The 115343-nt window shown below is 71.6% G+C and carries 108 protein-coding genes and 3 tRNA genes (2 of these 111 only partly in view); 32 read left to right on the forward strand and 79 right to left on the reverse strand.

Annotation, left to right across the window (positions count from 1 at the left end):
• The 3 genes from ACIPEQ_RS02945 to ACIPEQ_RS02955 all read left to right on the forward strand — a co-directional run.
• Nucleotides 1-741 carry the 3' portion of an SDR family oxidoreductase gene (locus ACIPEQ_RS02945; protein WP_402713970.1) on the forward strand. The gene continues 180 nt to the left of window position 1, outside the view, so the window shows 741 of its 921 coding nt (coding positions 181-921); its start codon lies beyond the left edge, outside the window; the stop codon is at nt 739-741.
• Between the two features lie 106 nt (nt 742-847).
• The gene (locus ACIPEQ_RS02950; protein ID WP_153257447.1) at nt 848-988 is read left to right on the forward strand and encodes a hypothetical protein; all 141 of its coding nucleotides are present in this window, start codon (nt 848-850) and stop codon (nt 986-988) included.
• A gap of 256 nt (nt 989-1244) precedes the next feature.
• Entirely contained in the window at nt 1245-2162 is a 918-nt protein-coding gene (locus ACIPEQ_RS02955) for a methyltransferase family protein (protein ID WP_402713972.1), read from the forward strand.
• Between the two features lie 48 nt (nt 2163-2210).
• Here ACIPEQ_RS02955 and ACIPEQ_RS02960 read toward each other — a convergent pair whose 3' ends face one another.
• A complete protein-coding gene (locus ACIPEQ_RS02960) occupies nt 2211-2627 on the reverse strand; it encodes a VOC family protein (protein WP_402713974.1) in 417 nt (138 codons plus the stop codon).
• A gap of 237 nt (nt 2628-2864) precedes the next feature.
• Here ACIPEQ_RS02960 and ACIPEQ_RS02965 point away from each other — a divergent pair, with 237 nt between their 5' ends.
• Complete coding sequence (locus tag ACIPEQ_RS02965) at nt 2865-3020, forward strand: hypothetical protein (RefSeq protein WP_402713975.1); 156 nt, start codon at nt 2865-2867, stop codon at nt 3018-3020.
• A gap of 19 nt (nt 3021-3039) precedes the next feature.
• On the opposite strand, the gene ACIPEQ_RS02970 is transcribed toward ACIPEQ_RS02965, so the two are convergent.
• Entirely contained in the window at nt 3040-3294 is a 255-nt protein-coding gene (locus tag ACIPEQ_RS02970; protein WP_402713977.1) for a hypothetical protein, read from the reverse strand.
• Nucleotides 3295-3432: 138 nt separating this feature from the next.
• Here ACIPEQ_RS02970 and ACIPEQ_RS02975 point away from each other — a divergent pair, with 138 nt between their 5' ends.
• The 6 genes from ACIPEQ_RS02975 to ACIPEQ_RS03000 all read left to right on the forward strand — a co-directional run bounded on the left by ACIPEQ_RS02975 (nt 3433) and on the right by ACIPEQ_RS03000 (nt 7449).
• A complete protein-coding gene (locus tag ACIPEQ_RS02975) occupies nt 3433-3990 on the forward strand; it encodes an RNA polymerase sigma factor (RefSeq protein WP_402713979.1) in 558 nt (185 codons plus the stop codon).
• Complete coding sequence (locus ACIPEQ_RS02980) at nt 3987-4565, forward strand: Asp23/Gls24 family envelope stress response protein (protein ID WP_402713980.1); 579 nt, start codon at nt 3987-3989, stop codon at nt 4563-4565. The genes ACIPEQ_RS02975 and ACIPEQ_RS02980 overlap by 4 nt, the downstream gene beginning before the upstream one ends.
• A 118-nt stretch (nt 4566-4683) precedes the next feature.
• The gene (locus tag ACIPEQ_RS02985) at nt 4684-5094 is read left to right on the forward strand and encodes a hypothetical protein (RefSeq protein WP_402713982.1); all 411 of its coding nucleotides are present in this window, start codon (nt 4684-4686) and stop codon (nt 5092-5094) included.
• Between the two features lie 86 nt (nt 5095-5180).
• On the forward strand, nt 5181-5699 hold the full coding sequence (locus ACIPEQ_RS02990) for a hypothetical protein (RefSeq protein WP_402713984.1): 519 nt from the start codon (nt 5181-5183) through the stop codon (nt 5697-5699).
• Between the two features lie 129 nt (nt 5700-5828).
• A complete protein-coding gene (locus ACIPEQ_RS02995; RefSeq protein ID WP_402713986.1) occupies nt 5829-6434 on the forward strand; it encodes an HD domain-containing protein in 606 nt (201 codons plus the stop codon).
• A 46-nt stretch (nt 6435-6480) separates the two neighbouring features.
• Entirely contained in the window at nt 6481-7449 is a 969-nt protein-coding gene (locus ACIPEQ_RS03000) for an AraC family transcriptional regulator (RefSeq protein WP_402713988.1), read from the forward strand.
• 10 nt (nt 7450-7459) lie between these two features.
• On the opposite strand, the gene ACIPEQ_RS03005 is transcribed toward ACIPEQ_RS03000, so the two are convergent.
• Nucleotides 7460-7532 (reverse strand) — tRNA-Val (locus tag ACIPEQ_RS03005).
• A 62-nt stretch (nt 7533-7594) separates the two neighbouring features.
• Between ACIPEQ_RS03005 and ACIPEQ_RS03010 the strand changes: the two genes are divergently transcribed.
• A complete protein-coding gene (locus ACIPEQ_RS03010) occupies nt 7595-7891 on the forward strand; it encodes a hypothetical protein (protein WP_402713989.1) in 297 nt (98 codons plus the stop codon).
• A gap of 71 nt (nt 7892-7962) precedes the next feature.
• Here the strand turns inward: ACIPEQ_RS03010 and ACIPEQ_RS03015 are convergent, their stop codons facing one another.
• Entirely contained in the window at nt 7963-9558 is a 1596-nt protein-coding gene (locus tag ACIPEQ_RS03015) for a long-chain fatty acid--CoA ligase (protein WP_402713991.1), read from the reverse strand.
• A gap of 507 nt (nt 9559-10065) precedes the next feature.
• On the opposite strand from ACIPEQ_RS03015, the gene ACIPEQ_RS03020 reads away from it, so the two are divergent.
• From ACIPEQ_RS03020 to ACIPEQ_RS03030, 3 genes are all read left to right on the forward strand, one after another.
• On the forward strand, nt 10066-10629 hold the full coding sequence (locus tag ACIPEQ_RS03020) for a MarR family winged helix-turn-helix transcriptional regulator (RefSeq protein WP_402713993.1): 564 nt from the start codon (nt 10066-10068) through the stop codon (nt 10627-10629).
• Between the two features lie 79 nt (nt 10630-10708).
• Entirely contained in the window at nt 10709-10858 is a 150-nt protein-coding gene (locus tag ACIPEQ_RS03025) for a hypothetical protein (protein ID WP_153257441.1), read from the forward strand.
• Nucleotides 10855-11025 (forward strand): hypothetical protein, encoded by a 171-nt coding sequence (locus ACIPEQ_RS03030; protein WP_250367604.1) that lies wholly within the window; start codon nt 10855-10857, stop codon nt 11023-11025. The genes ACIPEQ_RS03025 and ACIPEQ_RS03030 overlap by 4 nt, the downstream gene beginning before the upstream one ends.
• Here the strand turns inward: ACIPEQ_RS03030 and ACIPEQ_RS03035 are convergent.
• The gene (locus tag ACIPEQ_RS03035; protein ID WP_402713995.1) at nt 10998-12761 is read right to left on the reverse strand and encodes an AMP-binding protein; all 1764 of its coding nucleotides are present in this window, start codon (nt 12759-12761) and stop codon (nt 10998-11000) included. The genes ACIPEQ_RS03030 and ACIPEQ_RS03035 overlap by 28 nt on opposite strands.
• 65 nt (nt 12762-12826) lie before the next feature.
• On the opposite strand from ACIPEQ_RS03035, the gene ACIPEQ_RS03040 reads away from it, so the two are divergent.
• From ACIPEQ_RS03040 to ACIPEQ_RS03050, 3 genes are all read left to right on the forward strand, one after another.
• On the forward strand, nt 12827-13384 hold the full coding sequence (locus ACIPEQ_RS03040; protein WP_402713996.1) for a hypothetical protein: 558 nt from the start codon (nt 12827-12829) through the stop codon (nt 13382-13384).
• Between the two features lie 64 nt (nt 13385-13448).
• Nucleotides 13449-14444: an aldo/keto reductase gene (locus ACIPEQ_RS03045; protein ID WP_402713998.1), complete on the forward strand. Its 996-nt coding sequence runs from the start codon at nt 13449-13451 to the stop codon at nt 14442-14444.
• Nucleotides 14441-15058: a hypothetical protein gene (locus ACIPEQ_RS03050; RefSeq protein WP_402713999.1), complete on the forward strand. Its 618-nt coding sequence runs from the start codon at nt 14441-14443 to the stop codon at nt 15056-15058. Before ACIPEQ_RS03045 ends, ACIPEQ_RS03050 begins: the two co-directional genes overlap by 4 nt.
• A gap of 57 nt (nt 15059-15115) precedes the next feature.
• Here ACIPEQ_RS03050 and ACIPEQ_RS03055 read toward each other — a convergent pair whose 3' ends face one another.
• The gene (locus ACIPEQ_RS03055) at nt 15116-16048 is read right to left on the reverse strand and encodes an alpha/beta fold hydrolase (RefSeq protein WP_402714001.1); all 933 of its coding nucleotides are present in this window, start codon (nt 16046-16048) and stop codon (nt 15116-15118) included.
• On the reverse strand, nt 16021-16509 hold the full coding sequence (locus ACIPEQ_RS03060) for a peroxiredoxin (RefSeq protein WP_402714003.1): 489 nt from the start codon (nt 16507-16509) through the stop codon (nt 16021-16023). The genes ACIPEQ_RS03055 and ACIPEQ_RS03060 overlap by 28 nt, the downstream gene beginning before the upstream one ends.
• Before the next feature lie 242 nt (nt 16510-16751).
• Between ACIPEQ_RS03060 and aceE the strand changes: the two genes are divergently transcribed.
• The 6 genes from aceE to ACIPEQ_RS03090 all read left to right on the forward strand — a co-directional run bounded on the left by aceE (nt 16752) and on the right by ACIPEQ_RS03090 (nt 24582).
• Complete coding sequence (gene aceE / locus ACIPEQ_RS03065; protein ID WP_250367609.1) at nt 16752-19496, forward strand: pyruvate dehydrogenase (acetyl-transferring), homodimeric type; 2745 nt, start codon at nt 16752-16754, stop codon at nt 19494-19496.
• A 7-nt stretch (nt 19497-19503) separates the two neighbouring features.
• The gene (locus ACIPEQ_RS03070) at nt 19504-20733 is read left to right on the forward strand and encodes a CdaR family transcriptional regulator (RefSeq protein WP_137767110.1); all 1230 of its coding nucleotides are present in this window, start codon (nt 19504-19506) and stop codon (nt 20731-20733) included.
• Nucleotides 20734-20862: 129 nt separating this feature from the next.
• Entirely contained in the window at nt 20863-21855 is a 993-nt protein-coding gene (locus ACIPEQ_RS03075) for an ACP S-malonyltransferase (protein WP_402714005.1), read from the forward strand.
• Entirely contained in the window at nt 21852-22907 is a 1056-nt protein-coding gene (locus tag ACIPEQ_RS03080) for a beta-ketoacyl-ACP synthase III (protein WP_402714006.1), read from the forward strand. The genes ACIPEQ_RS03075 and ACIPEQ_RS03080 overlap by 4 nt, the downstream gene beginning before the upstream one ends.
• Nucleotides 22908-22999: 92 nt before the next feature.
• Nucleotides 23000-23248: an acyl carrier protein gene (locus tag ACIPEQ_RS03085; RefSeq protein WP_058729431.1), complete on the forward strand. Its 249-nt coding sequence runs from the start codon at nt 23000-23002 to the stop codon at nt 23246-23248.
• A gap of 89 nt (nt 23249-23337) precedes the next feature.
• Nucleotides 23338-24582, forward strand: coding sequence for a beta-ketoacyl-[acyl-carrier-protein] synthase family protein (locus ACIPEQ_RS03090; RefSeq protein ID WP_402714008.1), 1245 nt, complete (start codon nt 23338-23340; stop codon nt 24580-24582).
• A gap of 464 nt (nt 24583-25046) precedes the next feature.
• On the opposite strand, the gene ACIPEQ_RS03095 is transcribed toward ACIPEQ_RS03090, so the two are convergent.
• The 6 genes from ACIPEQ_RS03095 to ACIPEQ_RS03120 form a co-directional block, all read right to left on the reverse strand.
• Nucleotides 25047-25526, reverse strand: a complete 480-nt coding sequence (locus ACIPEQ_RS03095) for a DUF3145 domain-containing protein (protein WP_402714211.1) — start codon at nt 25524-25526, stop codon at nt 25047-25049.
• A gap of 182 nt (nt 25527-25708) precedes the next feature.
• Entirely contained in the window at nt 25709-26527 is an 819-nt protein-coding gene (locus tag ACIPEQ_RS03100) for a DUF1684 domain-containing protein (protein ID WP_402714010.1), read from the reverse strand.
• Nucleotides 26524-27651: an AI-2E family transporter gene (locus ACIPEQ_RS03105; RefSeq protein WP_250367614.1), complete on the reverse strand. Its 1128-nt coding sequence runs from the start codon at nt 27649-27651 to the stop codon at nt 26524-26526. Before ACIPEQ_RS03105 ends, ACIPEQ_RS03100 begins: the two co-directional genes overlap by 4 nt.
• Before the next feature lie 22 nt (nt 27652-27673).
• A tRNA-Ile gene (locus ACIPEQ_RS03110) sits at nt 27674-27750 on the reverse strand.
• 13 nt (nt 27751-27763) lie between these two features.
• Nucleotides 27764-28984 (reverse strand): glycosyltransferase, encoded by a 1221-nt coding sequence (locus tag ACIPEQ_RS03115; protein WP_402714013.1) that lies wholly within the window; start codon nt 28982-28984, stop codon nt 27764-27766.
• Nucleotides 28985-29140: 156 nt separating this feature from the next.
• Nucleotides 29141-30052: a DMT family transporter gene (locus ACIPEQ_RS03120; RefSeq protein ID WP_402714015.1), complete on the reverse strand. Its 912-nt coding sequence runs from the start codon at nt 30050-30052 to the stop codon at nt 29141-29143.
• Between the two features lie 39 nt (nt 30053-30091).
• Between ACIPEQ_RS03120 and def the strand changes: the two genes are divergently transcribed.
• Complete coding sequence (gene def, locus ACIPEQ_RS03125) at nt 30092-30667, forward strand: peptide deformylase (protein WP_250367616.1); 576 nt, start codon at nt 30092-30094, stop codon at nt 30665-30667.
• A 68-nt stretch (nt 30668-30735) separates the two neighbouring features.
• Here the strand turns inward: def and ACIPEQ_RS03130 are convergent, their stop codons facing one another.
• From ACIPEQ_RS03130 to dusB, 11 genes are all read right to left on the reverse strand, one after another.
• Nucleotides 30736-31266 carry a hypothetical protein gene (locus ACIPEQ_RS03130; protein WP_402714017.1) on the reverse strand — a complete coding sequence of 177 codons (531 nt, stop codon included), beginning with the start codon at nt 31264-31266 and terminating at the stop codon, nt 30736-30738.
• Between the two features lie 137 nt (nt 31267-31403).
• Nucleotides 31404-31476 (reverse strand) — tRNA-Asn (locus ACIPEQ_RS03135).
• Nucleotides 31477-31615: 139 nt separating this feature from the next.
• A complete protein-coding gene (locus tag ACIPEQ_RS03140; protein WP_402714019.1) occupies nt 31616-32638 on the reverse strand; it encodes a D-isomer specific 2-hydroxyacid dehydrogenase family protein in 1023 nt (340 codons plus the stop codon).
• Nucleotides 32635-33567 carry an ATP-binding cassette domain-containing protein gene (locus ACIPEQ_RS03145; RefSeq protein ID WP_402714021.1) on the reverse strand — a complete coding sequence of 311 codons (933 nt, stop codon included), beginning with the start codon at nt 33565-33567 and terminating at the stop codon, nt 32635-32637. Before ACIPEQ_RS03145 ends, ACIPEQ_RS03140 begins: the two co-directional genes overlap by 4 nt.
• Before the next feature lie 142 nt (nt 33568-33709).
• On the reverse strand, nt 33710-35395 hold the full coding sequence (locus ACIPEQ_RS03150; protein WP_402714022.1) for an ABC transporter ATP-binding protein: 1686 nt from the start codon (nt 35393-35395) through the stop codon (nt 33710-33712).
• A complete protein-coding gene (locus tag ACIPEQ_RS03155) occupies nt 35392-36387 on the reverse strand; it encodes an ABC transporter permease (protein WP_126891456.1) in 996 nt (331 codons plus the stop codon). The genes ACIPEQ_RS03150 and ACIPEQ_RS03155 overlap by 4 nt, the downstream gene beginning before the upstream one ends.
• A 2-nt stretch (nt 36388-36389) precedes the next feature.
• A complete protein-coding gene (locus ACIPEQ_RS03160) occupies nt 36390-37496 on the reverse strand; it encodes an ABC transporter permease (protein WP_209676864.1) in 1107 nt (368 codons plus the stop codon).
• Nucleotides 37497-37580: 84 nt separating this feature from the next.
• Complete coding sequence (locus ACIPEQ_RS03165) at nt 37581-39197, reverse strand: ABC transporter substrate-binding protein (RefSeq protein WP_402714023.1); 1617 nt, start codon at nt 39195-39197, stop codon at nt 37581-37583.
• Between the two features lie 893 nt (nt 39198-40090).
• The gene (gene dnaG / locus ACIPEQ_RS03170; protein WP_402714025.1) at nt 40091-42016 is read right to left on the reverse strand and encodes a DNA primase; all 1926 of its coding nucleotides are present in this window, start codon (nt 42014-42016) and stop codon (nt 40091-40093) included.
• 163 nt (nt 42017-42179) lie between these two features.
• Nucleotides 42180-43469, reverse strand: a complete 1290-nt coding sequence (locus tag ACIPEQ_RS03175) for a deoxyguanosinetriphosphate triphosphohydrolase (protein WP_402714027.1) — start codon at nt 43467-43469, stop codon at nt 42180-42182.
• Nucleotides 43466-44638 (reverse strand): tRNA dihydrouridine synthase DusB, encoded by a 1173-nt coding sequence (dusB, locus tag ACIPEQ_RS03180; protein ID WP_402714029.1) that lies wholly within the window; start codon nt 44636-44638, stop codon nt 43466-43468. Before dusB ends, ACIPEQ_RS03175 begins: the two co-directional genes overlap by 4 nt.
• Nucleotides 44639-44686: 48 nt before the next feature.
• Between dusB and ACIPEQ_RS03185 the strand changes: the two genes are divergently transcribed.
• Entirely contained in the window at nt 44687-45169 is a 483-nt protein-coding gene (locus tag ACIPEQ_RS03185; RefSeq protein ID WP_209676855.1) for a YbaK/EbsC family protein, read from the forward strand.
• Between the two features lie 7 nt (nt 45170-45176).
• On the opposite strand, the gene ACIPEQ_RS03190 is transcribed toward ACIPEQ_RS03185, so the two are convergent.
• The 4 genes from ACIPEQ_RS03190 to ACIPEQ_RS03205 form a co-directional block, all read right to left on the reverse strand.
• Nucleotides 45177-45347, reverse strand: a complete 171-nt coding sequence (locus ACIPEQ_RS03190; RefSeq protein ID WP_402714031.1) for a hypothetical protein — start codon at nt 45345-45347, stop codon at nt 45177-45179.
• Complete coding sequence (locus ACIPEQ_RS03195) at nt 45344-46078, reverse strand: DsbA family protein (protein ID WP_402714032.1); 735 nt, start codon at nt 46076-46078, stop codon at nt 45344-45346. Before ACIPEQ_RS03195 ends, ACIPEQ_RS03190 begins: the two co-directional genes overlap by 4 nt.
• Nucleotides 46079-46301: 223 nt before the next feature.
• Complete coding sequence (locus tag ACIPEQ_RS03200; RefSeq protein WP_250367626.1) at nt 46302-47687, reverse strand: glycine--tRNA ligase; 1386 nt, start codon at nt 47685-47687, stop codon at nt 46302-46304.
• A gap of 112 nt (nt 47688-47799) precedes the next feature.
• The gene (locus tag ACIPEQ_RS03205) at nt 47800-48849 is read right to left on the reverse strand and encodes an aminotransferase class V-fold PLP-dependent enzyme (RefSeq protein WP_402714033.1); all 1050 of its coding nucleotides are present in this window, start codon (nt 48847-48849) and stop codon (nt 47800-47802) included.
• A 70-nt stretch (nt 48850-48919) separates the two neighbouring features.
• On the opposite strand from ACIPEQ_RS03205, the gene ACIPEQ_RS03210 reads away from it, so the two are divergent.
• Nucleotides 48920-49831: a LysR family transcriptional regulator gene (locus tag ACIPEQ_RS03210; RefSeq protein ID WP_402714034.1), complete on the forward strand. Its 912-nt coding sequence runs from the start codon at nt 48920-48922 to the stop codon at nt 49829-49831.
• A 51-nt stretch (nt 49832-49882) separates the two neighbouring features.
• On the opposite strand, the gene ACIPEQ_RS03215 is transcribed toward ACIPEQ_RS03210, so the two are convergent.
• From ACIPEQ_RS03215 to hrcA, 15 genes are all read right to left on the reverse strand, one after another.
• Nucleotides 49883-50689: an isoprenyl transferase gene (locus ACIPEQ_RS03215; protein ID WP_402714035.1), complete on the reverse strand. Its 807-nt coding sequence runs from the start codon at nt 50687-50689 to the stop codon at nt 49883-49885.
• Entirely contained in the window at nt 50686-51519 is an 834-nt protein-coding gene (recO, locus tag ACIPEQ_RS03220; protein ID WP_402714036.1) for a DNA repair protein RecO, read from the reverse strand. Before recO ends, ACIPEQ_RS03215 begins: the two co-directional genes overlap by 4 nt.
• A 304-nt stretch (nt 51520-51823) precedes the next feature.
• Nucleotides 51824-53593 carry a 2-isopropylmalate synthase gene (gene leuA, locus ACIPEQ_RS03225; RefSeq protein ID WP_402714037.1) on the reverse strand — a complete coding sequence of 590 codons (1770 nt, stop codon included), beginning with the start codon at nt 53591-53593 and terminating at the stop codon, nt 51824-51826.
• 197 nt (nt 53594-53790) lie between these two features.
• Entirely contained in the window at nt 53791-55191 is a 1401-nt protein-coding gene (locus tag ACIPEQ_RS03230) for an FtsX-like permease family protein (RefSeq protein ID WP_402714038.1), read from the reverse strand.
• Nucleotides 55188-55940 (reverse strand): ABC transporter ATP-binding protein, encoded by a 753-nt coding sequence (locus ACIPEQ_RS03235; protein WP_126891615.1) that lies wholly within the window; start codon nt 55938-55940, stop codon nt 55188-55190. The genes ACIPEQ_RS03230 and ACIPEQ_RS03235 overlap by 4 nt, the downstream gene beginning before the upstream one ends.
• Nucleotides 55941-56072: 132 nt before the next feature.
• Nucleotides 56073-56762, reverse strand: a complete 690-nt coding sequence (locus tag ACIPEQ_RS03240; protein ID WP_402714039.1) for a response regulator — start codon at nt 56760-56762, stop codon at nt 56073-56075.
• On the reverse strand, nt 56759-57997 hold the full coding sequence (locus tag ACIPEQ_RS03245; protein WP_402714040.1) for a sensor histidine kinase: 1239 nt from the start codon (nt 57995-57997) through the stop codon (nt 56759-56761). The genes ACIPEQ_RS03240 and ACIPEQ_RS03245 overlap by 4 nt, the downstream gene beginning before the upstream one ends.
• A 56-nt stretch (nt 57998-58053) precedes the next feature.
• Complete coding sequence (gene era / locus ACIPEQ_RS03250) at nt 58054-59016, reverse strand: GTPase Era (RefSeq protein ID WP_402714041.1); 963 nt, start codon at nt 59014-59016, stop codon at nt 58054-58056.
• On the reverse strand, nt 59013-60335 hold the full coding sequence (locus tag ACIPEQ_RS03255) for a hemolysin family protein (protein WP_402714042.1): 1323 nt from the start codon (nt 60333-60335) through the stop codon (nt 59013-59015). Before ACIPEQ_RS03255 ends, era begins: the two co-directional genes overlap by 4 nt.
• 4 nt (nt 60336-60339) lie before the next feature.
• Entirely contained in the window at nt 60340-60801 is a 462-nt protein-coding gene (gene ybeY / locus ACIPEQ_RS03260; RefSeq protein WP_402714043.1) for an rRNA maturation RNase YbeY, read from the reverse strand.
• A complete protein-coding gene (locus tag ACIPEQ_RS03265; RefSeq protein ID WP_402714212.1) occupies nt 60798-61859 on the reverse strand; it encodes a PhoH family protein in 1062 nt (353 codons plus the stop codon). Before ACIPEQ_RS03265 ends, ybeY begins: the two co-directional genes overlap by 4 nt.
• A 109-nt stretch (nt 61860-61968) precedes the next feature.
• Nucleotides 61969-62325 carry a histidine triad nucleotide-binding protein gene (locus ACIPEQ_RS03270; RefSeq protein WP_126891621.1) on the reverse strand — a complete coding sequence of 119 codons (357 nt, stop codon included), beginning with the start codon at nt 62323-62325 and terminating at the stop codon, nt 61969-61971.
• A 32-nt stretch (nt 62326-62357) separates the two neighbouring features.
• On the reverse strand, nt 62358-63179 hold the full coding sequence (locus ACIPEQ_RS03275; RefSeq protein WP_402714044.1) for an RsmE family RNA methyltransferase: 822 nt from the start codon (nt 63177-63179) through the stop codon (nt 62358-62360).
• Nucleotides 63179-64291 carry a molecular chaperone DnaJ gene (gene dnaJ / locus ACIPEQ_RS03280; protein WP_126891623.1) on the reverse strand — a complete coding sequence of 371 codons (1113 nt, stop codon included), beginning with the start codon at nt 64289-64291 and terminating at the stop codon, nt 63179-63181. Before dnaJ ends, ACIPEQ_RS03275 begins: the two co-directional genes overlap by 1 nt.
• Before the next feature lie 111 nt (nt 64292-64402).
• Nucleotides 64403-65425, reverse strand: a complete 1023-nt coding sequence (hrcA, locus tag ACIPEQ_RS03285; RefSeq protein WP_402714045.1) for a heat-inducible transcriptional repressor HrcA — start codon at nt 65423-65425, stop codon at nt 64403-64405.
• Between the two features lie 108 nt (nt 65426-65533).
• Between hrcA and ACIPEQ_RS03290 the strand changes: the two genes are divergently transcribed.
• On the forward strand, nt 65534-65977 hold the full coding sequence (locus ACIPEQ_RS03290) for a DUF4870 domain-containing protein (RefSeq protein ID WP_238638173.1): 444 nt from the start codon (nt 65534-65536) through the stop codon (nt 65975-65977).
• A 20-nt stretch (nt 65978-65997) separates the two neighbouring features.
• Here the strand turns inward: ACIPEQ_RS03290 and hemW are convergent, their stop codons facing one another.
• Nucleotides 65998-67233 carry a radical SAM family heme chaperone HemW gene (hemW, locus tag ACIPEQ_RS03295; protein WP_209824736.1) on the reverse strand — a complete coding sequence of 412 codons (1236 nt, stop codon included), beginning with the start codon at nt 67231-67233 and terminating at the stop codon, nt 65998-66000.
• A 28-nt stretch (nt 67234-67261) separates the two neighbouring features.
• On the opposite strand from hemW, the gene ACIPEQ_RS03300 reads away from it, so the two are divergent.
• Nucleotides 67262-67954 (forward strand): HAD family hydrolase, encoded by a 693-nt coding sequence (locus ACIPEQ_RS03300; RefSeq protein WP_161972636.1) that lies wholly within the window; start codon nt 67262-67264, stop codon nt 67952-67954.
• Nucleotides 67955-67966: 12 nt separating this feature from the next.
• Here ACIPEQ_RS03300 and ACIPEQ_RS03305 read toward each other — a convergent pair whose 3' ends face one another.
• From ACIPEQ_RS03305 to ACIPEQ_RS03315, 3 genes are all read right to left on the reverse strand, one after another.
• On the reverse strand, nt 67967-68614 hold the full coding sequence (locus tag ACIPEQ_RS03305; protein ID WP_402714046.1) for a DUF1990 family protein: 648 nt from the start codon (nt 68612-68614) through the stop codon (nt 67967-67969).
• Between the two features lie 109 nt (nt 68615-68723).
• A complete protein-coding gene (gene lepA / locus ACIPEQ_RS03310; protein WP_402714047.1) occupies nt 68724-70571 on the reverse strand; it encodes a translation elongation factor 4 in 1848 nt (615 codons plus the stop codon).
• 157 nt (nt 70572-70728) lie between these two features.
• On the reverse strand, nt 70729-71895 hold the full coding sequence (locus ACIPEQ_RS03315) for a pyridoxal phosphate-dependent aminotransferase (protein WP_402714048.1): 1167 nt from the start codon (nt 71893-71895) through the stop codon (nt 70729-70731).
• Between the two features lie 233 nt (nt 71896-72128).
• On the opposite strand from ACIPEQ_RS03315, the gene rpsT reads away from it, so the two are divergent.
• The gene (gene rpsT, locus ACIPEQ_RS03320; RefSeq protein WP_066653830.1) at nt 72129-72389 is read left to right on the forward strand and encodes a 30S ribosomal protein S20; all 261 of its coding nucleotides are present in this window, start codon (nt 72129-72131) and stop codon (nt 72387-72389) included.
• A gap of 293 nt (nt 72390-72682) precedes the next feature.
• On the opposite strand, the gene holA is transcribed toward rpsT, so the two are convergent.
• The 13 genes from holA to ACIPEQ_RS03385 all read right to left on the reverse strand — a co-directional run bounded on the left by holA (nt 72683) and on the right by ACIPEQ_RS03385 (nt 89908).
• On the reverse strand, nt 72683-73657 hold the full coding sequence (gene holA / locus ACIPEQ_RS03325) for a DNA polymerase III subunit delta (RefSeq protein WP_250367519.1): 975 nt from the start codon (nt 73655-73657) through the stop codon (nt 72683-72685).
• Nucleotides 73566-76124 (reverse strand): ComEC/Rec2 family competence protein, encoded by a 2559-nt coding sequence (locus ACIPEQ_RS03330; RefSeq protein ID WP_402714049.1) that lies wholly within the window; start codon nt 76122-76124, stop codon nt 73566-73568. The genes holA and ACIPEQ_RS03330 overlap by 92 nt, the downstream gene beginning before the upstream one ends.
• Nucleotides 76125-76127: 3 nt before the next feature.
• Nucleotides 76128-76943 (reverse strand): helix-hairpin-helix domain-containing protein, encoded by an 816-nt coding sequence (locus ACIPEQ_RS03335; RefSeq protein ID WP_402714050.1) that lies wholly within the window; start codon nt 76941-76943, stop codon nt 76128-76130.
• Between the two features lie 94 nt (nt 76944-77037).
• On the reverse strand, nt 77038-79611 hold the full coding sequence (leuS, locus tag ACIPEQ_RS03340) for a leucine--tRNA ligase (RefSeq protein ID WP_402714051.1): 2574 nt from the start codon (nt 79609-79611) through the stop codon (nt 77038-77040).
• 89 nt (nt 79612-79700) lie between these two features.
• Entirely contained in the window at nt 79701-81410 is a 1710-nt protein-coding gene (gene cydC, locus ACIPEQ_RS03345; RefSeq protein WP_402714052.1) for a thiol reductant ABC exporter subunit CydC, read from the reverse strand.
• Nucleotides 81407-83083 carry a thiol reductant ABC exporter subunit CydD gene (gene cydD, locus ACIPEQ_RS03350; RefSeq protein ID WP_402714053.1) on the reverse strand — a complete coding sequence of 559 codons (1677 nt, stop codon included), beginning with the start codon at nt 83081-83083 and terminating at the stop codon, nt 81407-81409. The genes cydC and cydD overlap by 4 nt, the downstream gene beginning before the upstream one ends.
• 11 nt (nt 83084-83094) lie before the next feature.
• A complete protein-coding gene (gene cydB / locus ACIPEQ_RS03355) occupies nt 83095-84099 on the reverse strand; it encodes a cytochrome d ubiquinol oxidase subunit II (protein WP_402714054.1) in 1005 nt (334 codons plus the stop codon).
• A gap of 1 nt (nt 84100) precedes the next feature.
• Nucleotides 84101-85513 (reverse strand): cytochrome ubiquinol oxidase subunit I, encoded by a 1413-nt coding sequence (locus ACIPEQ_RS03360; RefSeq protein WP_402714055.1) that lies wholly within the window; start codon nt 85511-85513, stop codon nt 84101-84103.
• A gap of 287 nt (nt 85514-85800) precedes the next feature.
• On the reverse strand, nt 85801-86721 hold the full coding sequence (locus ACIPEQ_RS03365; RefSeq protein ID WP_402714056.1) for an ABC transporter substrate-binding protein: 921 nt from the start codon (nt 86719-86721) through the stop codon (nt 85801-85803).
• Nucleotides 86718-87446 carry an ABC transporter permease gene (locus ACIPEQ_RS03370; protein ID WP_126891206.1) on the reverse strand — a complete coding sequence of 243 codons (729 nt, stop codon included), beginning with the start codon at nt 87444-87446 and terminating at the stop codon, nt 86718-86720. Before ACIPEQ_RS03370 ends, ACIPEQ_RS03365 begins: the two co-directional genes overlap by 4 nt.
• Nucleotides 87443-88159, reverse strand: a complete 717-nt coding sequence (locus ACIPEQ_RS03375; protein ID WP_209824757.1) for an ABC transporter permease subunit — start codon at nt 88157-88159, stop codon at nt 87443-87445. The genes ACIPEQ_RS03370 and ACIPEQ_RS03375 overlap by 4 nt, the downstream gene beginning before the upstream one ends.
• Nucleotides 88156-89070 carry an ABC transporter ATP-binding protein gene (locus ACIPEQ_RS03380; protein WP_402714057.1) on the reverse strand — a complete coding sequence of 305 codons (915 nt, stop codon included), beginning with the start codon at nt 89068-89070 and terminating at the stop codon, nt 88156-88158. Before ACIPEQ_RS03380 ends, ACIPEQ_RS03375 begins: the two co-directional genes overlap by 4 nt.
• Before the next feature lie 190 nt (nt 89071-89260).
• Nucleotides 89261-89908 carry a TetR/AcrR family transcriptional regulator gene (locus ACIPEQ_RS03385; protein WP_126891203.1) on the reverse strand — a complete coding sequence of 216 codons (648 nt, stop codon included), beginning with the start codon at nt 89906-89908 and terminating at the stop codon, nt 89261-89263.
• Between the two features lie 152 nt (nt 89909-90060).
• Between ACIPEQ_RS03385 and ACIPEQ_RS03390 the strand changes: the two genes are divergently transcribed.
• Entirely contained in the window at nt 90061-91125 is a 1065-nt protein-coding gene (locus tag ACIPEQ_RS03390) for an App1 family protein (protein ID WP_209676810.1), read from the forward strand.
• A gap of 88 nt (nt 91126-91213) precedes the next feature.
• Entirely contained in the window at nt 91214-93100 is a 1887-nt protein-coding gene (locus tag ACIPEQ_RS03395) for a glycoside hydrolase family 15 protein (RefSeq protein ID WP_402714058.1), read from the forward strand.
• A 278-nt stretch (nt 93101-93378) separates the two neighbouring features.
• Here ACIPEQ_RS03395 and ACIPEQ_RS03400 read toward each other — a convergent pair whose 3' ends face one another.
• The 6 genes from ACIPEQ_RS03400 to ACIPEQ_RS03425 form a co-directional block, all read right to left on the reverse strand.
• Nucleotides 93379-94752 (reverse strand): glucose-6-phosphate dehydrogenase, encoded by a 1374-nt coding sequence (locus ACIPEQ_RS03400; RefSeq protein WP_126891200.1) that lies wholly within the window; start codon nt 94750-94752, stop codon nt 93379-93381.
• A 187-nt stretch (nt 94753-94939) separates the two neighbouring features.
• Nucleotides 94940-95356, reverse strand: a complete 417-nt coding sequence (locus ACIPEQ_RS03405; protein ID WP_402714059.1) for a cytochrome c oxidase subunit 4 — start codon at nt 95354-95356, stop codon at nt 94940-94942.
• Between the two features lie 4 nt (nt 95357-95360).
• A complete protein-coding gene (gene ctaD / locus ACIPEQ_RS03410; protein WP_066653797.1) occupies nt 95361-97097 on the reverse strand; it encodes a cytochrome c oxidase subunit I in 1737 nt (578 codons plus the stop codon).
• Nucleotides 97098-97108: 11 nt separating this feature from the next.
• Nucleotides 97109-98011 (reverse strand): cytochrome c oxidase subunit II, encoded by a 903-nt coding sequence (gene coxB, locus ACIPEQ_RS03415; protein WP_126891198.1) that lies wholly within the window; start codon nt 98009-98011, stop codon nt 97109-97111.
• Nucleotides 98012-98312: 301 nt separating this feature from the next.
• Entirely contained in the window at nt 98313-98687 is a 375-nt protein-coding gene (locus ACIPEQ_RS03420) for a HesB/IscA family protein (RefSeq protein ID WP_402714060.1), read from the reverse strand.
• A gap of 184 nt (nt 98688-98871) precedes the next feature.
• On the reverse strand, nt 98872-100317 hold the full coding sequence (locus ACIPEQ_RS03425; RefSeq protein ID WP_402714061.1) for a dipeptidase: 1446 nt from the start codon (nt 100315-100317) through the stop codon (nt 98872-98874).
• 51 nt (nt 100318-100368) lie between these two features.
• On the opposite strand from ACIPEQ_RS03425, the gene ACIPEQ_RS03430 reads away from it, so the two are divergent.
• Entirely contained in the window at nt 100369-100944 is a 576-nt protein-coding gene (locus ACIPEQ_RS03430; protein WP_126891196.1) for a DUF3043 domain-containing protein, read from the forward strand.
• Between the two features lie 638 nt (nt 100945-101582).
• On the opposite strand, the gene ACIPEQ_RS03435 is transcribed toward ACIPEQ_RS03430, so the two are convergent.
• From ACIPEQ_RS03435 to ACIPEQ_RS03495, 13 genes are all read right to left on the reverse strand, one after another.
• Nucleotides 101583-102659, reverse strand: a complete 1077-nt coding sequence (locus tag ACIPEQ_RS03435) for a quinone-dependent dihydroorotate dehydrogenase (protein WP_402714062.1) — start codon at nt 102657-102659, stop codon at nt 101583-101585.
• A complete protein-coding gene (nrdR, locus tag ACIPEQ_RS03440; RefSeq protein ID WP_209676800.1) occupies nt 102656-103150 on the reverse strand; it encodes a transcriptional regulator NrdR in 495 nt (164 codons plus the stop codon). Before nrdR ends, ACIPEQ_RS03435 begins: the two co-directional genes overlap by 4 nt.
• A gap of 130 nt (nt 103151-103280) precedes the next feature.
• On the reverse strand, nt 103281-104591 hold the full coding sequence (gene hisD / locus ACIPEQ_RS03445) for a histidinol dehydrogenase (RefSeq protein ID WP_402714063.1): 1311 nt from the start codon (nt 104589-104591) through the stop codon (nt 103281-103283).
• Nucleotides 104591-105433: a hypothetical protein gene (locus ACIPEQ_RS03450; protein ID WP_402714064.1), complete on the reverse strand. Its 843-nt coding sequence runs from the start codon at nt 105431-105433 to the stop codon at nt 104591-104593. The genes hisD and ACIPEQ_RS03450 overlap by 1 nt, the downstream gene beginning before the upstream one ends.
• Nucleotides 105434-105442: 9 nt before the next feature.
• Nucleotides 105443-108925 (reverse strand): DNA polymerase III subunit alpha, encoded by a 3483-nt coding sequence (gene dnaE / locus ACIPEQ_RS03455; protein ID WP_402714213.1) that lies wholly within the window; start codon nt 108923-108925, stop codon nt 105443-105445.
• 486 nt (nt 108926-109411) lie between these two features.
• The gene (locus tag ACIPEQ_RS03460; protein ID WP_402714065.1) at nt 109412-110341 is read right to left on the reverse strand and encodes an RluA family pseudouridine synthase; all 930 of its coding nucleotides are present in this window, start codon (nt 110339-110341) and stop codon (nt 109412-109414) included.
• A complete protein-coding gene (gene lspA / locus ACIPEQ_RS03465) occupies nt 110338-111060 on the reverse strand; it encodes a signal peptidase II (RefSeq protein WP_402714066.1) in 723 nt (240 codons plus the stop codon). The genes ACIPEQ_RS03460 and lspA overlap by 4 nt, the downstream gene beginning before the upstream one ends.
• 2 nt (nt 111061-111062) lie before the next feature.
• The gene (locus ACIPEQ_RS03470; RefSeq protein WP_209676791.1) at nt 111063-111758 is read right to left on the reverse strand and encodes a DivIVA domain-containing protein; all 696 of its coding nucleotides are present in this window, start codon (nt 111756-111758) and stop codon (nt 111063-111065) included.
• A gap of 185 nt (nt 111759-111943) precedes the next feature.
• The gene (locus ACIPEQ_RS03475) at nt 111944-112240 is read right to left on the reverse strand and encodes a YggT family protein (RefSeq protein WP_126891189.1); all 297 of its coding nucleotides are present in this window, start codon (nt 112238-112240) and stop codon (nt 111944-111946) included.
• 73 nt (nt 112241-112313) lie between these two features.
• Nucleotides 112314-112898 carry a cell division protein SepF gene (locus ACIPEQ_RS03480; RefSeq protein ID WP_402714067.1) on the reverse strand — a complete coding sequence of 195 codons (585 nt, stop codon included), beginning with the start codon at nt 112896-112898 and terminating at the stop codon, nt 112314-112316.
• A gap of 42 nt (nt 112899-112940) precedes the next feature.
• Nucleotides 112941-113660 (reverse strand): YggS family pyridoxal phosphate-dependent enzyme, encoded by a 720-nt coding sequence (locus ACIPEQ_RS03485; RefSeq protein WP_402714068.1) that lies wholly within the window; start codon nt 113658-113660, stop codon nt 112941-112943.
• Nucleotides 113661-113668: 8 nt separating this feature from the next.
• Nucleotides 113669-114832, reverse strand: coding sequence for a cell division protein FtsZ (gene ftsZ / locus ACIPEQ_RS03490; RefSeq protein WP_126891186.1), 1164 nt, complete (start codon nt 114830-114832; stop codon nt 113669-113671).
• A 206-nt stretch (nt 114833-115038) separates the two neighbouring features.
• Nucleotides 115039-115343: the final stretch of an FtsQ-type POTRA domain-containing protein gene (locus ACIPEQ_RS03495; protein WP_402714069.1), read on the reverse strand. It continues 883 nt past the right edge of the window; 305 of the gene's 1188 nt are visible here — the last part of the coding sequence; the start codon falls outside the window, past its right edge — the gene reads right to left on this strand; it ends in the stop codon at nt 115039-115041.

The raw sequence follows: 115343 nt of genomic DNA on the forward strand, positions 1-115343 counted from the left end.
CGCAAGGCCGTGATCACCGGCGCCGACTCCGGCATCGGGGCCGCCGTCGCGATCGCCTTCGCCCGCGAGGGTGCCGACGTCGTCCTGGCGTACCTGCCCGAGGAGCAGTCCGACGCCGACCACGTCATCGAGCAGATCGAGGCCGCCGGCCGGAAGGCCGTCGCGGTCCCCGGTGACCTGCGCGACAGGGCGTACGCGGGACAGCTCGTCGAGCGCGCCGTCGCCGAGCTCGGCGGCATCGACGCGCTCGTCAGCGTCGCCGGCAAGCAGCGCTGGCAGCCGGACCTGCTCGACATCACCGACGAGCAGTTCGAGGCGACGTTCGACGTCAACGTCTTCGGGCTCTTCCGGCTGGTCAAGGCGGCCCTCCCGCACCTGCAGCCGGGGTCGACGATCACGACGACCGCGTCGATGGAGGCCTACCAGCCCGCACCGGACCGGCTCGACTACGCGGCGTCGAAGGGCGCGATCAACAACTTCTCGAAGGGGTTGTCGCAGCTCCTCGTCGAGCGCGGGATCCGGGTCAACATCGTCGCACCCGGCCCGACCTGGACGGTCCTGCAGCCGAGCGGCGGCGTCGACCCGGAGTCGCTGCCCGAGTTCGGCAGCAGCGAGTCCCCCATGGGTCGCGCTGCACAGCCCGCCGAGCTCGCCCCCGCGTACGTGTTCCTCGCGTCGCAGGAATCGAGCTTCGTCGCCGGCGAGACCCTCAACGTCAACGGGGGCATGGTCACGCCCTGACCCCGACGACCCCGGCGCGTCGACCGGACACTCCGCTCCCCCGAGTGGGAATGCCCGTGCAGCCGACGGTGTCGAACCATCCACACACCATGCGAAGGAGCACACCATGACCCTCGACCTCCACAAGGGGAACAGCGTCGACACCGAGCGTCGCTGCATGCCCACCAGCACCCTGCGCGCCCTGCACGACGACCAGCAGGAGCAGACGTTCGGCCGCTGGCTCGGCCAGATCAACGGCCAGCGCTGATCACCGGCCAGCGCTGATCGCGTTCGCTGCGCGACGACGGACGGGAGGCGCGGTGCCGGCTGGCACCGCGCCTCCCGTCCGTCGTCGGTCTCGCCGGAGCAGCGAGACGACGCCATCAGGGCGAGACACCGCCGTCAGCGCGAGACACCGCCGGAGCGTCGAGACGCCGCCGGATCCGGCGGCGTCTCGACGGGACGAGGGCGTCCTGCGCTGACGCCGGCGTCTCGCGGCGCCGCAGCGCTGCTAGGTTGCAGCTGTGTCGTGGGGTCGGTGGTGGTTCGCGCTGCAGGCGGTCGCCGGCGCCGCCTGGTGGGTGCTCGTCCCGACCGTGCCGTTCGTCCGCACGGCGACGCTCGGCTCGCTCGACCCCGTGCTCGTCGCCGTGCTCGACGTCCCGCTCTTCGTCCTCGCCTCGGCGGCGGCCGCAGCCGGCATCCGCTGGGCAGCCGTCGTCGCCACGGGGTGGACCGTGCTCGTGCTGCTCGGCACGGTCGCATGGGCGACGGCCACCCGCGAAGCCGGCTGGGGTGTCGTCGCGATGACCGCGGCGGCCGTCGGCTCCGTCCCGGCGCTCTCCCACGTGCTGCTCGGACGGGTGCGGACCGAGCTCGTCACCTCGGGACCGCTGCGCTTCCGCACCGCCGACCCGAACGCTGGGCCGGTCCGGCACGTCCTCGGGACGGCGGTGCAGATCGTCGTCTTCTGGGGCCTCTTCCTCGGCGTCTTCCCGCTGCTGATCGCCGCCGCCGAGACCCGCTGGCGCCTCCGACCGACGCTGCCCGACGCGGTCGTGCACGACGTCGCGGTCGTCGGTGTCGTCGTGTTCGTCCTGGCCAGCCTGCTCGGCCTGGCCTCGGCGGTGTCGATGTCCATCCGTGGCGCCGGCACCCCGTTGCCCTCGGCGATGCCGAACCGGCTGGTGGTGGCCGGGCCCTACCGAGTGGTCCGGAACCCGATGGCCCTGGCGGGGCTGACCCAGGGTGCGGCGGTGGGACTCGTCACCACGTCGTGGACCGTGCTCGTCTACGCGGTCGCCGGTTCAGTGGTGTGGAACTGCGTCGTGCGCCCGCTCGAGGAGTCCGACCTGGAGCAACGCTTCGGTGACGAGTTCCGCCGCTACGCCGCGGCCGTCCGGTGCTGGGTCCCGCGCCTCCGACCCGTGCCCCGGACCTGACCGCGCGCGACGCGTTGTCGCTCGGACGAGCCCGTCGGCGAGTCGGGATCAGGATCCTGCGCCGCTGATGTTCACCAGCCAGGTGACCCCGAACCGGTCCGTCAGCATGCCGAAGGTGTCACCCCACGGAGCCTTCGTCAGCGGTTCGATCACCGTCGCCCCCTCGGCCAAGCCCTCCCACCAGCCGGTGAGCAGGTCCTCGTCGTCGCCGCTGAGCGACACGGAGACGTTGCTCTCGGTCGGCGCTGGCATGCTCGCCGGTGAGTCGGACGCCATGAGCAGCAGTCCCCCGGGGGTCTCGATCTGACCGTGCATGATCTTCTCGGCGTCCGCCGGGTCCTGCGCCATGCCGCCCTCGGCGAAGGTCATCGTCTTCAGTTCGCCGCCGAGGACCCCGTGCCAGAAGCCGAGCGCCTCGCGGGCCTGGTCACGGAAGCCGATGTAGGGGTTGAGGTGGACGGACACGCTGTCTCCTTCGGGTCGCGCGGACTCCGACGGCCGCGTCGGCACGATGATCGCAGACCACCGGTACCCGGCGGAAGGTCCTGATCGCGCGTGAACCGGACGACCGGTCGGATCGCGTCCGGAAGACGAGCGGATCCGCCGGGCCTCCCGACAGCCGTGCAGTGTGGGCGGGGTCGCCCGTCGGGCGACACACCGCGCTCGGGCCACCGAGCGCGGACGACGTGAGAGGAGCGACGGGTGCGACCGAGACTCTCCGACCTGCACGAGGAACCCCGCGAGTGGCACCGGCGTGGGCTGCGCCACCCGGACGAGATCGCCTCGCTCGTGCACACGCGGCTGCTCGAGAACGTCCCGGCCGATCCCACCTACCGCGACTTCTTCAGCACCGAGTGACGGTCGTGCGCTGCCCTGCTCAGAGATCCCGGAGCATGCGCCCGGCGACGGCGTCGTTCCACGACGTGGTGGCCCCCGCCTCGAGCGCGGTGTGCAGTCCCCCGTGGCCGTCCTCCAGGCCGCACCGCCACCGGTCGAACACGCTCATGCAGAGGGCGCGCACGGAGCGGCCCGGGCCGACGACCGGAGACCGCGGCGCCGGGTCGTCGAGCACCTCCGGTGGCGTCGCCGGGTCGGTCGTGGGCAGGGGTGTCGCTGTGGTGTCGTCGCGCATCTCACCAGTGGGACGACACCAGGAGCCGATGTGTCACGAAGTGACCGACCGGACGACGCTCGGGCGCGCCGTCTGCGGGCGGTGCATGCTCGGAGGGGACCGGTCCACCGACCGGCCCGGGTCGGACGGAAGGCGGGGATGAGCGACGGCACCTCGCTGCAGCACGCGTCCGACGCGACGCTCGTCGCCCGCGCAGCCGACGGGGACGTCCTGGCGTTCGAGGTGCTCGCTCGGCGGCACGGACCGCTGATGCGCGTCTACGCGGAGCAGGTCCTCGGTTCGAACGTCGAGTCCGACGACGTGGTGCAGGAGGCCTTCCTGACCGGGTGGCGGAAGCTCACCGACCTCGAGGACGCCGCGCGCTTCCGACCCTGGATGATGCAGATCGTCACGCGTCGGGCCCTCGACCGGGTCCGCCGGCGGCGACACCACGACGACCTGGCGGACCACGACGAGGCGGCCGACCCGGCTCATGCGCCGGAGCGTACCGTCGAGACCCGGATGCAGCTCGACGCGATGTGGGCGGCGCTGGACCGGATGCCGGTCGACCAGCGTCGGTGCTGGCTGCTCCGCGAGACCGCCGGCTACAGCTACCAGCAGATCGCCGAGGAACTCGAGCTCCCGACCTCGACCGTACGGGGCCTGCTCGCACGGGCACGACGGTTCCTCTCCGCGGAGATGGAGGGATGGCGATGACGACGAACGACCTCCCCCTGCCCGAGGACGACCTCGACGGGCACACGGTCGAGGAGCTCGCGGACTACCTCGACCGTGGCCGGAGCCCGGTCGACCCGTCCATCGAGGGCTCGGCCGCCTGCCGCCTCGCGATGACCAACATGCAGCGGCTCCGCGAGTTGTCCCTCGGCGCCCTCGAGCAGCGTGCCGACGCCGAGCCCGAGCGGGAGACCGCCTGGGTCGACCGGCTGCTGGAGGCGATCCGTGCCGAGGTCCGTCCCGGGCGCGACGTCCCGGTCGCCCATCCCGACCCCCGGCTCCGCCTGGCGGTGACCGAGGCGGCCGTCCGCGGTCTCGTCCGTCGAGCCGGCGACACCATGGGCGGTGTCGTGATGGGCCGGTGCGTGCTGCGCGGCGACGTGGAGCAGCCCGGGGCCGCGGTCAGCATCGACGTCACGGCAGGGCTCGTCTACGGCGGGTCGGCCCTCGACACCGCCGAGCGGCTCCGCCGGACCGTCGCCGAGGCCGTCGAGCGCCACACCGAGCTGCGCGTCGAAGCCGTCGACGTCCACTTCGACGACGTCTACCTGCCCTGACGACGGCCTGCACGAGGACGACCCGTACGAAGACGACCTGCACCGAGCACCACCTGCACCGACCACCACCTGCCCGACGCCGACGATGACGACCCACCAGGAGCGAGGAGCGCGACCCATGGACGACGAGGCGATCTCCCGCACGCTTACCGACGGCATCCGGCACGTCCCGGGGGTCACCGGGGTCTTCCCGCCCCGCCCCGTCGCTGCCGTGGCCGAGACCGTGCTCGACGCCGTGACCCCCGTCCCGCTCCGCCTGCACGACCCCGACGTGCTGGTCGACATGGACCGGCACGGTGGCCGCGTGCACGTCGTCGCCGGCATCAGCGTCGACGGGGGCCGTGCCGCCGCGGACACGCTCCGCGCGGTCGGCGAACGCGTCCGCGAGCTGCTCGACGCCGACGGGACCGCGACCGCGGACCTGATCAGCGTGATCGTCCGGCTGATCGAGGACCCGACGGACGCTGCGTCGACAGCCCCGGTCGACGGCACCGAGGGCTCGGTCGACCGGCCGACGACGATTATGTAAGCGCTTCCACCCAGAACTCTCCCGCCCCTAGGGTCGACCGGACACGGCACGACCGGCGTGCCGCACGAGCACGGGAGCAGGGACCCATGGGCCTGATGGACAAGTACAAGGCGCTCTTCACCGGACCGGCGATCGACGTCGCCGCCGAGGTCGGACGGCTGCTGCCGGGCGGCGACCGAGTCCTCGCGCACACCCAGGCCGTCCCGAGCGGCTACCAGCGCGGAGGCGGTGGTGTCGGTCTCGACGGTCGGTTGATGAACCTCGTGACCTCGGCCGTGGAGACCGCGGTCTCCCGCTCGCAGCACGTCGGCGGCGACGAGGGCTCGCGTGCGCGGTCGCTGCCCACCGAGGCCGGGCCGTACACGCTCGTGGTCAGCGAGCAGGCGCTGTCCTTCTGGGACCTCGGACTCACCGGCAACCAGCTGCCCGCCGAGCACGTCGTCAGCGTCCCCCGCGCCGAGGTCGCCTCGTTCGTCGACACCGGGAAGACCGCGCAGGGCGGCGTCCCGGTCGCGCGGATCACCTTCACGGACGGGTCCTTCGCCGACCAGCGGCTCGTCGGGAAGCCCGGTCCCGACTTCTGGCTGGCGGTCGCCGCCGGCTGACCGCGGCACCGCCCCCGTCGGGCGACGCACGAGGCACCGGACAGGAGGCGCGTGTCGGGCCCGTACCGCGCCTCCCGTCCGCCACGTCCCCGGCATCGGCTGTGTGCGGCGGATGTGCCATGATCCGGTGTGCACATCGACGACTTCCCGGTCCCCGACACGACTGCCGCCCACGCGGCCGTCTCGCTCGCCGAGCGCTACCAGTCGACGGCGATGACGGCACACGCCGTCCGGTCCTGGTACTGGGCGGTGGGGTTCGCGGCACTCGACCGGCTGGACGGCGTCGACCACGAGCTGCTCTGGGTCGCGGCCGTCCTGCACGACATCGGCACCGTGACCGAGTTCGACGCCCACACGGTGTCGTACGAGCACGCTGGCGGACACGTCGCCGTCGCCCTGACGACCGGTGCGGGGTGGACGGTCGAGCGGCAGCAGCGCGTGCTCGACGTGATCGTGCGGCACAACTGGGCGAGCGTCGACGTCGGCCTCGACCTGGAGGGACACCTGCTCGAACGGGCGACCGGACTCGACGTCTCCGGAACCGGGTACGAGCTGCTCCCGGAGTCGTACTTGCGCGAGGTCCTCGCACAGCACCCCCGCGGCTCGCTCGCCGCGGAGTTCGGCGCGTGCGTCGTCGACCAGGCATCACGGAAGCCCGACACCGCGGCGCGCCGCCTGGTCGACGGCGGTGTCGTCGCGAAGCTCGCGCGGAACCCGCTCGAGACGCTCTCCTGACGTCGACGCGCGCGCAGTGCGCAGCTGGACGTGACAGCATCGGGTCATGAGCACCGTTGCGACCGACGTCCGTCAGGTCGTCGAGGCCTCGGGTGACGACCTCGATGCGGCCCGAGCGATATTCGAGTCGGCGTACGGCGCGTCCGGGTTCCTGCCCGAACGGACCGAGCGGGACTTCGGCTACCGGTTCCGGTCCGTCGGTGACGACACCCTGTCCTTGGACTCGAAGCGCTTCGACGGTCGGATGGCCGGCGAGGTCGACGCGACGAGCCACTACTTCGTCACGTGGGTCAGCGACGGCGGCGGGTTCCTGGACATCGACCGCGACGAGGTAGGGCTCGCGCCCGGGCGGCCCGTGGTGTTCCCCAGCGAGCGCCCGTACGTGTTCGACCTCGCCGACGTCCGGCAGAACGTGGTGCAGTTCGACCGCCGCTCGCTCGAGCGGACCGCCGCCGAACTGCACGGGACCGAGCCGGCGCCCCTCGTGTTCGACCACGCGGCGCTCCCGCGGCCCCAGGACGTCCGCGCGTGGAACGCCGAGCTGCGCGAGACCGCGCAGGTCGTGCTCGGCAGCACCCCGCTGACCCCGCTCGCGATGGCCGAGGCCACGCGCCGAACGGCCGTCGCGATGCTCCGGACCTTCCCGCACAGGACGCTCGCGCCGGCCGCTCCGGTGCCCGTCGGAGCCCGGGGGCGGGTGCAGCAGGCGATCGAGTACATGCACGCCAACGCCGACGACCCCATCACCACCACCGACGTCGCCGAGCACGTCGGGCTGAGCGTTCGTGGCCTGCAGCAGGGCTTCCAGCGACAGGTCGGGATGTCGCCGAACGCGATGCTCCGCGGGATCCGCTTCGACCGGGTGCGGACGGAGCTCCGGTACCACTCGGTGGGCGAGACGACCGTGGCCGGGGTGGCACGGCAGTGGGGGTTCGCGCACGCCGGGCGGTTCTCGTCCGCGTACGCGAAGCGGTTCGGCGAGCTGCCGAGCGAGACCCTGCGCGCACGGCGCTGAACCGGCGGAGTGGGCCCTGCCGGGATCGAACCGACGACATCCACGGTGTAAACGTGGCGCTCTACCAGCTGAGCTAAAGGCCCCTGCGGACGATCCTAGACGCTCGGTGGGAGCCCTCGGTGCACGGCTCTGTCACGATGGCCCGGTGGACGACATCACCAGCTCCCGCACCGACCCCGCCCTCGCCGCAGCCGGGACGACGGGCCTCCGGGGCCTCTCCCGAGCCGGCACAGTCCTGCTCCTCGCCGCGGTCCTCGCGGCGTTCTTCGCCGTGGTCTGGCTGTTCGGCGTGCAGCACGACAGCCTGGACGCCTTCGTCCTCGGCGTGTTCGTCCTGCTGTTCGCACTGGTCGCCGCGGTGATCGGAGTGGTGTTCCTCGTCGTGGCCGCGGCGGACGGTCGTCGCGCTCGCCGGACCGCGTCCGGACCGAGCGGCCGCTGACGAACGCTGGCGACCGCCCGCTCACGCCGACGTGCGGTGGCGGACGCCCATGACGTCACCGCCGGGAGCGCTCAGCCGAACCGCTCGACGAGCTCCCGCTTCAGCACCTTCCCGCTCGGCCCCAGCGGCAGCGCGTCCACCACGTGCACGACCCGCGGGTACTTGTACACGGCGATCTCGTCGGCCACGAAGCGGGTCAGCTCCTCTGGGGTGACCTCGGCGCCCTGGCGGAGCACGACGGCCGCGGCGACCTCCTGCCCGTGCACCTCGTGCGGGATCCCGAACACGGCGGCCATCGTGACGTCCGGGTGGGCGGCGAGGACCTCCTCCACCTGCCTCGGGTACACGTTGTAGCCGTTGCGGATGATCATGTCCTTCGTCCGGTCGACGATCGTCAGGTAGCCGTCGTCGCCCTTCGTGCCGAGGTCGCCCGTGCGGAACCACCCGTCGACGATCGCCTCGGCGGTGGCCTCCGGGCGGTTCAGGTACCCGTTCATCAGGTTGTGCCCGCGGATCACGAGCTCACCGATCTCGCCGCGGGGCAGCAGGACCGTGCGGTCGGTGATCTCGGGGTCGGCGATCTCGATGTCGACGCCCCAGATCGGTGTGCCGATGGTGCCCGGACGCGGTGTGGCGCCGACGTGGTTGAACGACGCCACGGGTGAGGTCTCGGTCAGCCCGTACCCCTCGTGCACCGGCGCGTCGAACACCTGCTGGAACCGCTCGAGCACGGCGAGCGGCAGCGACGCGCCGCCGGAGATCGCGTACCGCAGGTGCGGTCGGGCGTCGGAGCGCGTCGCCGCGTCGAGCAGCGCGATGTACATCGTCGGGACACCCATGAAGATCGCGGTGTCGTGCTCGACCATCGCCGCGAGGGCCGCGTCACCGTCGAACTTCGGCAGCATGACGATCGTCGCGCCGGCACGGAAGCCGGTGTTCATGGTGCAGGTCTGCCCGAACGTGTGGAAGAGCGGCAGGGCACCGAGCAGGACGTCGCCACGGCGCATGTCGAAGGTCGTGAGCAGGCACGTGTTGACCTGTTCGAGGAGGGCGAAGTGCGACCCCTCGGCACCCTTCGGTTTCCCGGTCGTCCCGCTCGTGTACAGGATCGTGGCGGTGTCGAACGGGTGGCGGGGCACGTAGGTGTCGAGCGGCTCGCTCGCGCCGGCGACGGTCTCGAGTCGGTCGGGGGCACCCTCGGCGTCCGCGGCGGCGAGCACACTGAGGACGTCGACGCCGGCGCGCTCCGCTCCGGCCGCGCCCTCGCCGAGCAGCGGTGCCGCGCAGACCAGCAGCCGCGCGTCGCTGTCGCGGAGCACGAACTCGATCTCGCCGCGCTTCAGGAGCGCGTGCACGGGCACGACCACGGCCCCGAGTGCGAGGACGGCGTAGTAGACGCGCGGGAAGTCGGCGACGTTCGGCACGAGCATCGCGACCCGGTCGCCCTCGCGCACGCCGCGTGCGCGCAGGCCGCCCGCGTAGGCGAGGGTCTGCTGCCACAGCTCGGCGTAGGTGGTCCGCTGGTCGCCCACGACGACGGCGACGTCGTCCGGGAACCGCGCCGCGGACTCGGCGAGGATCGCGGCGACCGAGGCCGTGGCCTGGGTCGTCCTGGCGCCGTCGGCGGCGCCGGGTGCGGGGTGGCTGATGGTGGTGGTGCTGGTCATGCCGGCCTTCCGTCTCCCGTGACGAGTTCTCCTCACGGAGCCTACGGCGAGCGGCCGCTCGACGACCGGATGCGCGCCGCCGGGCGCGCCACCGGGTCCGCAGGACCTGAACGTCGGCTGCACGCGGTGCGCGCAGCGGCTGTGGGCTTGCGCTCCCAGCAGGATCGTGTTCAATCGAGTCGTCGTGGTGCGGGTCAGGCACCACGACACGGGCGGCCGGTCTGTGTTCGGGTCACGGATCGGCCGCCGCTTCTGCTGCCCGCACGCGTGCGCGAGCCGGTGCGTGCCGGTCGGGAGGCCCGTGGCGGGCGTGCGACGCGCCTCCCGTCCGCCCCGCGACGGTCGGGAGGCGCGTTCCGGGTCCGCACCGCGCCTCCCGTCCACCCCGCGCCCGGTCGCGGGCCGTCACCGCAGCCACCGCATCCGCGGCCGGTTCGCGTACCCCGTTGTCCCCCACTCCGCCGCGACGGCTCGGTACTGTCGACCCGACGACGTGAGGAGGGTGCGATGACCGAGGACGGCACGCACGGGGCATCCGGGTACTGGTACCCGGACCGGCCGGAGAGGACCGGTGTCGAACTCCTCACGACGATGCGCCGGTACCGGGCCGCCGAGGTCGCGATGCGCGAGCGCAAGCGCCGGTCGATGGGGATGAACGCGACCGACATGGAGGCGGTCCGTTTCCTGCTGCGGGCGGCCGAACAGGGCCGCGCCGTGCGTCCGGGAGACCTCACCGCGCACCTCGGCATCACGTCGGCGTCCACCACGGCCGTCGTGAAGCGACTGGTGTCCAGCGGCCACGTGGAGCGACACCGGGACCCGGCGGACGGTCGCGGAGCGCTGCTCGTGGCGACCGTGCACAGCGACGACGAGGTCCGGTCGGAGCTCACGGACGTGCACGCACGCATGATCGCGGCGGCGGACCGACTCTCTCCGCAGACCGTGACCGAGATGCAGGCGTTCTTCGCCGAGGTGATCGACGCGATGGGCGCCGACTCCCCCGCCGACGAGGCCGACGGCGTCCGCCGACCGGGTGCGATGGCCGATATGCGTACGCATCCAACTCGGTAGTTAGACAAACTAGAGAAGTCGGAGCAAGCTGGTCCCAGTCGCCGATCGGCGACCACCCACAGCACGGGAAGGGCCGGCCATGAGCACCATCGACGCGACGCACTCGCAGTTCTCCGAGGTCCGGGAGGCCGCTCGCGGACGGCTCCTCGCCACCGTGGCCACGAGCCTCGGCATCGTCGCCGTGACCGTCGCCACCGCCGCCGTCACCGTCGTCACCCTCGGGGCGTGAGCACGATGCGCACCGTGCACGAGCTCCGCGAACTCCAGCGTCACCCGCACGAGTGGCACCGTCGCGGGCTGCGGCACCCGGACGAGATCGACGCCCTCGTGCACCACCGCACGCACGGCGAGGTCCCGCCCGAACCGACCTACGGCGACTTCTTCCGCGTCGCCTGAGCCCGGCCGACCGACCGGAGCTCCGGGAACTGCTCGTCCCGCCACTCCCCCTCGACCGGCGTCCCTGCCGCGGCCGCGGTCTCCTCGCGCTCGCGCAGCTCGACCCGACGGATCTTGCCCGAGATCGTCTTCGGCAGCTGCCCGAACTCGACGCGGCGGACCCGGGCGTACGCCGGGAGCGCGACCCGGGCGTGCTCGAGCACGGCGCGGGCGGTCTCGGCCGTCGGTTCCCACCCGGCGGCGAGCGTGACGTACGCCTTCACGACGTTGAGCCGTGCGTCGTCCGGTGCGGGGACGACGGCGCTCTCGGCCACGGCGGCGTGCTGCAGCAGGGCGCTCTCGACCTCGAACGGCGACACCTTGTAGTCGGACGACTTGAACACGTCGTCGGTGCGGCCGATGAAGGTCAGCTGGCCGTCGGCGTCGCGGCTCGCGATGTCGCCCGTGTGGAAGAAGCCGTCCCGCATCGCGTCGGCGGTGCGCTCCGGGTCGCCGAGGTAGCCCGCCATCAGGTTCGTCGGTCGCTCGGTCAGGTCGAGGCAGACCTCGCCCTCGTCGCTCGCACGGCCCGTCAGGGCGTCGAGCAGCGTCACGGCGACGCCGGGCAGCGGACGCCCCATCGCGCCGGGCGTCACGGCACCGTCCGGGACGTTGCCGATGATCGCCGTGGTCTCGGTCTGCCCGTAGCCGTCGCGGATGGTCAGACCCCAGGCCGCCTGCACGCGGGCGATCACCTCGGGGTTGAGCGGTTCGCCGGCCGACACCACCTCGCGCAGGGCGCGCGGCTTCGGCCCGAGGTCGGCCTGCAGGAGCATGCGCCAGGCGGTCGGGGGCGCACAGAACGTGTCGACGCCGGCTTCGTCGAGCTGCGCGAGGAGCCCGGCCGGGTCGAAGCGCGGGGTGTCGTACACGAACACGGTGGCCTCGGCGATCCACGGCGCGAAGAAGCAGCTCCAGGCGTGCTTGCCCCATCCGGGCGAGCTGATCGCCAGGTGCACGTCCCCGGGTCGGAGCCCGAGCCAGTGCATCGTGCTCAGGTGGCCGACCGGGTACGACGCCTGGGTGTGCACGACCATCTTCGGTCGCGAGGTGGTGCCCGACGTGAAGTACACCAGGCAGGGGTCGTCGGTGCTCGTGGTCACGACCGGCCGTGCCTCGTCCGCCGGCGCCGGTCCGCCGAGGTCGTCCGGGTAGGACGTCCAGCCCTGCACAGCTCCCCCGACGACGATGCGTGACGGCGCCCCGGTGACGTCGTCGAACTTCGGCGTCTCGCCGTGGTTCGTCACCACGTGCGCCACGTGACCGCGGTCGATGCGGTCCTGCAGGTCGGCGGTGTCGAGCATGGTCGAGGTCGGCAGGATCACCGCGCCGAGCTTCATCACCGCGAGCATCGTCTCCCACAGCTCGAGCTGGTTGCCGAGCATCAGGAGCACGTGGTCGCCCTTCCGGACGCCGAGCCGGTCCAGGTGCGCGGCCAGCCGGTCCGACCGGGCGGCCATCTCGGCGTAGGTCGTGCGGGAGCCGCCGTCCTCGTCGACGATCCAGAGCGCCACGCGGTCGTTCCCGCGCGCGACGACGTCGAACCAGTCCGTCGCCCAGTTGAACGTCCCACCCAGGTCCGGCCAGCGGAAGGCACGTCGGGCGGCCTCGGCGCGCGCGGCGTCACGCTCGTCGAGGACCGCGAGCAGCTCGTCGCGGGCGGCGCGGTAGGCCGTGGTCGGATTGAGGGAGGGCACCGGACGATCATGCCCCACCCGACGCTCGCAGCGCACCGTCGCACGGCACGGGTACCGTCGTCCGCGTGAACGGTGTCGGTGTGGTGGACGAGGCCGGGCGGCTGCGGCTCCTCGGCAACGCGGTCGCGGGTGCGGCCTTCGGTGTGGTGCTCGCCGTGCTCGTCGCGTCGTCCTGGCTGACGACCACCACGGCGCTGCTCGTCGGGGTCGGGGTGCCCGCCGGGCTCCTCGGCGCGGCGATCGGCGTCTGGACGCAGCTGCGCTCCTGGCGGGCGGCCGGCGGCTACGAGCGGTCGGTGGCCGTGCAGCGCTGGGTCGCGGAGCAGCGCGTGCCCGCCGGGGTGACGGCCGACGAGTGGATCCCGGCGCTGCAGGCACAGGCCGACCGCGAGGGTGCCGGCTGGGGCAAGATCGTCCTCTGCGTGCTCTGGACGGCGATGACGCTCTCGATGGCCGACCAGCACGGCCCGCTCCTGACCGGGATGCTCGTCGCGCTCTGGGTCGGGATCGGCGGGTGGTCCGCCCTCTGGGTCGTCCCCCGCGCCCGTGCCGCACGGGCACTGCTCCGCCGCGGTGTCGCGACCGAGCCGTCCCCGACGGAGTCCTGGCCGACCGAGTCCTGAACCGGTCCTGCGCCTCGGGGATCCTCCCGGACCCTCCGCGGCCGCCGTGACTACGCTCGTCCGCATGCAGAGTCGCACCCTCGGCCGCACCGGCCGCTCCGTGTCCGTCGTCGGCCTCGGCACCTGGCAGTTCGGCGGTGACTGGGGTCCCGTCAGCGAGCAGGACGCCGCCGCCGTGATGGACGCCTCCGTCGAGTCCGGCGTCACCCTCTTCGACACGGCAGACGTCTACGGCGACGGTCGCAGCGAACAGCTCATCGGGGCCTGGCGACGGGCGAACCCGGACGTCCCCCTGACGGTCACGACGAAGATGGGCCGCCGTGCCGAGCAGGTCCCGTCGAACTACGTCGCGCAGCACTTCCGCGAGTGGGTCGACCGGTCGCGCCGCAACCTCGGCCAGGACACCCTCGACCTCGTGCAGCTGCACTGCCCGCCGACCCCCGTGTTCGAGGACGACGCCGTCCACGACGCCCTCGACGCGCTCGTCGCCGACGGATCGATCGCCGCCTACGGCGTCTCCGTGGAGACCGCGGACCAGGCGCTCACCGCGATCGCCCGGCCGCACGTCGCCAGCGTGCAGGTGATCCTCAACGCGTTCCGGCTCAAGCCGCTGGACCGCGTGCTGCCGGCCGCACGGGAGGCAGGGGTCGGCATCCTCGCGCGCGTCCCGCTGGCCTCGGGGCTGCTCTCCGGCAAGTACACGGCCGACACCACGTTCAGCGAGGGTGACCACCGCAACTACAACCGCCACGGCGAGGCCTTCGACCAGGGCGAGACCTTCAGCGGCGTCGACTTCGCGGACGGCGTGCAGGCGGCACAGGCGTTCGCCGCGGCGCTGCCCGAGGGCGTCTCGGTCCCGCAGGCGGCACTCGCCTGGATCGTCGCACAGGACGGCGTGACCGCTGCGATCCCGGGCGCCCGGAACCCCGAGCAGGCACGATCCAACGCCGGGGCGGCGGACCTCCTCGACGGGAGCGCCCTCGACCTCGACGGCCTCGACACCACGGTGCACGAGCTCTACGACCGGTGGTTCCGCGCGACCGTGCACGACAAGTGGTGAGCCGCCGGGTCGGCACGGGCCCCGCTCGTCTCGGCCGCGCCGGCGGCGGCCGGACGGCGCCCCGGAGCGTCGTCGTGACGCTCGTGGCGGCGGTCGCGGTCGTCCTGCTCGCCCTCTGCACGGCACCGGCCGCGGGGACGACGCGCACCGCACCTCCCTGGCCGGCACCGACGGACCTGCAGACGCGCGCCGAGGCGGCGGGCCTGCGGAACGTGTGGGGCGAGCCGCTCGCCGAGCACGTGCACACCCACCTGACGATCCTGGACGGGCCGACGCCGGTGACCGTGCCGGGCAACGTGGGGCACTCGTCCCGTGAGCGGTTCGCCGCCGAGCTCCACACCCACGACACGTCCGGCATCCTGCACGTCGAGTCACCGACCCGGCAGACCTTCACGCTCGGGCAGTTCTTCGACGAGTGGGACGTCTCGCTCGGTGCCGGGCACGTCGGCGGTCTGCGCGGCGAGCTGACGGTGTGGGTCGACGGCCACCGGTACCTCGGCAACCCGCGGTCGATCGCGCTGACCGACCGGCGCCAGGTCGTCCTCGCCGTCACCACGATCGGCGAGGTGCCGCGCCTGCCGTCCCCGTTCGACTGGCCGCCGCAGTACCGCTGACGACCACGGCCCGTGCCCGGGCGCTCGGCTCCCGGGGCGGGTGGCTCCCGTGGCGGGTCAGGCCGGCGCCGGGGTGAGCCCCAGGAACGCCGCCACGGCCTCGGGGTGCTCGACGTGCGCGAAGTGCCCGCAGTCGTCGAGCACGGCGGTCCGTGCCCCCGGCACCAGGCGACGGAGGTCGGCGAGGTCGGTCACCCGGGCGAAGACGTCCCCGCGGCCGAGCACCGCTGCGACGGGGCAGCCGACGGAGCGCCAGCGGTCGACGTCGTGGCCGGCGGCGTCGCGCGCGGCAGCCGTGAAGCGCTCGGGCCGGAACTCCTCGACGAAGGCGTCGAGGACGCTCGGGTCCAGACGGCGGACGTGCGCGAACACGGGTGCGGCGACGAGCGGCAGGAGTCCGACGCGGGCGACGCCGCGGAGTATCCCCCTGGCCGACCGACCCGTGACGAGGAGCCCGGCCCGCAGCAGCGTGAACGCAGGCAGGGACGCGAGCGCGCGCCAGGGGTGGGCGGAGGCCCGCACGGTCGCCGTCGTCGTGCCGGACACGAGCCCGAGCGACCGGACGCGGTCCTGGGCCACCACCGCGAGGTGCAGCCCGACGAACGCGCCCATCGAGTGCCCGACGACGTCGACCGACCCCACGGCGAGGGCGTCCAGGACCTCGACGAGCACGCGGACGCCGTCGTCCACGGTGAACCGGCCCGAGGGCGCCGGCGAGGACCCCCACCCGGGCAGGTCGACGAGCACGAGACCCCGGTCGCCGACGCCGCCGGCAGCGGCCAGCAGGGGCGTCCACGTCGTCCACGACCCGGCGACCCCGTGGAGCAGCAGCACCGGGTCGGCTCCCGGACGGTGGTGCACCACCACCGGACCCCGGCCGGTGTGCACCACGGTGCGCTCCAGCGCCCAGGTGGCGGGCGCGTCGCGCACCGGCCAGGGCGCGTAGCCGGGCGCGGTGGGTGTCAGGCGACCGGGACCGGCGCGGTGCACGCGGCGAGCCGGTCGAGTGCCTCGCGGTACTCGGCGACGTCGCGCTGCAGTCCGGGCTCGGTGATGATCGAGGCCTTGATGCGGCCGTGCACGTCGATGACGAAGGTCGCCCGGGTGGCGAAGCCCTTCTTGTCGAGGAACACGCCGTACTCCTTCGACACCGCGCCGTGCGGCCAGAAGTCGGCGAGCAGCTCGAAGTCGTAGCCGTGCGTCTCGGCGAACGAGCGGAGCGTGGCCTTCGAGTCGACGGAGATGCCGACCAGCTCGACGCGCTGGTCCTGGAACATCGCGATGTTGTCCTGCAGGGTGCACAGCTCGTTGGTGCAACCGGACGAGAACGCCAGGGGGAAGAAGACGAGGGCGACCGGGCGGACGCCCCGGAAGTCGCTGAGGCGGACGTGCTCACCGAACTGGTTCGGGAGCTCGAAGTCCGGCGCGAGGGAGCCGATCTCCAGGGCCATCGGTGCGCTGCTTCTTCCTCGGGCGTGGGGTGTGCCCGTGTCGCGTGTGCACGTGCGGGTCGCGCGTGCACGATCGGCAATCGTACGCCGACGTCACCAGGACGCAAGTACCCGTCCACCTGCACGTCACCATCAGCCAGCGGGTCGGTCGTGGGGCCTAAGGTGGTGTGGGCCCCATCCGGTCGTGACCCGACCACCGGTGGCCCCCATGTCCACCACCACGAGAACGAACGAGGTCAAGGGTGACGGTGAACGACCAGGACCCGCGCAGCACCGCAGGGACCGACCAGGACCCCGAGGAGACCGCAGAGTGGCGTGAGTCGCTCGACGGGCTCGTCGCGACGCACGGCCACCAGCGGGCCCGCGAGATCATGCAGAGCCTGCTGAAGCGCTCGAACGAGCTGCACCTCGGCGTGCCGATGGTCCCGACGACCGACTACGTCAACACGATCGCGCCCGAGGACGAGCCGGAGTTCCCCGGCGACGAGGAACTCGAGCGTCGCTACCGCCGGTGGATCCGGTGGAACGCCGCGATCACGGTGCACCGCGCCCAGCGACCCGGCGTCGCGGTCGGCGGCCACATCTCGACGTACGCGTCGAGCGCCGCCATGTACGAGGTCGGCTACAACCACTTCTTCCGCGCGCAGGACCACCCGTCCGGCGGCGACCAGGTGTTCTTCCAGGGCCACGCCTCCCCCGGCATGTACGCCCGTGCCTACATGGAGGGCCGCCTCAGCGAGGACCAGCTCGACGGCTTCCGCCAGGAGAAGTCGCACGCCGGCGGCGGACTGTCGTCGTACCCGCACCCGCGCCTCATGCCGCACTTCTGGCAGTTCCCGACCGTGTCGATGGGCATCGGTCCGATCAACGCCATCTACCAGGCGCAGCAGGCCAAGTACCTGTCCAACCGTGGGATCAAGGACGCCTCCGACCAGCAGGTGTGGGCGTTCCTCGGCGACGGCGAGATGGACGAGGTCGAGTCGCGCGGGCAGCTGCAGGTCGCGGCGAACGACGGGCTCGACAACCTGAACTTCGTCATCAACTGCAACCTGCAGCGCCTCGACGGACCCGTCCGCGGCAACGGCAAGATCATCCAGGAACTCGAGGCGTTCTTCCGCGGTGCGGGCTGGAACGTCATCAAGGTCGTCTGGGGCCGCGAGTGGGACGACCTGCTCGCCCGCGACACCGACGGCGCGCTCCTCAACCTGATGAACGCGACGCCGGACGGCGACTACCAGACGTACAAGGCCGAGAACGGCGCCTACGTCCGCGAGAACTTCTTCGGCCGCGACCCGAAGGCGCTGCAGCTCGTCGAGGGCTACAGCGACGACCAGATCTGGAACCTCAAGCGCGGTGGCCACGACTACCGCAAGGTCTACGCCGCGTTCAAGGCCGCGACCGAGCACAAGGGCCAGCCGACCGTCATCCTGGCGAAGACCGTCAAGGGCTACGGCCTCGGCCCGAGCTTCGAGGGCCGCAACGCGACCCACCAGATGAAGAAGCTCACGCTCGACAACCTGAAGCAGTTCCGCGACGAGATGCGCATCCCGATCTCGGACGCGCAGCTCGACGAGGACCCCTACACGCCGCCGTACTACCACCCCGGTCACGACGACGAGGCGATCCAGTACATGCACGAGCGTCGCCGCGAGCTCGGCGGCTACGTGCCGGAGCGTCGGACGAAGTACACGCAGTTCACGCTGCCGGACGACGCGAAGTACCAGGTCGTCAAGAAGGGCTCCGGCAAGCAGGAGGTCGCCACCACGATGGCGTTCGCCCGCCTGCTGAAGGACCTGCTCCGCTCCCCGGACTTCGGCAACCGCGTGGTGCCGATCATCCCGGACGAGGCGCGCACGTTCGGCATGGACGCCTACTTCCCGACCGCGAAGATCTACAACCCGAACGGCCAGCACTACACGTCGGTCGACCGCGAGCTGCTCCTGGCCTACAAGGAGAGCCCGCAGGGCCAGATCATCCACGTCGGCATCAACGAAGCAGGCGCCCTCGCGGCCTTCACCGCCGTCGGGTCCTCGTACTCGACGCAGGGCGAGCCGCTCATCCCGGTCTACGTCTTCTACTCGCAGTTCGGGTTCCAGCGCACCGGTGACGCGATCTGGGCGGCCGGTGACCAGATGGTCCGCGGCTTCATGATCGGCGCCACCGCCGGTCGCACCACGCTGACCGGCGAGGGCCTGCAGCACGCCGACGGTCACTCGCCGCTCCTCGCGGCGACGAACCCGGCCGTCGTCTCCTACGACCCGGCGTACGGGTACGAGATCGGCCACATCGTCAAGTCGGGTCTCGAGCGCATGTACGGGACGAACGAGGACGGCTCGCCGTCCCACGACGACCCGAACGTCATGTACTACCTGACGGTCTACAACGAGCCGCTCGTGCAACCCGCCGAGCCCGAGGGCGTCGACGTCGAGGGCATCGTCAAGGGCATGTACCTGCTCAAGCCGAGCGAGCACGACGGGCCGAAGGCCCAGCTGCTCGCGTCCGGTGTCGCGGTGCCGTGGATCCTCGAGGCGCAGCAGCTCCTCGCCGAGGACTGGGGCGTGTCCGCCGACGTCTGGAGCGTCACGAGCTGGGGCGAGCTCACCCGTGACGGCCTCGACGCCGAGCAGCAGGCGTTCCTGAACCCGAACGAGCAGCCGCGCACCCCGTACGTGACCGAGCGGCTGCTCGGCACCGAGGGCCCGGTCGTCGCGGTGAGCGACTTCATGCACGCCGTGCAGGAGCAGATCCGCCCGTTCGTGCCGACCGACTACGCCACGCTCGGCGCCGACGGCTTCGGCTTCTCGGACACCCGTCCGGCGGCGCGCCGCTTCTTCCACATCGACGGCCCCTCGGTCGTGGTGCGGACGCTGCAGCAGCTCGCGAAGCAGGGCAAGGTCGACCACGCCGTCGTCCAGCAGGCGATCGACAAGTACCGCCTGCACGACGTCAACGCCGGGACCACCGGCAGCGCCGGCGGAGAGGCCTGATCCGCCGGTGAGCACACCCCGCACCGCCCCTGCCGCGAGCCAGGAGAGGGAGCGCGAACGCGCGCTCTCCTGGCTCCGGCAGGTGTCGGGCGAACTCTCGACCGCGACGATCAAGCGGCTCGAGGACACGCTGCCCTGGTACAGCGAGATGCCGCCGGGGCGGCGGTCCGCCGTCGGGCTCGTCGCCCAGGCGGGCATCACGTCGTTCATCTCCTGGCTCGAGGGCACCGCGTCGACCCCGTGGATCGCCGCCGCCGACGTCTTCGGCTCCGCACCCCGTGAACTCCTCCGCTCGGTGAGCCTGCAGCAGACGCTGCAGCTCATCCGCGTCGTGGTGACCGTCGTCGAGGAGCGTGCGAAGGACGACGAGATGCTGCAGGAGGCGATCCTGAAGTACTCGCGGGACATCGCCTTCGCGGCCGCCGACGTCTACGCGCGTGCCGCCGAGGCCCGCGGGCTGTGGGACGCCCGGCTCGAAGCGCTCGTCGTCGACTCGATCCTGTCGGGCGAGTACGACGACGAGCTGCCCTCCCGCATCGCGGCCCTCGGCTGGCACGGCCACGGCGAGGTCGCGGTCCTGGTCGGCAACGCGCCGAAGCAGCTCGAGGTCGACCAGATCCGCCGCACCGCCCGACACATGGACGCCGACGTGCTCATCGGGGTCCAGGGCTCCCGGCTCGTGGTCGTCATCGGCCGTGCCACCCCGCGTGACGACGTGCCCGAGGGCGAGGAACCGGTGTCCTTCACCGCCATCGCCCAGGCCCTGGAACCGTCGTTCGGCGAGGGACACCTCGTGCTGGGCAACGAGGTCCCCGGGGTCGTCGACGCCTCGACCAGTGCGAAGGGCGCCCTCGCCGGGTTCGCCGTCGCACGGGCGTGGCGCGGTGCTCCCCGTCCGGCACTCGCCGACGACCTGCTGCCGGAGCGGGCCCTGGCGGGTGACCCGCTCGCCCGGTCGGCCCTGGTGCAGCGCATCTACGTCCCCCTCAAGGACCAGTCGACCGAGCTCCTGCAGACGCTCTGGTGCTACCTCGACACCGGCCGGTCGCTCGAGGCGACGGCGCGCGAGCTGTTCGTGCACCCGAACACCGTGCGCTACCGGCTCCGCCGCGTCGCCGACGTCATCGGGTGGGACGCCACCCACGCGCGTGACGCCCTGATCGTGCAGTCCGCGCTCATCCTCGGGGCGATGTCCGAGTCGAACGCCGGCCGACGCCGCCTGCCGAACCGTCGCTGAGGGCCGCGCCACGAGCGTGCGGACGACCGCGCCGACGATCGCCCACGGTAGGGATCGCACAACGTCCTCGCCGGATCGCTGTCGGATGTCCACACGGACCGGATCGGCCGTGACGGCAAGGATTGACCGGTGATCGTCGTCGTCGCGCCCGGACAGGGCTCCCAGACCCCCGGCTTCCTCGCCCCCTGGCTCGAGGACGCCGCCGTCCGTGACCGTGTCGGAGCGTGGTCCGAGGCGATCGGCGTCGACCTCGTCGAGCACGGCACGACCTCCGACGCCGACACCATCAAGGACACCGCCCTCGCCCAGCCGCTCATCGTGGCGGCCGGGCTCGTGACCGCCGACGCGCTGCTGGCCGACGGCCGCCGCGCCCTGGTCGGTGGGGTCGCCGGACACTCGGTCGGCGAGTTCACCGCCGCCGGCGTCGCCGGGATCCTCGAGCCCACCGACGCCGTCGCGCTGGTCGCCGAGCGCGGCCGGGCGATGGCCGACGCCGCCGCACTCGAGCCGACCTCGATGGCCGCCGTGCTCGGTGGCGACGCCGAAGCCGTCGCCGCAGCCCTCGAGCAGCACGGTCTCGTCGCCGCCAACCACAACGGCGGGGGTCAGACCGTCGTCGCCGGTCCCGCCGAGGGCATCGCCGCACTGGCCGCCGAACCGCCGGCGCGCGCCCGGGTCGTCCCGCTCGCGGTCGCGGGCGCGTTCCACACGCGGTACATGGCCCCGGCGGTCGACCGCGTCGCGCCCGTGGCCGCGGCGACGACCGCGCACGACCCCGAGCTCCCGATCTGGACGAACGCCGACGGCTCCCGCGTGGACGACGGCCGACACTTCGTCGACCTGATGGTCCGCCAGGTCGCCAATCCCGTGCACTGGGACGCCGTCATGGAGTCGTTCTCCGCCGCCGGCGTCACCGGCATCATCGAACTCGCGCCGGCGGGCGCGCTCGTCGGGCTCGCGAAGCGCGGCCTGCGCGGTACCCCCACCGTCGCCGTGAAGACCCCCGACGACCTGCCCGCCGCGATCGAGCTCCTCGAGCGCGACGCCGAGGCCACAGGCACGTCGACCGAGCAGCCCGCAGGCCAGCAGCCCGCGAGCGAGGAAGCAGACGCAACCGCATGACCGACGCCACCACGCCGTCCCCCGCAGCCGACGGGACGGACGCGCCCCGCGCCTCCCGTCCGGTGCTGCAGCAGCGTCGCGGCCACGAGTACACCCGCATCCTGGCCTTCGGTGCCGCCCGCGGTGAGCACGTCGTCCCCAACGACGACCTCGTCGGCCCGATCGACTCGTCCGACGAGTGGATCCGCCAGCGCACCGGCATCGTCACCCGCAAGCGCGCCGGTGCCGACGTCGAGGCCGTCGACCTCGCCGAGGCAGCCGCGCGCGAGGCCATCGAGAAGGCCGGCATCACGCCGGACCAGATCGGTGTCGTCCTCGTCAGCACCGTCACCCACACCGTCGCGACGCCCTCCATGGCGTCCCTGCTCGCCGAACGCATCGGTGCGACGCCGGCCGCGGCCTACGACGTCAGCGCGGCCTGCGCCGGCTACGCGTACGGCATCGCCCAGGCCGACTCGTTCATCAAGTCCGGCCTGGCCGACCACGTGCTCGTCGTCGGGGCCGAGAAGCTCAGCGACGTGGTCGACCCGACCGACCGCTCGATCTCGTTCCTCCTCGGCGACGGTGCGGGTGCGGCCGTCGTCGGACCGAGCGACTTCCCCGGCATCGCCCCGACGATCTGGGGCTCGGACGGCTCGAAGTGGGACGCCATCGGCATGACGGCGACCTACAACGAGTGGGCCGCCGGCGCGCCGCGACCGACGATGCGCCAGGCCGGTCAGACGGTCTTCCGCTGGGCCGTGTGGGAGATGGTCAAGGTCGCACGCCAGGCGCTCGAGACCGCCGGCGTCGCGCCACAGGACCTCGCCGCCTTCGTGCCGCACCAGGCGAACATCCGCATCATCGACGAGTTCGCGAAGCAGCTCGGCCTGCCGGACACCGTGACGATTGCCCGCGACATCACCACCACCGGCAACACCTCCGCCGCGAGCATCCCGCTCGCCACGCACCGCCTGCTCGAGGAGCACCCGGAGCTCTCCGGCGGTCTCGCGCTGCAGATCGGCTTCGGTGCCGGTCTCGTGTTCGGCGCGCAGGTCGTCGTCCTCCCCTAGTCCCACCATCCCGGCTCGGCTCCGGGCACCCGTACCACTCGTGCCCTAGGCTGGTCCACGGTCAAACGACACCCCCCTCAAGGAGAACACCCATGGCCCTGTCCAACGAAGAAGTCCTCGCCGGCCTGGCCGAGCTGATCAACGACGAGACCGGCATCGCGACCGACACCGTCGCCGCCGACAAGTCGTTCACCGACGACCTCGACATCGACTCGATCTCGATGATGACCATCGTCGTGAACGCCGAGGAGAAGTTCGACGTGAAGATCCCGGACGAAGAGGTCAAGAACCTCAAGACCGTGGGCGACGCCGTCGACTACATCACCAAGGCCCAGGCCTGACGCGAGCTTCCTGAGCGCCGCGGACCGCGCACACCCCGCGGGCCGCGGCGCTCACCTCGTTCCTCCCACACGAAAGAACACGTCGTTCCATGACCAAGAAGACCGTCGTCGTCACCGGGATCGGTGCGATCACACCACTCGCCGCGACCGCCCGGGAGACCTGGGAGGCGCTGCTCGCCGGGAAGTCCGGCATCACCCGCATCGAGGACGAGCGCTACGCCGACCTCGAGATCCCCGTCGAGTTCGCCGGCCAGGCACGCCGCTTCCTCACCGACCAGCTCACGCGTCCCGAGGCCAAGCGCCTCGACCCGTCGTCGCAGCTCTCCCTCGTCGCCGCGCGTGAGGCCTGGGCCGACGCCGGCATCGACCCCGAGACCGTCGTCCCCGAGCGCCTCATCGTCGACTGGGCCACCGGCATCGGCGGCGTCAACACGCTCCTCGACGCCTGGGACACCCTCCGCGAGAAGGGCCCGCGTCGCGTCCTGCCGATGACGGTCCCGATGCTCATGGCGAACGGCCCCGCCGCCGCCATCGAGATGGAGTTTGGCGCCCGTGGTGGCGCACGCACGTACCTCTCCGCCTGCGCGTCGTCCACCGAGTCGCTGGCCGAGGCCTACCGCCACATCGCCGACGGCGACGCCGACATCGTCATCACCGGTGGCGCCGAGGCCGCGCTGCACCCGCTGCCCCTCGCCGCGTTCGCCTCGATGCAGGCGCTCTCGCGACGCAACGACTCCCCCGAGACCGCCTCGCGTCCGTACGACGTCACGCGGGACGGCTTCGTGCTCGGCGACGGTGCCGCAGCGCTGATCCTCGAGTCGAAGGAGCACGCCGAGGCCCGCGGCGCGACGATCTACGCCGAGGTCGCCGGTGCCGGCATCACCTCGGACGCGTTCCACATCACCGCACCGGACCCCGAGGGCAGCGCCGCCGCCCGCGCGGTCGTCACGGCGCTCGAGCACGCCGACGCTTCCCGCGAGGACGTCGTCCACGTCAACGCACACGCCACCTCCACCCCGGTGGGCGACGTGGCCGAGTACCACGCCATGCGCCGCGTCTTCGGCGACCACCTCGACAACGTGGTCGTCTCGGCGACCAAGGCGTCGACCGGTCACCTGCTCGGCGGGGCCGGTGCGATCGAGGCGGCGTTCACCGTCATGGCGCTGCACGAGCGCGTCGCACCGCCGACGATCAACCTGACCGAGCAGGACCCGGAGATCGTGATGGACGTCGCGACCGCTCCGCGCGAGCTGCCCGCGGGCGACCTGCTCGCCGTGAGCAACTCGTTCGGGTTCGGCGGGCACAACGCCGTGGTGGCGTTCCGCACGGCCTGATCCGTCGTCGCCGGCCCCGCGTCGGCCTGGAGGCCCGTCCTGCGTCCGCAGGGCGGGCCTCCGTCCGTCCCGGGCTGCGTCCGCCCCTGTTGCCCGCCCCGGCGCTCCCGGTGCCCGCGTGGCGTGCCCCCGTCACTCGAGTGGGCGCGACACGCCGTTCACGGTCGGCGTGTGCGCACGAATCGTCGGCCGGACGGTCCGAGCGGGCCAGATCGCACCCGATCAGATCGCCGCTCGCGCGAGTCGGGGCCGACGGAAGGCCGGCCCGCACCAGGGGCGAGTGGGCAGGACATGCCGCTCACGAGCGGCGTGCGCGCGCGGATCGTCGGCAGGACGCGCCGAGCGGGCCGGATCGCAACCGCTCGGGACGGCCGAGGACGACGCGCGCTCCCGGGGACGACGGACGCCGCCGGCTCCGGAGGGAGCGGGCGGCGTCCGAGGTACTGCGGAGGAGGCGGGTGCGGTCAGCCGACGCGGTGCAGCCAGACGACGGGGTTGCCCTCGGCGGCGTGCCGGAAGGGCTCGAGCTCGTCGTCCCAGGCCTGCCCGAGGGCGAGTCGGAGCTCCCGGTGGAGTTCGAGGGCGTTGCTGCCGGCGACCTCCATGGCGTAGCGCACGCGGTCCTCGGGGACGACCATGTTCCCGGACACGTCGGTCTGCGCGAAGAAGACGCCGAGGTCGGGCGTGTGCATCCACCGGCCGCCGTCGGACTGCGCCGTCGGTTCCTCGGTGACCTCGAAGCGCAGGTGCTCCCACCCGCGCAGGGCAGAGGCGACGGCCGCGCCGGTGCCGACCTGCCCGGTCCAGGTGAACTCCGTCCGACGGGATCCGTCGAGCGCGGGTTGGTCGAGCCACGAGAAGTTCACGGCGCGGCTCATCGCGCGACCGGCCGCCCATTCGACGTGCGGGCAGAGCGCGCGTGGTGAGGAGTGCACGTAGAGCACTCCTGTCGTCGTTCCGTTCACGATTCCTCCGCTTCGTCAGGTGCGACTTCCCCATCGACCTGTGGTGCGGAGTCCCGGTAGCGGAACCATCGGTATCAGATTGTGATGTCCCTGCGGACACGCCCATTATGCAGCGTCTGCGCTGGGAACGCCACACCCGCCGAGCAGCAGACCTGCGGGCGTCAGTGCAGCACGGCTCCGGCGGCGTCGACCGGGTGGCGCTCCCCCGCGGTCAGTGCGACCGGGATGCGGTTCTCCTCCGGGGGCACCGGGCAGGCGTACTGGTACGAGAACGCGCAGGGCGGGAGCACGAGTCGCTCCCAGTCGAGAGCGACGTCGCCAGCGCCGTCGGGCTCGTCGAGGTACAGGAAGCGGCCCATCGAGTAGGAGCTGCCCGGGTCGTCCTCCGGCAAGGAGCTGGTCGCGTCCTGCACGATGAGCTGCAGCCGCGGACGGCCGTGGAACGGCGCAGACCGGACCGCGGTCAGTCGCACGGGGACGCCGTCGACGGTGGTCTCGACCGTGCCGGTGACCGGCAGGGGGTCGCCGGCGGCGTCGGTGAGGTGACCGGGTGCCTCCAGGCCGAACCGGGGCTCGTACCTGCCCACCGTGACCCACCCGCCCGACCGCGGGGCGAAGCGGTCGATGCGTGCGAAGCGGGAGACCGCGTCGGAGGCCGGGTCCCAGACCCGGAGGGTCGAACCCTGCACCGTGCCGGCGAGCCCGTCGGCGAAGGCGACCGTCGAGGGCACGACCGCCGTGTCCCCGGCGACCAGGACCGTGCCCTCCGCCGGGACGCCGTCGACCACGACGCCGTCCGACGCGCTCGCGGTGACGGTGAGGCCGCCCGGAGCCGGTGCCCACTGCCCGGCGACGGGCCACACAGGCTGCGGGCGGTCGACGTGCTGCGCGTTCACCAGGGCGAGCGGGCCACGGGCGCTCCGGGCCCAGGCGTCGCGAGCGGCGACGTGCGCGGAGAGGTCGGGCTCGGCCGCGCTCACGACTGCTCCTGGCGGGGGTAGATGACCTTCTGCACGATGATGATCACCGAGGCGGCGACCGGCACGGCGACGAGTGCTCCGAGGACACCGCCGATCGTGCCGCCGGCGACCGCTGCGATGACCACGAGGGCACCGGGGACCTGCACCGCTCGCGACATGATGCGCGGGGAGATCAGGTAGGCCTCGACCTGCATGTAGACGAGGTAGTAGATCGCGGCCGCGAGCGCGGTGGCCGGCGAGGCGAAGAGGCAGAGCAGCGAGATGACGACCGCCGCGGCGAGGGTGCCGACGAGCGGGATGAGCGACCCCAGGAACGCGAAGGTCGCCAGCAGCACCGGCAGCGGCGCACCGATGACGAGCAGGAACACCAGGCTGAGGATGCCGTTGATGAGCGCCTGGCTGATCTGACCGACGACGTAGCGACCGACGGCCTGGGTGATCTGCTCGCTGACGTCGACGAAGTTCTGGCGACGGGTGGCCGGGACGAAGCGGTAGGCCATCGACTTCAGGCCCCGCATCGACGCCAGGAAGTACAGCATCAGGATGATGACGATCACGGCGCCGGTCAGCCCGGACAGGATGCCGCTGCCGACCGCCAGGATGCCGCCGCCGAGGCTGAGGAGGTTGCCCGGGTCCTCGACGAAGGACTGCAGCGACTCGAGGGCGTGGTTCACGTCGAACGCACCGGAGAACTGCTGCGACAGGTCCTGGAACCACTCCTGCCGCGAGATGTCCTGGATGATCTCCGGGAAGTTCTGGACGAGGTTCGTCGCCTGCTGGATGAGGATCGGGACGACCGCGAACACCACGCCGGCGAAGGCGGACAGGACGCCCACGACGACGATGGTGATCGCCACCCAGCGCGGGATGAAGCGCTCGAGGAAGGACACCAGCGGGTCGATGCCGAGCGACAGGAAGAGCGCGACGCCGATGTAGACCAGGACCGTGCTGAGCTGCTGGACGATCACGCCGGCGAGCAGCGCGATGAGCACGCCGAGGGCCCCCATGAACCCGATGCGGAAGGCGTTGACGCGCACACCGGTGCCGGCCCGGGTCGCCTCGAACGTCACGTTCGGGGTCGGCGCGTGGTCCTCGGGGACGTCTCGTCGTCGGGGCAGGTGCACGGGCGGGCCGGCCTTTCTGGCTTGGTAGGGCGGGCGGGACTTGAACCCGCGATCGTTCGGTTATGAGCCGAGTGCCTTGACCAGCTTGGCTACCGCCCCTCGTCGGGGACCGTCAGGCCACCGGCTCCCCACGATACAGCGACTCGAACGTCGCGAGCGTGCGGTTGATGTCGTGTGCCTCGATCATGGCCAGGCTGCGCTCCCGCATCGCCTGGTAGTCGGTGTCCGACGCCTGCAGCACCTGCGCGAGCTTCGCCGCGAGGTCCTGCACGTCCCCCGGGGTGAACAGGTACCCGTTGCCGTCGATCAGGTGCGGCAGCGCCATCGAGTCGGCGGCGACCACCGGCAGCCCGGACGCCATCGCCTCGAGCGACGAGATGCTCTGCAGCTCGGCCGTGGACGGCATCGCGAAGACGGTGCCGTTCGTGAGTGCCTGCCGCTTGGCCTCGTCGGAGACGAACCCGGCGAAGCGCACCCGGTCCTCGAGCCCGAGCTCCTGCACGAGGGCCTTCAGCTTCGGGATCATCTCGCCGCCACCGACGATGGTGAGCGTCGCGCGCAGCTCGCTCGGCAGCAGTGGGAGCGCGCGCACGAGCACGTCGAGGTTCTTCTCCGGCGCGACCCGGCCGACGAACACGATGTCGTTCCCCGCGGGTCGGCCGCTGCGGGCCGTGTACCGCGATGCGTCGATGCCGCAGGAGATCGCGAGGACCTGCTGCCCGGCGATGGCCTCGCGGAGGTAGTCCGCGGCCAGCACCGTCGGCGTCGTGATGGCGTCGGCCAGCCGGTAGGTCTTGGCGGCGTCGTTCCACGCGATCTTCAGCGCGATCGGCAGCGTGCGGCGGCCGAACGGCACGTACTCGAGCAGGTTCTCGGGCATGAAGTGGTTGGTGCCGACGATGCGGATGCCGCGCTCGTGGGCCTCCTGCACGATGCCGCGCCCGATGACGATGTGCGACTGGATGTGCAGCACGTCCGGCTGGACGGCGTCGAGGATCGGCCCCGTCCACTTCCGGACGCTCCACGGCCACACGAAGCGGAGCCAGGCGTGCCACGGCCACTTGTAGGACTTGAGGCGGTGCACGGTGAGCACGACACCGCGGTGCTCCTCGTCGAAGGTGCCGTGGTGGGCGCTCGAGGCCGGGGCGACGACGTGGACCTCGTGCCCACGCTCGGCGAGGCCGACGGCGAGCTGCTCGGCGAAGGTGGCGGCACCGTTGACGTCCGGCGGGAAGGTGTCCGCCGCGATCATGACCCGCAGCGGCCGGGATCCGCCCGTCGCACCCGTCGACTCGGCGGTGGCGGTGGTGGCGTCCTCTGACACGGCTGGCATCGTCCTCTCGTGGGCGGTTGCTGGTCGGGCCTCGACGGTACCGCACGGTCCCGAGCGCGCGCGTCAGCCTCGCGGACGACCGCCGGAGCCGTCGGCGACCGACGTCGACGTGCACCCGCGGCGACCGACGTCAGCGAGCGCCGACGGCGGGCGCCGTCAGCGCCGCGTCTCGGGGTGGTGCTTGGCGAGCAGGAAGACCCCGGTGATGGCGATCACCGCGGCCACGAGGAACCCGACCACCGCGATCCACGGCGCCCCGGCCGCCTCGCCGAGCACGATGACTCCGATGCCCACCGCCACGATCGGGTCGATGACGGTGAGGCCGGCGATCACCAGGTCGGCCGACCCGCTCGAGTACGCGTTCTGCACGAAGTACCCGCCGAGCACCGCGGCGAGGATCACCCCGACGACGGCGATCGCGGTCAGCCAGTCGAACGTGCCGTGCAGGAACCGGTTCAGCACGACCTTGGCCAGCGTCGCGACGAAGCCGTAGAGCACCCCGGCCACGACGATGTAGTACATGGCGCTCGCTCGCTTCGCCGCGAAGCGGAACGACAGGAACACGGCCACCAGGACGATCGCGAGCACCACCAGGATCGTCACGAGCTGCTCGTGGGTGATCGCGCTCTCGCGGCCGACCACGGCGGCGATGCCGACGAAGATCCCGACACCGACGATGCAGGTCCAGACCGCCCGTCGCGCCTGCTGCCCGAGCGGGACTCCGGAGGAGCGCGATGAGAACCACGTGGTGATGACGAGCGCGACGGCGCCGAGCGGCTGCACCACGATGAGCGGGGCGTTCGTGATGCTGATGAGCTGGAGCACGACGGCCAGGCCGAGCATGAGCGTGCCGAGGACCCACCAGCCGCTGCCGAGCAGCCCGAGGACGTGCCGCACCGACAGCCCCTTCGACTGCCGTCCGAGCCGGGCCTCGACGCGCTGCACCCCGCGGCTCTGGAACTGTGCCCCGAGCGAGAGGAAGACGGCGCCGACGAGCGCGACGGGGATCATCAGGGCCTGGAACGGTGTCAGGTTGACCGCGTCCGGGATCGGGAGGTCCGTCGTCACGCGATGAGGCTACCGGTCCTCGCCGGATAACCTGGGTGAATGCCCGTCCTCCCCATCCGCATCACCGGCGAACCCGTCCTCCACGAGCGCGCGACCGAGGTCACCGAGTTCGACGACGACCTCCGCGCCCTGGTGCAGGACATGTACGAGACGATGGACCTGGCCCCCGGGGTCGGTCTCGCGGGTCCGCAGGTCGGGGTCGGCAAGCGGCTGTTCGTGTACTCGTGGACCGACGACGACGAGGTCCTGCACCGCGGGGTCGCCGTCAACCCGGTGCTCTGGACCACGCCGCCGGTGCCGGAGTCGGTCGAGGAGCTCGACGAGGACGAGGAGTCCGAGGGCTGCCTCTCGATCCCGGGCGAGCGCTTCCCGCTCCGCCGCGCCGAGGGCGTCCTGCTCCGCGCGGTCGACGAGCACGGCGAGCCCTTCGAGATCGAGGCGCACGGGTGGCTCGCCCGCGTCTTCCAGCACGAGTACGACCACCTCGACGGCTACCTCTACGCGGACCGGCTCGTGCACCCGTACGGCAAGCAGGTCGCGAAGGCGATCCGCAAGAGCAGCTGGGGCGGGCCCGGCAAGTCCTGGCTGCCCGGACGCGACCACCCCGAGGGCTGACCACCCGAGCGGCTGCCGCGCACTCCGCGGAACCGGAACCGGAACCGGCATCGGCCTGGAGGCCCGGTTCAGGCCCGGTACGCCGTCAACGCCTCCTGCAGGCGGTCGCGGTCCGGGTGTCCCGGGCAGTACGCGACGAGTCCCGCTGCCAGGTCGGCCTGGTCCGGCGTCGTGACGCCGTCCCGCCACGGCGACGCCCCGCGCTCCGCGCAGGTCGCCGCGAGCTCCTGGAGCGTGGCGGAGCCGTCGGCCGCCCGGACCGCGGCCCGCTGCTGCGCCGACATCTCGGTGCCCGTGATGCGTTCGGCCCGGCAGTCGGTGCGCTCGGCCTCCCACACCGCGGCGTAGGTCGTGTACCGCTCGGCCGTGCCGTCGGCGTCGTCGCCCGTCGCGTCGCTGCCGGAGCCACTGCTGCCGGCCGCGGCGTCGCTGCACACGAACGCGAAGACGATCGGGGCGCTGCCCGTCGCGGAGACCTCGGACCGTGCTGCGGTGTCGAGCGAGTCCTCCGGCTCCGGCTGCCCGGTGGTGCAGGCGGCGAGCCCCGCCGCACCGAGGACGACGACCACCGCGGCGAGGGTTCGGCGCACGGTGATCACCTGTGAACGCTAACAGCCTCCGACCGGACGGCGCCTGCGAGCCAGCCGGAAGCCGAACACGTCGGACGCCGCTGGTTCACCCCGGGAACGCGGAAGGCCCCCACCGCGAACGGTGGGGGCCTGTCTCGCTCTGCTTGCTCCCCGAGTTGGACTCGAACCAACAACCTGCCGGTTAACAGCCGGCTGCTCTGCCAATTGAGCTATCGAGGATCACTGTCCGCTGGCGAATGTCTTGCGAACAACGGGTAACAGCATAGCAGCACCCGGAGCCCGCCCCGCGCATCGGCCGCGCATCCCGGGCGCGCCGCGCGACGAGTGCACACCGGACGACCGTCGCGGCGGTCGGCGGTCAGTACCCCGCGACGGGGTCCACGACGCCGACGAACCCGTCCCCGGAGCCGTCCAGGAACGCCGCGGCGTTGGTGCGGACCCGCTCGGCCAGCAGCGGCGCCACCATGTCCGGGGTGTCCGCCTGGTGCGGCGTGATGATCGCACCCGGTTCGTCCCACAGCGGGTGCCCGTCGGGGAGCGGCTCCGGGTCCGTCACGTCGAGACCCGCGGCGGCGATGGTGCCCTCGCGCAGTGCGGTGACGAGCGCGTCGGTGTCGACCAGTCCCCCGCGGGCGATGTTCACCAGGCGCGCCGAGGGCTTCATCAGCGCGAAGCGGCGTGCGTCGAACAGCTTCGCGGTACCCGACGTCATGGCGGCCGCGACGACCACGACGTCGGCGTCGGGCAGGACCTCGTCGAGTTCCTCGGTGGTGACGGTGCGGTCCGCGCCCGGGACCGGGTCGGCCGCGCGGCGCACGACCGTGACGGACACCTCGAACGGTGCGACGAGCCGGATGTACTCGAGGGCGATCCCACCGGCGCCGATCACGACGACGTTCCGCCCGTAGAGCGACACACCCTCGGGCTCGGTCGCCCAGGACGTCGCCCGGGCGCGCTTCTGCAGCACCCGGAGCGTCGCGAGCGTCAGCGCGAGGGCGTGCTCGGCGACGGGCTCCGCGTAGGCCCCCTTGGCCGAGGTGAAGAGCACGCGGTCGCCGTGCTCCTGGATCAGGTGCGCGAAGGCGTCGACACCGGCGAACGGCAGCTGGACCCAGCCGACGCCCGGGGCGTCGGCCAACGCGGCCTCGAGCCCGTCGGGGTCGCGCGCGTCGAGCCAGACGATCCCCCGCGTGTCCGCGTCGAGCGCACCGACCGTCCCGCCGGCGTCCCGGACGGCGTCCGCGTGCAGGTCGGCCGCGGTCGGCAGGATCGCGACCGGTCCGGCCTCGGGCGGGTCGACGGGCAGCGGTGCGCCGGCGTCCGTGACGACCGCGCGGTGTCCCCGTCCGCTCGCCGTGTCGGCTGCGGTGCTGGTGCTCATGCGTTCTCCTGACGGTCGGTACGGGATCCGGCTCCGGCCCCGACCGGACGACGGGGTGCGGACGAGCGGCGCGGCGCGCCCGTCGCGGGGCTGCGGCGCTTCACCGGGCGGGAGGCGGTCGCGGCGAGCGTCTGCACGTACGGGTCGACGGGGTTGTCGAGGACCTCGTCGAAGGTGCCGAGGCCGACCAGGCGGCTCTCCGCGAGCACGCCGACGCGGTCCGCGAGCGCCCGGGCCTCGCGGAGGTCGCTCGACACCACGACGGCGGAGAACTGTCGACCACGCTGCAGGTTCGTCAGCGCCTCGAGCACCGACTGGCGGACCAGGACGTCGACGCCGCGCGCCGGTTCGTCGGCGACGAGGAGCTGCGGCTCGAGGATCAGGGCACGCGCGAGGGCCACGCGCTGCCGCTGGCCGCTCGACAGCTCCCACGTGTTCAGACGCATGATGCCGAGCGGCAGGTGCACGGCGTCGACCAGCCGGGCGACCATCAGCCCGGCCTCCCGGCGGTCGAACCGACGGTCGCGCACGTAGATGGGTTCGGCGATCGCCTCGCCGACGGTCAGGTCGGGGCTCATCCGGTCGGCGGCGTCCTGCGGGAGGTACCCGATCCGGCCGGTCAGCCGCTGCGCCTTGCGCGAGGACGGACGGAGCCCGCGGACCTGCTGCCCGAGCACGGTGAGCTCGCCGCCGACGATCTGCCGGCGGTGCGCCCCCTCGCCCTCGCCGGTGGCACCGAGCTGGCCGGCGATCGCGGCGGCGAAGGTGCTCTTGCCGGAGCCGGACTCGCCGATGAGCGCGAGGATCTCGCCCTGGCGGACGGTCAGGCTGACCCCGTCGACCGCCCGGATCGACTCCGAGCCACGGACGCCCCGGTACTCGATCGAGACGTCGTCTGCGACGACCGCCGGGCCGTTCACCGCGATCATGGGTCCCCTTCCGCGCCGCCCCCTGGCGGCGGTGTCGCGACGGACCGGTGTCGCGTCGTCTGTGGTGCCGTGGAGGGGACCGGCCTGGAGGCGCGGCGTGCGTCGACGACGCGGGTCGCGCCTCCAGGCTGGTCGCGTCGGGTCAGGACCCGGCGTTCTCCAGTTCCACCAGCGTACGCCGTCGCTCGGCCTGTTCCGCCGGGTCCGGCACCGGCAGCGACGCGAGCAGACGCTGCGTGTAGGGGTGCTGCGGCGCGCCGAGGACCTCGGCCGTGGTGCCCGTCTCGACCAGGTCACCGCGGTAGAGCACGGCGATGCGGTCGGACAGCGCGCCGACCACGGCGAGGTCGTGGCTGATGAACAGCGACGCGAAGCCGAGGTCCTGCTGCAGCTCGAGGAAGAGCTCCAGCACGCGGGCCTGCACCGACACGTCGAGCGCACTGGTCGGCTCGTCCGCGATGAGCAGCTTCGGGCGGAGTGCGATCGACCGGGCGAGCGACGCACGCTGCCGCTGACCACCCGACAGCTCGTGCGGGTAGCGGTCGCCGTAGGACGCCGGCAGCTGCACCATCTCGAGCAGCTCGCCGACGCGCTTCCGGGCGGCTCGCGGGTTCGCGACCTCGCCGTGCACGACGAGCGGCTCGGCGACGCACTCGGCGATCGTGAGCAGCGGGTTGAACGAGGTCGCCGGGTCCTGGAACACGAACCCGATGTCCTTGCGGTGCCGCTTGAAGTCCCGTTCGCGGTACCCGAGCATCTCGGTCCCGAGCACGTTCAGCGAGCCGCCGGTGATGCGCGTCAGACCGGCGATCGCCCGGCCGATGGTGGTCTTCCCGGAGCCGGACTCCCCCACCAGGCCGAGGACCTCGCCCGGTCGGATGTCGAGGTCGACGCCCTTCACGGCCTTGAACGCGTGCGCGCCCAGGCGGCCGGGGTACTCGATCTCGAGCCCCTTCGCGCTGACGAGCGGTTCGACGTCGGTCGCGATCGCGGCACGACGGGCGGCGCCGGTGGACGCCTCGAGCCGGGGCACCGCGGCGAGCAGGCGCTTCGTGTAGTCGGCCTGCGGGGCCGCGAAGAGCTGCGCGACCGGGGCCTCCTCGACGACCTCGCCCTGGTACATCACGGCGACCCGGTCCGCCAGGTCGGCGACGACGCCCATGTTGTGCGTGATGATGACGATCGCCGCGCCGAACTCGTCGCGGCACCGGCGGAGCAGGTCGAGGATCTCGGCCTGCACCGTCACGTCGAGGGCCGTGGTCGGCTCGTCGGCGATGATGACGCTCGGCTCGAGGGCCAGCGCGCTCGCGATGACGACGCGCTGCTTCTGCCCGCCGGAGAACTGGTGCGGGTAGTGGTCGACACGGGTCTCGGGGTCGGGGATGCCGACGCGGCGCAGGTAGTCGATCGCCTTGGCGCGCGCCTCCTTCTTCGAGACGCCGCCGTGGGCGCGGAGTCCCTCGGCGATCTGCCACCCGACGGTGAAGACCGGGTTGAGGGCGGTCGACGGCTCCTGGAAGACCATCGCGCCCGCGGTACCGCGGAGTTCCCGGAGCTTCGCGGCGCCCACGCTGACGACGTCGGTGCCGTCGAGGTACACGGCGCCGCCGAGGGTCGCCGTCTCGGGCATCAGCCGGAGCATGCTCCGCGCCGTGACGGACTTGCCGGAGCCGGACTCGCCGACCAGGGCGAGGACCTCCCCCGGGCGGACGTCGAGGCTGACGCCCTTGACCGCGTCGACGGCGCCGTTGTCAGTGGCGAACGTGACGGTCAGGTCGTCGACGACGGCGACCGGCTCGTTCTGCGGGTCGGTGGTCGCGTCGGTCATGCCGTCGCCCCTTCCGTGCTGGCGGCCTGCTTGCGCGACACCAGCTGCTTCAAGCGGCGGCGTGCGCGGAGGCGCGGGTCCGAGATGTCGTTCAGGCTCTCGCCGATGAAGGTCACGCCGAGCACGAGCACCACGATGGCGACGCCCGGGAAGACACCCGTCCACCAGACACCCGAGGCGACGTCCGACAGCGCACGGCTGAGGTCGTAGCCCCACTCGGCACCGCTGGTCGGGCCGATGCCGAAGCCGAGGAAGCCCAGGCCGGCCAGGGTCAGGATCGCGTCACTGGCGTTGAGCGTCAGGATGAGCGGCAGGCTCCGGGTGGAGTTCCGGAGCACGTGCCTGGTCATGATGCGCCACGGGTTCGTGCCGAGGACACGCGCCGACTCGACGAACGCCTCGTTCTTCAGGCGGACGGCCTCGGCGCGGACGACCCGGAAGTACTGCGGCACGTAGACCACGGTGATCGAGATGGCCGCCGCGATGATGCCGCCGGAGTAGCTGGAGTTGCCGCCCGAGATGACGATCGACACGACGATCGCCAGCAGCAGCGACGGGAACGCGTAGATCGCGTCCGCCACCACGACGAGGATCCGGTCCAGCCAGCCACCGATGTAGCCGGAGACCATGCCGAGGATCACACCGATGGTGATCGACACGACCACGGCGACGATGACGACGAGGACCGCCGTGCGGGCGCCGAAGACGACGCGGCTGAAGACGTCGAACCCACCGACCGTCGTGCCCCAGACGTGCTCGGGGCTCGGCGGCGCAGTGCGCGGGAAGCCCTGGCCGTCGGCACCCTGCAGCTGGCCGAAGCCGTACGGGGCGATGAGCGGCGCGGCGATCGCGACGATCAGGTACAGGGCGCAGATGACCACGCCGGTGATGAGCATGGCGCGCTGCCAGCCGGTGCTCCTGCGGAGCTGGACCACCACGGGCAGCCGCTTCCAGAGCGGCTCGTGGCGGTCGACGAGCGAGGTGTCGGCCATCGCTAGAACCTCACTCTCGGGTCGATGAGCGCCGCGACGACGTCGACGACGAAGTTCGTCACCGCGACGATGACGGCGAGCATCGCGACGATGCCCTGCACCGCGACGAAGTCGCGGGCCGACAGGTACTGGTTGAGCTCGAAGCCGAGCCCGCGCCAGCCGAAGGTGGTCTCGGTGAGGACCGACCCACCCAGCAGCATCGCGATCTGCAGACCCATCACGGTGATGATCGGGACCAGCGCCGGACGGAAGGCGTGGGTCCGGACGAGCCGCGCCTCCCGGACGCCGCGCGAGCGGGCCGCGTCGACGTACTCGGAACCGAGCGTGCCGATCATGTTGGCGCGCACCAGCCGCAGGAAGATGCCGGCGGTGAGCAGGCCGAGCGTCAGTGCGGGCAGGACCGCGTGCGACAGCACGTCGCCGATGACCTGCGCGTTGCCGGTCCGGAGCGCGTCGATGATGTAGATGCCGGACGCGCCGGGGATGTTGTCGAGGATGAGCGACACCCGCGTCGACGCACGGTCGCCGAGCGGGAGCCAGCCGAGCCAGACCGAGAAGACGAGCTTCAGGAGCAGACCGCCGAAGAACACCGGCGTCGCGTACGTCAGGATCGCGAGCGCCCGGAAGAGCACGTCCGGCCACTTGTCACGGACGTACGCCGCGAGCATGCCGAGCGGGATGCCGAGCACCAGCGCGACGATGAGCGCGTAGAAGACGAGCTCCGCGGTCGCACCGCCGTACGTGACGATGATCTCGGTGATCGGCCGGTTGTCGGTCGACGTCGTTCCGAAGTCACCGCGGACGATGTTGCCGAGGTACTCGAGGTACTGGACGACCACCGGGCGGTCGTACCCGGCGGCGTGCAGGCGTTCCTGCAGCTGCGTCGGCGTGAGCCGGCCACCGACCGACGCGGTGATCGGGTTCCCGATGACGCGCATCAGGAAGAAGACGAGGGTCACCAGGATGAAGACCGTCGGGAAGATGAGGAGGAAGCGGACCAGGATGTACCGGCCGAGTCCGCCGCCCTGCCCGCGGGCACGTCGCTGTGCCTGGGGCTTGGTGGGGTCGGTGGCCAGCTCCGGTGTCGCCTCGGGGGTGCTGAGGGTCACGGGGACGGGTGCCTTTCGGTGCCGTTCGGGACGCGGTCACGGGGGCGCTCCTCCTGGGAACGCCCCCGTGGGCCGACGCCGGTGTTACTTGGAGAGGGTCGCGTAGCGGAACTTGTACGAGGAATCGAGGGTCAGGCCCTTGACGTCCTTGCCCGCGACCGCGACGGACTTGCCCTGCAGGAGCGGCAGCGTCGAGATCTGCGATGCCTCGCGCTCCTGTGCCTGCTCGATCAGGTCCGCACGCTTGTCCTTGTCGGACTCCTGCTGCTCCTCGGAGATGAGCTTCTGGATCTCCGCGTCGTCGTAGTGGTTCTGCACGAAGTTGTCCTTCGTGAAGAACGGCGACAGGTAGTTGTCGGCGTCCGAGAAGTCCGGGAACCAGCCCAGCTGGTACACCGGGTAGGCGTCCTTGGTGCGCTCCTGCGCGTAGGTCGTGTAGACCGTCGACTGGATGTTCACGGTGAACAGGCCCGAGTTCTCGAGCTGCGTCTTGAGCTCGGCGTACTCGTCATCCGAGGTCGAACCGTAGTGGTCCGGCGCGTACTGGATGTCGAGCTGCACCTTGCCGGACACGCCCGCCTTCGACAGGGTCTCCTTCGCCTTGTCGACGTCGGGGCCGCCGCTGCCGTTGCCGTACATCTCCTCGAAGGGCTTCGCGGCACCCGTCAGGCCGTCCGGCACCATCGAGTAGAGCGGCGAGTACGTGTTGTTGTACACGTCCTTCGCGATCTTCTCGCGGTCGACGACGTCCGCGACGGCCTCGCGCACGGCGAGGGCCTTCGCCTCGTCCGCGTCGGACTGGCTCGCGCCGAACGGCTGCGTGTTGAAGTTGAAGACCAGGTAGCGGATCTCGCCGCCGGGGCCGTCGTACACCTTGACGGAGTCGTCCTTGCGGAGGTCCGCGATGTCGGTCGGCGTCAGCGAGCGGTACGCCACGTCGACGTCGCCCTTCTGCACGGCGAGCTTGAGGTCGGTCTCCTTGGTGTAGTAGCTGGCGGTGACCGCGTCGGTCTTCGCCTTGCCCAGGAGCCCGTCGTAGTTCGGGTTCGCCTTGTACTGGATCGTGTCGTTCTCCTTGTACGAGGTGATCTCGTACTGCCCGGCGAACGCGTTGCCCTTGACGATGTCCGCCGCCGACGTGAGCTTGTCGGCGGAGAAGACCTGCTCGTCGACGATCGGACCGGCGGGGCTCGAGAGCACCTGCGGCCAGGTCTGGTCGGCGTGGTCGAGGTTGAACACGACCGTCGTGTCGTCCGGGGTGTCGATGCTCTTGAGGTTGGCGAGCAGGGACTGCGGGCCGTTCTCGTTGTTGATCTTCAGCTCGCGCTCGAACGAGAACTTCACGTCGCTCGAGGTCAGGTCGTGACCGTTTGCGAACTTCAGCCCGCTCTTGAGCTTCACCGTGTACGTGGTGTCGTTCGTGAACTCGCCGCTCTCGGCGATGTCCGGCTTCACGTCGGGGCTGCCGACCGGGGTGTTCATCAGGAAGGGGAACACCTGGTTCTGGACGGCGAAGGAGCCGTTGTCGTAGGACCCGGCCGGGTCGAGGGACGTGACCTTGTCGGTCGTCCCGATGCTCAGGCCGTTCAGTTCGGTGTCGGAGACGCTGCTGCTCGCGCAGCCGGTGAGCACCAGCGCCGTCGCTGCCACTCCGGCGCCGAGCGCGATGCCGCGCCTACCCCACTTGGTCACGGATGCCATGTCCGCTCTCTCTCTTGTTGGTTCGCAAGGGGTTCGCGGCGGGCGGTCGATCGCTGTGAGGCCCGCCGGGAACGCTCATTGGTACCACCCTGACACGGAACTCCACGATTCGAGGGACATTTGTTTACACCCTTGTAATGCGCGATCGGGCCGCGTGACGCATGATGCGCGCGTCGCCGTGCGGCGTGTCGCGCAGAAATGTTGCGTGGTGCAACGCGGGCGTCAGGGCGGGCCGCTGCGGGTTACCCGGTGTGCCTGGCTCGACCCGGGTGCGCCGAGCGGGCAAGATCCGTCACGCTCGACGCCTCCGCCCGACGCCTCGCACCCGCGCGCCGGCACGCACGCGGCGTGTCCTGCCCGCTCAGCGTCCGTCGGCCGCGGCGCAGGAGGCCGTGCACGAGTTGCGGTCGCACGACATGCCGCTCAGTTCGAGTCGCAGCGGCGAGTCGTGCGACCAGGACGACCGCGCGCGGCACGTCGTGCGACCCGAACGAGCGGCCGGCGGCGGCGTGCCGAGCGGGCAAGATCTGTCACCATCGACGCCTCCGCCCGACGCCTCGCACCCGCGCGCCGGCACGCACGCGGCGTGTCCTGCCCGCTCAGCGCCCGAAGGCCAAGGCGGGCTGCCGGTCGCCGAGCGGGTCGCCGAGCGGGCCGCCGAGCGGGCGAGATCTGTCACGCTCGACCTCCCCGGTCGACACGTCCCACCCGCCCGACGTCACACGCGCGGCGTGTCCTGCCCGCTCGGCGCCCGTCGAGGGTGCTCGCGTCCTGGTCGCACGACCTGCCGCTCAGTTCGAGTCGCGGCGGCGAGTCGTGCAACCAGATCGACCGCACTCGGCAAGTCGCGCGACGATGAGGGACAGCACGATCGGCCGGGCGACGACCCGCACTCAGCCCTGCGCTGCCGCCTCGGCGTCGGCGCGGAGTCGCATCCGCTGCGCGTCGATGTCGACGAGCTGGCGCTGGATCTCCGAGCGCCGGTCGGCCTGCTCGTAGGGATCGGCGCGCTGCAACTGCCCGAGCAGCGACGCCTTGCGGGCGAGCAGGTCACGCTCGACCAGGGCCACGACGATGCTCCGTGCGTACAGCGCGAGGTCCTCGTCGGTGCGCGCGGGGATCGGCGCGAGTGCGAGCTCCTGCACGAGACCGCGGAACGGCGCCGGCACGTCCTGGAGCAACCGGTCGAGCCAGTTGGCCGCACCGATGGAGTCGAGGTTCGCCACGACGGCGTCCCGAACCACGGACAGCATCGGTGCCGAGAAGGTCGCCCCGGCCGCGAGCCCGAGCAACGGCACGCCGACGTGCACCGGTTGCTGCACCATCGCCATCACGGCGTCCCGCTCCATGCGGGTGATCGGGTCGTTCGGCAGGAGTCGGAGCCCGGCCACGGGTTCCTCGGGCGGGGTGACCAGCTCGCCGCCCGGACCTGCCTGCCCGACGGGGACGGAGCTGTGCGTCCGGTCTGGTTGCGTCGCCCCCGAGCGCTGGCGTGCGGCGTCGACCGCTCGACGAACCTCGGGGATGTCGACCCCGAGCCACTTCGCGGTCTCGCGGACGTACGCGCTGGCGAGGGTGCGGTCGCGGATCCCGGCGACGACGGGTGCGGCGTCACGCAGTCCGGACACCCGCCCCTCCGCCGTCTCGATGTCGTGCGCGGCGAGGCGACGCCGGATGATGAACTCGAACATCGGTCGCTTCGACTCGATCAGCCGCTCGACGGCGGCGTCACCCCGTGCCAGCCGGAGGTCGCACGGGTCGAGACCACCGGGCGCGACCGCCACGTAGGTCTGGGACGCGAACCGGCTCTCCTCGGCGAAGGCTCGGGCGGCCGCGCGCTGCCCGGCCTCGTCCGGGTCGAAGGTGAAGACGATGTCGCCGAGCTGCGAGAGGTGGGCGTTCGCGGAGTCCCCCAGCATCGGCCGGAGCACCTTGATGTGGTCGACGCCGAACGAGGTCCCGCACGTCGCGACCGCGGTCGTCACGCCGGCGAGGTGGCATGCCATCACGTCGGTGTACCCCTCGACGATCACGACCTGCTTGCCCTTCGCGATGTCCTTCCGGGCGAGGTCGAGTCCGTAGAGCACCTGGCTCTTGTGGTAGATCGGCGTCTCCGGGGTGTTGAGGTACTTCGGGCCCTTGTCGTCGTCGAGCAGCCGGCGCGCGCCGAACCCGATCGTCGCGCCGGTGACGTCGCGGATCGGCCACACGAGCCGGCCGCGGAACCGGTCGTAGGGCGAGCGGTCGCCCTGGCCCGCGAGCCCCGCCGCGAGGATCTCGTCCATCGAGAAGCCGCGGCTGCGCAGGTGCTCGCGCGTGGCGTCGTACGACTGTGGGGCGAACCCCACACCGAAGTGCTGTGCCGCCGCAGGGTCGAAGCCGCGCTCCCCCAGGAAGCGTCGTGCTGGTTCGGCCGCCGCCGAGGTGAGCTGCGACTGGTAGAACTCGAGCGCTGCCTCGTTCGCGGCGATCAGCCGCGCGCGCTGGTTGTAGTCGGTGCGGGGGCCGTCGCCCTCTTCGTAGTGGAGCGTGAAGCCGATCTTCGCGGCCATCCGCTCGACGGCTTCCTGGAAGGTGGTGTGGTCCATCTTGATGATGAACTCGAAGACGTCGCCGTCCTCGCCGCACCCGAAGCAGTGGTACCGGCCGACCTGCGGGCGCACGTGGAAGGACGGGGAACGCTCGTCGTGGAACGGGCAGAGCCCCTTGAGCGATCCGACGCCCGCCGACTTCAGCGTGACGTGGTCACCGACGACATCCGCGATGTTGACACGCGAGCGGACCTCGTCGATGTCGTTCCGCGCGATCCTGCCAGCCACCCCTCGATCCTAGTTCGTGCGGCTGGCACCGGAGGACGGTCCGCGTCCGCCTGTGGAGAGCACCCCGGCCGGGAGGCGCGGTGCAGGACCAGCACGCGTCCCACCTCGGTCGGTGGTCACGTCGACACGCGCGGCGGCCGGGCCGTCGCGCGCGACACCGGGGTCACCACGCGATGTGCGTCGTCTCCCGGTCTCCCACCACGAGCCGCTTGTGCCACGCCAACGCCCCCTGGTCGGTCAGGCTCGCGACCTGGTCGACCACGGCACGGAGCCGCCCGGCATCGTCGGACGCCGCACGCCAGTCCGCCGCGAACCCCGGCTCGAGGTCGGCACTCCCCGTCGCCGCGAGTGCGTCGAGGAGCTCGGTGAGCACCCGCCGCTGGTCCTCGTACACGGGCTGACGGTCACCCTGGGTCATCACGAACGCGGCAACGATGCCCTTGAGCACCGCGATCTCCCCGATGATCTCCGGCGGGGTCACGACCGAGGCGGCGAAGCGCACGAGCGACCCCGACGCGTAGGACTCCCGCGTCGCGGCGGTTGCCGTCCGGGCGAACCGGCCGATCAGCTGCGAGGTCAGGTTCTTCAGCCGCGCCATGTCCCGGCGCGACCCGTCGTACGAGGTCATCCACAGCGGCAGCGACCGGAGCCGGTCGAACGCCTCGAGCAGCTCGTCGCGGCTGAGGTCCGACCCGACCCAGGCGTGCATGGCGGTCACGATGTCGTTCTCGCCGACCCGGTCGCCGAGCGCCGCCACGTCGATGAAGCCCGCGACGACGGCGTCCTCGAAGTCGTGCACCGAGTAGGCGATGTCGTCCGACAGGTCCATGACCTGCGCCTCGATGCACCGCTGCCGACGGGGAGCCCCGCGACGGAGCCACTCGAAGGCGTCGTGGTCGTCGTCGTAGAACCCGAACTTCGTCCGACCGGAGGACGCCTCGGCGACGCCCTGCGCCGCGGGCCACGGGTACTTGCAGCTCGCATCGAGCGACGCCCGGGTCAGGTTGAGCCCGTACGGCCGGTCGTCATCGGGTCCGTCCCCGTAGACCTTCGGCTCGAGGCGGGTCAGCAGTCGCAGCGTCTGCGCGTTGCCCTCGAACCCGCCGATGTCCGCCGCCCATGCGTTCACCGCGGTCTCGCCGTTGTGCCCGAACGGCGGGTGCCCGATGTCGTGCGCCAGGCAGGCCGTGTCGACGACGTCGGGGTCGAGCCCGAGCGAGTCGGCGAGCTCGCGCCCGACCTGCGCGACCTCGAGTGAGTGCGTCAGGCGGTTCCGGGCGAAGTCGAGTCCGGTCGTCGGACTGAGCACCTGGGTCTTCGCGGCCAGACGCCGGAGCGCGCTCGAGTGCAGCAGACGAGCACGGTCGCGGGCGAAGTCGGACCGGCGGTTGCCGTGGGTCTCGGGCAGCCAGCGCTCGGCGTCGGCGGGCCCGTACGAGGCGGTGGCGCTCATCCGCCGCTGTGGTGCAGCTCGGCGGCGGCGAGGACCTTGCGGAACTCGGCGTCGACGTCGCGCGACTCGAGCCAGCGGTCCGGCAGCGCCGTGCGCTTCGGGTGTCCAGCGCGACCACGCGGGCCCTCGACGTCGGCACCCGGGTACGGCGCCGACCAGTCGAGCTGCCCGAGCAGGTCGTCGATCTCCTGCAGGCTCGACGCCATCGAGAGCGCCGAGCGCACGTCGCCGCCGATCGGGTACCCCTTGAAGTACCAGGACACGTGCTTCCGGGCGTCGCGGCACCCGTGGTCCTCGGACCCGAAGAACTCGACGAGCAGCTCGGTGTGGCGACGGAACGCGGTCGCGACGTCGCCGAGCGAGGGCATCGCGCGGACGTCCTCACCCCGGAACGCCGCCGCCAGGTCGCCGAACAGCCACGGCCGTCCCAAGCACCCGCGACCGACCACTACGCCGTCGCAGCCGGTCTCGTCGACCATCCGCAGGGCGTCGGCGGCGGACCAGATGTCGCCGTTGCCGAGCACGGGGATGTCCGTGATCGTCTCCTTCAGCGTGGCGATCGCCGACCAGTCCGCGTGGCCCGAGTAGTGCTCGTTCGCGGTGCGGGCGTGCAGCGAGACCGCCGCGACGCCGGCATCGCGGGCGATGCGCGCCGCGTCGAGGTAGGTCAGGTGGTCGGCGTCGATGCCCTTGCGCATCTTCACCGTCACCGGGACGTCACCGGCGGCCTTGACGGTCTTCTCGACGAGGTCCTTGAAGAGGTCGGTCTTCCACGGCAGGGCCGCTCCCCCGCCCTTCCGCGTGACCTTGGGCACCGGGCACCCGAAGTTGAGGTCGATGTGGTCGGCGCGGTCCTCGCCCACCAGGATCGTCGCGGCCTCGGCCACGGTGTTCGGCTCGACACCGTACAGCTGGATCGACCGCGGGGTCTCCGACTCGTGGTGCTGGATGAGCTGCATCGAGACGGGCGTGCGTTCGACCAGCGCCCGCGAGGTGATCATCTCGCAGACGTAGAGACCAGCGCCGTACTCGCGGCAGAGCCGGCGGTAGGCCATGTTCGTGATGCCCGCCATCGGGGCGAGCACGACCGGCGCCTCGACCTCGATGGGGCCGATGCGCAGGGGCTTCGCCGTGCGGGGCGCCGTGCTGGACGTGTCGGTGATCGTCATACGTGCTCCATTCTCCCATGCCGGTTCCGCGCCGGTAGCGTTCTCCACATGACCGACTCCGCCATCGCCCGGTTCGACGCCGACGCCGCAGCCCGGGGCCTGTCCGTGGACGTCGTCGAGCGTCCCGCGGCCGACTCCCTCGAGGGCGCCGCGGCCCTGCTCGGCATCGAACCCGGCGACATCGTGAAGACGCTCGTGGTCAAGCGTCACGACGGTGGCTTCCTGCTCGCGCTGGTGCCGGGCGGCCGCAGCATCGCCTGGAAGAAGCTCCGCACCGTCGTCGGCGTCAACAAGCTCTCGATGCCCGACGCAGCCACCGCGCTCGAGGCCTCGGGCTACGAGCGCGGCACGATCACGCCGATCGGCGCGACCGGCGACCTGCCGGTGTACGCAGACGAGCGCGTCCTCGGCCGACGCATCGCGCTCGGTGCCGGTCGCCACGGTGCGAGTGCCTTCGTCGACGGCGACGCGCTCGTCGCCGCCTACGACGCGACCGTCGCCGACATCACCGACGAGGAACCCGTCCGCTAGCGGACGCTCAGTCGGGGACCTCGGTCCAGTCGCCCTCCGCGCCGGGGACGAAGCAGCTGTCGCCGTCGCAGACCGGCGCACCGCCGGGCGTGACGAGCGTGAGCAGGGTGGGTCGCGCCTCCAGACCGTCGGCCTGGAGGCTCGGCCCGACCGGTCCGGTCGTCGTCGCGCCCGTCACCGGGTCACCCCCGCATCCGCGGCCGCGTCGTCCGCCGCACGCTGCTCCTGCTCGGCGAGCTCCTCGGGGGTGGTCTCGCGCAGCGCGACCACCTGGCGGAGCACCTGCTCGAAGGCCGTCGGGTCCTGGGCGCCGGAGACGCCGTACTTGCCGTCGATGACGAAGAACGGCACGCCGTTGATGCCGAACGCCTGCGCCTGGGCCTGGTCGGCACGGACGGCGGCGAGCTGGGCGTCGTCCCGCAGGGTCGCCAGGACCTCGTCGCGGTCGAGTCCGATCGATGCGCCGAGGTCGGCCAGCGACTCGTCCTGCCCGACGTGCTCGCCGCGCTCGAAGTAGGCGGTGAACAGCCGCTCGACCATCTCGAGCTGCTTGCCGTGCTGCTTCGCCAGGTGGATGACCTGGTGGGCCTTGACGGTGTTCGTGTGGCGCAGCGCGTCGTAGTCGTAGTGCAGTCCGACGGACGAGGCGATGCCGGCGACCTGGTCGATCATCTGCTGCGCCCGGTCGACCGGCAGGCCCTTGTGCTGCGACAGGAACTCGGCCTCGGTGCCCTCGAAGTCGACGGGGGTGTCCGGGCTCAGTTCGAAGGAGTGGTACTCGACCTCGACCGGCTGGGCCTCGGGCGACGAGGCGAACGCGGCGACGCCGGCCTCGAACTTCCGCTTGCCGATGTAGCACCAGGGGCACGCGATGTCCGACCAGACATCGACCTTCACAGACTCGTTCACACGGGGTGCAAGCACGCCGCGCGCGTGCGCATTCCCGCGGCTGCGCGCCGTGCGCCGTGCACTGTGCGGGATGCACAGCGCCTCGTGCGCCGTGCGCCGTGCACAACGGAAGGCACCCCGAACCACGCGGTTCCGTGGTTCGGGGTGCCTTCAGGTGTGCAGCGGCAGCTCGCGCCGGCGATCGTCGGCCGCAACCGCAACCGGCAGCGGCCGCGGCAGCGCGCTACGCGCCGAGCAGCCGCTGCGCGAGGTAGCCCTGCAGCTGGTCGAGCGCGACGCGCTCCTGCGACATCGTGTCGCGCTCACGCACGGTCACGGCCTTGTCGTCGAGCGTGTCGAAGTCGACCGTGATGCAGAACGGCGTGCCGATCTCGTCGTGGCGACGGTAGCGACGACCGATCGCACCGGCGTCGTCGAAGTCGACGTTCCAGTACTTGCGCAGGTCGTCGGCGAGCCCGCGCGCCACCGGCGACAGCTGCTCGTTGCGGGAGAGCGGCAGCACCGCGGCCTTGACGGGTGCCAGGCGCGGGTCGAGGCGCAGCACCGTGCGCTTGTCGACGCCGCCCTTCGCGTTCGGGGCCTCGTCCTCGTGGTAGGCGTCGAGCAGGAACGCCATGAGCGCACGCGTCAGACCGAACGACGGCTCGATGACGTACGGCACGTACTTCTCGTTCGCGGCCTGATCGAAGAAGCGGAGGTCCTTGCCCGACGACTCGATGTGGTTGTTCAGGTCGAAGTCGGTGCGGTTCGCGACGCCCATGAGCTCGCCCCACTCGGACCCGGCGAAGCCGAAGCGGTACTCGATGTCCGCGGTGGCGTCCGAGTAGTGCGCACGCTCGCCGTCCGGCACGTCGAAGCGGCGGAGGTTCTCGGGGTCGATCCCGAGGTCGGTGAAGAACGCGACCGCATCGGCGATCCACTGCTCGTAGTGCGTGTCGACGTCGGCCGGCGGCACGAAGTACTCGATCTCCATCTGCTCGAACTCACGCGTGCGGAAGATGAAGTTGCCGGGCGTGATCTCGTTGCGGAACGCCTTGCCGACCTGGCCGATGCCGAACGGGGGCTTCATGCGGCTCGTGGTGACGACCTGCGCGAAGTCGACGAAGATGCCCTGCGCGGTCTCCGGGCGGAGGAAGTTCAGCCCCTCCTCGGACTCGACCGGGCCGAGGTAGGTCTTGAGCATGCCGGAGAACTCGCGCGGCTCGGTCCACTCACCTCGGGTGCCGCAGTTCGGGCACGGCACCTCGGCCATGCCGCCCTCGGGCGCTCGACCCTTCTTCGCCTCGAACGCCTCGAGCAGGTGGTCCTCGCGGAATCGGTGGTGGCAGTGCAGGCACTCGACGAGCGGGTCGGTGAAGGTCGCGACGTGGCCGGAGGCCTCCCACACCTTGCGGGGCAGGATCACGGCGGAGTCGAGGCCGACCATGTCGCCGCGGCCGCGGACGAACCGCTGCCACCACTGGCGCTTGATGTTCTCCTTGAGCTCGACACCGAGGGGCCCGTAGTCCCACGCGGAGCGGGATCCGCCGTAGATCTCCCCCGACTGGAACACGAAGCCACGGCCCTTGGCCAGGGCGATGACGCTGTCGAGACGGGAGGGCTGTGCCAAGAGGTGCTCCTAGGTCGCCGAGCTGGGTGCTCGGTTCGGTGACGGACCCGGCAATCGTACCGGCCTCACGACCGTCACCGGTCGGGAGGCGCCACACCGGTGGACGGATCCGTCACCCCACGGGACGGAAGCCGTCCACCCCACGGAGCACCTCGACGACACGCGTCACGTCGTCCTCGTCGTTCCACAGGTGGAACGCCAGGCGCAGCCGTCCCGCGCGGCCGCTCGCGGTCACCCCAGCAGCGGTGAACGCGGCGAGCGCCGCCCCGTCACCGTCCGGGAACGTCGTGATCGCCTGCCCGCTCCGGGGTGACCCGAGTGCGTCCGCGAGGCGGTCCGTGAGACCGGTCGCGTGCCTCCAGGCCGATGCCGCGTCGACGGACGCGAGGTGCCGCAGGGCGGCGACCGCCCCGGGCCACGCCTGCCAGGCCGGGGACACGTCGAAGCGGCGGGCGTCGGTGGCGAGCCGCATGGTCGGGCCGTAGCACGAGGACCACACGTCCTCGCCCGCGTACCAGCCGGCCTGCACGGGGCGGATGCGCTCGAGCGCGGCGTCGGAGACCGTGGCGAAGGCGACCCCGCGGGGCGCGCACAACCACTTGTAGGCGTGCGTCACCGTGACGTCGACGGCAGCGGCGGACACCGGGAGGACCCCGGCGGCCTGCGTCAGGTCGCAGAGGGTGAGGGCCCCGACCGCGTGCGCGGCCTCGACGACCGGCTGCGGGTCGGTCACGACACCGGTCGCGGACTGCACCGCGGACCAGGCGACCAGGGCGGTGCCGGGTCGCACAGCATCGGCGAGGCGGTCGATCGGGACGCTGCGGACCGTGACGCCGCGGTGCGCCTGCACGAGGAACGGGAAGACGATCGACGAGAAGTCGCCCTCGGGGACGACGACCTCGGCCCCGTCCGGCAGCGACGCGGCGACGACCGCCACCATCGCCGAGGTCTGCGAGCCGGTGGCCACCCGGTTCGGGCTGACGCCGACGATGCCCGCGAAGAGCGCGCGGCCCTCCTCGACCAGGGCGCCGTAGGTGACGGGCGAGGTCTCGGCGTGCGCCCACGCGTCGAGGTCCGCCCGCTGCGCGGCCAGCGTGCCGAGCGTGGGGAGCCCGGCGGTGCACGCGGCGAGGTAGCCCGATCCGTCCACGAAGGAGTCCATGCATCCAGGCTCCGACGACCGCGTCCATCACGCCAGAGCAGGCTTCTTCGGGGTCCCATAACATCGAGTTGTGGAGACGATCGACCCGCAGCTGCTCCGGGTCCTGCTCGCCGTGCGGGACGCCGGCTCGATCAGTCGCGCTGCCGCGGCGCTCGGCTACAGCCAGCCCGCCGTCAGTCAGCTGCTCACCCGCGCCGAACAACGGCTCGGGCACGACCTCGTGCTCAGGGGCGGTCGCGGCGCGACGCTGACCGAGTCCGGACGGGTGCTCGCCGACCACGCCCTGCACGTCGAGGCGGCGCTGGCCGCGGCGCGCGAGGACCTCGACGCCGTCGGGGGCCTCGCCCGTGGTCGGGTGCGGCTCGCCGGCTTCCCGAGCGCGTCGTCGACCCTCGTTCCGCCGGTGCTCGCGGCGCTGGCGGCGGACAGCCCCGGCGTCGTGACGTCGTACGTCGAGGCCGAGCCGCCCGAGGCCGTCGACCTGCTCCGACGCGGGGAGGTCGACGTCGCGCTGACGTTCTCGCACCCGATGCAGGACGACCCGGGGACCGATCCGACCCTGACGACGCGCGCACTCGGACGGGACCCGCTCGCGCTCGTCACCGCCGTCGGCGACGGGCAGCCCGACGGACGGACTGCCGACCTCGCCGCGTTCCGGGACGCACGGTGGATCGGCGGGTGTCCCCGCTGCCGCGGCCACCTGCTCGCATCGTGCGCCGCCTCCGGCTTCACACCGGAGATCGTGCTCGAGACCGACAACGCGGCGGCGGTCGTCGGGCTCGTCGCGGCCGGCCTCGGCGTCGCGCTGCTGCCCCGGCTCGCGCTCTCGACCACCGTCGTGCCGCCGGGGGTCGCGGTCACACCGGCCGACGACGCGCTGGCGCGCCGTGTCGAGGTCGTCGTCGCCCGCGGCGCGGACCGGGTCCCGAGCGTGCGGGCCGCGCTCGACGCGGTGCGCGGGGTGACGGGCCTGCTCGCCTGACCGGCACATGACGGACGGGAGGCTCCTCGCGGCGCCGCCCCGCGCCTCCCGTCAGGCGGTGGGTGCGTCGACCGCGCCACCGTAGCGTCGGTCGCGGCGCGCGTACTCCTCGATCGCCCCCCAGAGGTCGGTCCGCCGGAAGTCCGGCCAGAGCCGGTCGAGGAACACCATCTCGGCGTACGCCGACTGCCACAGCATGAAGTTCGACGTGCGCTGCTCGCCCGAGCTCCGCAGGAACAGGTCGACGTCCGGCAGCTCGGGCACGTACAGCCGCTTGGCCAACGCCTTCTCGGTCACCTGACTCGGCTTCATCCGCCCGGCGGCGACGTCCTCGGCCATGCCCCGTACCGCGTCGACGATCTCGTTCCGCCCGCCGTAGTTGACGCACATCGTCAGGGTGCAGACCTCGTTGTCGGCGGTCATCCGCTCGGCGGTCTGCAGCTCGTCGATGACGCTCCGCCAGAGCCGTGGTCGCCGGCCCGCCCACCGCACCCGCACACCCCACGCGTGCAGTTGGTCACGACGGCGGTGGATGACCTCGCGGTTGAAGCCCATCAGGAAGCGGACCTCCTCCGGCGAACGCTTCCAGTTCTCGGTCGAGAAGGCGTACGCCGAGACGTGCTTGACGCCGATCTGGATCGCACCGGCGACGACGTCGAGCAGCGAGGCCTCGCCGGCCTTGTGCCCCTCGACCCGGGTGAGGCCGCGCTGGTTCGCCCACCGGCCGTTGCCGTCCATGACGATCGCCACGTGCTCCGGGACGAACTGCGCCGGGATCGCCGGCGGCTGCTCCCCCGTCCAGTCGACGGGTCGCAGCCCCTCGGACACGGCTTCGGACGCAGACCGGCGTGGGCTCATGCAGGGGTTCCTTCGTGGTGGGACGGGACGGGGACGGCGGGCGCCGGGGTCGCGGCCACCGCTGCCGGCACGCCGCCAGGGGTCGGAGCGACCGGTGCGGGGTGCTCGCTGCGGTCGACGTGTGGCAGTGACCGGAGCGATCGTTCCAGGTGCCACTGGGCGTACGCCGCCACCACGCCGGAGGCCCGCGACCGCGTCCGTTCGTCGCAGGCGTCGACGGTCGACCAGTCCCCCGCGAGCAGCGCGCCGAGCAGGCCGAGCGTATCGGTGTCGAGGCGGGGCGTCCCGGGAGGCGCGGCCCGGTCGGCGACCACCCCGCCGAGCTGCACGACGAAGGCGGTGTGCGGGCCGGGCTCCCCGGTCACAGCACAGTCGCCGAACGACGGCGCCCAGCCCGCGATGCTCATCGCCCGCAGCAGGTACGAGTCGAGCGTGGCACTGACCACGTGCTCCCGACGCGACAGCGAACGGAGGGCTCCGACGAGCAACAGGTACTGCTGGAGTCCGGCGTCCGCCTCGCTCAACCGGTCGGCCGTCTCGACCATCGCGCTGGCAGCGGTGTAGGCGCCGTAGTCGGTCACGATCTGGGCACCGTACGAGCCGAGGCTCTCGGCCTGCGTGACGATGTCGAGCGATCGGCCCTCGTAGAACTGCGCGTCCACGACCATAAAGGGTTCGAGCCGGGAGCCGAACTTCGACGCCGTGCGCCGCACCCCCTTGGCCACCGCCCGGATCTTGCCGTGCTGCCGGGACAGCATCGTGACGATGCGGTCGGCCTCGCCGAGCTTGTGGGTGCGCAGCACGACGCACTCGTCCCGGTACAGCGGCATGGTCCCAGTATCCCCCGCGCCGCCGACAGCCGGCGGCGCGCGGCGGTGGTGCTCGTTCCGCGCGTGGGAGACCGTTCCGCGCGTGGGAGGCCGTTCCGCGCGTGGGAGGCCGTTCCGCGCGTGGGAGGCCGCGACTTCCGTCCTCCCTTGCGCGATCCGTCCTCCCATCTCGGGTGTGATGGGTCGGAACGCCCCGGGCGGCGGCGGGCGCGGCGAGCCTCGGCGCCCATGATCGGCGGCAGCACACGGACGGGAGGCGCGGTGCGGGTCGGACCCGCACCGCGCCTCCCGTCAGGGTGCGGTCCTACGCCGTGACCAGCTCCGGCGTGCCGGTCGCGGCCCCGGCGCGCACCGCGCGGTTCACCGCGGAGACGATCGCCTTGAGCGACGCGGTCGCGATGTCGGCGTCGATGCCGACGCCCCACAGTCGCGTCCCGTCGACGTCGAGCTCGACGTACGCCGCCGCCTTGGCGTCACCGGAGGCGCTCATCGTGTGCTCCGAGTAGTCGTACAGCGTGACCGCGACGCCCTGCTCCCGCATCACGGTGAGGAACGCGTCCACCGGACCGGTACCCACGGCGTCGGCGGTGACGGCGCTCTCGTCGACGCGCATCGCGACACTGAGCTTCGTCGTGCCGTCGAAGTCGCTCGACGTCGCCGTCTTCGTGATCTCGTAGCGGCCCCACTTGTCCGACTCGTCGTCGGCGGGCAGGTACTCGTCGCGGAACAGGTCCCAGATGCGCTCGGACGAGAACTCGCCGCCCTCGGTGTCGGTGCGTTGCTGCACCACGCCGGAGAACTCGATCTGCAGCTTGCGGGGCAGGTCGATGGCGTGGTCCGTCTTGAGCAGGTACGCGACACCGCCCTTGCCGGACTGCGAGTTCACGCGGATGACGGCCTCGTACGACCGGCCGATGTCCTTCGGGTCGACGGGCAGGTACGGCACCGCCCAGGCGATGTCGTCGACGGACTTCCCCGCGGCGGAGGCCTTCGCCTTCATCGCCTCGAAGCCCTTGTTGATGGCGTCCTGGTGCGAGCCGCTGAACGCCGTGTAGACGAGGTCGCCGGCCCACGGCTGCCGCTCGGGCACCGGCAGCTGGTTGCAGTACTCGACGGTGCGCTTGACCTGGTCGATGTCCGAGAAGTCGATCTCCGGGTCGATGCCCTGCGTGAACAGGTTCATGCCCAGCGCGACGAGGTCGACGTTGCCGGTGCGCTCCCCGTTGCCGAACAGGCAGCCCTCGATGCGGTCGGCTCCTGCCATGTAGCCGAGCTCGGCGGCGGCGACGGCGGTGCCGCGGTCGTTGTGCGGGTGCAGCGACAGGATGACGTCCTCGCGGTGGTCGAGGTTGCGCGACATCCACTCGATGGAGTCGGCGTACACGTTCGGGGTCGCCATCTCGACCGTCGCGGGCAGGTTGATGATCACCTTGCGATCGGGCGTGGGCTCGAACACCTCGAGCACGGCGTTGCAGATGCGGACTGCGACCTCGAGCTCGGTGCCCGTGTACGACTCCGGCGAGTACTCGTAGAACACCTGCGTGCCGTGCTGCAGTCGGGCCTCGGCAGCCTTGCACATCCGGGCTCCCGCGACCGCGATGTCGACGACGCCCTGGACGTCGGTGCGGAACACGACCTCGCGCTGGACGATCGACGTCGAGTTGTAGAGGTGCACGATGGCCTGCTTCGCGCCGTCGATCGCCTCGTAGGTGCGGTCGATCAGGTGCTCGCGCGCCTGGGTCAGCACCTGGATCGTGACGTCCTCCGGGATCGCGCCGTCGTCGATGAGCGACCGCACGAAGTCGAAGTCGGTCTGTGACGCGCTCGGGAAGCCGACCTCGATCTCCTTGTAGCCCATGCGGACGAGCAGGTCGAACATGGCGCGCTTGCGCTCGGCGTCCATCGGGTCGATCAGGGCCTGGTTGCCGTCGCGGAGGTCGACGGCGCACCACCGCGGGGCACGGTCGATGCGCTTCGTCGGCCACGTGCGGTCGGGCAGGTCGACGCGGATCTGCTCGTGGAAGGGGACGTACTTGTGGATCGGCATCCCGGAGGGGCGCTGGGTGTTCTGCATGATCGTCGCTTTCGTCGTCTCGCCGGCATCGGCGCTGTGGGGGCCACGACGGACTCCGCGACGAGGTGGGCCGTGTGTCAGGCCTCGTCGCGGCAGCGAAGGAGGAGGAGCGCCGAGTACATCGCTGCCACCGTAGCACTGGTACACCAGCACGGTGCAAGTGGATGACGCCCCGGCGCTCCCCCGCTCGTGTCCGCTCAGTCGACGGCGAGCGCCTCCGTCGGGGACACCCGCATGGCTCGCCGGACCGGTGCCACCGTGGCGACGACCGCGAGCACGAGGGCTCCGACGACCACGACCGCGACGGTCGCCGGTGGCAGGACGGGGGTGACGACGGTCCCGAGCGAGCCGAGCATCGTCTGCCCGCCGACCCATCCGTAGAGCGTGCCGAGGACGAGCCCGGTGACGACCGCCGCGACGACCATCTGCACGGCCTCGGTCACGATCATGCGACGGACCTGCGCTCCGGTGAGCCCGAGGACACGCAGCAGACCGAGCTCACGGCGTCGCTGGAGCACGCCGAGCGCCAGCGCGTTCACGACCCCCACCGCGGCGATGACGGCGGAGAACCCGACGATCACGCTCACCACGGTGTTCAGCTGGACGAAGAAGTCCCGCTGGGCCTGGACCGCGTCCGCCGGCAGGGACCCGTCGCCCATCGCCGACATCTGCGTCTCGACCACGTGCTGCATGATCCCGAGCGCGACCGCGAAGGTGACCAGCAGCGTCACGCCGATGACCAGCCCGATCGTCGCCCTGGACGACCGACCGGGGGCGCGCATCGCGTTCCGGCCGGCGAGCAGGACGACCGGGTCGCGTGACCCGATCCGGCCGATGAGCTGCAGGACCGGCGGCATCACGATCGTGGCGCCGACCGCGACCCCGGCGAACGAGACGAAGCCGCCGAGCGCCGCCGGCAGCACCGCGGCGGGCGTCGCGGCGCTGAGCACGAGCCCGAGTACCATCAGCAGCGCGCCTGCCGTCATGAGCAGGACTGCCCAGACCCGGCGTGCCCGGCCCGAACGGACGTCGTCGTGGCTCGGTTCGACCGTGGAGGACAACGCCTGCAGCGGCGTGACCGTGAGCACCCGACGCGACCCGGCCGCGAACGCACCCCAGGTCGCGAGGACGACGGCGACGAACGGCAGCGCGAGCTCCCACGGGACCAGCGTGTACGTCGTGTCCGGCAGGAACCCGTCTCGACGCAGCACGGTGACGAAGAGCGCGGACAGTCCGGTGCCGACGACGGTCCCGACGACACCGCCGACCGCTCCGACGAGGAGTCCCGTGCGGGTGGTCCTGGCACGCAGGCCGGCACCCGTCGCTCCGATCAGCCGCTGCAGCGCGATCGTGCGGGTCTGTCCGGCGATGATCGTGGCACAGGTGTTCGCCGTGACGATCGCGCCGACGTACAGCGCGATGCCGAGGAAGAGCCACCCGACGACGGACAGGATCGCCCGCACGGGTGCCAGGTCGTCGAGCCCCGTGGCCCCCATCGCCTGCGTGACGATGCCGGGGGCGATGACGAGGGCGGACCCGAACGTCGTGCCGAGTGCGGCGACGAGGACCGTCGGGGCGAACGTGCGCAGGCCGGTCACGCGGCTGCCTCCATCCCGAGCATCGTCGCCGAGATCTCGGCGGCGCTCATCGCCGGGCGGTCGTCGACGATGCGTCCGTCCGCCAGGAAGAGGATGCGGTCGGCGTTCGCGGCCGCGGTCGGGTCGTGCGTCACCATCACGACGCTCTGCCCCCACTCCTGCACCGCGCCGCGGAGGATCGCGAGGACGTCGCGCCCGGTGCGGGAGTCGAGGGCACCCGTCGGCTCGTCCGCGACGACCACGGCAGGACGCGAGGCGAGCGCGCGGGCGATCGCGACGCGCTGCTGCTGCCCACCGGAGAGTTGGTGCGGCCGGTGCGTCAGACGATCGCCGAGGCCGAGGAGGTCGACGAGCCGGTCGATCCAGGCCGACTCGTCGCGGCTCGGCTGCTGCCCGCCGAGCAGGAACGGCAGCCGGATGTTCTCGCGCACGTCGAGCGTCGGGACGAGGTTGAACGACTGGAACACGAAGCCGAGTCGGCGCCGCCGCAGCTCGGTGAGCTCCCGGTCACCGAGACCGGTGACGTCCACACCGTCGATGGTGATGCGCCCGGTGCTCACGGAGTCGAGCCCCGCGGCGACGTGCATCAGCGTCGACTTGCCGGAGCCCGACGGCCCCATCACCGCGGTGAACTCGCCCGCGCCGATGTCGACACTGACGTCGTCGAGCGCGGTGACACGCCGCGCCGCGTCACCGTAGTGCTTGGAGACGTGGTCGAGCCGGATGATCGGGGTCTGGTTGGTGGTCATGCTCCGAGCTTCGCGCCCGGGAGGCTCGCCCCGCGTCCGTCGCGCGGCTCCTGTGGATGGTCCGCTCGGCTCGTCGTGCTGTGGAGGGGTCATCCTGTCGGATGACGGCGAATCCGCCGGTGGTCGGCGGTGTCACTCGGCCTTCGGCACCAGCCCGTGCTCGTGCGCGAACACGACGAGCCGGACGCGGTCGCGCAGGTCCAGCTTCGTGAGCACCCGTGAGATGTGCGTCTTGACCGTCGCCTCGCTGACGTACTCGTGCTGCGCGATCTCGCTGTTGCTGTAGCCGCGCGCCGCGAGGTCGAAGATCTCCCGCTCGCGCGGCGTCAGCTCGGCGAAGGCGGCCGGCACGGCGGCGGCCTGCGACGCACTGTCGTCGTACCGGCGGAGGAGCTCGCGGGTGGCCGACGCGGCGAACACGGCGGTGCCGGCGTGCACGGTCCGGACCGCGGCGAGCAGGAACTCCGGGTCGGCGTCCTTGAGCACGAAGCCGCTCGCGCCGGCTCGGATCGCCTTCGCCGCGGCCTCGTCGAAGTCGAACGTGGTGAGCACGAGGACCTTCGCGGCGTCCGCTCCGCCCTGCTCGACGATGCGCGCCGTCGCCGTGATGCCGTCCATCACCGGCATGCGGACGTCCATGAGCACGACATCGGCCCCGGTACGGCGGACGAGCTCGGCCCCTTCGGCCCCGTCGCCGGCCTCGCCGACGAACTGCAGGTCGGGCTGCGAGTCGATGAGCATCCGGATCCCGGTGCGGAAGAGCGCCTGGTCGTCGACGAGGGCGACCCGGATCGGGCTGCCGGTCGGCTGGGACGTGGTCATCTGGTGCGCTCCTGCTCCATCTGGGTGATGCGGCCGCGGGGGAACTGGCCGCTCCCGGGGACCGTCGGCATGCGGACGGCCACCGCGAAGTCGTCGCCACGCGGCCCCGCCGTCATCGACCCGCCGGTCATCGCGACGCGCTCGCGCATCCCCACGAGCCCGTGGCCGGTCCCGGGGCCGCGCGTGCCGTCGTCGGCCATCCGGTTGATGACCGTGATCTCGACGGTGTCGGGTCGGTAGGTCAGCGAGGCGTGGACCGGCGTCCCGCCCTCGCCGTGCTTCCACGCGTTCGTCAGGCTCTCCTGCACGATGCGGTACACGGCGAGCTGGGTGGTGGTGGGCAGGCCGGTCGGGTCGCCCTCCCGGTCCACCCGGACGTCCAGGCCGACCTCGCGCATCTCGGCCACGAGCACGTCGAGGTCGGCTGCCTCGGGCGTCGGGACCGTCCCCTGCTCGTGCCGCAGGGCACCGAGCAGTTCACGGACGTCACCCAGGGCACTGCGCGCGGTGCTCGAGATGGTGGCGAGCGCCTGGTCGGCGATCGCCGGGTCGGCCTTCGCGGCGTACCGGGCGCCGTCCGCCTGCGCGATCACGACGGCGAGCGAGTGGGCCACGATGTCGTGCATGTCGCGGGCGATCCGCACGCGTTCCTGCTCGACCGCGACGGCACGGTCGGCCCGGGCCGCGTCGCGTTCGGCGACGAGCTGGGCCTCGCGGCTCATGCTGGCCGACCGGCGCGCACGGCGGACGAGGCCGGCGAGCCACGGGAGCAGGAGCAGGAGCAGGACGGCGGCGAACGTCGCCACCACGACCTGCAGGGTCTCGAGCGCGGGCGTCGAGGCAGTGTCGATGCCGGAGCGGCGCTGGTAGTCCTGCAGGCCGATGTACCCCGCCGCGACGAACGATCCGCCGACGGCGGACAGGAGCCCGGCGATGCGCACGCGGCGGCTGCCGTAGGCGCTGGTGGTGAAGAGGACACCGGCGAGCAGCACGTTCGACGGATCGGGTTGCGTCTGGCCGCTCGCCATCTCGAACACCGCGACGACCCAGGACAGCGCCAGCGCCAACCCCGGTGAGAGACGACGGATCGCGAGCGCCCCGCTCAGTCCGACGACGGTCACCAGCCACAGGGGCGACTGGTCGACCGAGACGCGCAGGAGCACCAGCAGGACACCGAGCAGCACCGCCGCGGTGACGTCGGTGACGAGCTGCGCGCGCAGCATGGGACGGAACACCACCCCACGGTACGACCAGACCGGGGCGCGCGCGTCCGACCAGGGGATGACCCGGATCAGAAGCCCAGGCGGCCGAGCTGCTTCGGGTCGCGCTGCCACTCCTTGGCGACCTTCACGCGGATGTTCAGGTACACGTGGCGCCCGCCGAGCAGCGACTCGATCTCGGTGCGTGCCCGGGACCCGACGTCCTTCAGCCGCTCGCCGCCCCGTCCGATGACGATCGCCTTCTGGCTGTCGCGCTCGACGAACAGGTTCGCGAAGATGCGCAGCGGTCCGTCCGGGTCGTCGTCCTCGTCGGGCTCGACGACGTCCTCGATCACGACCGCGAGCGAGTGCGGCAGCTCGTCGCGCACGCCCTCGAGCGCGGCCTCGCGGACGAGCTCGGCGATGCGGTCCTCGTCGGTCTCCTCGGTCACGGTCGACGCGTCGTAGAGCTGCGGCGACTCGGGCAGCATTTTCGTGATCTCGCCGAGCAGGACCTCGAGCTGGATCCCCTTCGTCCCCGAGGTGGGCACGATGGCGTCCCAGTCGCGGAGCTGCGACACGGCGAGGAGCTGCTCCCCGACGCGGTCCTTCGGAGTGCGGTCGATCTTCGTGACGATCGCGATCTTCTTCGCCCGCGGGTACTGGTCGAGCGACTCGTTGATGAACTTGTCGCCCGGGCCGATCGGCTCGTTCGCGGGGACGCAGAACCCGATCACGTCGACGTCGCCGAGCGTCGACTGCACGAGGTCGTTCAGCCGCTCGCCGAGCAGGGTGCGGGGTCGATGCACCCCGGGGGTGTCGACGATGATGACCTGGCCGTCGGGGCGGTGCACGATGCCCCGGATGGCTCGGCGGGTGGTCTGCGGCTTCGACGAGGTGATCGCGACCTTCTCGCCCACCAGGGCGTTGGTCAGCGTCGACTTGCCGACGTTCGGGCGTCCCACGAAGGAGACGAAGCCCGCGCGGTACGGCTGCGCCGTGGTGTCGGTGTCGGCGTCCGCGAGGGTGCCGTTGTCGGGTTCGTGCTCGGTCATGCGTTCGGTGTTCCCGTCGTGCTCGGAGTGGTGTCGTCGAGGGCGTCCTCGGCGTCCTGGAGAGCGGTGCTCCGCTCGGCCAGGACGGTGATCAGGTGGCGGCGCTTGCCCTCGACCCGGTCGGCCGTGAGCTCGACGCGGGAGACGGTGACCTGCTCGCCGCGGACCGGGAGCCGGCCGAGCTCCTTCGTCAGCAGGCCGCCGGCGGTGTCGACGTCGTCGTCCTCGAGCTCGATGCCGAACAGGTCGCCGAGCTCGTCGATCGGCATCCGGGCGGAGATGCGCCAGACGCCGGGGCCGACCTCGGTGCGGTCGACCACGGTGCGGTCGTACTCGTCGGAGATGTCGCCGACGAGTTCCTCGATGAGGTCCTCCATCGTGACGAGTCCGGCGACGCCGCCGTACTCGTCGACCACGAGGACCAGGTGGTTCTTCGCGACCTGCATGTGCCGAAGGGTGTCGTCCGCCGGCTTGGACTCGGGGACGAACTCGGCCGGGCGCAGCAGCGTCGTGACCGGTTCCCGCTCGCTGCCCGGCTGCTCGTACAGCGCCCGCGAGACGTCGCGCAGGTAGAGCACGCCGAGCACGTCGTCGCTGTCCTTGCCGGTCACGGGCATCCGTGACACACCGGCGACCAGGAAGCGCTCCATCCCGGCTGCCAGGGTCGCCTCGGCGTCGACGGTGAGCATGTCCGTGCGGGGCACCATGACCTCGCGCACCAGGGTGTCGCTGAACTCGAAGACCGAGTGGATGAGCTCGCGGTCGTCCTGCTCGAGGACGTTGCTCTCGGTCGCCTCGTCGACGAGCGACAGCAGCTGCTCCTCGCTCGAGACCGTCGACGCACTGCGACCCCGTCCGGGTGTGACGCGGTCGCCGATCGCCACGAGCAGCCCCGCGAGCGGCCCGAGCACGATGCGGACGGCGCGCACGAGGCCGCCGGTGGCCCCGATGAGGCGCTCGGCGTGGGCGCGCCCCACGCTGCGCGGGCTGGACCCGACGAGCACGAACGACACGGCGGTCATGATCGCGGCCGAGACGACCAGGGCCACCCACCAGGTGTCGAACACCGTGACGAGCGCGATCGTCACGAGCACCGCGGCGGCGGTCTCGGCGAGCACCCGCACGAAGTTCAGCGCGTTGACGTGCGCGCCGACGTCGTCGGCGACCGCCTCGATCGCGCGACGGTTCCGGCTGCCGCGCGCGATCTCGTCGAGGTCGGCGCGGGAGAGCACGGTCAGCGCGGCGTCGGACGCGGCGAGCAGCCCGCCGACGACGACCAGGACGAACGCCGCCGCGAGCAGGACGGCGACGAGCACCATCAGGTCACCGCCCGCGACGCTGCGCCGCGAAGGCGGAGAGGATCTCGCCCTGCAGCCCGAACATCTCGGCCTTCTCCTCCGGCTCGGCGTGGTCGAAGCCGAGCAGGTGGAGGATGCCGTGGCACGTGAGCAGCAGCATCTCGTCGGTCGTGGTGTGTCCGGCGGTCTTCGCCTGCTCGGCGGCGACCTGCGGGCACACGACGATGTCCCCGAGCAGCCCGACCGGGGTCGGCGCGTCCTCGGTCCCGGGGCGGAGTTCGTCCATCGGGAAGCTCAGGACGTCCGTCGGCCCCGGCTCGTCCATCCAGCGGACGTGCAGCTGTTCCATCGCGCCCTCGTCGACCAGCACGATCGCGAGCTCCGCGTCCGCGTGGACGTGCAGCGCGTCGAGCGCGAAGGCGGCGAGGCGCTGGATCGCCTGCTCGTCGACCTCGACGCCGGACTCGTTGTTGAGCTCGATGCTCACCGGTTGCCTCCTCGGGCGTCGTCCTGCGGGTACGGGGACTGCTGGCGGTCCTGCGGCGGGCGTCCGCGGCGCTCGGCCCGGTTCGCCCCGGCGGGGTTCCCCGTCGGCGCGGTCCCGCGGCCTCCGGGTCGGTGCCCGGCCTGTTCCGCGAGTCGTTCCTCGTCGTACACGGTGTAGGCGTCGACGATCCGTCCGACCAGCGTGTGGCGGACGACGTCCTCGCTGCCGAGCCGGGCGAAGTGGATGTCGTCGACGTCGCCCAGGATCCGGGTGACGAGCCGGAGACCCGAGAGGTTGCCGGGCAGGTCGACCTGGGTGATGTCGCCCGTGACGACCATCTTCGAGCCGAAGCCGAGACGCGTCAGGAACATCTTCATCTGCTCGGGCGTGGTGTTCTGCGCCTCGTCGAGGATCACGAACGAGTCGTTGAGGGTGCGGCCGCGCATGTACGCCAGCGGCGCCACCTCGACCGTGCCGGCTGCGAGCAGCTTCGGGACGAGCTCGGGGTCCATCATCTCGTTGAGCGCGTCGTACAGCGGGCGCAGGTACGGGTCGATCTTGTCGGTCAGGGTGCCCGGCAGGAACCCGAGCCGCTCCCCCGCCTCGACCGCGGGACGGGTCAGGATGATGCGCGTGACCTCGCGCCGCTGCAGCGCCTGGACGGCCTTCGCCATCGCGAGGTAGGTCTTGCCGGTGCCCGCCGGACCGATGCCGAACGTGATGGTGTGCTGGTCGATCGCGTTGACGTAGGCGCGCTGGCCGTCGGTCTTCGGGCGCACGGACTTGCCGCGACTCGAGACGATCGGCGTGCCGAAGGTGTCGGAGGGCTTGCGGTCCTCGTCGAGGATGCGCGCCGACGTCGGGATGTCGGCCGGGCCGATGTCCTGGCCGCGCTTCACCATGCCGACGAGCTCGTCGACGAGGGCGTGCGCGCGGGCGACGTCACGTTCGGCGCCGGTCAGCGACACCTCGTTCCCGCGGACGAGCACCCGGACCCCCGGGTACTGGCGTTCGACCGTCTTGAGCAGGCGGTCCTGCGGGCCGAGGAGCTGCACCATGGCGATGCCGTCGACCTGGATGTCGACGGTCACGTCGGACGGATCGGTCACGGGACGCGCCACGGGGCGGTCGGTCCCGGGCTGTGCGGGTTCGGGACGGACGGGTTCGTCAGCCGGCAAGGAGATTCCCTTCGTGCAGGTCACCTGCGAGGACGTGCGCGTGCACGTGGAACACGGTCTGACCGGCGGCTTCGCCGGTGTTGAAGACGAGACGGAACTGGCCGCCCGCACGCTCGTCGGCGATGCGACGAGCGGTGGCGACGACGTGTGCGAGCAGCTCCGGGTCGCCGGCCGCGAGCTCGGTGACGTCGCGGTACTGCTCGGTCTTGGGCACCACGAGCACGTGGACGGGTGCCTTGGGCGCGATGTCCTCGAACGCGATCACCCGGTCGTCCTCGGCGACGATGGTCGCCGGGATCTCGCGGGCGACGATCTTCGAGAAGACGCTCGGCTCGCTGCTGCTCATGGTGACCATCGTAGGACCCGCCTCCGACGCCACTACCAGCGCCCGAGCCGGGTCTGCAGGACGGCCAGCGCGGCCGGCCCGGCGGTCGACGTGCGGAGCACGGTGTCGCCGAGCCGCACCCGCACGGCGCCGGCGGCCTCGAAACGATCGAACTCGGACCCGTCGATGCCGCCCTCCGGACCGACCACCAGGACGATCTCGTCGACGTCCGTCGGCGGCTCCCACGCGGAGAGCCGCACCGCACCCACCGGGTCCAGCACGACCACCGCACGCCGCGCCTCCCGGCCGCCGCCCGACGACGGGCCGGCAACCGACGACGCGCCGTCGCCCGACGACGAGCCGCCATCCGACGACGAGCCGGCCAGCGCGGCCAGCTGCGCCGTCGTCACCGGCGCGTCCACCGACGGGACGCGCGAGCGGACCGCCTGCTTCGCGGCCTCCTGCGCGATGGCCGCCCACCGGGCACGGCCCTTGTCGACCTTGGCGCCGTCCCACCGGGACACGCTCCGCGCGGCCGACCAGGGGACGATCCGGTCGACGCCGATCTCGGTCGCGGCCTGCACCGCCATCTCGTCGCGCCCGCCCTTCGCGAGCGCCTGCACGAGCACCAGCGCCGGACGCGGCTCCGCGTCGACCGCGACGTCGGCGACCGTCAGGGTCAGCGTGTCCTTCCCGGTCGACGCGACCGAACCCGTGACGACCGTGCCGCGCCCGTCCGCGATGCGCAGCGCCTCGCCGACGCGGACCCGCGCGACGGACACCGCGTGCCGCCCCTCGGCGCCGTCCAGCGACACCGGGTCGCCGACACCGACACCGTCGAGCAGGCCGGGCTCCACCAGGTACAGCGACGCCATCAGAAGTTGAAGAAGCGGTCGCGCAGCTTGCCGAACATGCCCTGCTGGAAGCGGGCGAGCTGCGGCCCCGGCGCCTTGTGCGACTTCGCGAGCTGCTCGACGAGTCCGCGCTCCTTGTGCGAGAGCTTCGTGGGGGTCACGACCTGCACCCCGACGCGGAGGTCACCCCGACCGGTGCCGCGCAGCTTCGTCACGCCGCGGTCCTTGATCACCAGGACGTCGGCGCTCTGCACGCCCGGGCGGATCTCGAGCTCGACCGGCCCGTCGAGGCCGTCGATGGTCGTGTGCGCACCGAGGATCGCGTCGGTCATCTGGACCTCGAGCGTCGCGAGGAGGTCGTCGCCGTCGCGGCTGAACACGTCGTGGTGGCGCACCTTCACCTCGAGGTAGAGGTCCCCCGAGGGGCCGCCGGCCGGGCCGACCTCGCCCTGACCGGGCATCTGCAGACGGAGCCCGGTCTCGACGCCCGCGGGCACGTCGACGGGGATCGTGCGGCGTGCGCGGACGCGGCCCTGTCCCTGGCACGTCGGGCAGGGGCTCGGGATGACGGTGCCGTAGCCGCGGCACGTGCCGCAGGGCGCGCTCGTCACGACGTTGCCGAGCAGCGAGCGGACCTGGCGCTGGATGTGGCCGGAGCCGCCGCAGATGTCGCAGGTGCGCGGGCTCGTCCCCGGCGCGCAGCACGAGCCGTTGCACGTCTCGCAGACGACGGCCGTGTCGACCTCGACGTCCTTGTGCGTGCCGAACACGACCTCGTCCAGGTCGACCTCGATGCGCAGCAGGGCGTCCTGCCCGCGCTCGGCCCGGCTCCGCGGTCCGTTGCCGCGTCCGCCGCCGCCACCGCCGCCGAAGAAGGCGTCGAAGATGTCGCTGAAGCCGCCGGCGGCACCGCCGCCGAACGGGCTCTCCTGCGGGCCGGCGTCGTAGCGGCGACGCTGCTCGGGATCGCTCAGCACGTCGTACGCGTGCGTCACGTCCTTGAAGCGCTCGGCCGCGTCCGGGCTCGGGTTCACGTCCGGGTGCAGCTCGCGCGCCAGCCGTCGGTAGGCCTTCTTGATGTCGGCATCGGAGGCGTCCGGCTGGACGCCGAGGACGTCGTAGTGGTCTGCCACGGTTCCCTCAGTCGGTTTCGGTTCGGTCGGTGGGTCGCGGCGGTCGCCGCGGTCCGGTCTGGAGGCGCGGAGCCGGTCCGCTGGACACCGCGCGGGGGGCGCGTGGTCCGGTCAATGTTCGCCCAGCAGCTTGGACAGGTACCGTGCGACCGCGCGGACGGCGGCCATGTTCGTGCCGTAGTCCATGCGGGTCGGGCCCAGGACGCCCAGTCGGGCGACCGCCCCGCCTCCGGCGAGGTAACCGCCGGCCACGATGCTCGTCGCGTCGAGGCCGTACTCGGCGTTCTCGGCGCCGATGCTCGCGGCCACGGCCACGTCGTCCACCTGCATCTCGCCGAACAACCGGAGCAGGGTCACCTGTTCCTCGATCGCCTCGAGCACGGGGTACAGGCCGCCGGAGAAGTCACGCTCGCTCTTCGCCAGGTTCGCAGCGCCGGCCATGACCAGGCGGTCCTGCCGGTTCGCCGCCACCTGCTCGATGAGGGTCGCGACGACGACGCCGCCCAGGGTCTGCGCGTCCGGGCGGAGCTGCCGCGGGACCTCGCGCAGGGCACGGGGGACGTCCCGCAGCAGGAGTCCGACGCTCGCGCCGTTCACGACGGTCCGGAGCTCGGTGAGCGAGTCCTCGTCGAGGGGGACGTCCGTCTCGACCACACGCTGCTCGACGCGGGCCGTGTCTGTGATCAGGACGACCATGAGCCGGGTGTCGCCGAGCCGCACGAGCTCGACGTGCTGCACGCGGGCACGCACCATCGACGGGTACTGCACGAGCGCGACCTGGTTGGTGAGCTGGCTGAGCAGGCGGACGGTGCGGCCGAGGACCTCGTCGAGGTCGTTCGGCGTGCCGAGGAAGGTCTCGATGGCGTGCCGCTGCGCCGTCGACAGGGGCCGCGCCGCCGCGAGGTGGTCGACGAACAGGCGGTAGCCCTTGTCCGTGGGCACCCGACCGGACGAGGTGTGCGGCGCCGCGATGAGCTGTTCGTCCTCGAGCTGTGCCATGTCGTTGCGGATCGTCGCCGCGCTGACGCCGAAGGCGTGCCGCTCGACGATCGTCTTCGAGCCGACGGGCTCGCGCGAGGCGACGTAGTCCCGCACGATCGCCTTGAGGACCTCGAGGGAGCGTTCGCTGACCATCCGGACCCCTTCCGTTCGATGCTGGCACTCGGACGTGTCGACTGCTGATCCTACGCCCGACCGCCGACCCACCGGGACCGGAGGCCCCTGCGCCGGTACGCTCACGGCATGAGCTACGGACAGCAACCAGGCGGCCCGCAGGACGGCCGGTACGGCCAGCAGCCGGGGGGACCCCAGAACCCGCAGGGACCGCAGTACCCGGCCGGCTTCACGCCGCCCCAGCCGATGTCGCCGGAGGACCAGCGCCTCTGGGCGACGCTGACGCACGTCGGCGGCATCTTCTTCAGCCTGGTCGTGCCGATCATCGCGTACCTGGTGCTGCGCGACCGTGGGCAGTTCATCAAGGAGCACACTCGCCAGGCGCTGAACTTCCACATCACGGCGGCGATCGCGTACGTCGTGGCGTGGCTGCTCTGCCTGGTCGTGATCGGCTTCGTCCTGCTCCCGATCATCGGCGTGCTCGTGATCGTGTTCGCGATCCTGGCGGCCGTGGCGGCGAACCGCGGCGACCTCTACCGCTACCCGCTCACGATCGAGTTCATCAAGCAGTAGCGCGGGCGGCAGCCCGTGCGCTAGTCGAGCAGCTCGCGGACGACCGCGTCCGCGAGCAGCCGACCCTGCAGGGTCAGCTCGATCCGTCCCCGCACCGCGGCCGACCCGTCCACGAGACCGCGGGCGATGAGGCCGGCGACGCGGCCACGGGCCTCCCGGCCGAGCTCCGCGGTGGTGAGCTCGCCGCGCACGCGAGCGGCCAGCAGCACCCGCTCGACGTACCGGGTGTCGGCGTCGAGCGTCTCGCGCCCCGCCGCGGGCGACTCGCCCGCCAGCACCCGGTTCGCGTACGCGGCCGGGTGCTTCACGTTCCACCAGCGGGTGCCGGCGACCGCCGAGTGCGCGCCCGGGCCGACGCCCCACCAGTCGTGACCCTTCCAGTAGGACAGGTTGTGCCGGCTCGCGTGGCGCTCCGGACCGCCGTGCTCGTCGGCGCGTGCCCAGTTCGAGACCTCGTACCAGGCGTACCCGGCGTCGGCGAGGGTCCGGTCCGCGAGCTCGTACATGTCGGCGGCCAGGTCGTCGTCGGGCGCGGGGAGCTCGCCGCGGGCCACCATCCGCCCCATCGCCGTGCCCTCCTCGACGATGAGCGAGTAGGCCGACACGTGGTCGGGGGCGCAGGCGAGCGCGGCGTCGAGCGAGGTGCGCCAGTCGTCGAGGGACTCCCCCGGGGTCGAGTAGATGAGGTCGAGGCTGACGTCGAGGCCCTGCTGCTTCGCGAGGTCCACGACGACCGGCACGCGCTCGGGGTCGTGCGTCCGGTCGAGTGTGGCGAGGACGTGCGGCACCGCGGACTGCATGCCGTAGCTCATCCGGGTGAACCCACCGCGCGCGAGCGTCGCGATGGCGTCCGCGTCCACGGAGTCCGGGTTCGCCTCGGTCGTGACCTCCGCGCCCGGCAGGATGCCCCACGTGTCGTCGATCGCGCGGAGGATCATCACGAGGTCGTCCGCCGGCAGCATCGTCGGTGTGCCACCGCCGAAGAACACCGTCGAGACCGGGCGGCGCGGCACCCCGGAGCGGTCGAGGACCTCGGCCGCCCAGCGGATCTCCTGCACCGCGTGGCCGGCGTAGTCGTCGCGGCGCACCCCGCGGAGCTCCGACGCCGTGTAGGTGTTGAAGTCGCAGTAGCCGCAGCGCACCCGGCAGAACGGCACGTGGACGTACACCCCGAAGGGGACGTCGCCGGCGCCCGGGCCGGGGGTGAGCAGGCCGTCCGCGGGAGCGGGATCGGCGATCGGGAGCGCACTCGGCATGGACTCCATTCTCGGCCATGATGGAGCCATGGAGCACCACACCGTCCCCACCACGGTGCTGTGGGACATCGACGGCACCCTCGTCCTCAACGCAGCGTCGCCGGGCAACCTGTACCACCTGGCCGTCGAACGCGCCGTCGGCCGCGACCTGGTGCTGAAGGTCGGCCACCAGCACGGACGCACCGACGCGGGCCTCATCGCCGACCACGTCCGGGCGCACGACCTCGACGACGCGCTCATCCCCACGGTGAGCCGGCACCTGCGCGACCTGACCGACGAGCGGTACGGCCGGGGCGAACGCCGCTCCCCCGCCCCGGGTGCCGCCGCGCTCGTCCGACGCTTCGCCGCGCTGGGCTGGCGGAACGGGCTGCTGACCGGCAACTCGGAGCACCGGGCGCGGGTGAAGCTCGGCGGCGCGGGCTTCGACCTCGACGCGTTCGACTGGGAGCACTCGTACTTCGGGGACGCCGAGGTCGAGCGCACCGGGGTCACTGCGCGTGCCGCTGCGGCACTGTCCGGGGAGCGGGCCGTGATCGTCGGGGACACCCCGCGGGACGGCGAGGCGGCCGATGCGGTGGGCATCCCGTTCGTCGCGGTCGCGACCGGGGTCTACGAGGTCGACGCCCTGCGGGGGACGAGCGCGGTGTGCGTCGCGCGGGACTGCGTGCAGGACGCCCGGCTGCTCGAGGACGCGATCGCCGCGCTCCCGCCGCTGCGCTGAGCGGGGGCGCGCTCAGTCGCCGCGCAGTGCGCTGAGGTACTTCGCGGCCATCACCCGCTGCTGCCGACGGAGCAGCGGGGCGACGAGCGCCCACTTCCGGCTGGACGGCTGCGAGAACTGCCGGATCTGGAGCCACACCGAACCGTCGCTCGTGCGTTCGACCACGAAGGACTCCTCGCCGGACAGCGGGTGGCCCTCGAGCGTGCCGTACGCGAAGCCCTTGCGGTCGGTCTCGTCGATGATCGACACGACGCGGACCGGGGCGTGCACGGTCTGCCCGAAGGCGTGCATCTCGAGCGTCGCCGTCGTGCCGGCCGTCAGCAGCGGCGTGCCGTCGGCCGCGAACTTCTCGACGCGGGGCGTGCCGATCGACGCCGGCGCGATCGGGACGCCGTGCGCGTCGAACGTCACCGGGTTGTACCGGACCTCGTCGTCGTCCGGCTGGTCACCGACCTGCACCCGGATGCCGCTGCGCTCCTGGATCTGCCAGGTCAGCGCCTGCGTCACCGCGGTCTCGAACCGCGCGTCGCCGTGGCCGATCCGTGCCCGCGACTCCGCCGGGGTGAACCCCTCCGGCGGGTAGGTCATGAGGTCCGCCGCCTGCGTGGCACCGACGGCACCGTAGGTCAGGGCGGTCGGGTAGCTGCCGCGGGAACTCATGGAGCCATCGTACCGGCGGGGCCGACCGCACCGTGTCCCCCGCAGCTCGAGACGGACCACGGAGCCCCGCTCGTGGCGGGGCTCCGTGGTGCTGCTCGTGGTCGCCGAGCTACTTCTTCTTCTCTTCGACGTCGCCCGAGAGCGCCGCGATGAAGGCCTCCTGCGGGACCTCGACGCGACCCACCATCTTCATGCGCTTCTTGCCCTCCTTCTGCTTCTCGAGGAGCTTGCGCTTGCGGGTGATGTCACCGCCGTAGCACTTCGCGAGGACGTCCTTGCGCATCGCCCGGATGCTCTCGCGGGCGATGATCCGCGCACCGATCGCGGCCTGGATCGGCACCTCGAACTGCTGGCGAGGGATGAGCTTGCGGAGCCGCTCGGTCATCAGCGTGCCGTAGGCGTAGGCCTTGTCGCGGTGGACGATCGCGCTGAACGCGTCGACCTGCTCGCCCTGCAGCAGGATGTCGACCTTCACGAGGTCCGCGGCCTGGTCGCCGGTGGGCTCGTAGTCGAGCGAGGCGTAGCCCTGGGTCTTGCTCTTCAGCTGGTCGAAGAAGTCGAACACGATCTCGCCGAGGGGCATCTCGTAGCGGATCTCGACGCGGTCCTCGCCCAGGTACTCCATGCCGAGCAGGGATCCGCGTCGCGACTGGCAGAGCTCCATGATCGCGCCGACGTAGTCCTTCGGCGCGAGGATCGCCGCGCGGACCATCGGCTCGCGGACCTCGACGATGCGCCCGCCCGGGAACTCGGACGGGTTCGTGACCTCGGTCACGGAGTTGTCCTCGTTGGTGACCTCGTAGATCACGCTGGGCGCGGTCGTGATGAGGTCGAGGCCGAACTCGCGCGACAGCCGCTCGGTGATGATCTCGAGGTGGAGCAGGCCGAGGAAGCCGCAGCGGAACCCGAACCCGAGCGCCACCGAGGTCTCGGGCTCGTACACGAGGGCCGCGTCGGAGAGCTTGAGCTTGTCGAGCGCCTCGCGCAGGTCCGGGTAGTCCGAACCGTCGATCGGGTACAGCCCCGAGAACACCATCGGCTTCGGGTCCGTGTAGCCGGGCAGGGCCTCGGTCGCGGGGCGCTGCGCACTCGTGACCGTGTCACCGACCTTCGACTGGCGCACGTCCTTCACGCCGGTGATGAGGTACCCGACCTCGCCGACCGAGAGCCCCTTGGTCGGCTTCGGCTCCGGCGACGACACACCGATCTCGAGGATCTCGTGCGTCGACTTCGTCGACATCATCTGGACCTTCTCGCGCGGGTGGATCGTGCCGTCGATCATGCGCACGTACGTCACGACACCGCGGTAGCTGTCGTAGACCGAGTCGAAGATCATCGCGCGCGGTGCCGCGTCGGCGTTCCCGACGGGGTTCGGCACGGTCCGGACGACGCGGTCGAGCAGTTCGGGCACACCGACGCCGGTCTTGCCGGAGACGCGGAGGACGTCCTCCGGCTTGCCGCCGATGAGCTGCGCGAGCTCGGCCGCGTACTTGTCCGGGTCGGCGGCGGGCAGGTCGATCTTGTTGAGGACCGGGATGATCTCCAGGTCGTTCTCGAGCGCCAGGTACAGGTTGGCGAGCGTCTGGGCCTCGATGCCCTGCGCTGCGTCGACGAGCAGGATGGCGCCCTCGCACGCGGCGAGCGACCGGGAGACCTCGTACGAGAAGTCGACGTGACCGGGGGTGTCGATCATGTTCAGCGCGAACGTCTGCCCGTCGAGCTCCCACGGCATGCGGACCGCCTGCGACTTGATCGTGATGCCGCGCTCGCGCTCGATGTCCATGCGGTCGAGGTACTGCGCACGCATCGCCCGCTCCTCGACGATGCCGGTGATCTGCAGCATGCGGTCGGCCAGCGTGGACTTGCCGTGGTCGATGTGCGCGATGATGCAGAAGTTGCGGATCGCCTCGGCCGGGGTCGCGGCGGGCTCGAGCGGCGCGGATGCTTGTGGGCTCACGGTTCCTCAGGGGGTCGGTGCGGTCGAACGATTGTCCCACGGTTGCACGCGGGCAGCGCGCAACCGGAGGCCGGCCTGTGGAGGCACGGTACGGACCGGGACGCTGTGCAGGACGAACGGGCGGCGCGTGGCGGCGCCGCCACGCGCCTCCCGTCCGTCAGGCGGTCACCGTGGCGGGCGCGGGCAGCGCGCCCAGGCCGCGGCGCAGGTCCTCGACGGTCGCTGCCAGGCAGACCCGGATCCAGCCCTCGCCGGAGCGCCCGAACGCGCTGCCCGGTGCGACCGCGACGCGCTCCTGGTGCAGGAAGGCGAGCGCCCACTCGGCGACGTCGCCCTGCGACGCGTGCGAGACGTCGACCCACAGGTAGAAGGCGCCGCGCGGGTCGAGGTAGCGGATGCCCGCTGCGTCGAGCACCTCCTTCGCGACGGCGAGGTTCGCGCGGTAGTGCTCGCGCGCGTCCTGCACGGCCTGGTGGTCGCCCACGATCGCCGCGAGCGCCGCCCACTGGTCCGGCTCGGCGACGCAGCTGATCATCGCCTCCTGCGTCGTGCGCATCGTCGGCCCCATGCCCTTCGGCGTCACCAGGTAGCCGACCCGGACACCGGTCATCGCGTACGTCTTGCTCAGCGAGAAGGCGGTGAAGACCCGGTCGTCCTCGTCGAGGGACGCGATGCTGACGTGGCGGGTGCCGTGGGTGAAGTACTCGTAGACCTCGTCGCTGATCACCCAGAGGTCGTGCCGCTTCGCCAGGGCCAGCAGGGCGCGCAGGGTCTCCTCGCCGAACACCGAGCCGAGCGGGTTCGACGGCGAGTTCACCACGATCGCGCGGGTGTGCTCGGTGATGCTCGCCTCGAGCGCCCCGAGGTCCGGCTCGAAGTCGTGCTGCGGCTCGAGCCGGTACGGCACCGGGGTGGCGCCGATGATGTGCGCGTTCATCGTGAAGGTCGTGTAGCCGGGGTCCGGCACGAGGACCTCGTCGCCGGGGCCCAGCACGAGGGTCATCGCCTGGAACAGCGCCTGGGTCGCGCCGATGGTCGTCCAGACCTGCTCGACGTCGACCTCGATGCGGTTCTCGCGACGGAGCTTGTCGCGGATCGCCTCGCGCAGCGGCGTGATGCCACCGTTCGGCGTGTAGTCCGTGCGGTCCTCGCTCCACGCGCGGCGGGCGGCCTCGCCGATGTGCGGCGCGACCGGGACGTCGGGCTCGCCGATCACGAGCATCGCGACGTCGGTGCCGTCGGCGCGCAACAGGGCGGCCTGTTCGAAGACGCGGCGGATGCCGGAGGCCGGGACGGAGTCGATGCGCGGAGCGAGTGAGGGCACCTCGTCACGGTAGCCCGTCCGTGTTGCGGGGTCGTTTCCGCTCGGCGGAGTCCCCGCGGGCGTCCGGCGCGTCGCTCGTTCGGCGCGTCGGGGCTTTGGTGGTCCGTGCCTCTGCTGGTAGAGTCGGTGGCTGGCTTCCGCGTTCCCCGCCCACGGGTGGAACGCGATGCGACAGAGGGCCCCTCTACCCGACGTCGCGACCACCCGTAGCAGACGAACAAGGAGCAACACGCATGGCGAACATCAAGTCGCAGATGAAGCGCATCAAGACCAACCTCAAGGCCCAGGAGCGCAACAAGGCCTACCGCTCGGAGCTCAAGACGGTCATCCGTCACACGAACGAGGCCGTCGTCGCCGGCGACAAGGACAAGGCCGTCGCGGCCCTGGCCCTCGCAGCGAAGAAGCTCGACAAGGCCGTGAGCAAGGGCGTCATCCACAAGAACCAGGCGGCGAACCGCAAGTCGGCCATCGCCAAGAAGGTCTCCGCGCTCTGAGCGTCTGACACCTGCACGAGAGCCCCGCACCGATGGTGCGGGGCTCTCGTCGTTCCGGGGGGCGGTGCGGTGCGACTCGACGCGACCGTCGCTCAGCGGCGCGACGTGCTCGAGCACAACCGGAAGCACCTCGCGCCAGGGCGATCCACGGCGCGAGGTGCTTCTGGTTGGTCTCCGCGCCGCCGGCACCCGAACGCGGGACGCACGCCCGGTGTGCGCCACACGCAGCACGCGCAGCACGCCCACCTCGCGCAGCACGCGCGACGCGACCGGCCGGGGAGGCGCGTCCCGCCTCAGCGCTCCTCGCCGCGTCGGGCGATGGTCCGGACCATGACCTCGAGCGCGTAGTGCGCGTCGCGTGACCCGCCCTTCACCGCGGTGTCGGCCGCCGCGATGCTCGTGATCGCGTTGGCCAGCCCGGCTTCGCTCCACCCGGCGACGTCGCGCTGCGCGCGCTGCACCTGCCACGGCGCCATGCCGAGGGCGGACGCCGCCTGGCCGCTCGACCCGCGGAAGCCGCTGACCTTCGCCATCGTGCGGATCTTGCTCGCGAACGCCGCGACGATCGGCACCGGGGCCTCGCCGGTCGCGAGGGCGTGCCGCAGCTCGACGATCGCCGGGGCCGAGCGACCCGCGAGCGCGATGTCGGCGACCTTGAATGCATTGGTCTCGACGCGACCGCCGTAGTACTTGTCGACGGTCCGGTCGGTGATCTCCTCGGCCTCGTCCGCCAGCAGCTGCCGGCACGCGGCCGCGAGCTCCGCGAGGTCGTCGGCGAACGCCGCGACGAGCGTGCGCACCGCCGAGGGCGCGATCTTCCGGCGGGCGGCTCGGAACTCGGCGTTGACGAAGTCGATCTTGTCGGTGTCGCGCTTGAGCTCGTCGCACTGGACCTCGACACCGCCGCCGACCCCGCTGCGGATGGTGTCGAGCAGCTTCTTGCCGCGCATGCCACCACCGTGCCGCAGGACCAGCGTGACGTCGTCGGCGGGCGCCTGCAGGTAGGAGATCGTCTCGGTGATGAAGGCGTCGGTGCACTTCTCGACGTTCGTCACCCGCACGAGCCGGGGCTCGCCGAAGAGCGAGGGGCTCGCGAGCGTCGCCAGGAGCCCAGGCGCGTACTGGTCTGCCTCGAGGTCGTGCACCTCGAGCGCCGGGTCCTCGCCGACGAGCAGGTCACGGAGGACGCTGCTCGCACGCTCGGCCAGGAACTGCTCGGGCCCGGTGACGAGCACGACGGGTGCCGGTCGGACGCCGGACCACGGCACCTGGTCGATCTTGGCGGCCGCGCGCGTGGGCTTCTTGGCGGGCATGCGTTCCTTCCGTCGGCTCCGGGGCGAGCTGGTCGGGGCCTGGTCCGATCCTACGGGCCGCCGCCGACGCAGCCCGTGCCCGCCCGACCGTCGACGCCGGTTCCGAAGGTGGGGCTGCCGTCCGCTCGGCCCACACCGTCAACGCACCGTCGGCAATCCGCGAGACCACGACGGTGCCCTGTCGGTCGGTCCGGAACGCCGTCGTCCCCGCGGCACGGAGGGCGTCGAGCGCCGGCGCCGTCGGGTGTCCGTAGGTGTTGTCGGCACCGACACCGATGAGTCCGATCGGTGCGGCGAGCTGTCGGTACAGCGCCGGGTCCTGGTCGGCGGACCCGTGGTGTGCGACCTTCACGACGTCCGGGTGCGCCTCCACGAGCGGGCGGAGTCGACGCTGCGCCTGCTCCCCGAGGTCACCGAGGAACACCCCGGACACGCACGCCGGGCACGCCGCGTCGCGCACCGTCTCGAGGACGAGACTCGCGTCGTTGCCCGACTGCCGGGAGCCGGCGCGCGGCCACACCACTCGCCAGTGCAGCGCGCCGAGGGTGCCCGACGTCCCGTCGTCGGCGGTGCGGACCTCGACCCCGGCCCGTTCGAGCTCCTCGACGACCCGGTCGTCCTCGGGCCGTCCGACCGGCCCGACGAGTGCCCGCACCACACGGTCCGACACGGCTCCGACCGCACCGACGTGGTCGCGGTCGAAGTGGGTCAGCACCAGCAGGTCGACCCGGTCGACCCCGAGCAGGTCGAGGCACCGGAGCAGCAGTTCCTCGTCGTCCCCGGTGTCGACGAGGGCGACCGGCCCGGCGCCGTCGCGGACCAGGACGGCATCGCCCTGACCGACGTCGCACGCAGCGACCGACCAGTCCCCCGGCACGGTCGAGCGCACGACGAGCCGTGGTACGGCGACGGCCCCGAGCCCGATCACGACGACCGCCCCGGCCGCCACCAGCGCCCACGTGCGGCGCTGCTGCTCGGCGAGCACGGCTCCGGCGACCGCCGTGCTGGCCACCGCCGCCGTCACCGCGCCGGGAGGGCCGGCCGGCCAGTCGAGCGTCGCCGCCGGCAGGGCCGCCGCACCGTGTGCGACCGCACCGATGAGCGATGCGGGCGCCCACGCGACGTGCGCGACGACCCCCGCACCCCAGGGCCAGACCGGGGCGAGCAGGCACGCGGCGAGCCCGGTGACGGTGACGACCGGCGCGAGGGGCTCGGTCAGCAGGTTGGCCGGCACGGCGTACGTGGGCAGGGTCGGGGCGAGCACGACCGTCACCGGCCAGCACGCGACCTGCGCCGCGACCGGTACGGCCACCGCCGCGGCGACGGGTTGCCACCACCGCCGCGCGAGCAGGGCCGTCAAGCGCGGTGCCAACGCGATGATGCCGCCGGTGGCGAGGACCGACAGTGCGAACGCCGGAGCCCGGGCGTACCAGGGATCGACCACGAGCATGCCGAGGACGGTGAGCGCCAGGAGCGGCACCCCGCGGAGCGGTCGACCGGTCAGCCGGACGACCAGCACCACGACCGCCATCACCGCGGCGCGGACGATCGACGGGTCGGGGCGGACGAGCGCCACGAACGCCACGAGGAACCCGACCGCCACGACTGCCCGGAGGGCGCGGGGGAACCTGAGTGCTCGACATGCGGCCACGACGAGCGCGACGACGACGGCGCAGTTCGAGCCGGACACCGCCGTCAGGTGCGTCAGGGCGGTGGTCTCCATCGCAGACTCGGTGGCCGCGTCGAGCCCGCCGCGGTCTCCGATCGCCAGCCCGCGCAGGAGTGCGCCGCCGGGTTCGGGCAGGTCGTCGGTCACCGCCGTGAAGGCACGGCGGACGCGCTCCGCCACCGCGAGCGGACCGGTCGGCTGCGCGACCTCGGGCCGTCCGCGCAGGAACACCACCGCCGCGGTCGGTGCGCCGTCGTCGTCGACCTGCACGGTGGCCCGCGCCCGCAGCACCGCTCCCGCCGACGCCCGCAGGTGCTCGGCGGGGACCACGCGGACCGGGACGTCGAGCCCCGTCGAGCCCTCGAGCGCCCGGAGCGTGCCCGTCGTCGACCGGTCGGTGTCGGCGAGGTCCCGGGTCAGCACCACCTCGACGGTGCTCGTCCGTCCTGCCCGATCGACGAGCGGCTGCGGTGACCGCTCCGGAGCGCCCACCGCGACCGCCACCGCCACGAGCGCGCAGCAGGCAGCCACCAGCAGCAGGCAGCCCAGCAGCCCGGGCAGCACGCCCGACAGCACGCGGACCGGCACACCGGGCAGCACGAGCGCCAGGAGGACGACACCGCCGAGCAATGCCGCGGTCGTCGCACACCACCACGCGGCTCCCGGCGCCCCGACGAGCAGCGCGGCCTCGACCCATGCGACGACCACCGGTCCCGCCAGACGCAGGTCGGCGACGGTCGAGTGCAGCTCCACGACTCAGACCCGGACGCGGTCGCGCAGTTCGGCGAGCCGAGTGTCCCCGATGCCGCTGACCTCGAGCAGGTCGTCCACCGACGAGAACCCGCCGTGCTCCTCGCGCCACGCCAGGATGCGGGCCGCCAGCGCCGGACCGATGCCGGGCAGGGTCTCGAGCGTCGCCTGGTCGGCGGTGTTGAGGTCGACGACGTCCGCCCCGGGATCGACGCCGCCCGCGCCGCTGCTCCCGGCGATGCCACCGGCACTCGATCCCCCGCCACCCGAGCCCGCGGCACCCGGGCCACCAGTGCCCGGTACGTCCGGCCGCAGTGCTTCGGGCACCGCCGTCTCCCCCACCCGCGGGACGTACAGGCGTTCCCCGTCCACCACGGGGCGGGCCAGGTTGAGGCGGGCGAGGTCGGCATCCGCCGTGGCCCCACCGGCCTGCTGCAGCACGGCGTCCACGCGAGTGCCGACGGGGACCTCCACGACCCCGGCACGGACCACCGCGCCGAGCACGTACACGGACACCGCCGCCGCACTCGCCGACCCCGAGGGCGCTCCGACTCCGGCGGAGGGACCGACCGGTGCGCCCGTCGAGGCGGGGCCCGGCGAAACCCCTGTGCCGGCGCCGGGCGAAGGCCGTCCACCCGCCGTCGACGGCATGCTCGTGACCGTGACCCCGGCCGACGAGCGCGCACCGAGCGTCCCGATCGCGACGACCACCAGGGCAAGCGCGACCACCACCGCAGCCAGCACCACGGCAGCTCGCGGTGACAGCGCGAACCGGGACACCCACGACCCGGCGCCGGGCGGTTCAGGAGACGGAGCAGTCATGCCCGGCACGCTAGGTGCAAGGCGGGAACGGCAACGGCCCGACGGTCCCTCCTGTGGAGGACGCCGCCGGGCCGTCAGCTGGGGAGGACTCCCGTCATCCCTTTATCGCGATGTTCACGAGCTTCGGCGCCCGCACGATGACCTTGACGATCTCGCGGTCACCGATGTACCGCTGCACGTTCGCCGACGCACGCGCGAGCTGCTCGAGCTCGTCCGCCTCGATCGACTTCGACACCTCGAACGAGTCACGGACCTTGCCGTTGACCTGCACGACAGCCGTCAGGGTGTCCTGCACGAGCAGCGTCGGGTCGGCCTTCCGCCAGCCGTACGTGGCGACGGTGGCCTCGTAGCCCAGCTTCTCCCACATCTCCTCGCCCGTGTACGGCGCGAAGACGGCGAGGGCGAGGGCGATCGTCTCGACGGCCTCACGCACGGCCGGGTCACCGGCGCCGGGGCCGCTGTCGATCGCCTTGCGGGTGACGTTGACCAGGTCCATCAGTCGAGCGATCACGACGTTGAACTTGAACGCCTCCATCATCCCCGGTGCGTCGGCCAGGAACCGGTGGGTCACCTGCCGCAGGGCACGGTCGCCGTCCGCCCAGACCACGTCGGGTGCCGAGGTGACGTCGAGCGCCAGGCGGTAGGCGCGGGCGAGGAAGCGCGCGGACGCCGACGGCGACACGTCCTCCCAGTTGATGTCGTCCTCCGGCGGACCGGCGAAGCCCATCACCAGACGGATCGCGTCGACACCGTTCGCGTCGAGCTCGTCGCCGAGCGAGACACCGCCCTTCGACTTCGACATCTTCGAGCCACCGGACAGCACCATGCCCTGGTTGAGCAGCGCCGAGAACGGCTCGGTGAAGTCGAGGTAGCCGAGGTCGAACAGGACCTTCGTGACGAACCGCGCGTAGAGCAGGTGCAGGATCGCGTGCTCGATGCCGCCGATGTACTGGTCGACCGGCGCCCACTTCCGCGCGGCCTCCGGGTCGAACGCCTGCGTGTCGTCCTGCGCGGACAGGAAGCGCAGGAAGTACCACGACGAGTCGACGAACGTGTCCATCGTGTCGGTGTCGCGCGTCGCCGGGGTGCCGTCGACGGGGTTCGGCACGTTCACCCAGTCGGTCGCCCCACCGAGCGGCGAGGTGCCCTTCGGCTTCAGGTCGAGGCCCTCGGTCGACGGCAGGCGCACCGGCAGCTGGTCCATCGGGACCGGGTGCTCGGTGCCGTCGGCACCGTGGATGATCGGGATCGGGGTGCCCCAGAAGCGCTGGCGCGAGATCAGCCAGTCGCGCAGGCGGTAGGTCTTCGCGGCCCGACCGGTGCCGCGCTCCTCGAGCAGCGAGATCGCCGCGGTGATCGCGTGCTGCTTCGACATGCCGTCGAGCGGCCCGGAGTTGATCATGCGGCCCTGGCCGGTCAGCGCCTCGCCCGTCGACGCCGGGTCGAGCGCGGGGAGGTCCTCGAGCGTCGCGCCCTCGGGGATGACCGGGATCGCGCCGGTGACCGGCTGGTTCGTGTCGACGACGACCTTGACGGGCAGGCCGAAGGCCCGTGCGAAGTCGAGGTCGCGCTGGTCGTGCGCCGGGACCGCCATTACCGCTCCGTGCCCGTAGTCGGCGAGCACGTAGTCGGCGGCCCAGATCGGCAGGCGCTCCCCCGTCAGCGGGTGGATCGCGGAGCGGCCGAGCGGCACGCCGGTCTTCGGCCGGTCGGCGTTCTGCCGGTCGATCTCGGACGTCTTCTGGGTGGCGGTCAGGTAGTCGGCGAACGCAGAACGCACGGAGTCGTCAGCCGAGGCGACGAGCGATGCCGCCAGGTCGGAGTCCGGCGCCACGACCAGGAACGTCACCCCGTGGATCGTGTCCGGGCGCGTGGTGAACACGGTGACGGGCTCGTCGCGCCCCTCGATGACGAAGTCGACGTCGGCACCGACCGAGCGGCCGATCCAGTTGCGCTGTTGCGCGATGACCTTCGCCGGCCACCGCCCCTCGAGCTGGTTGAGGTCGTCGAGCAGCCGGTCGGCGTACTTCGTGATCGCGAAGTACCACTGCGTCAGCTTCTTCTTGACGACGACGGCACCGGAGCGGTCCGAGGTGCCGTCGGGCAGCACCTGCTCGTTCGCGAGCACGGTCTGGTCCACCGGGTCCCAGTTGACCCAGCTGTCCTTCCGGTAGGCCAGGCCCTTCTCGTACATCTTCAGGAACAGCCACTGGTTCCACTTGTAGTACTCGGGGTCCGACGTGTGGATCTCGGTCGTCCAGTCGAACGACGGCGCGTACCGCTTGAACGACGCCTTCTGCTGCTCGATGTTCGCGTACGTCCACTCGGCCGGGTCGACGCCGCGCTTGATCGCCGCGTTCTCGGCGGGCAGCCCGAAGGAGTCCCAGCCGATCGGGTGCAGGACGTTGAAGCCCTGCTGGCGCCAGTAGCGCGCGACGAAGTCACCGAGCGCCCAGTTCTCGGCGTGCCCCATGTGCAGGTCGCCGGACGGGTAGGGGAACATCTCGAGGATGTACTTGCGCGGGCGCGAGTCGTCGAGGTCGGTCGTGAAGAGCCCGAGCTCCTCCCAGCGGGGCTGCCACTTCTCCTGGATGCGGCGGAAGTCGTAGGCGTCCGGATCGACGGCGGGCTGCTCGCCGGAGTGTGCGGTGGAGTGCTCGGTGGTCACGATCACCAAGGGTACAAGGCCTGGAGGCCCGCCCCGGCCCCGCCGTCGGACCGTCCGTCCGGCGGGCGGTCACCGGGACGAGCGGGCGGTCACCGGGTCGAGCGGGCGGCTCCGTCGGTGACGAGACGCCCGTCGCGCATGCGCAGGGTCCGGTCGACGAGGTCGGCCGACACCGGCACGTGGGACACGACCAGGACCGTGCGGCCGGCCTGCCGCGCGGCACCGACGAGGTCGCGGAGCACGGCGTCGCCGAGGCCGGGGTCGACGCCGGCCGTCGGCTCGTCGAGCACCAGCACGGGGAAGGCGTGCAGCAGCGCCCGCGCGAGCGCGAGCCGGTGCGCCTGCCCCCCGGACAGCAGCCCACCGCGCTCCCCCACCGGGGCGTCGAGTCCGCCGCGCCCCGCGACCCAGGGGCCGAGCCCGACCCGGTCGAGCACGGCGGTGAGCTCGGCGTCGGTGGCGGTGTCGCGCGCGAAGAGCAGGTTCTGCCGCACGGACTGGTCGAACACGAACGGGTCCTGCTCCACGAGCCCGACCCGGGCACGCACCGCATCGGGGTGCATCGACCGGGCCTCGACCCCGTCGAGCGTGTAGGAACCCTCGTGCTCGACGAACCGCACCAGGGCGTCCACGAGCGTCGACTTCCCGGCACCGCTCGGGCCCTCGAGCACGACGACCTCGCCCGGGCGCAGGTCGAGTGACACCCGGTCGACCGCCGCCGCCGTCGCGCCGGGCCACCGCACGGTGACGTCCCGCAGCGCGAGGCGGACCGGCCCGCCGACGACGAGGTCCGACGGCTCGGCCGGCTCGTCCGGCTCCGGCACGATGCCGTCCGGCAGCGCCGCGGGGACGACCTGCTCGATCCGCTCGGCGGCGGCACGGACCCGTCGGAGCGTCAGGACGGCGAGCGGGACCCCGCCGACGACCTCGAAGAGTGCGAGGGGCACGAAGACGGCGAGCGCCCAGAGCGGCCCGTCCAGCGCACCGGACACGACGGCCGGAGCCCCGACCGCGAGCACCCCGACGACGGCGCCGCCGCCCACCAGCCCGACGAGGGCCCCGACGAGCGACTCGACGGTCGCACGGCGCCGGACGGCGCGGGTGACGCGGGCGTCGAGCGCGGCGATGGCCGCCAGGCGGTCGGGCAGGGTGCCGTACGCGGTGAACACGTCGAGGGTCCGGACGGTGTCGAGCACCAGGTCGGCCACGTGTCCGCGCTCGGCCGCCGTCTCACGGTCCGACCGGCGGGCGACCGCGAGCGTGGTGACCGTCCCGAGCAGCGCGGCGAGCGCGAGCGCGACGACGAGGACGACCGCCGCCGGCCACCAGACGACCGCGACCGCCACGACGGAGAGCAGGGCCACGACGCCCGCCGACACGAGCGGCCCGACGACCCGGATCGGCAGGTCCTGCAGCCGGTCCGTGTCGGTGACGAGCCGGGTCAGCAGGTCGCCGCGCCCGGTCGCCCCGAGCCCGGCCGGCGCGACCGAGGCGAGCCGTCGGTACATCTCGGTCCGCACGACGGCGAGCTGGCGGAACGACGCGTCGTGCCCGGCGAGCCGGTCGACGTAGCGCAGCGCGGCCCGGCCGAGGGCGAAGGCGCGCACCCCGACCATGACGAGCGTCAGGTACAGGATCGGTGGCTGCTCGGCCGCGCGGGTGATGAGGTAGCCGCTCGCGGCGAGGAGCGCCACCGCGCACACCGCACTGAGCGTGCCGGCGGCGACCGCCTTCGCCCACCCGGCCCCGTGGGGCAGGGCCAGTCGCAGGACGGACGTGGGACGGGCCTCCCGGCTCATGCGCGTGCCTCCTGGCGGTGCGTCACGGTCACGGCTCCCCCGGGGCGGAGGTCGACACGGACGTCCGCGGCGGCCAGCACGGCGGGGCGGTGGCTCGCCACCACCACGACCGCGCCGTCGGCCGCCAGCGACCGGACCGCGTCGACGACGGTGCGTTCCGCGTCGGCGTCGAGGGCCGAGGTCGGCTCGTCGAGCAGGACGAGCGGCGTGTGCGCGCGGCGGGCTCGGTACAGGGCCCGCGCGACGGCGACGCGCTGCGCCTGGCCGCCCGACAGGCCGGCTCCCCCGGGGCCGACCGGGAGGCTCGGCTCGACTCCCAGCCCCGCCTCGCCCAGTGCGCGGCGCACGTCGTGGTCGTCGGGTCGCGTGTGCAGGGCGACGTTCTCGGCGACCGTGCCGCGGACCAGGCGCGCGCGTTGGTCGGCCCAGGTCGTGCGCTCGGCGCGGCTCGCACCGGCCGGGCCGGGCACGGTCACCGCGCCGTCGTGCGCCAGGACGCCGCGGATCGCGGCGACCAGGCTGGACTTGCCGGAGCCGCTGGGGCCCGCGAGGGCGACGACGGTGCCGGGCGCTGCGCGCAGGTCGAGCGGGCCGACGACGACGTCGGGGCGACGGACGACCACGCCCTCGAGCACCAGGTCGGAGGCCGCGGCGGCGGTGTCGGACGTGTCGGCGCTGGTCGACGTGTCGCGTCCCCGGTCGTCGAGGACGTCGAGCACGGCAGCGGACGCCTCGACGCCGTCCTGGGCGGCGTGGAAGTCGGCACCGACCTGGCGGAGGGGCGCGAAGGCCTCCGGGGCGAGCACCAGGACGAACATCGCGGCGCCGAGGCCGAGCGAGCCGTCGACGAGTCGGACGCCGATCGACACCGCGACGAGGGCGACGGAGAGGCTCGCGGCGAGTTCGAGGGCGAAACCGCTGACGAACGACAGGCGCAGGACCCCGATGGTGCCGCGGCGGTACTCGTCGGTGACGGTGCCGATGCGGCCGACCTGGCGGCGGGCACGCCCGAAGACCTTGAGGGTCGCGAGGCCCTCGACCGCTTCGGTGAACGCGCTGCCGAGCCGGGTGAGCGCGTCCGACTGCCGCCGCTGGAGCGCCTGTGTCGCCAGGCCGATGAGCACCATGAAGACGGGGATCACCGGCATCGCGAGCACGATGACGACGGCACTCGTCACGTCGCCGAACCCGATCGCGACGAGGAGCACCGGCGTCGCGACGGCGGTGAGCGCGAGCTGCGGGACGTAGCGTCCGAAGTAGGCGTCGAGGGCGTCGAGCCCGGGGCCGAGGGCCGTCGCGAACCCGGCACTCGAGCGTTCGGCGAGCCAGGACGGCCCGCGCTCCGCCGCGCGGGCCAGGACGGTCGCGCGGAGCTCGCTCTTCACCGTCGCGCCGGCCCGCGCCGCGAGGTCGTCCGTCGCCCACGCCGCGACGGCACGGACCACGAACGCGGCGGCAAGCAGCGCGAGCGTCGGGACGAACGCGGCGGGGACCGCGCCGTCGGCGAGCCGACCGTCGCGCACCGCGTCGACGCCGAGCGTGACCGCCGTGGCGATCCCCCACGCGATGCCGATGGTCGCGAGCGTGCGGACCAGGCCCGTCGCCGCCGAGGCGACGACGGACCAGCGCGCGGCGCGCGACAGGCGGAGCAGACGGGGGTCGAGCGGCTTCACCGGGGTGCCTCCTAGTGCGCGGCCTGGTCGATCTGGGCACGCGAGACGCGCTTGCGGAACACCCAGTACGTCCAGGCCTGGTAGGCCAGCACGAGCGGCACGAAGATCAGCGCCACCCAGCTCATGACGGTCAGCGTGTACTGCCCGCTCGACGCGTTGGTGACGTTCAGGCTGTTCGCCGGGTCGTTCGAGGCGGGCATGACGTCCGGGAAGATCGCGGTGAACATCGCCAGGACCACCGCGGCGATCGTGACGGCCATCAGCGTGAAGGCACGGCCCTCCTTGCCCCAGGCGGTGCAGAGCACGGCGAGGACGAGCGCGAGCGCGGCGACGACCGAGAGCACGAGGCTGGCCGGGGTCGCTCGGACGAACGCCATCGCCACCAGGAACGCGGCGCCGACCACGATCGTCAGGACGCCCGCCCGGGTCGCCAGCCGCTTCGCCCGTAAACGGATGTCGCCCTCGGTCTTCAGCGCGACGAACACGACGCCGTGCGTGAAGAACACCAGCAGGGTCGCGAGCCCGGTCAGCAGCGCGAACGGGTTGAGCAGGTCGAGGAACGTGCCGGTGTAGTTGTGCCCGGCGTCCATCGGGATGCCCCGGACGACGTTGCCGAACGCGACGCCCCACAGGAACGCCGGGACGGCGCTGCCGACCACGATCATCAGGTCGAAGCGGCGCTTCCACTCCGGGTGCTTCCGCTGGTGGCGGTACTCGAACGACACCCCGCGGGCGATGAGCGCCACGAGGATGAGCAGGAGCGCGAGGTAGAACCCGGAGAACATCGTGGCGTACCACTCCGGGAAGGCCGCGAACAGGCAGGCGCCGGCGACGATGACCCAGGTCTCGTTGAGGTCCCAGACCGGGCCGATCGTGTTGATGAGGACTCGGCGGTCGGTGTCGTCCTTGCCGAGGAACGGCAGGGACATGCCGACGCCGAAGTCGAACCCGTCGAGGACGAAGTACCCGACGAAGAAGAGCCCGACGATCGCGAACCAGAGAACGGGCAGGTCCATCTCAGTACACCGTCACTTCGTGCTTGACCTCGCCGGTGGCCTCGTCGACCTCGGCAGGAGCGGCGGGGCCCTCCTGCGCGACCTTCTTGATGAGCCGGAACTCCACGACCGCGAGCGCGCCGTAGACCAGCGTGAACACGACCAGGGAGATGAGGACCTCGACCCCGGTGACGTTCGGTGAGACACCGTCCGCCGTGCGGAGCAGACCGAACACGAGCCACGGCTGGCGGCCCATCTCGGTGAAGACCCAGCCCATGACCATCGCGGCCATGGGGAGCGGGACCGTCCAGGTCGCGACGCGCCAGACCCAGCGCTGCGTCGGGAACCGGCCCTTGCGGGTCAGCCACAGGCCGACGACCGACACGAGCACCGCGCCGACCCCGAGGGCGATCATCCACCGGAACGACCAGTAGGTCACCCAGATGATCGGCTTGTAGTCGCCGGGGCCGTACACCTGCGTGTACTGCGCCTGCAGGTCGTTGATGCCCTCGACCGTACCGGTGAAGGTGTGCGTCGACAGGAACGACAGCAGGTACGGGATGCGGATCGAGAACAGCTCGTGCACACCGTCCGGGGTCCCGAGCGTGAAGATCGAGAAGGAGGCGTCCTTGCCCGTCGAGGTGTTGTAGAGCGCCTCGGCCGCGGCCATCTTCATCGGCTGGGTGTCGACCATCGTGAGTCCGAGCTGGTCACCGGACAGCACGGTCAGCGCGCCCGACGCGAGCATCGTCCACATGCCGAACTTGAGCGCCGGCATCATCGTCTCGAGGTTCTGGTTGCGGGCCAGGTGCCACGCGGCGACCGCGATGATCACCGAGGCCGCGACCATGAACGCGCCGAAGAGCGTGTGCGGGAAGGCGGCCAGCGCGACCTTGTTCGTCAGGACGGCCCAGATGTCGGTGAGCTCGGCGCGGCCCTTGGTCTCGTTGATCGCGAAGCCGACCGGGTGCTGCATGAAGGCGTTCGCCGCCAGGATGAAGTAGGCCGACATCATCGTGCCGACGCTGACGCACCAGATGCTCGCCAGGTGCAGGGCCCGCGGCAGGCGGTCCCAGCCGAAGATCCAGATGCCGATGAACGCCGCTTCGAAGAAGAACGCGAGGATGCCCTCGAGCGCGAGCGGGGCGCCGAAGACGTCCCCCACGAACCGCGAGTAGTTCGACCAGTTCATGCCGAACTGGAACTCCTGCACGATGCCGGTGACGACCCCCATCGCGAAGTTGATGAGGAAGATCCGCCCGAAGAAGCGGGTCAGCTGCAGGTAGTGCGCGCGTCCGGTCCGCACCCACGCGGACTGGAAGACGGCGACGACGAGCGCCATGCCGATCGTCAGCGGGACGAAGAGGAAGTGGTAGATCGTCGTCAGACCGAACTGCCACCGCGACAGGATCAGGGGATCGAGGATGTCGTTCATGCGGCGTGTCCGAGCCGGTCCGCCGCGCGCTGTTCGTGCACGAGAGATGCCTCTTCCAGGAGGAGGAACTGGTACTTGTCACCCCGTCGGGACACCTCCACGCTACCGGCCGGACACCTGCTTCGACAAGTTGTAGAGGCCACGTCTGCACGAACGTGCAGCGGCAGTGGTCGGCACAACCGTGCGGAACAGCAGTGCCGGTACGGCCACTCCACGAACGACGACAGGTGCCGGGCCGAAGCCCGACACCTGTCGTTCAGTCCTGGTCGGCGCCGAGCGCCGCCCGACTAGAGCAGACCCTCGTCCTGGAGGAACTGCTTCGCGATCTTCGAAGCCTTCTCCTTGTCCGTGACGCTCTTCTCGTTGAGCTCGATGAGCTTCTCGGTGGTGAGCTTCTCGTTCACCGAGTCGATCGCGTCGGCAGCCTTCTCGTCGACCTTGTCGGAGACGACCGGGATGACGTTCTGCGGCAGGATCAGGTTCTCCGGGTCCTTGAGCGAGACGAAGTCGTTCGCCTTGATGCTCGGGTCGGCGCTGTAGATGTCGGCGAGCTGGACGGTGCCGTCCTTGAGCGCCTTCACCGTCAGGGCGCCGCCGGAGTCCTCGACCGCCGTGAAGTCGACGTCCACGCCGTAGACCGACTTCAGGCCCTCGGGGCCGTACGGGCGGGTCTGGAACTCGGAGTTCGCACCGACGGTCAGCTTTTCCTTGACGTTCTTCAGGTCGGCCAGGCTCGTGACGTCGTTCTCCTCGGAGAACTGCTTCGTCACGGTGTAGCTGTCCTGGTCGGTGGCCTCGGCCTCGTCGAGGACGCGCAGCCCCTTCGGCAGGGCCTTCTCGAGACCCTCGTCGATCTGGTCGGCCGTCTTCGCCGTGGACTCCTTGTCGAAGTACTGCAGCAGGTTGCCGCTGTACTCCGGCATGACGTCGATCGCGCCCTTCTCGAGCTGCGGGATGTAGACCTCGCGCTGCCCGATGTTGAAGTTGCGCTGGACGGTGAAGCCGTCCTTCTCGAGCACCTGCGCGTAGAGCTCGGCGATGATCTCGTTCGAGTAGTACTGCTGCGAGCCGATGACGATCGTCTTCGAGTCGGAGGACGCGCTGGAGCCGCTGCTCAGCGGGTCACCAGACGAGCAGCCGGTCAGGGCTGCGGCGACGCCGAGTGCCGTTGCGGCGGCGAGGGCGACGCGGATCCGTGCTGTGATCACGATGGGTTTCCTTCCGGGATGGGATTGCGGGCTCGCTCGCGCGATCCCTGGCGCTGCCGCGCAGACGGGTCGAGGGTGCCCTTCGGCACGGACGCCCGCTGCAGTGCGGCGAACACGATCTCGAACGCGATCGCGAGCGCGATCACGAGGATGGACGCGCCGAGCATCTCGGCGTAGTCCTGGGTCTTGAGGCCGAGGAAGAAGTACCCGCCCAGGCCACCGGCGCCGACGTACGCGGCGAGGGTGGCGGTCGCGACGACCTGGAGCACGGCCGACCGGACGCCACCGATGAGGAGCGGCAGCCCGAGCGGGATCTCGACCTTCCAGAGGACCTGCCAGCCGGTCATGCCCTGGGCCTTCGCGGCGTCGATCGTCACCGGGTCGACGGACTCGATGCCCGCGTACGCGCCGGCGAGCACCGACGGCACGGCCAGGACCACGAGTGCCAGCAGCGGTGCCTCGAGTCCGATGCCGAGCAGCAGGCCGAACAGCGACAGCACACCGAGCGTCGGCAGGGCGCGGATGCCGCCGGACAGGGCGATCGACAGGCCGCGCGCCCGGCCGGTGTGGCCGATCGCGTACCCGATCGGGACCGCGATCACCGACGCGATGGCGACGGCGAGCAGGGTGATCCAGACGTGCTCCCAGAGCCGCCCGGGGATCGCGTTGAAGCCCGTGTAGTTGGCCGGGTCGAACACCCAGCCGAACGCCTGACCGATGATCACGAGGCCACCTCCGCACGCTGCAGGACCCGGCGCGCGGTGCGACGGCTCCGGGGCGCTCGACGCGTCCAGGGCATGACCAGCCGGCCGAGCAGCACGAGCAGGCCGTCGAGCGCGAAGGCGAGCACGAGCACCATGACGATGCCGGAGAGGATCTCCTCGGTGATGCCGCGTGCGAGGCCGTCGGTGAACAGCGACCCCAGGCTCCGGATGCCGAGCACGGCACCGACCGTCGTGAGCGAGATCGTCGAGACCGCGACGACGCGCAGCCCGGCGAGCAGCACGGGTCCGGCGAGCGGGAGCTCCACGCGGAAGAAGCGCTGCACGCCCGAGTAGCCCATCGCGGTGGACGCCGCCTTCGTGCCGGCGTCGACCGAGGTCAGGCCGTCCACCGTGGACCGGACCATGAGCGCGAGGCCGTAGATCGTCAGGCTGATGATCACGTTCACCGGGCTCTGCAGGCTCGTGCCGATGATGCTCGGCAGGGCGACGAAGAGCGCCAGCGACGGGATCGCGTACAGCAGGCCAGCGAAGGTCACGATGCCGCTGCCCACACCGGCTGCGAACCGCGATCCGCCCGGTCGCTGGAGGCGAACCACGACCCACCCGATCGGGATGGAGAGCAGGAAGCTGATGATGATCGGTGGGATCGCGATCGCGAGGTGCGCGATCGTGGCGTCACTGATCGTGTCGAGGTTCGACAGGATCCAGTTCACCGCGTTCCCCCACCCTGCGCCGGAGCACCCGGAGCGGTGTCACGCGCCCCGGCCTCTGCTGCCTGCGGCACTGCGGCTGCGGCGTCGACCACCTGGACCGGACCGGTGAGCACACCGGCCGCCCGTCCGTCACCGTCGACGACGATCGGTCCGGTCGGGGTCTGCTCGACGCGCAGGGCCCGCCGTCCACGCCCGGCCCCGATGAAGTTCGCGACGAAGTCGTCGGCGGGCTCGGCCAGGATCTCGGCCGGGGTACCGAGCTGTGCGATCTCGCCGCCCTTCTTGAGGATGACGACCTGGTCGCCGAGCTTGAACGCCTCGTCGATGTCGTGCGTGACGAAGACGACCGTCTTGCCGAGCTCGCGCTGCAGGCGGATGAGCTCGTCCTGCAGGTCGTTCCGGACCAGCGGGTCGACGGCACCGAACGGCTCGTCCATCAGCAGGACGTTCGGGTCGACGGCGAGACCGCGGGCGACACCGACGCGCTGCTGCTGGCCGCCGGACAGCTGCGAGGGGTACCGGTCCGCGAAGGCGCGGTCGAGACCGACGGTGTCCATCAGCTCGAGCGCTCGGGCACGGGCCTCGCCCCTCGAGACGCCCGTCAGCAGCGGCACGGTCGCGATGTTGTCCGCCACCTTGCGGTGGGGCAGCAGCCCGGCGTTCTGCATGACGTACCCGATGCGCCGACGGAGCTGCACGGGGTCGACCCCCGCGACGTCCTCGCCGTCGATCTCGACCGTCCCAGACGACGGGTCGACCATCCGGTTGATCATGCGGAGCAGGGTCGTCTTGCCGCAGCCACTGGAGCCGACGAAGACGGTGGTGGTCCGCGACGGGATGACGAGACTGAAGTCGTCGACCGCGTTGGTGCCGTCCGGGTACGTCTTGCGCACCGAGCGGAACTCGATCATGTGGGTGCCCTTCTGTTCGGAGGTAGCCCGACTCCGCACGAGCGTACCCGCGCATCGAGGACGGCGTTCGACCGTGACCCGTCATGACGGCTCGCGGACAACGACGCCCGCACTCCCTGTTCGGGAGCACGGGCGTCGGTGGATGGTCCGGTGCGTCGGCCGGGCGCGTCGCGCGCAGGCCGACCGCGGCTCAGGCGGCCGCTGCGACCGCCTCGAGGTGCGCACGGCTCATCGTGCGGTACTCCTCGATGAGCGCGGTGTCGGGAGCGGACCGGTCGCGCAGCGCCCGGGCGATCACGGCGTGCGCGGACTCGGCCAGCACGACCCAGGCGCGCTCCGGACGCTCGCCGAGCGGGTAGCCGAAGCGGTCGTGCAGGACCTGCGCGACGGCCGCCCCCAGCGCGGCCATGCGGTCCTCGGCGTCACCGGTGCCGGTGTCCGCGGGGTCGCCGAAGCGGATCGCGCGGAAGCCCGGCTCCGAGCGGTACATCTCGACGGTCGCGTCGATGAGCGCGTCGTGCGCGTCCTGCCACGTTGTGGCGTCGCTCTCGTCGAGGGCGGTGAGGAAGCGTTCGGCGAGTCGCTGCGTGCTCCGGATCGCCAGCGCCTCGACCACGGCGATGCGGTCCGGGAAGTACCGGTAGACCGTGCCGATCGACGCCCCCGCGCGCTCGGCGACCATCGCGGTGGTCAGCCGTTCGAAGCCGATCTCGTCGATCACGGCCGCCGCGGCGTCGAGGAGTCCCGCGAGGCGCGCCGAACTGCGGGCTTGGACCGGCTCGTTCCTGAGCAGTGATGATCCCCCCGGCAGTGCGTTCGATACCTCGGTGACGAGCACGTGTTCTCCTCTTGCACTCCTGTCGGAGCGCGGTCATGTGGGAAGTGACGGGAAGGACTCTGGCACAGACCGGCTGGAACATCGCTGCGACTCACCCCGTTCCGGTCGTCCGCCGACCGCCGCCGACGTCGCCCGCGTGGAAGGATGGAGTCATGCCCGACCCGACGCCCCACGAGCCGTCGTTGGCCGAACCGATCCTCCACCGGGCCGCCCGGATCGAGGACGCCGTCCAGGAGTTCCGCGAGCACCGGGCGCGACGGCGCGGCCTCGTGCCGACCGTGATCCCCTACACGGGCTACGGCGCACCGGGCTGGATCCGCGTGCTCTGCCGGGTGCTGCTGACCCGTCGTGGTCTGGCGTCCGACGCCTCGTACTACGGCGTGCGCGGCTGGCGGAGCTTCACGAGCGTCGCCGTCGACGACGCCGAGGTCACCGTGACGGCCGGTGGCACGACCCACGTGGTGCAGTCCGACCGTGGCGGCGTGGTCGACGTGAAGGTCCCGATCGACCTCGAACCCGGATGGCAGACGGTGCGGCTTTCGGCCGGTGGGATGCGCGACGTCGAGGCCGACGTCTTCATCGTCGACCCGGACACACGCTTCGGCCTGCTCTCCGACATCGACGACACCGTCATGGTGACGTCGCTCCCCCGTCCGATGCTCGCGGCGTGGAACTCGTTCGTCCTGACCGAGCACGCCCGCCGCCCCGTCCCGGGGATGTCCGTGCTCTACGAGCGCGTCCTCGCGCAGCACCCCGGCGCGCCCACCGTGTACCTCTCGACGGGCGCGTGGAACGTGGCACCGACGCTGCAGCGCTTCCTGACGCGGAACATGTACCCGTCGGGCACGCTCCTGCTGACGGACTGGGGCCCGACCCACGACCGGTTCTTCCGGAGCGGTCAGCTCCACAAGCAGGAGAACCTCCGGCGGCTCGCCAGCGACTTCCCGGACGTGCAGTGGCTGTTGGTCGGTGACGACGGGCAGCACGACGAGAGCCTCTACGGCGAGTTCGCTCGCGAGCACCCGGAGAACGTCGCCGGTGTCGCGATCCGCCAGCTGTCCACGAGCGAGGCGGTCCTCGCCGGTGGCCGCTCGCGCGCGCAGGAGCGCACGCGCGCCGGTTCCGCTCCGTGGGTGTACGCCCCGGACGGTGCCGGCATGTGGTCGGAACTCGACCGCGTCGGTCTCGTCGACGCCGACCCGTCCGCGCCGCTCTGATCCCTGCACAGGCAGCTCCGACGGCTGCGCTGTGCACACCTTCAGCGCCGTAGGGCCGCACGACGGCCGCCGGTGCCAGGATCGAGCCATGAGCACCGCGACCCCGCCGAACCGCATCGAGGACCACGCCCTCATCGGCGACACCCACACGGCCGCCCTGGTCGGCCGCGACGGGACGATCGACTGGGCGTGCCTGCCGCGCTTCGACAGCCCGTCGACGTTCGCATCGCTGCTCGGCACCGAGGACCACGGGCACTGGTCGCTCCGCCCCACCGACCCTGATGCCACGAGCACGCGGCACCACCACCCGGACACCCTCGTGCTCTCCACCGTGTGGACGACGTCGACCGGCGTCGTCGAGGTCACCGACCTCATGCCGATCGGCGCCCACCGCGCGGCGATCGTCCGTCGGGTCCGCGGGCTGCGGGGCTCCGTGGAGGTCGAACAGTCGCTCCGCATCCGCTTCGACTACGCCCGTGCGCTCCCCTGGGTCCGCCAGATCGGCGGCGACGAGGACCCCGCGCTCCTGGCGACCGCCGGCCCGGGCTCCGTCGTCGTCCGCGGCGTCCGCTTCCGGGCCGACGACCACCGGCACACCCACACCGTCACCGTGCACGACGGCGACGTCGTCGACACGGTGCTCACGTGGTACCCGTCGCACCGCGAGCCGCCGGAGCCGCTCGACGTCGACGCCGCCCTGCAGGCGACGGAACGCTGGTGGCGCGACTGGATGGCGACCGCGCACACCGAGGGCCCGTACGCCGAGGCGAGCCGACGCTCCCTGTTGCTGCTCCGCGCGATGACCCACGGACAGACCGGCGGCGTCGTGGCGGCCGCGACCACGAGCCTCCCGGAGGACCCGGGTGGCGAACGCAACTGGGACTACCGCTACGTCTGGCTCCGGGACGCGTCCCTCGCACTCGCGTCGCTCATCGCCCACGGGTACCGGGACGAGGCGATGCACTGGCGGGGGTGGTTGCTCCGCGCGATCGCCGGCGACCCGGCCGACGTGCAGATCATGTACGGCATCGCCGGCGAACGCGAACTCCCCGAACGCACGCTCGACGAGCTCCCCGGCTACCTCGACTCGACGCCGGTGCGGCTCGGCAACGGTGCGTCGACGCAGTACCAGGGCGACGTCTTCGGCGAGGTCCTGGCCGCGCTGCACGACGCCCGCGAGCTCGGCGTCGAGGAGAACGCCGACTCGTGGGCGCTGCAGCGTGCCCTGCTCGGGTACGTCGAGGAGCACTGGCAGCAGCCGGACAACGGCATCTGGGAGATGCGCGGGCCGCGGCGGCACTTCACGCACTCGCGCGCGATGATCTGGGCGGCCTTCGACCGCGGGGTCGCCGCCGTCGAGGAGTTCGGTCTCGAGGGCCCGGTCGATCGCTGGCGCCACCTCCGCGACGAGGTCCGCGCCGAGATCGAGGAGCACGGCTGGAACGCCGAGCGCGGCAGCTACCGGCAGCACTACGACACCGACGAGGTCGACGCGAGCCTGCTCGTCCTGCCGCAGATCGGGTACGTGCACGCCGACGACCCGAGGATGACGGGGACGGTCGCGGCGATCGAACAGGACCTGCGCGTGGACGACCACGGCCTCGTGCTGCGGTACCGGACCACGTCGGGCTTCGACGGGCTGTCCGGCAGCGAGCACCCGTTCCTCGCGTGCTCCTTCTGGCTCGTCGAGCAGTACGCCGCCTCCGGACGCGTCGAGGACGCCGAACGCCTGATGGACGTGCTCGTCGGGTACACGAACGACGTCGGCATGCTCTCGGAGGAGATCGACGTCGCCACCGGCCACCACATCGGGAACACCCCGCAGGTGCTCTCCCACCTGACGCTCGTGTCCGCGGCCGACGCGATCGCCCGCGCACGCGGCACCTCGTCGGGTCACCGGACGCGACTCGCCGTGCACGACGGGGGCACGCGCTCCTGGACCGGCGGCGGCCGTCGGGCCGGCGCCCCCTCCTGAGGAACCCGCTCGCGCACCGCGGTCTCGTGCTCGGCCGTCTCGCGCGAAGGAGGCAGTTCCGCGTGAGGGAGGCCGTTCCGCGCAACGGGGACCGTTCCGCGCAAGGGAGGCCGTTTGTTCCTGCTTCCGATGCACGGATCGGTCGTCCAGGTCGCGGGCGATGGGCAGCAACCCCGCCGCGGTGACGGAGACACGGCGGACGGACGGACGGGAGGCACGGTGCCAGCTGGCACCGTGCCTCCCGTCCGTCAGGTGGCTCCGTCAGGAGGCGGCGTCCGTCAGGACGACGACTCCCAGTCCGCCGGGCCGCGCGAACCCGCGCGGTACTCCTCGAGCGGGACGTCGCCCGACTTCCAGGCGTCCACGACCGGCTCGACGATCTCCCAGCAGCGCTCCGCCACGTCACCGCGGATCGAGAGCAGCGGGTCGTCGTGGAAGATGCCGTTGAGGACCTCGCCGTACGGGGTGAGCTCGCCGTCGTCGAAGGACGACGACAGCGTGACCTGCCCCATCTCGAACGGGTTGCCGCCCCCGTTCGCCGACACGCTCAGCTCGATCTCGTCCGGGTTGAGGACGATGCGCAGCGTGTCCGCCTTCGGCCGACCGGACAGACCGGAGGGCAGGCGCGTGACGGGCTTGAAGGTGATGAGGACCTCCTTGCGGCTCGCGCCGAGCGCCTTGCCGGACCGGAGGGTGAAGGGCACGCCCTTCCAGCGGGCGGTGTCCACCTCGACCTGGATCTCGGCGAGCGTCTCCGTCTCGCGCGACTTGTCGACGCCGTCCTCGTCCTGGTACGACGGCAGTTCCTTGCCGTCGATCGTGCCGGCCGTGTAGACGGCGCGGCGCGAGGCGATCTTCGGGTCGTCGCCCTTGAGGCGGGTCGACCGCAGGACACGGGCGAGCGACGAGCGGAACTCGACGGCGTCGATGGCAGCCGGGGCGTCCATCGTCACGAGGCCGAGGATCTGCAGCAGGTGCGACTGGATCATGTCGACCAGGGCGCCGGCCTCGTCGTAGTACTGCGCGCGGTTCTCGAGCCCGAGCGTCTCGTCGTAGAAGACGTCGACCTTCTCGATGTTGTCCGCGTTCCAGATCGGCTCGAACAGACGGTTCGCGAAGCGCAGACCGATGATGTTCAGGACCGTCGTGCGACCGAGGAAGTGGTCGGTGCGGTGCACGCGCTCCTCGGGGACGAGCTCGAGCACGGTCTTGTTCAGGGCCTCGGCGCTGGCGACGTCGGTGCCGAAGGGCTTCTCGAACGCCAGGGTCGTACCCTCGGGCAGCTCGACGCCCTGCAGCGCCTCGCAGATGTCCGACGCGATCTGCGGCGGCAGCGCGAAGTACAGGATGGGCTCGGCCTCGGCCGCGTCGAGCAGCGCCTTGAGGTGCTCGGGGTCGGTCGGGTCGCCCTGGATGAAGGTCGTGGACTCGAGGGTCGCGTCGACCTCGGGACCCTTGACGTCCTGCGACGCGAAGGACTTCGTGACGACGTCCTTCCACTGCTCTGCGCTGCGGGCGCTGCGGCCCGTGCCGATCAGCTGGACGGGGACCGCTCGACCGCTCTGCAGGAACGTTCCGAGTCCCGGGAGCAGCAGGCGGGAGGCGAGGTCGCCCGTCGCGCCGAAGATGATGAGGGTGCGCTTGTCGGTCACCGGAGGTGAGTCCTTTCGCTGTGGTTGCGGGGTCCGCACGGGTCAAGCCGCGTGCGGGCCGGTTGATTCCCTGTTGTTCCGGGATACCCGCTGCGGGCCGAGAGCTCGGTCCGGGTGGGGTACGGGCCCCGGACGCACCTCGGGCGGCACCGGATGTGGTGCCGCCCGAGGTGTCAGGTGGATCGGATCAGTGTCCGAAGTTGCCGCGGTAGTACTCGTAGACCCAGCCGACGAGCGTGACGGTCACGAGCGCGAGCCCGATCGGCACGATCCACAGGCCGGCCGCGAGGCCGAGGAAGCAGATCGCCGTCGAACCCGCGAGCAGGATCGGCCACCACGACCACGGGCTGAAGTGCCCGAGCTCGGCGTCGCCGTCCTCGATGTTCGCGTCCGGACGGTCCTCGGGGAGGACGCCGCCCTGCGACGACATCACCTTGCCGAGGTAGAACGCGATGAACGCGGACATGATCCCGGTGAGGCCGATCGCCACGGTGCCCACCCACTCCGGGCTGCCGTAGTAGATCAGCGCCCAGATGGTGTACGCAGCATCCGCGAGGATGAAGAAGACGAACAGGATCCAGAACAGGTTGGTGTTGGCGCGCATCGCCTTACTTCACCTCGCCCTTCGCGGCGTCGTAGGTCGGGGCATCCGGGGCGTCCTTCGCCGGACCCACACCGATCGGCACACCGGCCTCGGGGTGGTTCAGGTCGAACGCCGGGGACTCGGAACGGATCCGCGGGATGGAGGTGAAGTTGTGGCGCGGCGGCGGGCAGCTGGTCGCCCACTCGAGCGAGCGGCCGTAGCCCCACGGGTCGTTCACGGCGACCTTCGGTGCGTTCCGGGCGGTCACGTAGACGTTGAAGATGAACGGCAGGAACGAGATCGCGAGGATCATCGAGCCGATCGTCGACAGCTGGTTCATCCAGGTGAACCCGTCGTTCGGCAGGTAGGTCGCGTAGCGACGCGGCATGCCGATGACGCCCAGCCAGTGCTGGATGAGGAACGTCGTGTGGAAGCCGATGAACAGCAGCCAGAAGTGGATCTTGCCGAGGCGCTCGTTGAGCATGCGACCCGTCCACTTCGGCCACCAGAAGTAGAAGCCGGAGAACATCGCGAACACGACGGTGCCGAAGACCACGTAGTGGAAGTGCGCGACGACGAAGTACGAGTCGGACACGTGGAAGTCGAGCGGCGGCGACGCCAGGATCACACCGGTGAGACCACCGAACGTGAAGGTGATGAGGAAGCCGACGGCCCAGAGCAGCGGGGTCTCGAACGTGACCGAACCGCGCCACATGGTGCCGACCCAGTTGAAGATCTTCACGCCGGTCGGGACCGCGATGAGCATCGTCATGAGCGAGAACCACGGGAGCAGGACGCCACCGGTGACGTACATGTGGTGCGCCCACACCGTGACAGACAGGGCCGCGATGGAGATGGTCGCGTAGACGAGGGTCTTGTACCCGAAGATCGGCTTGCGGCTGAAGACCGGGAAGACCTCGGAGACGATGCCGAAGAACGGCAGCGCGATGATGTAGACCTCGGGGTGGCCGAAGAACCAGAACAGGTGCTGCCAGAGCAGGGCACCGCCGTTGGCCGGGTTGTAGATCTGCGCGTCGAACACGCGGTCGAGGCCGAGGCCGAAGAGCGCGGCGGCGAGGACCGGGAAGGCCATCAGCACGAGCAGCGACGTCACGAGGGTGTTCCACGTGAAGATCGACATGCGGAACATCGTCATGCCCGGCGCACGCATCGTGATGATCGTCGTGATGAAGTTCACCGCGCCGAGGATCGTCGAGAAGCCGGTCATGCCGAGGCCGAACACCCAGAGCGTCCCACCCAGACCCGGTGTGAACGTCGTGTCGCTCAGTGGCGCGTAGGCGAACCAACCGAAGGACGCGGCGCCCTGCGGGGTGAGGAAGCCACCGACGGCGATGAGCGAGCCGAACAGGTACAGCCAGAAGGCGAACCCGTTCAGACGCGGGAAGGCCACGTCCGGCGCACCGATCTGCAGCGGCATGATCGCGTTCGCGAAGCCCGAGAAGAGCGGCGTCGCGAACATCAGCAGCATGATCGTGCCGTGCATGGTGAAGAGCTGGTTGTACTGCTCCTTCGTCTCGACCACGTGCAGGCCGGGTTCGAAGAGCTGCGCACGGATCACGAGCGCCATGACGCCCGCGAGCAGGAAGAAGACGAACGACGCGATCAGGTACATGTACCCGATGGTCTTGTGGTCGGTGGAGGTGATCCACCGGACGATGATGTTGCCCTTCCGACCGACCTTGGACGCCTGGAAGTCCGGCGTCGTCGGCGCTGTCGGCTGGCCGACGAGTGACGTTGTCATCTGACGGACCCCTACTTGTTCTCGCTCGACGCCTCGACCGGCGCCTGGTTGTTCGGTTCGTTCGTGTTGGTGTCGTACTCGTTGCCGAGGAGACCGACCTTGCCCTGCTCGCGCAGCGTGTCGAGGTACTGCTGGTACTCGGAGTCCGAGACGACCTTCACCTGGAAGAGCATCAGGGAGTGGTACTCACCGCAGAGCTCGGCACACTTGCCCTGGTAGGTGCCTTCCTTCTGCGGGATGAAGTACTCGTAGTTGGTCTTGCCCGGGAGCATGTCCTTCTTGTACAGGAAGTCGATGACCCAGAAGGAGTGGTCGACGTCGCGCGAGGAGAGCTCGATCTCGACCTTCTTGCCGACCGGCAGGTAGAGCGTCGGGAGCTGCGACTCGTCGATCGCGCCGTCGCCGTTCTCTTCTTCCTGGGCCTGGATGCCCTGGTAGTAGACGCTGTCCTTCGGGTTGTCCTTGTCGATGTAGTTGAAGTCCCAGGCCCAGCGCTTGCCGTACACGTGGATCGTGGCGTCCGGGTCGTCGAACGGCTTCTCGATCGCCGACTGGTCCTTCGCTGTGAAGGCGAAGAAGCCGAGCACAAGGATGAGCGGCACGATCGTGTAGAAGATCTCGAGCGGCATGTTGTACCGCATCTGCACCGGCAGGCCCGTCTGGCCCTTGCGGCGACGGTAGACGATCGCCGCCCAGATGATCAGGCCCCACACGATGAGACCGACCGCGAGCAGGACGATCCAGCTGGTGGTCCACAGGCCGACGACGCGGCTCGTGTGGTTCGTGACGTCCTTCGTCTCCTCGGTCCCGGGGAGCCATCCGTTCATCTGCTGCTGCGTGCAGCCAGCCAGTGCGATGACCAGACCGACGGCCACCGGGACGGCCGCCCAACGTATACGGCGATTCGAACGCACTGTTACCTCTCGGAAGACGTTGCTGGAGACCGGCCGAGCGGACGTGATGTGCACGGTTGCGTGCACTGAGGCCGCTCATTGCTGGTTCCCAGCTTGGTTGGAACACTCCTAGCTTACTCGCAGCCGGTGACGTCTCGCGCACACCGGGCGCGGTCCGGCGCGTGATCGACGACCGCCTCGCGCAGCTTTCCCCCGGTCGTGCGGCTCGGTGCGGCCGCGGACGACGAACGGGGAGCGACCAGATCGGTCGCCCCCCGCTCGCGTGTCGGTTCGGTCGGCGGACAGATGCCGGCCGGCGGCGTCAGTGGAAGCTGTCGCCGCACGCGCAGCTGCCCTGCGCGTTGGGGTTGTCGATGGTGAAGCCCTGCTTCTGGATGGTGTCCTCGAAGTCGATCGTCGCGCCGTCGAGGTACGGGACGCTCATCTTGTCGATGACGACCTCGACCCCGCTGCCGAACTCGGCCGTGGCATCGCCGTCGAGCAGCCGCTCGTCGAAGTAGAGCTGGTAGATCAGGCCGGAGCAGCCACCGGGCTGGACCGCGAGGCGCAGGCGCAGGTCGTCGCGGCCCTCCTGCTCCAGGAGGCTCGCCACCTTCGCCGCCGCCGCGTCGCTGAGCGCGACGCCGTGCGAGCGTGCGTCCGTCGCCGGTGCGTTGTCGATGATGGTGTCGCTCATCCGCGCGTCTCCCTCCGGGCGGTGTCGGTCACCGCGCCTGGGTCGATTGTAAGCACGGGAGCCGACAGGACGGGCGCGGCGTCCACAGGGCGGGACCCGACGACGGACGGGAGGCCCGTGGCGGCGTCGCCACGGGCCTCCCGTCCGGTGGTCCCCCGCTCCCGTGCCGGTGCGGGCTGCCCGGTCAGGCGCGCGTCGCCAGCCGCGCCAGCAGGATCGTCTCGGAGGCGATCGCGCGGTGCAGCACGCCGAGGTGCTGCGACTCGTTCGGGCTGTGCGCGCGGGTGTCCGGGTCCTCGACGCCGGTCACCAGGATCTGCGCCTCGGGGAACTCCGCCGCGAGGTCGGAGACGAACGGGATCGATCCGCCGATGCCCTGCTCGACCGCGGGCGCGCCCCAGCCCTCGTGCATGGCGGTGCGCGCCTCCTGCACGGCCCACCCGGCGGTGTCCACCAGGAACCCGTCGCCGGTGTCGACCTCGGTGATGTCGAGCTTCGCGCCGAACGGCACGTGGGCGCGGAGGTGGCGCTCGACGGCGGCGTACGCGTCGGTGGCGGACTGGCCGGGGGCCACGCGGACGGAGACGCGGGCGGCGACGTTCGGCAGCAGCGTGTTCGACGCGTTCGCGACGCTCGGGACGTCCATGCCCGTCACCGTGATCGACGGCTGGAACCACATGCGGGAGAGCACCGGGCCCGAGCCGACCGGTCGCACGCCCTCGAGGAGCGCGGCGTCCGTCGCGAGCTCGGCCTCGGAGCGCTCGGGGACGTCGGCGTCGTACGCGGTGAGCCCCTCGACGGCGACCGAGCCGTCGTCGTCGTGCAGCGAGGCGAGCAGGCGCACCATCGGGATCATCGCGTCGGGCGCGGCGCCGCCGAACATACCGCTGTGGCTCGCGTGCTCGAGCGTCGTCAGCGTCGCACGGAACGTGACGTTGCCGCGGAGCGAGACCGTGATCGAGGGCACGTCGACCGACCAGTTGTCGCTGTCGGCCACGACGATCACGTCGGCCGCGAGGTGCTCCTTCTGCTCGCGCAGGAAGGTACGGAACGACCGGGAGCCGAACTCCTCCTCGCCCTCGACGAAGAGGACGACACCGAGGTCCAGGTCGTCGCCGAACTGCGCGTGCAGCGCCCGGAGCGAGGCGATGTGCGTCATCACGCCGGCCTTGTCGTCCGACGCACCGCGGCCGTAGAGGCGGTCGCCGCGCAGGGTCGGTTCGAACGGCGGGGTCTCCCACAGCGCATCGTCGCCCTGGGGCTGCACGTCGTGGTGCGCGTAGAGCATGACGGTCGGCTTCCCGTTCCGGGCGGGACGCACCGCCAGGACGGCGGGCTGCCCGAGCTCGCGGCCGGCGTCCTGCGCGCCCGCGGTCTCGCCCTCGACGGCGGACCGGACGATGCGCACCGCGTCGGCGGCGAAGACGCCCGTCGACCGGGCCAGGTCCGCGACGGCCTCGGCACTGGCCTGCACGTGCGCCGGGTCGAACGCCGACCACGACACCGACGGCAGCCGGACCAGCGAGGAGAGGTCCGCGATCGTGGTCGGCAGCCCTCCCTGCACGTGTTCGCGGAGGGCGTCGAGGAGCGCGGGGTCGGTCGCGGGGCTGTGCTGGTCGGTGTCGGTCATGTCCCGTAATCTAGAGGAGATCCAGCACGCAACCGCAGTCAGGAACACACCGTGGCGAAGGCAGCCCCCAAGACCAACACGACCGTCGACCCGTCGGACGAGGAGCTCCTCGAAGCCGGCAAGGGTCGTCCGACGCCGTCGCGTCGTGAGCGCGAGGCCGCCAACCGTCGCCCGCTCGTCGGCAACAGCCCGCAGGACAAGAAGGCCGCTCGCGCGCGTCTGAACACCGAGCGCGAGAAGGCTCGGGTCGGCATGGCCAACGGCGAGGAGCGCTACCTCCCCGCGAAGGACAAGGGCGAGCAGCGGAAGTTCGTCCGCGACTGGATCGACGCGCGCTGGAACGTGGGCGAGGTCATGATGCCCGTGCTCGTGCTGTTCCTGATCGTCGGGTTCGCAGCGGCGCAGACCGTCCTGGCGTCGTACTCACTGCTGCTGGTCTGGGCGTTCGTGGCGCTGTTCGTGCTCGACTGCATCGTGCTCTGGCTGTCGCTGCGCAAGAAGATCACCGCGAAGTTCGGCGAGATGCAGCGCGGGACCTTCCTCTACATCCTCACGCGGGCGTGGCAGCTGCGCTTCCTGCGCCTGCCGAAGCCGCAGGTGCGCCGCGGCCAGTACCCCTCGCTCTAGCCACCACCGCGCGAGCGCCGTCCGGCCGAGCCGGGCGGCGCTTCGTCGTTCCCGGGGGTGGCGTCGGTCAGGCCGGGGCTGGACCGGGGCGGGGTTCCGTCGAGCGGGCCGTTTCCGTCACGCTCGGCACGCTGGGCCGACACATCTCGCCCGCTCGCCGGACACCGACGGCGTGTTCCGCCCGCTCGGTGCGCGACGCGCGCTCCGCCCGACGCCGCGCCGGCATCAGCGTCAGTGCCCGCCTGTCCGCGTCGGCCGTCGTCAGCCGACATCGGCCTTCGTCAGCCGTCATCGGCCGTCGTCAGTTCTCGTCGGCCTCGTCAGCCTTCGTCAGCCACCGTCGATCAGCGCCGGCCATCGTCAGCCACCGTCGGTCAGCGTCGGCCTGGAGGTGCGGCTCGACTCGGTCGCCGCCCCTTCCGTCGCGTGGTGGTCGCCGTTCCCCGCACCAGGACTCCGTCAGCCGTCGCGCGGGTTCCAGTCGCACGACATGCCGTCCAGCGCGCAGGTGAGCGGCATGTCGTGCAACGTCGACGCCAGCACGCGGCACGTCGTGCGACGGAGCGGCCATCCGGCCGGAGCAACTCCGAGTGGGTACCGTCGCGAAGACGAGGACGGCGCGCTACCGCGCTCCCCTGCTACCGCGCTGCGCGCCGTAGCCGCCGACGACGCAGCCGGTTGATGCGCATCGCCCAGGTCGGCCCTTCGTAGAGGAACGCCGTGTAGCCCTGCACGAGCGTCGCGCCCGCGTCGATGCGGTCCTGCACGTCCTGCTCGCTCGTGACCCCGCCGACGGCGATGACGCAGAAGTCCTGCGGCACCGCGGCCCGGACCCGGCGCAGCACCTCGAGCGACCGGGCGGCGATCGGGGCGCCGGAGAGCCCACCGGCCCCCATCGCCTCGACGTCGGCGTCCGGGGTGGTCAGCCCCGTGCGGGCGATGGTCGTGTTGTTCGCGATGATCCCGGCGAGTCCGAGGTCCACCGCGAGTCCGGCGATCGCGTCGATCTGCTCGTCGGTCAGGTCCGGCGCGATCTTCACCAGCACCGGGGTCCGCCCGGCTGCGTCGCGGACCGCCGTCAGCAGCGGCCGGAGCTGGTCGGCCTCCTGCAGACCGCGGAGCCCGGGCGTGTTCGGGGAGCTGACGTTGACGGCCAAGTAGTCGGCGAAGGGCGCGAGCAGGCGCGTCGACTCGAGGTAGTCGTCGACCGCGTCCTCGACCGCGACGACCCGACTCTTGCCGATGTTGACGCCGATGACCGGTCGGCCGGGGTGACGCCGTGCTCGCTCGAGCCGACGAGCGGCCCGGGCAGCTCCGTGGTTGTTGAAGCCCATCCGGTTGACGAGCGCCTTGTCGCGGATGAGCCGGAACAGCCGCGGCTTCTCGTTGCCCGGCTGCGCCTGCGCGGTGATCGTGCCGACCTCGACGTGCCCGAACCCGAGCAGCCCGAGCCCGGCGATGCCCTTGGCGTCCTTGTCGAACCCGGCGGCGAGCCCGAAGCGCGACGGGAAGTGGATCCCCATCGTCGTGATGCCGTCGGCCGCGGAGGGCCGGGCGTACCGCTCGATCGTCCCGCCGAGGAACGGCACCCTCGGCAGGGCACGGATCACGGCGAAGGCGATGTGGTGCGCCCGCTCCGGGTCCATGTTGGCGAACACGGACCGGAAGACGACCGCGTAGCCGTTGCGGACGACGCGCTCCGCGACCCCGCTCACGCGCCGCTGCCCGACTCGGCGCCGGACGCAGCAGCACGAGCCGCGTGGTGGTCGCGGCGCAGCTGTGCGATCGCGTCCTCGAAGTCCTCGAGCGTGTCGAACGCCTGGTAGACGCTCGCGAACCGCAGGAAGGCGACCTCGTCGAGCTCCCGGAGCGGCGGCAGGATCGCGAGGCCGATGTCGTTCGCGTCGATCTGGCTCGACCCCGACGAGCGCACGGTCTCCTCGACGCGCTGCGCGAGCACGGCCAGGTCGCCGTCGGTCACCGGGCGTCCCTGGCATGCCTTGCGCACGCCGGACACGATCTTGTCGCGGCTGAACGGCTCGGTGACGCCGTTGCGCTTCACGACGTTCAGCGAGGCGGTCTCGGTCGTCGAGAACCGGCGCCCGCAGTTCGGGCACTGGCGGCGGCGACGGATCGAGGTGCCGTCGTCGCTCGTGCGGGAGTCGACGACGCGGGAGTCCGGGTGGCGGCAGAAGGGGCAGAACATGTCGTGTCCCAGGCTATCGGCTCGACGGCGCCCACAGGGCGCGGTGACGACCCGGTGGACGACCGGCCGCACCCAGGACGCATCCGAGGCCAGACCCGGCCACGCCCCGGCACGACCCGACCGGCCGGGCTCAGGACCGAGCGGTGCGCTCCGTCACGGCGGCACCGTGCCCGGGCAGCTGCTCCTCGGTGGCGAGCGCCACGATGTGCGGCGCGACGTCGGCCAGGGCTGCGGGCGTGTACCGGATGACCTGCTGCGGGCGGAGGAAGGTCGACGCCGACAGCCCCGACCCGAACCGCGCCTGGCCGCCGGTCGGCAGCACGTGGTTCGACCCGGCGAGGTAGTCACCGAGGCTCACGGGCGTGCTCGGCCCGACGAACACGGCACCGGCCGCGTCGATGTCGGCCAGCACGGCGTCGTCGTCGGCGGTCTGGATCTCCAGGTGCTCCGGCCCGTACGCGTTGCTCACGGTCGCCGCATCGGCCAGCGAGTCCACCAGCACGATCGCGGACTGCGGTCCGTCGAGCGCGGTCTGGAGGCGCGCAGCCGTCCCCAGCGCCGCCACCCGTTCCGGGATCGCTGCCTCGACCGCGTCGGCGAACGTGGGCGAGGTGGTCACCAGGACACTGCCCGCCTGCTCGTCGTGCTCGGCCTGGCTGACCAGGTCGGCGGCGACGTAGCCGGCGTCCGCGGTGTCGTCCGCGATGACCAGGATCTCGGTCGCGCCCGCCTCGGAGTCGATGCCGACCACCCCGCGCACCAGGCGCTTGGCCGCGGCGACGAAGTTGTTGCCCGGCCCGGTGACCAGGTCGACCGGCTCGAGGCCGATCTCGCTGACGCCGTACGCCAGCGCACCGACCGCTCCGGCTCCGCCCATCGCGTAGACCTCGTCGATGCCGAGGAGCCCGGCCGCGGCGAGGATCGTCGGGTGCACCCGTCCGCCGTGGTCGCGCTGCGGCGGGGAGACGAGGGCGATCGACCCGACGCCCGCGACCTGTGCGGGAACCACGTTCATGACGACGCTCGACGGGTAGACGGCCTTGCCACCCGGGACGTAGAGCCCGACGCGTCGCATCGGCTGCCAGCGCTGGTGGACCTCGGCCCCGTCGGCCAGGCACGTGACCGACCCGGCGGGGACCTGCGCGGCACTCGCCGCACGGACACGGCGGATGGCCTCGTCGAGGGCCTCGCGCAGCTCGGGGGTCAGGCCGGCGACGGCCGCGGCGATCTCGGCGGCGGGGACCCGGACGTGCTCGGGCGCTCCCCCGTCGAAGCGCTCCGCCTGCTCACGCAGCGCCGCCGCCCCGTGCTGCCGGACCGCGTCCACGAGGTCGCGCGCGGCATCGACGGCGTGGGAGACGTCACCGACGGCACGTGGCATCAGGCGGAGGAGGTCGGCACGGGCGGGAAGGCCGCCACGGAGGTCGATTCGCTGCATCATCAGGCGTCAAGCGTACCGGCGGCGCCCGACAGCAGGGCGTCCACCAGGGGACGGTGACGTGCGGTCTGGTCGTCGTCCCACGCACCGAGCAGCTGCAGGACGAGCACGCGGAACGCGAGTGCCCGGACGAGCAGCTGCGGCCACTCCGACACCGCGGCCAGCCGGCCGAGCTCCGGTAGACGGTCGACCGGCACACCGTGCCAGCACACCGCGTCGACGGCGGCGATGGCGGCGGCGTACCCCACCGGCCGCCACGCGGGCGCCCAGTCGAACACCGCCGGCGGCTCACCCGGCGCGAAGAGCACGTTGCCGAGCAGGTCGCGGTGCACCAGCTGCGACGGCGCGCGGACGGTGCGGAAGCCCGCGGCGAGCCGGTCGAGCAACGGCTCCGTCGGCAGGGGCCCGCTCCCCCAGACGAGCCGGTCCGCCCGGCTCCACGGGTCGTCGACGAGGTCGAGGAACCCCGGGCGGGGCAGGTGCGCGACCGCGCGGTGGAAGGCCGCGCCCGCGGCGAGGACGTCCTCGACCCGGGTCGGGTCGGTCGCACCGGGCAGCCACGCCCAGGCCTCCCAGCCGCCCGCGAGCCAGCCACCGTCGGCGCTCGGGACCGGCCGCGGCGTGCGGAACCGGTCCGTGTGCGCGAGGCGGTCCGTGTGCGCGAGGCGGGCCAGCGTGGCGGACCGCCACCGTGCCTCCCGGACGTCACCGTGCGGACGCAGGACGATCCTGTCCGCGCGCCACGTCGTGCCCTGTCCGCCCACCAGGAGCACCGGTGACCGCTCCCCCGCACCGAACGCCCGGAGCACCGCAGCCGACGGCTGCGGTGCTCCGCGGACGGTCACGTCGGACGCCTAGACCAGGCAGCGCGGCCCGAGCAGGCTCTTCAGCTCGCCGAACAGATCGGGCGTCAGGTTCACCGGGAACGGCAGCTCGAAGGTCCGCGCGACGTCGTCCTTGAGCAGCCGGAGCCGCACCTCGGTCTCCCCCTGGTGCCGACCGAGCACGGCGGCGAGCTCGGTCACCGTCGTCGTCGTCGCCTGGCGCTCGGGCAGCGACAGCGTCAGCGGCCCGGACCCCATCGCGTCTCCGACGTTCGGCTGGAACATGCTCACGGCGTGCAGGGCCTTGCCGTCGTCGCGGACGTTCACCCGGCCGCGCAGCACCACGATCGAGTCGGCGACCAGGGACGGACCGAACTCCTGGTACGTCTTGCCGAGGAACATGACGCCGATCTCGCCGCCGAAGTCCTCGATCTGGACGATGCCGTACGGGTTGCCGCTCGACTTCGCGACACGGTGCTGGACACTGGTGAGCAGTCCGGCGACCGTGACCGTCTCGCCCTCGATGCCGTCGTCGGCGGCGATCAGGTCGGCGATCGTGATCGACTGGTGCTTCGCCAGCTCGATCTCGAGGCCGGCGAGCGGGTGGTCCGACACGTACAGCCCGAGCATGTCCCGCTCGAACGCGAGCTTGTCGCGCTTCGACCACTCGGGTCGGTCCGGCACCTGCGACACCGCTGCCGCCGCGGGCGACTCCTCGGCGACCTCGGCGAACAGCGAGTCGAAGTCGAAGCCGACGTTGCCGTTGGCCTCGTCCCGCTTGACCTTCACCGCTCCCTCGACCGCGCCCTCGTGGATCTCGACGAGCGCACGACGGGTGTCACCGAACTCGTCGAAGGCACCGGCCTTGATGAGCGACTCGACCGTCCGCTTGTTCGCCGACGAGATCGGGATCTTCCGCAGGAAGTCGTGGAACGACTCGAACGCGCCCTTCTCCGTCCGGGCCTTCACGATGTCGTCGACGACGTTGAAGCCGACGTTGCGGATCGCGCCCATGCCGAAGCGGATGTCGTCGCCGACGGCCGCGAAGAAGCCGATCGACTCGTTGACGTCCGGCGGCATCACCCGGATGCCCATGCGACGGCACTCGTTCAGGTACAGCGCGAGCTTGTCCCGGGCGTCGCCGACGCTGGTCAGCAGGGCCGCCATGTACTCGGCCGGGTAGTGCGCCTTGAGGTAGGCCGTCCAGAACGACACCACGCCGTACGCGGCGGAGTGCGCCTTGTTGAACGCATAGTCGGAGAACGGCAGCAGGATGTCCCACAGCGTCTTGATCGCCGCGGCCGAGTAGCCGTTGTCCTGCATGCCCTTCTCGAAGCCCGCGTACTGCTTGTCCAGCTCGGACTTCTTCTTCTTGCCCATCGCGCGGCGGAGGATGTCCGCCTGGCCGAGCGAGAACCCGGCGACCTTCTGCGCGATGGCCATGACCTGCTCCTGGTAGATGATCAGGCCGTAGGTCGTGCCGATGATGTCCTGCAGGGGCTCCTCGAGCTCCGGGTGGATCGGCGTGATCGGCTGCTCGCCGTTCTTGCGGAGCGCGTAGTTCGTGTGCGAGTTCGCGCCCATGGGGCCCGGACGGTACAGGGCGATGAGCGCCGAGATGTCCTCGAAGTTGTCGGGCTTCATCAGCCGGAGCAGACCACGCATCGGCCCGCCGTCGAGCTGGAACACACCGAGGGTGTCACCGCGCTGCAGCAGCTGGTAGGCCGCTTCGTCCTCGAGGCCCATGGTCTCGAGGTCGAGCTCGATCCCGCGGTTCGACTTGATGTTGTCGAGCGCGTCACTGATGATCGTCAGGTTCCGGAGGCCCAGGAAGTCCATCTTGATCAGGCCGAGCGACTCCGCTGCCGGGTAGTCGAACTGCGTGACGATCTGGCCGTCCTGCTCACGCTTCATCACCGGGATGATGTCGATGAGCGGCTCGCTCGACATGATCACGCCGGCTGCGTGGACGCCCCACTGGCGCTTCAGCCCCTCGAGTCCGAGCGCGGTGTCGAACACCGTCTTCGCCTCGGGGTCGGTCTCGACGACCGTGCGGACGTCGACCGCTTCCTTGTACCGCGGGTGGTCCTTGTCGAAGATCCCGGTGAGCGGGATGTCCTTGCCCATCACGGGCGGCGGCATCGCCTTCGTGAGCTTCTCGCCCATGCCGAACGGGAAGCCGAGGACGCGCGAGGAGTCCTTGAGCGCCTGCTTCGCCTTGATCGTGCCGTAGGTGACGATCTGCGCGACGCGCTCGGACCCGTACTTCTCGGTGACGTACTTGATCGCCTCACCACGGCGCCGGTCGTCGAAGTCGACGTCGAAGTCGGGCATCGAGACGCGGTCCGGGTTGAGGAAGCGCTCGAAGATCAGCCCGTGCCGGATCGGGTCGAGATCGGTGATGCGCATCGCGTACGCCACCATCGAGCCAGCGCCCGAACCACGGCCCGGGCCGACGCGGATGCCGTTGTTCTTCGACCAGTTGATGAAGTCGGCGACCACCAGGAAGTAGCCCGGGAAGCCCATCTGGTTGATGATCCCGACCTCGTAGTCGGCGCGGTCCTGGACCTCCTTCGAGATGCCGTCCGGGTAGCGGTACCGCAGCCCCTTCGCGACCTCCTTCTCGAACCACGAGTGCTCGGTCTCCCCCTCGGGCACCGGGAACTTCGGCATGTAGTTCGCGGCCGTGTCGAACTCGACGTTGCACCGCTCGGCGATGAGCAGCGTGTTGTCGCAGGCCTCGGGGTGGTCGCGGAAGACGTGTCGCATCTGCTGCGGCGTCTTCAGGTAGAACTCGTCGGCGTCGAACTTGAAGCGGTTCGGGTCGTTCAACGTCGAGCCGGACTGCACGCAGAGCAGTGCGGCGTGCGACTTCGCGTCGTGCGAGTGCGTGTAGTGCAGGTCGTTCGTGCCGACCAGCGGGATGCCGAGGTCCTTCGAGATGCGGACGACGTCCTCGATCACCCGCCGCTCGATCTCGAGCCCGTGGTCCATGATCTCGGCGAAGTAGTTGTCCTTGCCGAAGATGTCGCGGTAGTCCGCCGCTGCCTTGAGCGCCTCGTCGTACTGGCCGAGGCGCAGGCGCGTCTGGATCTCGCCGGACGGGCACCCCGTCGTCGCGATGATCCCCTCGTGGTACTGGTCGAGCAGCTCGATGTCCATGCGGGGCTTGAAGTAGTAGCCCTCGATCGACGCGCGGCTCGACAGCCGGAACAGGTTGTGCATGCCCGTCGTGTTCTCGGCGAACATCGTCATGTGGGTGTACGCACCGGAGCCGGACACGTCGTCACCGCCACCGTCGCCCCAGCGCACGCGGGTCTTGTCCGACCGGTGGGTGCGCGGCGTGATGTACGCCTCGGTCCCGATGATGGGCTTGACGCCGCCGGCCTTGGCGGCCTTCCAGAACTCGAACGCGCCGAACATGTTGCCGTGGTCGGTGACCGCGACGGCCGGCATGCCCTGCGCGGCGGTCTCGGCGACCAGGTCGCTCAACCGAGCGGCACCGTCGAGCATCGAGTACTCGCTGTGCACGTGCAGGTGGACGAAGGAGTCGGAATCCGACACGGGACCTCCGGTTTCGACGGGGACTGCTGCGGGGCGGGACCAGCCTAACCGGGAGCACCGACGTCCTCCGCGTGTCCGGCGTGCCTGCCGACGGGCGTCGGGCGGTGCCGCACCGCGAGCGGGTAGGACACGCCGCGTGCAGTCCCCCGAGCGGGCGCGACGCGTCGGCTGGAGACGCCGAGCGTGACGGATACGGCCCGCTCGGGACCCTGCGGGAGACGCGACCGGACGGCGGTCGGGAGGCGCGTGACGGCGCCGCCCTGCGCCTCCCGTCCGGACGCGGGCTCGCCCGGCGCCGAACGAGCGGGCAGGAAACGCCGCGCGGTGTACGCCGAGCGGGCGCGGATCGTCGGGCGAGGGCACCGAGCGTCACCGATCGGGCCCGCTCGGCGCGGGACCCGCCGCCCACCGACGCGGACGCCGACCGCCGCCTGCCTACGCGGACGCGGCGCGGATGCGGTCGAGCGCCTGCTGCAGGTCGTCGGGGTAGGACGCCTCGAACTCCACCCACGAACCCGTGCGCGGGTGCTCGAACCCGAGCCGCACCGCGTCGAGCCACTGCCGCGTCAACCCGAGCTCGGACGCGAGCACCGGGTCCGCGCCGTACATCGTGTCACCGACGAGCGGGTGCTTCGTCGCTGCCATGTGCACGCGGATCTGGTGCGTCCGCCCGGTCTCCAGGTGCACCTCGAGCAGGCTCGCCGACCGGAAGGCCTCGAGCGTCTCGTAGTGGGTCACGCTCGGCTTGCCGTCCGCCGTGACCGCGAACTTCCAGTCGCTCGACGGGTGCCGGCCGATGGGGGCGTCGATGGTTCCCGAGGTCGGGTCGGGGTGCCCCTGCGCGAGTGCGTGGTAGACCTTCTCGACCGTGCGCTCCTTGAAGGCCCGCTTCAGGTGCGTGTAGGCGAGCTCGGTCTTCGCGACGACCATCAGGCCCGAGGTGCCGACGTCGAGCCGGTGCACGATCCCCGCGCGCTCGGCGGCGCCGGAGGTGGCGATGGTGAAGCCGGCGGCGGCGAGGCCACCGGGCACGGTCGGCCCGTCCCACCCGGGCGACGGGTGTGCGGCGACGCCGATCGGCTTGTCGACGACGACGATGTCCTCGTCGTCGTGCACGATCCGCATGCCGGGGACCTCGACGGGCAGGATGCGCGGGGGTTCCTTCGGGGACCACTCGACCTCGAGCCACGAGTCGGCGTGCAGGCGGTCGGACTTGCCGACCTCGACACCGTCCACGCGGACGCCGCCGGCGGCGACGACCTCGGCCGCGAAGGAGCGCGAGAACCCGAGGAGCTTCGCGATGGCCGCGTCGACCCGTTCACCGGCGAGGCCGTCGGGCACGGGCAGGGAACGCTGTTCGCTCACGTCGCGTCGTGCCCGAGGACGTCGCGGCCGTCGCGCGGCGCACGCTGGTCGGGCTCCGCGACGCCCGGACGGGAGGCGCGGGACGGCTCCGCCCCGTCGGCGACCGACGAGCGCGCGGTCACGTCCGAGCCCGCAGCCGCGTCCGATCCGTCGGCCACGGAACGGCGGCTCGCCGCGTCGGCCGCGCGCTGCTGCTTCGCGGACGGTGCACGGGTGCCGTCGAGGTTCACCCCGAGGATGACGAGCAGCACGAAGACGACCATGCTCACGCAGATGAACGAGTCGGCGATGTTGTAGATCGCGGGCATCATCCAGGGCGTCGAGATGAAGTCCACCACGTGGCCACGACCGAAGCCGGGCTCACGGAGGAGCCGGTCGAGCAGGTTGCCGAGCGCGCCGCCGAGCAGCATGCCGAGCACGATCGCCCACCACATCGACCGGATGCGACGGGCGTACACGATGATGGCGACGACGACCGCCGTCGACACGATCGAGAACACCCACGTCATGTTCACCGCGAACGAGAACGCCGCGCCGGGGTTCCGGACGTACAGCAGCTGCAGCGCGTCACCGAGGACGGGCACGGCCTGGCCGTACGGCAGGTTCGCGACGACGAGCGCCTTCACGCCCTGGTCGAGCGCCACCACGACGACAGCGGCGAAGGCCAGTGCCGCGATCGCGCGGACACTGACCTTCGCCGTCGGTGCTGGTCTGACCAACGTCAGTTGCCGAAGCCCTGCGCCGAGGCCGGCGCGGGGGTGAGGCCGGACTCCTGCGAGCCGGACCCGTCGAGCTCCGAGAGCTGACCCTGGATGTAGCTCTTGAGCTGCGCACGGTAGTCGCGCTCGAAGGTGCGGAGCTCGTCGATCTTGCCCTCGAGCTGGCGCTGCTCCTGCTCGAGCACGGCCACGCGCTGGCGGTTCGTGTTCTCGGTGTCGGCGATGATCTGGCGCTGCTTCGCCTCGGCCTCGGAGACCAGGCGGGCGGCCTGCGCGGTGCCCTCGGCGATGAGCGCGTCGCGCTTCTCGATGCCCTCGCGGACGTGCTCCTCGTGCAGACGACGTGCGAGCGTGAGGAGGTTCGTGGTGCCCTCGGTGTCCTCGTCGGCGGGGACCGTCGAGGGAGCCGGAGCAGCGGCGGCGACCGGCGCGGGCTCCGGAGCGGCGGCGACGGGGGCCGGCTCGGGCTCGGGGGTCGGCTCGGGCTGCTGCTCGACGGACTGCTCGGCAGCGGCCGGCTTCGGCGCCGACTCGGCGGCCTGCAGGCGCTGGCGGAGCTCGTCGTTCTCGGCCGTCAGGCGGCGGAGCTCGACGACGACCTCGTCCAGGAAGTCGTCGACCTCGTCCTGGTCGTAGCCCTCGCGGAACTTCGTCGGCTGGAACCGCTTGTTGACTACGTCTTCCGGCGTCAAAGCCATTGCCGTCACCTCAATAGAACTGCTGAACGTGTGGAACCACTTGCGTCGCGACCGAATCTACCAGCCGCCACGAGCGGTGCGGATGTCCGCCGGAGCGGACATCGATCCCGACCACCGTACACCGGGGCCGGATCGGAACCGTGACCTTGACCGCGGCGTGGCGCGTGTCACGGTCGGGGAAGTGCTCAGAACCCGCGTGCGAGGCCGCCGACGATCACCCGGAGGATGATCACGACGAGCATGACGATCGTCCACCCGAAGTCGAGTGCGACCGGCCCCAGGCGGAGCGGCGGCAGCAGGCGTCGGACGAAGCGGATCGGCGGGTCGGTCAGGGTGTAGACCACGTCGGCGACCACGAGCAGGGCGCCGCGCGGACGCCAGGTGCGGTTGTACGCCTGGACGATGTCGAACGCGAACCGACCCCACATCACGAAGAAGTAGAGCAGGAGGGCGAAGGAGAGGATCCCGAAGACCAGTGACACGATGGGGCTCGCTCGGCTCGGGTGCAGCCGCCGTCACGGCGACCGCACGGGGCGGGGTGAACCGGGCTCCGGCTCAGGACTGGGCGAAGAAGGACGCCTCGATGTCGGACTCTACCTCAGCGGGCTCACCGCTCACCGCGACGTGGGCCGGGGACAGCAGGAAGACCTTGTTCGTCACGCGCTCGATCTTGCCGTACAGGCCGAGCGACAGCCCCGACGCGAAGTCGATCATGCGGCGGGCGTCCGACTCGGTCATCTGGGAGAGGTTGATGATGACGGGGATGCCGTCGCGGAAGCTCTCGGCGATGGACTGGGCGTCCTTGTACTCGCGCGGGTGGACGGTGAGGATCTCGTTCATTTCCTGAACCGGGGTCGCCTTCTGTGCGGTCGTGTGCGAGCGGCGGAGCGGGGTGACCTGGGCGCCGCGCTGGTGGGTGTGCGTCTTGGGCTCGGCGGGTGCGGCGGCCGGAACTGCTGCCGGCGCAGCGGCGGCGGGAGCGGCGGCAGCCGGGGCCTGCGCGGCCGGTGCTGCTGCCGGAGCGGTGGCGGGGGCAGCGGCCTGACGCGTCGGCGCGGCCGACTGCTGCTGCTCGTCCTCGTACAGTTCCTCGTCCGCGAGGCCGAGGTACACCATCGTCTTCTTGAGCGGGTTCGCCATGGTTCCTCCGGAGGTCGGTGCTCGTGATGCCCTGCAACGAGGCTAGGGTGCGGCCGGCCGGTTTCCCGTGATTGCGGTCCCGATCCGCAGGTGTGTCGCGCCCTCGGCGATCGCCTCGGCATGGTCGCCGCTCATGCCGGCCGAGATGTCCGTCGCCCCGGGTGCGATCGCTGCCACGCGCGCGGAGATCTCGCGCAACCGCGCGAAGGCGCGCCGGGGCTCCTCGTCGAGGGGCGCGACCGCCATGACCCCGCGCAGGCGGACGGTCCCGGTGCGCAGGACCCGTTCGACCATCGCCTCGACGGCGTCGGGCTGCACGCCCCCGCGGCCGGGGTCGTCAGTCAGGTTGACCTGCACGAAGCCGTCGATCACCCGGGGCTCCGGCTCGCTCTCGGTCGGGGCGAACGCGTCGACGACGGAGTCACGGTCGAGCGACTGCACGACGTCGGCGTAGCGGCGCACCTGCCGCGCCTTCTTCGACTGCAGCTGCCCGACGAAGTGCCACGTCAGGTCGAGGTCGGCCAGCTCGGCCGCCTTGGCCTGCGCCTCCTGGTGCCGGTTCTCCCCCACGTCGGTCACACCGAGCGCGGCGAGTTCGCGGACCAGCGACGCCGGGTGGTACTTCGTCACGACGACGAGCGTGATCTCGTCCACCGTGCGGCCGGCGGACCGGGCTGCGTCCGCGATCGACGCGCGGACGGACGCGAGACGCGCCTCCGGTCCGTCACGGTCGACGGACGGGAGGCGCGGATCACCTGCCACGGGACGGGTTACTTCAGGAAGTCGGGGACGTCGAGCTCGTCGTCGTCGTCGAACGCCGGGTCGGCGGCGCGACGCACGGGCGCCTCGTGCTCCTGCGTCGACCAGGACGGCGCGCTCGTAGCGGTGTCCTCGATCGCACCGGTGCCGGCCGATGCCGACGAGGCGGACGTGCCGGGCTCCGGGTCCACCCAGCTCGAGCGACGCTCCTTCTGCTGCGCACCCGGCTCGCCCCCGTCGAAGCCCGCGGCGATGACGGTCACGCGGACCTCGTCACCGAGGGTGTCGTCGATGACGGCACCGAAGATGATGTTCGCCTCGGGGTGGACGGCCTCCTGCACCAGGCGGGCGGCGTCGTTGATCTCGAAGATGCCGAGGTTCGACCCGCCCTGGATCGACAGGAGCACACCGTGTGCGCCATCGATCGAGGCCTCGAGCAGCGGCGAGGCGACGGCGAGCTCGGCGGCCTTGATGGCACGGTCCGCCCCGCGCGAGGAACCGATGCCCATCAGGGCCGAACCGGCACCCTGCATGACGCTCTTGACGTCGGCGAAGTCGAGGTTGATCAGACCCGGGGTCGTGATCAGGTCGGTGATGCCCTGGACGCCGGCGAGGAGCACCTGGTCGGCGGTCGCGAAGGCCTCGACCATCGAGATGCCGCGGTCGCTGATCTCGAGCAGGCGGTCGTTCGGCACGACGATGAGCGTGTCGACCTCGTCCTTCAGGGACGCGACGCCGTTCTCGGCCTGCGACTGGCGACGCTTGCCCTCGAAGCTGAACGGCTTCGTGACGACACCGATGGTGAGCGCGCCGATCGACTTCGCGATGCGGGCGACCACGGGTGCACCACCCGTCCCGGTGCCACCGCCCTCACCGGCGGTGACGAAGACCATGTCGGCACCCGCGAGGGCCTCCTCGATCTCCTCGGCGTGGTCCTCGGCGGCACGACGGCCCACCTCGGGGTCCGCGCCGGCGCCGAGCCCGCGGGTGATCTCGCGGCCGACGTCGAGCTTGACGTCGGCGTCGCTGAGCAGCAGTGCCTGGGCGTCGGTGTTGATCGCGATGAACTCGACGCCGCGGAGGCCGAGCTCGATCATGCGGTTCACGGCGTTCACGCCGCCGCCGCCGACGCCGACGACCTTGATGACGGCGAGGTAGTTGTGGTTCGTGGTCACGTCAGTCGGGCCTCCGGTTGAACCCTCAACCTCTACTTGAAGTTCAGGGGCAATGCTGGTAGATGTGGTGCTTCCTCGACGCTACGGGTGTGCTCCGCAGGCTGTCGCCCCGCCACGCCGCGTGTCGCCGATCGTGTCGCCGAGATTCCCGCCGTGGCGCAGTCCGCCGTCGCGGACCTCGCTCCGGTCGCCGGAGCGGACCGTCGTCACTGCGCCGGCCGGACGATGCCGTTGTCCGGCGCCGACACGTCGAACTCGACCTTGGTGTCGGGGGCCCGCGAGGCGTGGTCCGCGACGAGGGCCGCGAGCAGCGACGCCTTGGCGTCGGAGTCGTCCGGGCTCCCCCACACCACGCTCGACCCGTCGTCCAGGGTGAGCGTGACGTCGTCCGCGGTGCTCGCCCGCACGTCGGTGACCTGGCGGCGGACCGTCGAGGGCAGCGAGAGCACCACCTCGGTCATGGTCCGGAACACCGGCGAGCCGAGCTCGGCCCGCTGCACGTCGGCGACCG

The sequence above is a fragment of the Curtobacterium sp. NPDC087080 genome (assembly GCF_044745105.1).
Taxonomy (GTDB): Bacteria; Actinomycetota; Actinomycetes; order Actinomycetales; family Microbacteriaceae; genus Curtobacterium.

Bases quoted from the DNA above. Each gene is read 5' to 3' on its own strand.
- ACIPEQ_RS02950 (WP_153257447.1), top strand. From the start codon at position 848: ATGACCCTCGACCTCCACAAGGGGAACAGCGTCGACACCGAGCGTCGC.
- ACIPEQ_RS02970 (WP_402713977.1), bottom strand. From the start codon at position 3,294: ATGCGCGACGACACCACAGCGACACCCCTGCCCACGACCGACCCGGCG.
- ACIPEQ_RS02975 (WP_402713979.1), top strand. From the start codon at position 3,433: ATGAGCGACGGCACCTCGCTGCAGCACGCGTCCGACGCGACGCTCGTC.
- ACIPEQ_RS02980 (WP_402713980.1), top strand. From the start codon at position 3,987: ATGACGACGAACGACCTCCCCCTGCCCGAGGACGACCTCGACGGGCAC.
- ACIPEQ_RS02985 (WP_402713982.1), top strand. From the start codon at position 4,684: ATGGACGACGAGGCGATCTCCCGCACGCTTACCGACGGCATCCGGCAC.
- ACIPEQ_RS02990 (WP_402713984.1), top strand. From the start codon at position 5,181: ATGGGCCTGATGGACAAGTACAAGGCGCTCTTCACCGGACCGGCGATC.
- ACIPEQ_RS03000 (WP_402713988.1), top strand. From the start codon at position 6,481: ATGAGCACCGTTGCGACCGACGTCCGTCAGGTCGTCGAGGCCTCGGGT.
- ACIPEQ_RS03015 (WP_402713991.1), bottom strand. From the start codon at position 9,558: ATGACCAGCACCACCACCATCAGCCACCCCGCACCCGGCGCCGCCGAC.
- ACIPEQ_RS03020 (WP_402713993.1), top strand. From the start codon at position 10,066: ATGACCGAGGACGGCACGCACGGGGCATCCGGGTACTGGTACCCGGAC.
- ACIPEQ_RS03025 (WP_153257441.1), top strand. From the start codon at position 10,709: ATGAGCACCATCGACGCGACGCACTCGCAGTTCTCCGAGGTCCGGGAG.
- ACIPEQ_RS03045 (WP_402713998.1), top strand. From the start codon at position 13,449: ATGCAGAGTCGCACCCTCGGCCGCACCGGCCGCTCCGTGTCCGTCGTC.
- ACIPEQ_RS03060 (WP_402714003.1), bottom strand. From the start codon at position 16,509: ATGGCCCTGGAGATCGGCTCCCTCGCGCCGGACTTCGAGCTCCCGAAC.
- ACIPEQ_RS03080 (WP_402714006.1), top strand. From the start codon at position 21,852: ATGACCGACGCCACCACGCCGTCCCCCGCAGCCGACGGGACGGACGCG.
- ACIPEQ_RS03085 (WP_058729431.1), top strand. From the start codon at position 23,000: ATGGCCCTGTCCAACGAAGAAGTCCTCGCCGGCCTGGCCGAGCTGATC.
- ACIPEQ_RS03090 (WP_402714008.1), top strand. From the start codon at position 23,338: ATGACCAAGAAGACCGTCGTCGTCACCGGGATCGGTGCGATCACACCA.
- ACIPEQ_RS03115 (WP_402714013.1), bottom strand. From the start codon at position 28,984: ATGCCAGCCGTGTCAGAGGACGCCACCACCGCCACCGCCGAGTCGACG.
- def (WP_250367616.1), top strand. From the start codon at position 30,092: ATGCCCGTCCTCCCCATCCGCATCACCGGCGAACCCGTCCTCCACGAG.
- ACIPEQ_RS03140 (WP_402714019.1), bottom strand. From the start codon at position 32,638: ATGAGCACCAGCACCGCAGCCGACACGGCGAGCGGACGGGGACACCGC.
- ACIPEQ_RS03145 (WP_402714021.1), bottom strand. From the start codon at position 33,567: ATGATCGCGGTGAACGGCCCGGCGGTCGTCGCAGACGACGTCTCGATC.
- ACIPEQ_RS03150 (WP_402714022.1), bottom strand. From the start codon at position 35,395: ATGACCGACGCGACCACCGACCCGCAGAACGAGCCGGTCGCCGTCGTC.
- ACIPEQ_RS03155 (WP_126891456.1), bottom strand. From the start codon at position 36,387: ATGGCCGACACCTCGCTCGTCGACCGCCACGAGCCGCTCTGGAAGCGG.
- ACIPEQ_RS03165 (WP_402714023.1), bottom strand. From the start codon at position 39,197: ATGGCATCCGTGACCAAGTGGGGTAGGCGCGGCATCGCGCTCGGCGCC.
- ACIPEQ_RS03175 (WP_402714027.1), bottom strand. From the start codon at position 43,469: ATGAGCGCCACCGCCTCGTACGGGCCCGCCGACGCCGAGCGCTGGCTG.
- dusB (WP_402714029.1), bottom strand. From the start codon at position 44,638: ATGACGATCACCGACACGTCCAGCACGGCGCCCCGCACGGCGAAGCCC.
- ACIPEQ_RS03185 (WP_209676855.1), top strand. From the start codon at position 44,687: ATGACCGACTCCGCCATCGCCCGGTTCGACGCCGACGCCGCAGCCCGG.
- ACIPEQ_RS03205 (WP_402714033.1), bottom strand. From the start codon at position 48,849: ATGGACTCCTTCGTGGACGGATCGGGCTACCTCGCCGCGTGCACCGCC.
- ACIPEQ_RS03215 (WP_402714035.1), bottom strand. From the start codon at position 50,689: ATGAGCCCACGCCGGTCTGCGTCCGAAGCCGTGTCCGAGGGGCTGCGA.
- recO (WP_402714036.1), bottom strand. From the start codon at position 51,519: ATGCCGCTGTACCGGGACGAGTGCGTCGTGCTGCGCACCCACAAGCTC.
- leuA (WP_402714037.1), bottom strand. From the start codon at position 53,593: ATGCAGAACACCCAGCGCCCCTCCGGGATGCCGATCCACAAGTACGTC.
- ACIPEQ_RS03235 (WP_126891615.1), bottom strand. From the start codon at position 55,940: ATGACCACCAACCAGACCCCGATCATCCGGCTCGACCACGTCTCCAAG.
- ACIPEQ_RS03240 (WP_402714039.1), bottom strand. From the start codon at position 56,762: ATGACCACGTCCCAGCCGACCGGCAGCCCGATCCGGGTCGCCCTCGTC.
- era (WP_402714041.1), bottom strand. From the start codon at position 59,016: ATGACCGAGCACGAACCCGACAACGGCACCCTCGCGGACGCCGACACC.
- ACIPEQ_RS03255 (WP_402714042.1), bottom strand. From the start codon at position 60,335: ATGGTGCTCGTCGCCGTCCTGCTCGCGGCGGCGTTCGTCCTGGTCGTC.
- ACIPEQ_RS03265 (WP_402714212.1), bottom strand. From the start codon at position 61,859: ATGGTGCAGCTCCTCGGCCCGCAGGACCGCCTGCTCAAGACGGTCGAA.
- ACIPEQ_RS03270 (WP_126891621.1), bottom strand. From the start codon at position 62,325: ATGAGCAGCAGCGAGCCGAGCGTCTTCTCGAAGATCGTCGCCCGCGAG.
- ACIPEQ_RS03275 (WP_402714044.1), bottom strand. From the start codon at position 63,179: ATGGCGTCGCTGTACCTGGTGGAGCCCGGCCTGCTCGACGGTGTCGGT.
- hrcA (WP_402714045.1), bottom strand. From the start codon at position 65,425: ATGGTCAGCGAACGCTCCCTCGAGGTCCTCAAGGCGATCGTGCGGGAC.
- ACIPEQ_RS03290 (WP_238638173.1), top strand. From the start codon at position 65,534: ATGAGCTACGGACAGCAACCAGGCGGCCCGCAGGACGGCCGGTACGGC.
- hemW (WP_209824736.1), bottom strand. From the start codon at position 67,233: ATGCCGAGTGCGCTCCCGATCGCCGATCCCGCTCCCGCGGACGGCCTG.
- ACIPEQ_RS03300 (WP_161972636.1), top strand. From the start codon at position 67,262: ATGGAGCACCACACCGTCCCCACCACGGTGCTGTGGGACATCGACGGC.
- ACIPEQ_RS03305 (WP_402714046.1), bottom strand. From the start codon at position 68,614: ATGAGTTCCCGCGGCAGCTACCCGACCGCCCTGACCTACGGTGCCGTC.
- rpsT (WP_066653830.1), top strand. From the start codon at position 72,129: ATGGCGAACATCAAGTCGCAGATGAAGCGCATCAAGACCAACCTCAAG.
- ACIPEQ_RS03335 (WP_402714050.1), bottom strand. From the start codon at position 76,943: ATGACTGCTCCGTCTCCTGAACCGCCCGGCGCCGGGTCGTGGGTGTCC.
- cydC (WP_402714052.1), bottom strand. From the start codon at position 81,410: ATGAGCCGGGAGGCCCGTCCCACGTCCGTCCTGCGACTGGCCCTGCCC.
- cydB (WP_402714054.1), bottom strand. From the start codon at position 84,099: ATGGACCTGCCCGTTCTCTGGTTCGCGATCGTCGGGCTCTTCTTCGTC.
- ACIPEQ_RS03360 (WP_402714055.1), bottom strand. From the start codon at position 85,513: ATGAACGACATCCTCGATCCCCTGATCCTGTCGCGGTGGCAGTTCGGT.
- ACIPEQ_RS03380 (WP_402714057.1), bottom strand. From the start codon at position 89,070: ATGATCGAGTTCCGCTCGGTGCGCAAGACGTACCCGGACGGCACCAAC.
- ACIPEQ_RS03390 (WP_209676810.1), top strand. From the start codon at position 90,061: ATGCCCGACCCGACGCCCCACGAGCCGTCGTTGGCCGAACCGATCCTC.
- ACIPEQ_RS03395 (WP_402714058.1), top strand. From the start codon at position 91,214: ATGAGCACCGCGACCCCGCCGAACCGCATCGAGGACCACGCCCTCATC.
- ACIPEQ_RS03405 (WP_402714059.1), bottom strand. From the start codon at position 95,356: ATGCGCGCCAACACCAACCTGTTCTGGATCCTGTTCGTCTTCTTCATC.
- ctaD (WP_066653797.1), bottom strand. From the start codon at position 97,097: ATGACAACGTCACTCGTCGGCCAGCCGACAGCGCCGACGACGCCGGAC.
- ACIPEQ_RS03420 (WP_402714060.1), bottom strand. From the start codon at position 98,687: ATGAGCGACACCATCATCGACAACGCACCGGCGACGGACGCACGCTCG.
- ACIPEQ_RS03425 (WP_402714061.1), bottom strand. From the start codon at position 100,317: ATGACCGACACCGACCAGCACAGCCCCGCGACCGACCCCGCGCTCCTC.
- nrdR (WP_209676800.1), bottom strand. From the start codon at position 103,150: ATGTTCTGCCCCTTCTGCCGCCACCCGGACTCCCGCGTCGTCGACTCC.
- hisD (WP_402714063.1), bottom strand. From the start codon at position 104,591: ATGATGCAGCGAATCGACCTCCGTGGCGGCCTTCCCGCCCGTGCCGAC.
- dnaE (WP_402714213.1), bottom strand. From the start codon at position 108,925: ATGCTCGACGGTGCCGCTCGGTTGAGCGACCTGGTCGCCGAGACCGCC.
- ACIPEQ_RS03470 (WP_209676791.1), bottom strand. From the start codon at position 111,758: ATGGCTTTGACGCCGGAAGACGTAGTCAACAAGCGGTTCCAGCCGACG.
- ACIPEQ_RS03480 (WP_402714067.1), bottom strand. From the start codon at position 112,898: ATGGCGAACCCGCTCAAGAAGACGATGGTGTACCTCGGCCTCGCGGAC.